This is a genomic window from Exiguobacterium acetylicum DSM 20416 (assembly GCF_000702605.1).
Lineage (GTDB): Bacteria > Bacillota > Bacilli > Exiguobacteriales > Exiguobacteriaceae > Exiguobacterium_A > Exiguobacterium_A acetylicum.
The window spans coordinates 2,287,160-2,402,502 of sequence record NZ_JNIR01000001.1 but is presented as its reverse complement, the minus strand read 5'-3'; the positions used below and the strand labels follow the sequence as shown (position 1 = coordinate 2,402,502).

At 46.2% G+C, this 115,343-nt stretch carries 106 protein-coding genes, 2 pseudogenes and 3 riboswitches (2 of these 111 running past the window's edge); of the genes and pseudogenes, 87 read left to right on the top strand and 21 right to left on the bottom strand.

Annotated elements, in window-relative coordinates; genetic code table 11:
* Positions 1-337, bottom strand: the 5' portion of a protein-coding gene (locus tag P401_RS0112640) for an alpha/beta hydrolase (RefSeq protein WP_029342776.1). 422 nt of this gene lie to the left of the window's left edge; only the first 337 of its 759 coding nucleotides appear in the window; its start codon is at positions 335-337; its stop codon lies off the left edge, out of view.
* Between the two features lie 67 nt (positions 338-404).
* Positions 405-506: riboswitch (SAM riboswitch) on the bottom strand.
* Positions 507-755: 249 nt separating this feature from the next.
* A riboswitch (SAM riboswitch) is annotated at positions 756-859 on the top strand.
* Between the two features lie 86 nt (positions 860-945).
* On the opposite strand from P401_RS0112640, the gene P401_RS0112635 reads away from it, so the two are divergent.
* The 9 genes from P401_RS0112635 (at position 946) to P401_RS0112595 (ending at position 9,500) form a co-directional block, all read left to right on the top strand.
* Positions 946-1,974, top strand: coding sequence for a methionine ABC transporter ATP-binding protein (locus P401_RS0112635; protein ID WP_029342775.1), 1,029 nt, complete (start codon positions 946-948; stop codon positions 1,972-1,974).
* Positions 1,964-2,614 (top strand): methionine ABC transporter permease, encoded by a 651-nt coding sequence (locus tag P401_RS0112630; protein WP_029342774.1) that lies wholly within the window; start codon positions 1,964-1,966, stop codon positions 2,612-2,614. The genes P401_RS0112635 and P401_RS0112630 overlap by 11 nt, the downstream gene beginning before the upstream one ends.
* A gap of 19 nt (positions 2,615-2,633) precedes the next feature.
* Positions 2,634-3,452: a MetQ/NlpA family ABC transporter substrate-binding protein gene (locus P401_RS0112625; protein WP_029342773.1), complete on the top strand. Its 819-nt coding sequence runs from the start codon at positions 2,634-2,636 to the stop codon at positions 3,450-3,452.
* Positions 3,453-3,474: 22 nt separating this feature from the next.
* Positions 3,475-4,680 (top strand): M20 family metallopeptidase, encoded by a 1,206-nt coding sequence (locus P401_RS0112620; RefSeq protein WP_029342772.1) that lies wholly within the window; start codon positions 3,475-3,477, stop codon positions 4,678-4,680.
* Positions 4,681-4,863: 183 nt separating this feature from the next.
* Positions 4,864-5,008: riboswitch (FMN riboswitch) on the top strand.
* Positions 5,009-5,168: 160 nt separating this feature from the next.
* Positions 5,169-6,209 carry a bifunctional diaminohydroxyphosphoribosylaminopyrimidine deaminase/5-amino-6-(5-phosphoribosylamino)uracil reductase RibD gene (ribD, locus tag P401_RS0112615; RefSeq protein WP_029342771.1) on the top strand — a complete coding sequence of 347 codons (1,041 nt, stop codon included), beginning with the start codon at positions 5,169-5,171 and terminating at the stop codon, positions 6,207-6,209.
* Positions 6,194-6,820 carry a riboflavin synthase gene (gene ribE / locus P401_RS0112610; protein WP_029342770.1) on the top strand — a complete coding sequence of 209 codons (627 nt, stop codon included), beginning with the start codon at positions 6,194-6,196 and terminating at the stop codon, positions 6,818-6,820. The genes ribD and ribE overlap by 16 nt, the downstream gene beginning before the upstream one ends.
* Positions 6,820-8,010 carry a bifunctional 3,4-dihydroxy-2-butanone-4-phosphate synthase/GTP cyclohydrolase II gene (locus P401_RS0112605; protein WP_029342769.1) on the top strand — a complete coding sequence of 397 codons (1,191 nt, stop codon included), beginning with the start codon at positions 6,820-6,822 and terminating at the stop codon, positions 8,008-8,010. Before ribE ends, P401_RS0112605 begins: the two co-directional genes overlap by 1 nt.
* On the top strand, positions 8,007-8,465 hold the full coding sequence (gene ribH, locus P401_RS0112600; protein WP_029342768.1) for a 6,7-dimethyl-8-ribityllumazine synthase: 459 nt from the start codon (positions 8,007-8,009) through the stop codon (positions 8,463-8,465). The genes P401_RS0112605 and ribH overlap by 4 nt, the downstream gene beginning before the upstream one ends.
* A 213-nt stretch (positions 8,466-8,678) precedes the next feature.
* Positions 8,679-9,500, top strand: coding sequence for a DUF6612 family protein (locus P401_RS0112595; protein WP_029342767.1), 822 nt, complete (start codon positions 8,679-8,681; stop codon positions 9,498-9,500).
* Positions 9,501-9,553: 53 nt separating this feature from the next.
* On the opposite strand, the gene P401_RS0112590 is transcribed toward P401_RS0112595, so the two are convergent.
* On the bottom strand, positions 9,554-11,257 hold the full coding sequence (locus P401_RS0112590; protein ID WP_029342766.1) for a methyl-accepting chemotaxis protein: 1,704 nt from the start codon (positions 11,255-11,257) through the stop codon (positions 9,554-9,556).
* Positions 11,258-11,445: 188 nt separating this feature from the next.
* Here P401_RS0112590 and P401_RS0112585 point away from each other — a divergent pair, with 188 nt between their 5' ends.
* Positions 11,446-12,804 carry an alanine/glycine:cation symporter family protein gene (locus P401_RS0112585; protein ID WP_029342765.1) on the top strand — a complete coding sequence of 453 codons (1,359 nt, stop codon included), beginning with the start codon at positions 11,446-11,448 and terminating at the stop codon, positions 12,802-12,804.
* Positions 12,805-12,928: 124 nt separating this feature from the next.
* Here the strand turns inward: P401_RS0112585 and treC are convergent, their stop codons facing one another.
* From treC to P401_RS0112545, 8 genes are all read right to left on the bottom strand, one after another.
* Positions 12,929-14,569, bottom strand: coding sequence for an alpha,alpha-phosphotrehalase (gene treC, locus P401_RS0112580; protein WP_029342764.1), 1,641 nt, complete (start codon positions 14,567-14,569; stop codon positions 12,929-12,931).
* A 21-nt stretch (positions 14,570-14,590) separates the two neighbouring features.
* A complete protein-coding gene (gene treP, locus P401_RS0112575; RefSeq protein WP_029342763.1) occupies positions 14,591-16,030 on the bottom strand; it encodes a PTS system trehalose-specific EIIBC component in 1,440 nt (479 codons plus the stop codon).
* Positions 16,031-16,212: 182 nt separating this feature from the next.
* Complete coding sequence (gene treR / locus P401_RS0112570) at positions 16,213-16,920, bottom strand: trehalose operon repressor (RefSeq protein WP_029342762.1); 708 nt, start codon at positions 16,918-16,920, stop codon at positions 16,213-16,215.
* Positions 16,921-17,050: 130 nt separating this feature from the next.
* Entirely contained in the window at positions 17,051-17,698 is a 648-nt protein-coding gene (locus tag P401_RS0112565; protein ID WP_029342761.1) for a DUF4352 domain-containing protein, read from the bottom strand.
* An 11-nt stretch (positions 17,699-17,709) separates the two neighbouring features.
* Positions 17,710-19,068 carry an alkaline phosphatase gene (locus tag P401_RS0112560; protein WP_029342760.1) on the bottom strand — a complete coding sequence of 453 codons (1,359 nt, stop codon included), beginning with the start codon at positions 19,066-19,068 and terminating at the stop codon, positions 17,710-17,712.
* Between the two features lie 170 nt (positions 19,069-19,238).
* Complete coding sequence (locus P401_RS0112555) at positions 19,239-20,213, bottom strand: hypothetical protein (RefSeq protein ID WP_029342759.1); 975 nt, start codon at positions 20,211-20,213, stop codon at positions 19,239-19,241.
* Positions 20,206-21,072 (bottom strand): ATP-binding cassette domain-containing protein, encoded by an 867-nt coding sequence (locus tag P401_RS0112550; protein ID WP_029342758.1) that lies wholly within the window; start codon positions 21,070-21,072, stop codon positions 20,206-20,208. The genes P401_RS0112555 and P401_RS0112550 overlap by 8 nt, the downstream gene beginning before the upstream one ends.
* Positions 21,066-21,434 (bottom strand): GntR family transcriptional regulator, encoded by a 369-nt coding sequence (locus tag P401_RS0112545; protein ID WP_029342757.1) that lies wholly within the window; start codon positions 21,432-21,434, stop codon positions 21,066-21,068. The genes P401_RS0112550 and P401_RS0112545 overlap by 7 nt, the downstream gene beginning before the upstream one ends.
* A 156-nt stretch (positions 21,435-21,590) precedes the next feature.
* Between P401_RS0112545 and prfA the strand changes: the two genes are divergently transcribed.
* The 27 genes from prfA (at position 21,591) to mreB (ending at position 45,540) form a co-directional block, all read left to right on the top strand.
* Positions 21,591-22,649 (top strand): peptide chain release factor 1, encoded by a 1,059-nt coding sequence (prfA, locus tag P401_RS0112540; protein WP_029342756.1) that lies wholly within the window; start codon positions 21,591-21,593, stop codon positions 22,647-22,649.
* Positions 22,649-23,497, top strand: coding sequence for a peptide chain release factor N(5)-glutamine methyltransferase (gene prmC, locus P401_RS0112535; RefSeq protein ID WP_029342755.1), 849 nt, complete (start codon positions 22,649-22,651; stop codon positions 23,495-23,497). The genes prfA and prmC overlap by 1 nt, the downstream gene beginning before the upstream one ends.
* The gene (locus P401_RS0112530; RefSeq protein ID WP_029342754.1) at positions 23,494-24,492 is read left to right on the top strand and encodes an L-threonylcarbamoyladenylate synthase; all 999 of its coding nucleotides are present in this window, start codon (positions 23,494-23,496) and stop codon (positions 24,490-24,492) included. The genes prmC and P401_RS0112530 overlap by 4 nt, the downstream gene beginning before the upstream one ends.
* 17 nt (positions 24,493-24,509) lie before the next feature.
* Positions 24,510-25,025, top strand: a complete 516-nt coding sequence (locus P401_RS0112525; RefSeq protein ID WP_029342753.1) for a low molecular weight protein arginine phosphatase — start codon at positions 24,510-24,512, stop codon at positions 25,023-25,025.
* Between the two features lie 5 nt (positions 25,026-25,030).
* Positions 25,031-25,471, top strand: a complete 441-nt coding sequence (gene rpiB, locus P401_RS0112520; RefSeq protein ID WP_029342752.1) for a ribose 5-phosphate isomerase B — start codon at positions 25,031-25,033, stop codon at positions 25,469-25,471.
* Positions 25,471-26,010: a TIGR01440 family protein gene (locus tag P401_RS0112515; RefSeq protein ID WP_023469511.1), complete on the top strand. Its 540-nt coding sequence runs from the start codon at positions 25,471-25,473 to the stop codon at positions 26,008-26,010. Before rpiB ends, P401_RS0112515 begins: the two co-directional genes overlap by 1 nt.
* Positions 26,011-26,121: 111 nt before the next feature.
* Complete coding sequence (glyA, locus tag P401_RS0112510) at positions 26,122-27,381, top strand: serine hydroxymethyltransferase (RefSeq protein WP_029342751.1); 1,260 nt, start codon at positions 26,122-26,124, stop codon at positions 27,379-27,381.
* Between the two features lie 74 nt (positions 27,382-27,455).
* Positions 27,456-28,124, top strand: coding sequence for a response regulator transcription factor (locus P401_RS0112505; protein ID WP_029342750.1), 669 nt, complete (start codon positions 27,456-27,458; stop codon positions 28,122-28,124).
* Positions 28,121-29,476 carry a HAMP domain-containing sensor histidine kinase gene (locus P401_RS0112500; protein ID WP_029342749.1) on the top strand — a complete coding sequence of 452 codons (1,356 nt, stop codon included), beginning with the start codon at positions 28,121-28,123 and terminating at the stop codon, positions 29,474-29,476. The genes P401_RS0112505 and P401_RS0112500 overlap by 4 nt, the downstream gene beginning before the upstream one ends.
* A 75-nt stretch (positions 29,477-29,551) precedes the next feature.
* On the top strand, positions 29,552-30,580 hold the full coding sequence (locus P401_RS0112495) for an ABC transporter permease (RefSeq protein ID WP_029342748.1): 1,029 nt from the start codon (positions 29,552-29,554) through the stop codon (positions 30,578-30,580).
* Positions 30,577-31,245, top strand: a complete 669-nt coding sequence (locus tag P401_RS0112490) for an ABC transporter ATP-binding protein (protein WP_029342747.1) — start codon at positions 30,577-30,579, stop codon at positions 31,243-31,245. Before P401_RS0112495 ends, P401_RS0112490 begins: the two co-directional genes overlap by 4 nt.
* A 154-nt stretch (positions 31,246-31,399) precedes the next feature.
* Complete coding sequence (locus tag P401_RS0112485; RefSeq protein WP_029342746.1) at positions 31,400-32,359, top strand: plant Invertase/pectin methylesterase inhibitor family protein; 960 nt, start codon at positions 31,400-31,402, stop codon at positions 32,357-32,359.
* Between the two features lie 72 nt (positions 32,360-32,431).
* Positions 32,432-33,061, top strand: a complete 630-nt coding sequence (upp, locus tag P401_RS0112480) for a uracil phosphoribosyltransferase (RefSeq protein ID WP_029342745.1) — start codon at positions 32,432-32,434, stop codon at positions 33,059-33,061.
* A 124-nt stretch (positions 33,062-33,185) separates the two neighbouring features.
* The gene (gene wecB / locus P401_RS0112475) at positions 33,186-34,319 is read left to right on the top strand and encodes a non-hydrolyzing UDP-N-acetylglucosamine 2-epimerase (RefSeq protein WP_029342744.1); all 1,134 of its coding nucleotides are present in this window, start codon (positions 33,186-33,188) and stop codon (positions 34,317-34,319) included.
* 765 nt (positions 34,320-35,084) lie between these two features.
* Positions 35,085-35,303, top strand: coding sequence for an AtpZ/AtpI family protein (locus P401_RS0112465; protein WP_023469502.1), 219 nt, complete (start codon positions 35,085-35,087; stop codon positions 35,301-35,303).
* Entirely contained in the window at positions 35,300-35,686 is a 387-nt protein-coding gene (locus P401_RS0112460) for an ATP synthase subunit I (protein ID WP_023469501.1), read from the top strand. Before P401_RS0112465 ends, P401_RS0112460 begins: the two co-directional genes overlap by 4 nt.
* An 8-nt stretch (positions 35,687-35,694) precedes the next feature.
* The gene (gene atpB, locus P401_RS0112455; RefSeq protein WP_029342742.1) at positions 35,695-36,438 is read left to right on the top strand and encodes a F0F1 ATP synthase subunit A; all 744 of its coding nucleotides are present in this window, start codon (positions 35,695-35,697) and stop codon (positions 36,436-36,438) included.
* 75 nt (positions 36,439-36,513) lie between these two features.
* Positions 36,514-36,726, top strand: coding sequence for a F0F1 ATP synthase subunit C (atpE, locus tag P401_RS0112450; protein WP_023469499.1), 213 nt, complete (start codon positions 36,514-36,516; stop codon positions 36,724-36,726).
* Positions 36,727-36,853: 127 nt separating this feature from the next.
* On the top strand, positions 36,854-37,387 hold the full coding sequence (gene atpF, locus P401_RS0112445) for a F0F1 ATP synthase subunit B (protein WP_029342741.1): 534 nt from the start codon (positions 36,854-36,856) through the stop codon (positions 37,385-37,387).
* Positions 37,387-37,920, top strand: a complete 534-nt coding sequence (locus tag P401_RS0112440; RefSeq protein WP_029342740.1) for a F0F1 ATP synthase subunit delta — start codon at positions 37,387-37,389, stop codon at positions 37,918-37,920. The genes atpF and P401_RS0112440 overlap by 1 nt, the downstream gene beginning before the upstream one ends.
* A gap of 19 nt (positions 37,921-37,939) precedes the next feature.
* Positions 37,940-39,448 carry a F0F1 ATP synthase subunit alpha gene (gene atpA, locus P401_RS0112435; RefSeq protein WP_023469496.1) on the top strand — a complete coding sequence of 503 codons (1,509 nt, stop codon included), beginning with the start codon at positions 37,940-37,942 and terminating at the stop codon, positions 39,446-39,448.
* Between the two features lie 42 nt (positions 39,449-39,490).
* On the top strand, positions 39,491-40,342 hold the full coding sequence (gene atpG, locus P401_RS0112430) for an ATP synthase F1 subunit gamma (RefSeq protein ID WP_029342739.1): 852 nt from the start codon (positions 39,491-39,493) through the stop codon (positions 40,340-40,342).
* A gap of 36 nt (positions 40,343-40,378) precedes the next feature.
* Positions 40,379-41,797: a F0F1 ATP synthase subunit beta gene (gene atpD / locus P401_RS0112425; RefSeq protein ID WP_029342738.1), complete on the top strand. Its 1,419-nt coding sequence runs from the start codon at positions 40,379-40,381 to the stop codon at positions 41,795-41,797.
* Between the two features lie 26 nt (positions 41,798-41,823).
* The gene (locus P401_RS0112420; protein WP_029342737.1) at positions 41,824-42,237 is read left to right on the top strand and encodes a F0F1 ATP synthase subunit epsilon; all 414 of its coding nucleotides are present in this window, start codon (positions 41,824-41,826) and stop codon (positions 42,235-42,237) included.
* Positions 42,238-42,585: 348 nt separating this feature from the next.
* Positions 42,586-42,786, top strand: a complete 201-nt coding sequence (locus P401_RS0112415; RefSeq protein ID WP_230088486.1) for a DUF1146 domain-containing protein — start codon at positions 42,586-42,588, stop codon at positions 42,784-42,786.
* Positions 42,787-43,037: 251 nt separating this feature from the next.
* Entirely contained in the window at positions 43,038-44,342 is a 1,305-nt protein-coding gene (murA, locus tag P401_RS0112410; RefSeq protein WP_029342735.1) for a UDP-N-acetylglucosamine 1-carboxyvinyltransferase, read from the top strand.
* Positions 44,343-44,559: 217 nt separating this feature from the next.
* Positions 44,560-45,540 carry a rod shape-determining protein MreB gene (mreB, locus tag P401_RS0112405; RefSeq protein WP_029342734.1) on the top strand — a complete coding sequence of 327 codons (981 nt, stop codon included), beginning with the start codon at positions 44,560-44,562 and terminating at the stop codon, positions 45,538-45,540.
* 268 nt (positions 45,541-45,808) lie between these two features.
* On the opposite strand, the gene P401_RS0112395 is transcribed toward mreB, so the two are convergent.
* Positions 45,809-46,678 carry a hypothetical protein gene (locus P401_RS0112395; protein WP_029342733.1) on the bottom strand — a complete coding sequence of 290 codons (870 nt, stop codon included), beginning with the start codon at positions 46,676-46,678 and terminating at the stop codon, positions 45,809-45,811.
* A 180-nt stretch (positions 46,679-46,858) separates the two neighbouring features.
* Here P401_RS0112395 and P401_RS0112390 point away from each other — a divergent pair, with 180 nt between their 5' ends.
* The gene (locus P401_RS0112390) at positions 46,859-48,058 is read left to right on the top strand and encodes a multidrug efflux MFS transporter (RefSeq protein WP_029342732.1); all 1,200 of its coding nucleotides are present in this window, start codon (positions 46,859-46,861) and stop codon (positions 48,056-48,058) included.
* A gap of 44 nt (positions 48,059-48,102) precedes the next feature.
* Here P401_RS0112390 and P401_RS18105 read toward each other — a convergent pair whose 3' ends face one another.
* Positions 48,103-50,877 carry a sensor domain-containing protein gene (locus tag P401_RS18105; RefSeq protein WP_160171464.1) on the bottom strand — a complete coding sequence of 925 codons (2,775 nt, stop codon included), beginning with the start codon at positions 50,875-50,877 and terminating at the stop codon, positions 48,103-48,105.
* A gap of 310 nt (positions 50,878-51,187) precedes the next feature.
* On the opposite strand from P401_RS18105, the gene P401_RS0112380 reads away from it, so the two are divergent.
* Positions 51,188-51,976 (top strand): flagellar hook-basal body protein, encoded by a 789-nt coding sequence (locus P401_RS0112380; RefSeq protein WP_029342730.1) that lies wholly within the window; start codon positions 51,188-51,190, stop codon positions 51,974-51,976.
* Positions 51,977-51,988: 12 nt separating this feature from the next.
* Positions 51,989-52,771, top strand: a complete 783-nt coding sequence (locus P401_RS0112375; protein WP_029342729.1) for a flagellar hook-basal body protein — start codon at positions 51,989-51,991, stop codon at positions 52,769-52,771.
* 52 nt (positions 52,772-52,823) lie between these two features.
* Here P401_RS0112375 and P401_RS0112370 read toward each other — a convergent pair whose 3' ends face one another.
* Both P401_RS0112370 and P401_RS0112365 read right to left on the bottom strand, forming a co-directional pair.
* A complete protein-coding gene (locus P401_RS0112370) occupies positions 52,824-53,672 on the bottom strand; it encodes an NAD(P)-dependent oxidoreductase (RefSeq protein ID WP_029342728.1) in 849 nt (282 codons plus the stop codon).
* 99 nt (positions 53,673-53,771) lie between these two features.
* On the bottom strand, positions 53,772-56,312 hold the full coding sequence (locus P401_RS0112365; protein WP_029342727.1) for a HAMP domain-containing sensor histidine kinase: 2,541 nt from the start codon (positions 56,310-56,312) through the stop codon (positions 53,772-53,774).
* A gap of 250 nt (positions 56,313-56,562) precedes the next feature.
* On the opposite strand from P401_RS0112365, the gene P401_RS0112360 reads away from it, so the two are divergent.
* The 7 genes from P401_RS0112360 (at position 56,563) to P401_RS0112330 (ending at position 64,804) form a co-directional block, all read left to right on the top strand.
* Positions 56,563-57,720, top strand: a complete 1,158-nt coding sequence (locus P401_RS0112360; protein ID WP_029342726.1) for an AI-2E family transporter — start codon at positions 56,563-56,565, stop codon at positions 57,718-57,720.
* A gap of 67 nt (positions 57,721-57,787) precedes the next feature.
* Complete coding sequence (locus P401_RS0112355) at positions 57,788-58,111, top strand: winged helix-turn-helix transcriptional regulator (protein ID WP_029342725.1); 324 nt, start codon at positions 57,788-57,790, stop codon at positions 58,109-58,111.
* 317 nt (positions 58,112-58,428) lie between these two features.
* Complete coding sequence (locus P401_RS18725; RefSeq protein ID WP_201770439.1) at positions 58,429-60,816, top strand: adhesive domain-containing protein; 2,388 nt, start codon at positions 58,429-58,431, stop codon at positions 60,814-60,816.
* 79 nt (positions 60,817-60,895) lie between these two features.
* Positions 60,896-62,524: a hypothetical protein gene (locus P401_RS0112345; protein ID WP_051656309.1), complete on the top strand. Its 1,629-nt coding sequence runs from the start codon at positions 60,896-60,898 to the stop codon at positions 62,522-62,524.
* A complete protein-coding gene (locus tag P401_RS18100) occupies positions 62,521-63,138 on the top strand; it encodes a class D sortase (RefSeq protein WP_029342722.1) in 618 nt (205 codons plus the stop codon). Before P401_RS0112345 ends, P401_RS18100 begins: the two co-directional genes overlap by 4 nt.
* Positions 63,135-64,196: a YheC/YheD family protein gene (locus P401_RS0112335; RefSeq protein ID WP_029342721.1), complete on the top strand. Its 1,062-nt coding sequence runs from the start codon at positions 63,135-63,137 to the stop codon at positions 64,194-64,196. Before P401_RS18100 ends, P401_RS0112335 begins: the two co-directional genes overlap by 4 nt.
* 14 nt (positions 64,197-64,210) lie before the next feature.
* A complete protein-coding gene (locus P401_RS0112330) occupies positions 64,211-64,804 on the top strand; it encodes a hypothetical protein (protein WP_029342720.1) in 594 nt (197 codons plus the stop codon).
* 38 nt (positions 64,805-64,842) lie between these two features.
* Here P401_RS0112330 and P401_RS0112325 read toward each other — a convergent pair whose 3' ends face one another.
* Positions 64,843-65,778 carry a class F sortase gene (locus P401_RS0112325; protein ID WP_029342719.1) on the bottom strand — a complete coding sequence of 312 codons (936 nt, stop codon included), beginning with the start codon at positions 65,776-65,778 and terminating at the stop codon, positions 64,843-64,845.
* A gap of 96 nt (positions 65,779-65,874) precedes the next feature.
* Positions 65,875-67,242 carry a copper amine oxidase gene (locus P401_RS0112320; protein WP_029342718.1) on the bottom strand — a complete coding sequence of 456 codons (1,368 nt, stop codon included), beginning with the start codon at positions 67,240-67,242 and terminating at the stop codon, positions 65,875-65,877.
* A gap of 405 nt (positions 67,243-67,647) precedes the next feature.
* Here P401_RS0112320 and P401_RS0112315 point away from each other — a divergent pair, with 405 nt between their 5' ends.
* The 6 genes from P401_RS0112315 (at position 67,648) to P401_RS0112290 (ending at position 71,467) form a co-directional block, all read left to right on the top strand.
* Positions 67,648-67,944 (top strand): DNA-directed RNA polymerase subunit beta, encoded by a 297-nt coding sequence (locus P401_RS0112315; RefSeq protein WP_029342717.1) that lies wholly within the window; start codon positions 67,648-67,650, stop codon positions 67,942-67,944.
* A 27-nt stretch (positions 67,945-67,971) separates the two neighbouring features.
* Positions 67,972-68,394, top strand: coding sequence for a 3-hydroxyacyl-ACP dehydratase FabZ (gene fabZ / locus P401_RS0112310; RefSeq protein WP_029342716.1), 423 nt, complete (start codon positions 67,972-67,974; stop codon positions 68,392-68,394).
* A 7-nt stretch (positions 68,395-68,401) separates the two neighbouring features.
* On the top strand, positions 68,402-68,824 hold the full coding sequence (locus P401_RS0112305) for a hypothetical protein (protein ID WP_029342715.1): 423 nt from the start codon (positions 68,402-68,404) through the stop codon (positions 68,822-68,824).
* A gap of 94 nt (positions 68,825-68,918) precedes the next feature.
* Positions 68,919-69,233: a four-helix bundle copper-binding protein gene (locus tag P401_RS0112300; RefSeq protein ID WP_029342714.1), complete on the top strand. Its 315-nt coding sequence runs from the start codon at positions 68,919-68,921 to the stop codon at positions 69,231-69,233.
* Positions 69,234-69,367: 134 nt separating this feature from the next.
* Positions 69,368-70,930, top strand: a complete 1,563-nt coding sequence (locus tag P401_RS0112295; RefSeq protein ID WP_029342713.1) for an SdrD B-like domain-containing protein — start codon at positions 69,368-69,370, stop codon at positions 70,928-70,930.
* Positions 70,931-71,041: 111 nt separating this feature from the next.
* A complete protein-coding gene (locus P401_RS0112290; RefSeq protein ID WP_029342712.1) occupies positions 71,042-71,467 on the top strand; it encodes a helix-turn-helix domain-containing protein in 426 nt (141 codons plus the stop codon).
* A gap of 69 nt (positions 71,468-71,536) precedes the next feature.
* Here P401_RS0112290 and P401_RS0112285 read toward each other — a convergent pair whose 3' ends face one another.
* Positions 71,537-71,788 (bottom strand): hypothetical protein, encoded by a 252-nt coding sequence (locus P401_RS0112285; RefSeq protein WP_235609842.1) that lies wholly within the window; start codon positions 71,786-71,788, stop codon positions 71,537-71,539.
* 111 nt (positions 71,789-71,899) lie between these two features.
* On the opposite strand from P401_RS0112285, the gene P401_RS0112280 reads away from it, so the two are divergent.
* From P401_RS0112280 to P401_RS0112210, 15 genes and pseudogenes are all read left to right on the top strand, one after another.
* Complete coding sequence (locus P401_RS0112280) at positions 71,900-73,141, top strand: UDP-glucose dehydrogenase family protein (protein WP_029342710.1); 1,242 nt, start codon at positions 71,900-71,902, stop codon at positions 73,139-73,141.
* A gap of 61 nt (positions 73,142-73,202) precedes the next feature.
* Positions 73,203-73,613, top strand: coding sequence for a hypothetical protein (locus P401_RS0112275; protein ID WP_029342709.1), 411 nt, complete (start codon positions 73,203-73,205; stop codon positions 73,611-73,613).
* 499 nt (positions 73,614-74,112) lie between these two features.
* Positions 74,113-77,451: a hypothetical protein gene (locus P401_RS0112270; protein ID WP_029342708.1), complete on the top strand. Its 3,339-nt coding sequence runs from the start codon at positions 74,113-74,115 to the stop codon at positions 77,449-77,451.
* A 207-nt stretch (positions 77,452-77,658) separates the two neighbouring features.
* The gene (locus P401_RS0112265; protein WP_029342707.1) at positions 77,659-80,337 is read left to right on the top strand and encodes a glycoside hydrolase family 70 protein; all 2,679 of its coding nucleotides are present in this window, start codon (positions 77,659-77,661) and stop codon (positions 80,335-80,337) included.
* Positions 80,338-80,460: 123 nt separating this feature from the next.
* Entirely contained in the window at positions 80,461-82,035 is a 1,575-nt protein-coding gene (locus P401_RS0112260; protein WP_029342706.1) for a S8 family peptidase, read from the top strand.
* A 137-nt stretch (positions 82,036-82,172) separates the two neighbouring features.
* Positions 82,173-83,732, top strand: coding sequence for a S8 family peptidase (locus tag P401_RS0112255; protein WP_029342705.1), 1,560 nt, complete (start codon positions 82,173-82,175; stop codon positions 83,730-83,732).
* Positions 83,733-83,749: 17 nt separating this feature from the next.
* Positions 83,750-84,433: a hypothetical protein gene (locus P401_RS0112250; protein ID WP_051656308.1), complete on the top strand. Its 684-nt coding sequence runs from the start codon at positions 83,750-83,752 to the stop codon at positions 84,431-84,433.
* Positions 84,434-84,477: 44 nt separating this feature from the next.
* Positions 84,478-85,176, top strand: coding sequence for a hypothetical protein (locus P401_RS0112245; protein ID WP_051656307.1), 699 nt, complete (start codon positions 84,478-84,480; stop codon positions 85,174-85,176).
* A gap of 30 nt (positions 85,177-85,206) precedes the next feature.
* Positions 85,207-85,917, top strand: coding sequence for a hypothetical protein (locus tag P401_RS0112240; protein ID WP_029342702.1), 711 nt, complete (start codon positions 85,207-85,209; stop codon positions 85,915-85,917).
* Positions 85,917-86,609: a hypothetical protein gene (locus P401_RS0112235; protein ID WP_051656306.1), complete on the top strand. Its 693-nt coding sequence runs from the start codon at positions 85,917-85,919 to the stop codon at positions 86,607-86,609. Before P401_RS0112240 ends, P401_RS0112235 begins: the two co-directional genes overlap by 1 nt.
* 15 nt (positions 86,610-86,624) lie before the next feature.
* Positions 86,625-87,314 carry a hypothetical protein gene (locus tag P401_RS0112230; RefSeq protein ID WP_029342700.1) on the top strand — a complete coding sequence of 230 codons (690 nt, stop codon included), beginning with the start codon at positions 86,625-86,627 and terminating at the stop codon, positions 87,312-87,314.
* 15 nt (positions 87,315-87,329) lie between these two features.
* Positions 87,330-87,680 (top strand): hypothetical protein, encoded by a 351-nt coding sequence (locus P401_RS18910; RefSeq protein WP_051656305.1) that lies wholly within the window; start codon positions 87,330-87,332, stop codon positions 87,678-87,680.
* A 59-nt stretch (positions 87,681-87,739) separates the two neighbouring features.
* Positions 87,740-88,015 (top strand): hypothetical protein, encoded by a 276-nt coding sequence (locus P401_RS18905; protein ID WP_051656304.1) that lies wholly within the window; start codon positions 87,740-87,742, stop codon positions 88,013-88,015.
* 79 nt (positions 88,016-88,094) lie between these two features.
* Positions 88,095-89,443: pseudogene (locus P401_RS18355) on the top strand (IS3 family transposase).
* A gap of 197 nt (positions 89,444-89,640) precedes the next feature.
* Positions 89,641-90,540: an LCP family glycopolymer transferase gene (locus P401_RS0112210; RefSeq protein WP_231681775.1), complete on the top strand. Its 900-nt coding sequence runs from the start codon at positions 89,641-89,643 to the stop codon at positions 90,538-90,540.
* Between the two features lie 38 nt (positions 90,541-90,578).
* Here P401_RS0112210 and P401_RS0112205 read toward each other — a convergent pair whose 3' ends face one another.
* Positions 90,579-91,730, bottom strand: coding sequence for a hypothetical protein (locus P401_RS0112205; protein ID WP_029342697.1), 1,152 nt, complete (start codon positions 91,728-91,730; stop codon positions 90,579-90,581).
* A gap of 199 nt (positions 91,731-91,929) precedes the next feature.
* Between P401_RS0112205 and P401_RS0112200 the strand changes: the two genes are divergently transcribed.
* From P401_RS0112200 to P401_RS0112105, 19 genes are all read left to right on the top strand, one after another.
* Positions 91,930-92,661, top strand: coding sequence for a YveK family protein (locus P401_RS0112200; RefSeq protein WP_029342696.1), 732 nt, complete (start codon positions 91,930-91,932; stop codon positions 92,659-92,661).
* Positions 92,654-93,349, top strand: coding sequence for a CpsD/CapB family tyrosine-protein kinase (locus P401_RS0112195; protein ID WP_029342695.1), 696 nt, complete (start codon positions 92,654-92,656; stop codon positions 93,347-93,349). Before P401_RS0112200 ends, P401_RS0112195 begins: the two co-directional genes overlap by 8 nt.
* An 11-nt stretch (positions 93,350-93,360) precedes the next feature.
* Complete coding sequence (locus P401_RS0112190) at positions 93,361-94,125, top strand: tyrosine-protein phosphatase (protein ID WP_029342694.1); 765 nt, start codon at positions 93,361-93,363, stop codon at positions 94,123-94,125.
* A gap of 191 nt (positions 94,126-94,316) precedes the next feature.
* Positions 94,317-95,204: a UTP--glucose-1-phosphate uridylyltransferase GalU gene (gene galU, locus P401_RS0112185; protein WP_029342693.1), complete on the top strand. Its 888-nt coding sequence runs from the start codon at positions 94,317-94,319 to the stop codon at positions 95,202-95,204.
* A 41-nt stretch (positions 95,205-95,245) separates the two neighbouring features.
* Positions 95,246-97,096 carry a polysaccharide biosynthesis protein gene (locus P401_RS0112180; protein ID WP_034786110.1) on the top strand — a complete coding sequence of 617 codons (1,851 nt, stop codon included), beginning with the start codon at positions 95,246-95,248 and terminating at the stop codon, positions 97,094-97,096.
* A gap of 19 nt (positions 97,097-97,115) precedes the next feature.
* Positions 97,116-97,742 carry a sugar transferase gene (locus P401_RS0112175; protein WP_029342691.1) on the top strand — a complete coding sequence of 209 codons (627 nt, stop codon included), beginning with the start codon at positions 97,116-97,118 and terminating at the stop codon, positions 97,740-97,742.
* 6 nt (positions 97,743-97,748) lie between these two features.
* Positions 97,749-98,627 carry an NAD-dependent epimerase/dehydratase family protein gene (locus P401_RS0112170; protein WP_029342690.1) on the top strand — a complete coding sequence of 293 codons (879 nt, stop codon included), beginning with the start codon at positions 97,749-97,751 and terminating at the stop codon, positions 98,625-98,627.
* The gene (locus tag P401_RS0112165) at positions 98,624-99,769 is read left to right on the top strand and encodes a glycosyltransferase family 4 protein (protein ID WP_029342689.1); all 1,146 of its coding nucleotides are present in this window, start codon (positions 98,624-98,626) and stop codon (positions 99,767-99,769) included. Before P401_RS0112170 ends, P401_RS0112165 begins: the two co-directional genes overlap by 4 nt.
* Complete coding sequence (locus P401_RS0112160) at positions 99,766-100,797, top strand: NAD-dependent epimerase (RefSeq protein WP_029342688.1); 1,032 nt, start codon at positions 99,766-99,768, stop codon at positions 100,795-100,797. Before P401_RS0112165 ends, P401_RS0112160 begins: the two co-directional genes overlap by 4 nt.
* A complete protein-coding gene (locus P401_RS0112155; RefSeq protein WP_081834745.1) occupies positions 100,797-102,143 on the top strand; it encodes a nucleotide sugar dehydrogenase in 1,347 nt (448 codons plus the stop codon). Before P401_RS0112160 ends, P401_RS0112155 begins: the two co-directional genes overlap by 1 nt.
* A gap of 25 nt (positions 102,144-102,168) precedes the next feature.
* Positions 102,169-103,617, top strand: a complete 1,449-nt coding sequence (locus P401_RS0112150) for a lipopolysaccharide biosynthesis protein (RefSeq protein WP_029342686.1) — start codon at positions 102,169-102,171, stop codon at positions 103,615-103,617.
* A gap of 2 nt (positions 103,618-103,619) precedes the next feature.
* Positions 103,620-104,129: an acyltransferase gene (locus tag P401_RS0112145; RefSeq protein WP_029342685.1), complete on the top strand. Its 510-nt coding sequence runs from the start codon at positions 103,620-103,622 to the stop codon at positions 104,127-104,129.
* A complete protein-coding gene (locus P401_RS0112140; RefSeq protein WP_029342684.1) occupies positions 104,126-105,379 on the top strand; it encodes a hypothetical protein in 1,254 nt (417 codons plus the stop codon). The genes P401_RS0112145 and P401_RS0112140 overlap by 4 nt, the downstream gene beginning before the upstream one ends.
* A complete protein-coding gene (locus P401_RS0112135; protein ID WP_029342683.1) occupies positions 105,376-106,008 on the top strand; it encodes a glycosyltransferase family 4 protein in 633 nt (210 codons plus the stop codon). Before P401_RS0112140 ends, P401_RS0112135 begins: the two co-directional genes overlap by 4 nt.
* Entirely contained in the window at positions 106,005-106,574 is a 570-nt protein-coding gene (locus P401_RS0112130; RefSeq protein ID WP_081834744.1) for a glycosyltransferase, read from the top strand. Before P401_RS0112135 ends, P401_RS0112130 begins: the two co-directional genes overlap by 4 nt.
* Entirely contained in the window at positions 106,555-107,811 is a 1,257-nt protein-coding gene (locus P401_RS0112125) for an O-antigen ligase family protein (RefSeq protein WP_029342681.1), read from the top strand. Before P401_RS0112130 ends, P401_RS0112125 begins: the two co-directional genes overlap by 20 nt.
* On the top strand, positions 107,811-108,806 hold the full coding sequence (locus P401_RS0112120; RefSeq protein WP_029342680.1) for a glycosyltransferase family 2 protein: 996 nt from the start codon (positions 107,811-107,813) through the stop codon (positions 108,804-108,806). The genes P401_RS0112125 and P401_RS0112120 overlap by 1 nt, the downstream gene beginning before the upstream one ends.
* 179 nt (positions 108,807-108,985) lie before the next feature.
* Positions 108,986-110,319 (top strand): IS3 family transposase gene (locus tag P401_RS18350; RefSeq protein ID WP_412767682.1). Its coding sequence is split into 2 segments (ribosomal slippage): positions 108,986-109,355 and positions 109,355-110,319, totalling 1,335 coding nucleotides; the frame shifts between segments, so codons are not numbered across the junction.
* Positions 110,320-110,460: 141 nt separating this feature from the next.
* Positions 110,461-111,927 (top strand): IS1182 family transposase, encoded by a 1,467-nt coding sequence (locus P401_RS0112105; protein WP_029341475.1) that lies wholly within the window; start codon positions 110,461-110,463, stop codon positions 111,925-111,927.
* A gap of 535 nt (positions 111,928-112,462) precedes the next feature.
* Here P401_RS0112105 and P401_RS18080 read toward each other — a convergent pair.
* From P401_RS18080 to P401_RS0112095, 3 genes and pseudogenes are all read right to left on the bottom strand, one after another.
* Positions 112,463-113,225 (bottom strand): annotated as a pseudogene (locus P401_RS18080) (putative bifunctional diguanylate cyclase/phosphodiesterase).
* 69 nt (positions 113,226-113,294) lie between these two features.
* On the bottom strand, positions 113,295-114,794 hold the full coding sequence (locus P401_RS18075) for a sensor domain-containing diguanylate cyclase (protein ID WP_051656301.1): 1,500 nt from the start codon (positions 114,792-114,794) through the stop codon (positions 113,295-113,297).
* A 136-nt stretch (positions 114,795-114,930) separates the two neighbouring features.
* Positions 114,931-115,343, bottom strand: partial view of a hypothetical protein gene (locus P401_RS0112095; RefSeq protein ID WP_029342677.1) — the 3' portion only. The gene runs 31 nt beyond the window's last position; only the last 413 of its 444 coding nucleotides appear in the window; its start codon lies beyond the right edge, outside the window; it ends in the stop codon at positions 114,931-114,933.

Below are 115,343 nucleotides of genomic sequence, written 5' to 3'. Positions count from 1 at the left end.
CAAACGGAATCCCGTCAGCGGCGAGCGACAGTGCAAGCGTCGCACCCATCGATTGACCGATGACGAAGACTTGATCGCATGTTTCTTGTAAACGTTCATAGCCGTCTTGCAGGCTTTGCTTCCAACATCGAGCAGTCGATTGTTCAAACTCGCGGACGTTCGTTCCATGTCCACGTAAGCGCGGGGCATAGACGGTAAAACCTTCAGCGGCGAATGCCTCACCGACGTCCCGGACACTTTGCGGAGTGGCGTTAAAACCATGACAGATTAGAATACCAATCGGTCCACCTTGAAAATAAAACGCTTCAGCACCAGTCAATACAGGATAGTTCATCATTACTCTTTTTCCTCCATTCATGAAAAAAACTCGTCGACGTCACTGCTTGGACGCCCACGAGTTTTTCACCGTATCATCCAAAGCCGCGCTTTGCTGGTCGGAGCACCTTACAGATTGCAGGTTGCCGTGAAGTCATAGAGCCAGGTCTCTCGTTCACTCTTGATAAATATCATATTGGAATTGTCGGATTAATCATTGAGACGATGGTAGCACGACCAAAAATGACTTGTCAAATCGTTCTTGACGAATCACGATTCGTTCATTAAGCTAATCCATAACTTGTCAATCAATCGATATGCGTCAAATGGATTATTTTTGCAAAGTTGGTTGACTTTTAAAGGTTCGACCCGTAATGTAAAAATTAGTTTTACGACATAAGCAACAACGCAACACCACACATACGAATTTCATACCGCAATACTTATCCAGAGAGGTGGAGGGACTGGCCCTACGAAACCTCGGCAACAGACTCATTATGAGCACTGTGCCAATTCCATCAGACAGATGTCTGAGAGATGAGTGGAGTGGATTCTGCCACTGTGCGGATCCAGGTCTCTTCTTGTTTCTCAAGAAGGGACCTTTTTTGTTGAATGAAGGGGGAAAACGGAATGATCGCATTTCATCAAGTCAAAAAAACGTACGTCACGAAGGATCAGACGATCGCAGCGCTCGACGGTGTCGACCTGACGATCGAAAAAGGCGAAATCTTTGGTGTCATCGGCTTTAGCGGTGCCGGAAAAAGTTCACTGCTCCGCTGTGTCAATCTGTTAGAACGACCAACATCAGGAACGGTGACGGTCGATGGGGAAGATTTAACGCAACTGTCTCCGAAAAAATTACGCCAAGCAAAACAACGGATTGGAATGATCTTTCAGCACTTCAATCTATTGAATGCGAACACAGTATTTACGAATGTCGCAAAGCCACTCGTTCTCGCAGGCGTCAAGAAAGATGAGATTCGCCGCCGAGTGACGGAGTTGCTCGAATTCGTTGATCTCTCGGACAAGGCGGATCATTATCCAGATCAATTGTCCGGTGGACAGAAACAGCGTGTTGGCATCGCCCGGGCACTGGCGACGCAACCTTCCGTCCTCTTATGTGACGAAGCGACATCAGCACTTGATCCCCAGACGACGCATCATATTCTCCAGTTATTAAAACGCATCAATGCCGAGTACGGGATCACGATTCTCTTGATCACCCACGAGATGGGCGTCATCCGGGAGATTTGCGACCGGGTCGCCGTCATCGAAGCTGGAAAGTTGATTGAGTCAGGAACAGTCTTCGACGTCTTTTCAAGCCCTCAGACCGAGACGGCAAAAAACTTCGTCCGGTCCGTCATGCATGACGAAATTCCAGCATCGATTCGTCAGTTGATCGAGTCGCGAAATGCACATCCAATCTATAAGATTCATTTTCTCGGACATCACACGGGGCAGCCGCTCTTATCGCAAGTCGCGAAACGCTTCGATGTCGATGTCAACATCTTGCACGGGAGCATCACAGAGTTGCAGGATACGCCGTTTGGCACCTTACTCGTCGAGTTGATCGGTGAGCCGGCTGAAGTAAAACGAGCGTTACACTATATCGATCAGGCACAGGTGACAGTCGAGGAGGTGCTTGCCCATGCTAGTTAATTACAGTGATATTTGGACGGCATTTTTGCAGACGATGACGATGGTATCCGTTTCGCTCTTATTCTCGACCTTGATCGGCTTACCACTCGGTATCCTGCTTGTCGTCACGCGAAAAGGCGCATTGCTTGAAAATGTCCCGCTGTTCACGTTCTTCAACAGTATCGTCAATATTTTCCGTTCGATTCCGTTCATCATCTTACTCGTCGCGATCATCCCGTTGACGCGCTTGATCGTTCAGACATCGATCGGAACAGAAGCCGCAATCGTCCCGCTCGTCTTTTACGCTGCACCGTACATGGCGCGTCTGATCGAGAGTTCTTTACTCGAAGTCGATAAAGGCGTTCTTGAAGCAGCAGAAGCGATGGGCGCGACACCGTTTCAAACGATTTTCCGCTTCCTCCTACCGGAAGCACTCGGTTCACTCATCCTGAACTTAACAATCGCGACGATCGGCTTGATCGGGGCGTCAGCGATGGCAGGTGCGATTGGTGGCGGTGGATTGGGCGATTTAGCAATTACTTATGGTTATCAACGATTCGACACGAAAGTCATGATCATCACGGTCGGAATTCTCGTCATCTTAGTCCAAGGCTTACAGACGACAGGCAACATCGTCGCACGAAAAATTAGAAGACATTAATCAAGGGAGCGATTCAGCCATGAAAAAAGCAGTAGCAATTGGAGCAACACTCACGACGATTTTATTTGCCGGGTGCGCAGCATCAGGAGAAGACGAAAAGACGATCAAGCTCGGTGTCAGCGGTTCAGACACACAAGTTTGGGACTATGTCGCGAAAAAAGCAGAAAAGGAGGGCATCAAAATCGAGCTCGTCAAGTTCTCCGATTATGTCCAGCCGAACATGGCACTGGCTGAGGGCGAGATCGACGCCAATGCCTTCCAGACGATTTCCTACTTCAACGCTTTCAAAAAAGAACATAACTTGAAGCTATCGCCGATTGCGACGACTGTCATCGCACCGATGGGGATTTACTCGGATAAATACAAGGACGTCAAAGACATTCCAACTGGCGGAAAAATCGCTGTTCCGAACGAAGCGACGAACATGGGACGCGCCCTCTTGTTACTGCAAGAAGCCGGTTTGATCAAGTTACCGGACGACTTTGATGGCAACGGTTCAGTCGATAAGATCGTCGAGAATCCGAAGAAGCTGAAAATCGTTCCGATCGTCGCCGGGCAAACGCCACGCGTCTTACCGGACGTCGCGGCATCAATCATCAACAATGGCATTGCCGTTGACGCCGGCTTCAACCCGATCAAGGACTCGATCGTCCATGAGAACGAGACCGCCAAACCATACATCAACATCATCGCAACACGGACGGAAGACAAGAATAAAAAAGAACTGAAAAAAATCGCGTCGCTGTACCAACAAAAAGATGTCGCGGCCTTCATCAAAAAAGAATACAAAGGCAGTACGATCCCGACGTTCGTCCCACTAAGCGACATCGGCGAATAATTTCAAAAGGAGAGTGGATAGCATGACGACACCAGTACGCACGACATGGGTAGAGACGATTGAACAAGATATCGAACAAAAACGAGAATCGTACCTTGAGACGAGTCACCGAATTCATGCGACTCCGGAAATCGGGAACGAGGAATTCTTTGCTTCGCGGCTCCATGCGGAACGTCTGACGGCTGAAGGATTTACGGTAGAACTTGGTGTCGCGGGGCACGATACAGCATTTTTCGCGAAGAAGTCGAGCGACCGATCAGGCGCGACGATTGCCTTTCTGGCAGAATACGATGCGTTGCCAGGCATCGGGCACGCATGCGGTCATAATATCATCGGTACGACGAGTGTTGCGGCAGCGATCGCACTTAGTAAAGTGCTCGATGAAGTCGGTGGAAGTGTCGTCGTGCTGGGAACACCGGCCGAAGAAGGTGGACCGAACGGTAGTGCGAAAGGTAGTTTCGTCAAACATCAGTTGCTGGAAGGAATCGATGCAGCCTTAATGGTCCATCCGTCCGGACAAACACGGATCACGGGTTCTTCGCTTGCAGTCGATCCGCTCGACTTTGCCTTTACGGGTCGTCCGGCGCATGCTGCGGCGTCACCGGAAGAAGGCATCAACGCCCTCGACGCTGTCATCCAACTCTTCAACGGCATCAATGCCTTACGTCAGCAGTTACCGGACGATGTCCGGATCCACGGAATCATCACGCATGGTGGCGATGCACCGAACATCATCCCGGAATACGCAAAAGCACGTTTCTTCATCCGGGCGACGACACGGGAACGACTGAATGCCGTCACGGAAAAAGTCAAAGCCGTTGCTGAAGGCGCAGCGCTTGCGACAGGGGCGACGCTCGATGTCATCGCCTTCCAAAATGAGGTCGATAACCTCGTCTTCAACCGGACGTTCGATCGTCTGTTCCAAGAAGAAGCAGAGGCGCTCGGCGAAATCGTTCACTTGGACGAACGCCCGGGGCTTGGCTCGACGGATGCCGGTAACATCAGTCAAGTCATTCCGACAATCCATCCGTATATCAAGATTGGACCAGATGATCTCGTCGCCCATACGGAGGCATTCAAAGAAGCGGCCCGTTCAGCAGCTGGGGATGAAGCATTAATCACGGGGGCAAAAATCCTCGCTCGGACAGCACTTCGTGTCCTTGCGGATGAACGGACGCGCGGGGCGATTGCTCAAGAATTCCACGACCGGAAGAACGGGTATTTGTAAGCGGAAAACAACGACTGGACACACTGTTATCAGGTGATCCAGTCGTTTTTGCGATGTAGTCGATGACGAATTGGTGAGAGATGACAGAACTGGAGCGAAATCAAAAAAGAGACAAGACAGAAGCATTTGCGCTTTGTTTTCTTGAAAAAGATATGCTAGGCTAAAGTTGTATAACTCAATAATCCAGTTCTTCGGGGTAGGGTGAAAATCCCAACCGGCGGTGATGCGATCAATCGATCGACGAGCCCGCGACCCATGATGTACGCATCATGGCTGACTTGGTGAGATTCCAGGGCCGACGGTAAAGTCCGGATGGGAGAAGAACGAAACGACGCGATTCAAGCTGTTTTCTGAAAAAATGTTTTCAGGAGACGGTCTCTTTCTGCATGAAAAAATGCAGGGAGCGAACCGTGTATTTCGTGAACCCTTCTATACAGACGCCCCTTTTTCAAGGGGCGTCTTTTTTTCATTTGAAAGGAGTGAACGCGATGTCACAGATGATGAGTTATGCCATGCAATTAGCACATATGTTACACGGACAAACAAGTCCGAATCCAAGTGTCGGCTGTGTCATCGTCAAACAAGGACGCATCATTGGCTTTGGTGCACATCGGTTTGCCGGTGGTCCGCACGCGGAAGTCGAAGCCTTACGAATGGCAGGAGAAGCCGCCCGTGGTGCTGATCTCTACGTGACGCTTGAGCCGTGCAATCATCACGGTAAGACACCACCATGCACGGAAGCGATTCTACAAGCCGGAATCAAACGGGTCTTCGTCGCAACGGAAGACAAACATGCGATCGTCGCCGGTTCAGGAATCAAACGCCTACAAGACGCGGGACTCGAAGTCGAGGTCGGCTTGTTACGACATGAGGCAGAAGCTCTCTACACGGAATTCTGGAAGACGATCGAACGAAAACGTCCGACCGTGACCGTCAAAATCGCTCAGACGATGAACGGGATCGCAGCGACAGGTGAACAACGCTGGATCACGTCAGAAGAAGCACGCGAGAACGGTCGCGCCCTGCGCGGACGCCACGATGCAATCCTCGTCGGCAGTGAGACGGTCCTTATCGATGATCCGGCACTGACATTACGCGCGGCGTCAGGCATCGAACCGATTCGAGTAATCGTCGATCGCCGTGGTCGGGTCCCGGAGACGGCGCAAGTCTTCCACGATGGTAAAAATCCAACCTACTGGCTGACGAGTGTTCCGCGGGTCAGTCATGATCAAGTGACAGTCCTCGTCGGTGAATATGAGACGCCAGAAGCGATTTTGAAACGCTTATACGAACAAGACATCCGCAGTGTCTTGATTGAAGGTGGACCAACGATTCAAGCCGCTTTCCTTGAGGCGGATCTCGTCGATCGGCTTGAAGTCTATCAAGCCCCATCGATTTTTGAAGGCAATGCCTGGAACAGTCAACACGATATCGAAGATCGGTTTCAAATCGACCAAATCGAAACGGTCGGACCGGATCTCCATCTGACGTACATCCGAAAGGAGGAGACGACATGTTCACCGGATTGATTGAAGAAGTCGGGACCTTAAAACGAAAGATTCCGCGACCGAATGGATTAGCGCTTGAAATTGAAGCGCACCGGGTGCTCGAAGGAACGAAGATTGGTGACAGCATCGCCGTCGACGGGATTTGTTTGACCGTCACGTCGATGAGCCCGACTGGTTTTACGGCCGATGCCGTCCATGACACGATTCGGTCAACAGCCCTCGGCACGTACCGGGTCGGCAGCCCGTTGCAACTTGAACGGGCGATGCCGGCAGACGGTCGCTTCGGCGGTCATTTCGTCAGTGGACATATCGACGGCACAGCACGGCTGATTAGTCGGCGACCGGATGGAGAAGCGATGGTCTATACGTTTGATGTCGGATCGTGGCAAAAGTATTGTATTCCAAAAGGCTCGATCGCAATCAACGGCACGAGCCTGACGTTGCAACGTGTCACGCCGGAAACAATCTCGATTTCATTAATTCCGCACTCACGTCAAGTGACGACGTTTGATCGATTGGCAAGCGGTGCAGTCGTCAATATCGAGTGTGACATGATGGCGAAACATCTCTATCATTTCACGCAGCATGAGAAGCAGACGGACTGGGCAGCATTCTTAGGAGGCGACATGTAATGAATGGATTCGACTTGATTGAAGACGCAATAGAAGATTTGAAGAACGGACGACCGATCATCGTCTGTGATGATGAGGACCGTGAGAATGAGGGCGATCTCGTCATGCTCGCGGAACACGCGACACCAGAAAACATCAACTTCATGATCACGCATGGAAAAGGACTCGTCTGCGTACCAGTCAGTCCGCGGATTGCACAACGACTCGAACTTGCTCCTATGACAGCGAATAATACGGACCCACATGGGACTGCCTTCACACTCAGTATCGATCATGAAGACGCGAAAACCGGTATCAGCGCTGAAGAACGGTCGCTAACGATCCAGCGGATGCTAACCGATGGACCGGAACAGTTTAAACGACCAGGTCATATCTTCCCGTTGATCGCAAAAGAAGGCGGTGTCCGGGAACGACGCGGACATACGGAAGCGGGCGTTGATCTTGCCCGTCTTGCCGGCAGCGATGAGATCGCCGTCATCTGTGAAATTATTAAGGAAGACGGCACGATGGCACGGGTGGATGATCTACTTCTCTATAAGGAAGAACACGGTTTAAAACTGATTACGATCGAAGCACTCGTCGCGTACCTCGAGCGTCCATTGACGCGGGAAGCGGAAGTGTTACTTCCGACGACGTTCGGAGCTTTCCGGATGATCGGCTATACGACGCAAGACGATAAAGAACACGTCGCTGTCTTGTCGGGTGAAGCGCACGACGGCATGCTCGTCCGGCTGCACTCGGAATGCCTGACGGGGGACGTCTTCGGTTCGAAGCGTTGCGATTGTGGACCGCAACTCGATGCGGCACTCGAACGGATCGAACGAGAAGGTGGAGCCGTCTTGTATTTACGTCAGGAAGGACGCGGCATCGGTCTGATGGCGAAGTTAAAAGCGTACGAGTTACAAGAACAAGGACTTGATACAGTCGAAGCGAACCATGCACTCGGTTATCCGACGGACATGCGTGACTATACGGTCGCGGCCAACATGTTGCGCGATCTCGGCGTGACGAAGATCCGCTTGATGACGAATAATCCGGATAAACAACGGGTGCTCGAACAAGAAGGGATCGAAGTCATCGAACGTGTACCCCATCAAGTACCGGCTGAACCAGAAAATCAGCGCTATCTGAAAACAAAACAAACGAAACTCGGGCACTGGCTCGACATCCAAGGAGGACACACATCATGATCTACGAAGGTTTCTTAACAGGAGAAGGACTACGCGTCGCAATCGTCGCAGCACGTTTTAACGAATTGATCACATCAAAACTCGTCGGTGGAGCAAACGACGCTTTCCGCCGCCACGGTGTTGCAGCGGATGCTGTCGATACAGCGTGGGTTCCTGGGGCATTTGAGATTCCACTCGTCGCGGAAAAGTTAGCGAAAAGCGGCAAGTATGACGCAGTCATCACACTTGGCGCCGTCATCCGTGGGGCGACGTCACACTATGATTACGTCTGTAACGAAGTCGCGAAAGGTGTCGCGAGTGCATCACGCGACACAGGCGTACCGATCATCTTCGGTGTCCTGACGACGGATTCGATCGAGCAAGCAGTCGAACGTGCCGGTATGAAAGCTGGGAACAAAGGTTACGAAGCAGCGGTTTCCGCAATCGAGATGGCGAATCTTTTACGGACGATTTAACAAACCAGAAACAGGCTGATGGAAGTTTCCGTCAGCCTGTTTTTTTTGCAAAAATCTCACGAGCACTGAACCAAATTTCAAAAAAAGGATAGTAGATTTGAAATTTGAGGGTTCGTTTTGAAGGAGAACGGTAATGGTCTACTAAAGAAACTTTGAAACATTTTCCAATGTTTTTCGTAAATCAGGGTAACGCGTATAAAGGAGGAAATGAATATGAAGAAAACAAGGTGGTTAGCAGCCGGGATTGTCGCAGCATCGATTGGACTTGCCGGATGCCAAGATGGACAGACGGATTCAGGTAGTGGCAGCGGATCTGGTTCGACGAAGTCGGGGGAACTCTCGAACACAGAGCTGTTAAAGAAAGCGACAGCCGCTCAAGAGGACATCAAATCGTTCCACATGGACGGAACAGTCAGCTCTAAAGCAGGTGAGATGGCGATGGATCAGAAGGTTTCAGCAGATATCATTCAAAAGCCACTCGCGATGAAGCAGACGATGACGATGAAAAATCCTGAAGACGGGAAAGACGTGACGATTGAAAGTTACATCGTTGACGATAAAATGTATCTCTCGCAAAACGGACAATGGATCGTTCAAGATGTGTCGGAGCTAGGCGAGATGGTCGAAGCGATGGAATCATCGGCATCGACGGAACAAAACTTGCAGCTCCTAAAGAAATACAAAGATAATTGGACAGCGAAAAAAGAGGGCGATGTCTATCAAATCGACGTTAAGCTGAGTGGGGATGACCTGAAAGCCTTCATGAAGGATTCACTCGAACAGACAGGACAGATGGCGCAGATGAAAGATGCGATGGATAGCATCGATTATAAAAAGATGAACTACAAGATGACGTATGATGCGAAGACGTTCTATCCGAAGTCACTCGACATGGATATGGTATTTGCGATTGAAAAAGAGACCGAGTTCAATATGAAGAACGAGTCGACATTCTCGAAATTCAATGAGATTGACGAAATCAAACTACCAGCAGAAGCAAAAGATGCACAACCGCTCACAGGTGCTGGACAGTAAAAAATGAAAAAACAAGCCCCTCTCTTCTGATGTGAAGACGAGGGGCTTGTCGTTTAGACTTGGAACTGGCGGAGAACATCCTTTAGTGCTTCCGCCTGTTGTTGACTGACGGAAGTCTGTTCATGGACATCTCGGAACGCTTGGACGGAATGATTGATTTGCTCCGACATCGATTGTGTTCCCTGCGCACCATCATTGACGGTGACGGCAACATCGTGGATGACACCAAGCATGTTCGCTGTCAGTTCCTGAAGTTGACCGGCTTGGGCAGCGAAGTGTTCCGCTGCATCACCGAATAATTGTGCGTCATTTCGATACTGAACGGAGGCGTCTTCGAATAAATCATAGTCCTTAACGACCTTCGTATCGATGAAGGAGAGCATCTCGCCGGACGCGGCGTTCAAGTGTTCAACGGACTCGATGACAGAAATCGAGACATCTTGGATTTGTTCGACAGTATCCCGACTACTTTCGGCAAGTTTACGAATCTCATCGGCGACGACGGCGAAGCCACGACCGACTTCACCAGCGCGTGCTGCTTCAATCGAAGCGTTAAGGGACAATAGGTTTGTTTGTGCGGCGATTGAGAGAATCGCATCCGATAAGACGGAAATTTCTTTGACGGCTTTCGCACGTGCCATCGCGTCCTCGAGTTTACTTTTCGTCTCGGCAAGGATGTGATTCGCGGTCTGTTTCGCTTCTGTTGCAACGACTTGAAGTGATTCAGCACGCCCACCGACTTCTTGCGCCCGTTTTCCGTTCGCTTCTGCACTAGAGACGATATCATGAATCGTCGCTTCCATATCGACAGCAGACGAGTTCATCTCTTCGGCAGAGGCGGCTGTCTCCTGCATACCGGCTGATAAGTTTTCGATCGTATGGGAAGTCGACGCCATATCCTGATCGAGTTCGCTGATTCGACCGGAGACGTGACGTGAGGTCGATACGACGTGGGTTGCTGTATCATCGACTTGAATGATGATCGTCCGTAAGTGGGCGATGAATTGATTCATCGACTGGGCGATTTGTCCGATTTCATCATCACGCACGACGTCGAGTTGAGCCGTCAAGTCGCCGCCTTGTGTTGCCAGTTCATGCGTTTTCGCCTGCAGTTGACGGAGTGGACCGAAGATCGAGCGTAAAATCAAGACGGTGAAGATGACACCGAGTAATCCGACGACACCGATGATCGTGAAGAGAAGGATATGAGCTGTATTGGCAGAACTTGTGATAGCATCACCATTTATTTTCGCTTGTTGATTATTGTATTTCACGATTTTCGTTAATTGATCAGAGACAGCGAAGTATGAATCACGACTCTCACCTTCATAATAGGTGACTGCTTCTTTTTGGGTTTCTGGTGTACTGAGGGCGAGAAGACGATCAGTCGTCTCATTGAAAGTTTGCCATTTTTTCGTGAGATCATTGAACAGTTCGCGATCGCTTTTTAAATAAATCGTTTTCTCGTATTTCGCGAGATTCGCGTCAACGGTCGCTAAACCGTCTTTGACACGCTTATCATAACCGGCTTTGATCTCTGGATCATTTTCTTGAATGTGTAATAATTCGACACGTCGCAAATCAGACAGTGCCGTGTTCGTTTCATGGGATAAGTTCAGACCAGGAATCCAGGAGGACGTGATGGTCTGACTCTGTTTGTCGACGTGGTCGAGCGAGAATCCGCCGTACAGTCCGACGCCAATCAAGCTTAGCAAAAGGATGGAGGACAATAAGATAAGCTTCGTTTTAATCTTCATATGATTCGCTCCTTTTTTGCAAGATGAACTATTTATTTTCTTGATTATAACTTCGCAAGTAAAAAATTTACTTATTATCAAAAAAATTAAAACGTAAAATAGTTTCATGAAAAAATAGTTTGACAATTATCAGTAAATTCTGAAAAAATGGTAAGGAACTACATATCTCATAAAGGGAGGTAAGAAGAATGGGAAATTCATTTAGTGAGTGGATTAGTGCGGTGTCCGATATCGTATGGGGACCACCGTTACTCATTCTGTTGGTCGGTACGGGGATTTACTTGACGATTCGCTTAGGATTCATTCAAATTACCAAACTGCCGTATGCGCTGAAGCTTGCGTTTTCAAAGCATCAGGACGATAAGTCAGAAGGTGACATCAGTCACTTTCAAGCGTTGATGACGGCACTGGCTGCGACCGTCGGTACGGGAAATATCGTCGGTGTCGCAACCGCCGTCGTCCTCGGGGGACCAGGCGCGATCGTCTGGATGTGGCTGTCCGGTCTGTTCGGGATGGCGACGAAATACGCGGAAGCGATTCTTGCCGTCAAATATCGTGTCGTTGATGAAAAAGGACAGATGGCAGGGGGACCGATGTATTACCTCGAGCGTGGACTGAAGCAGAAATGGCTCGGTGTCTTGTTTGCCGCGTTCGCTTCGATCGCTGCGTTCGGGATCGGAAACGGGGTCCAGACGAACTCGGTCGCCCTCGCGATGAAATCAACGTTTGATGTGCCACTTTACGTGACGGGGATTGTATTGATGGTACTGACGGGTGTTGTCATTCTCGGTGGGGTCAAGTCAATTGGGAAAGTCGTCAGTCTGTTCGTTCCGTTCATGATTTTCTTCTATGTCGGAAGTGGCTTGCTGATTCTCATCATGAACTATGATCTGATTCCAGGTGCGATTTCAACGATCTTCAGTAGTACGTTCTCAAATGAGGCAATCACGGGTGGGGCAATCGGGGCGGCAATTCGTTACGGTGTCGCGCGTGGTGTCTTCTCGAACGAAGCAGGACTTGGTTCAGCACCGATCGCAGCCGCTGCTGCGAAGACGGACTTCCCGGGGCGTCAAGCGCTCGTCTCGATGACGCAAGTGTTCCTCGATACATTGGTCGTCTGTTCGATCACGGGCCTGACGCTCGTCATGGGAGGGCAGCTCGATACGAAATTGGAGGGTGTTGAATTGACGACGGCGAGCTTCGAAGTCTTCCTCGGTCCTGCTGGGAAATACATCGTTACGATCGGTCTCGTCATGTTCGCTTACTCGACGGTCCTTGGGTGGTCATATTATGGGGAAAAATCGATCTATTATCTGTTTGGTCAAAAATCAATCCTACCGTACCGCATCCTGTTCGTCTTAGTTGCCGGAGCAGGTGCGATGACGACGAACTTGAACATGGTCTGGGCGATTTCCGATGTCTTCAACGGATTGATGGCGATTCCGAACTTGATTGGTTTAATTGGATTGTCTGGTGTCGTTATTGCCGAGACACGACTGTTCCGCGAACAGTTGAAACGAGAAGAAGCGAATCGGAAGGTTTCGTAGGATACATGCTCTAAAAACGAGTTCGTGTATGATGAAGTATGAGAAAAGGGAGATCACGTTCCGGGTCATGTAATCGGATGGTGATTTCCCTTTTTATTTGATCAAGAGAACAACGAGAGATGCATCACTTTTTACGATAAAGCATCAAGGATTCATAAGGATGTAACGTCAGAGTTTGACCCTCTGTCTGTATCTGCTGATAATTGTGAATCAACACCGTATAGTCCGACCCGTCACGAGGTAACGTGAACGTCGTGTCTGTTCCGTAGAAGTTCGAAACGACAAGCAACTCTTCCTCGTTCGTTACGCGTTCGTACGCCCAGAGTGACGGATCGTCTGGTGTCAACAGACGGTACGAACCATCCGTGAGCACGTCATACTGTTTACGGAGTTGAATCAATCGTTTGTAATGATGATAGACCGAGTCAGGGTTTGCGACAGCCGACTCGACATTGATCTGGTCATACGTCGGCGAGACCGGTATCCACGGATCGCTTGTACTAAAGCCACCGTTGAGTGCGTCTGACCATGGCATCGGCGTCCGCGCATTATCACGTGATTTTTGACGAATCGCAGCGAGAATCGCTTCTTCCGCTACACCGTTGTTCCGAGCTTCCTGATACGCGTTCAATGTCTCGACATCGCGGTAGTCAGATAGGTCCGTGAAGTCCGGATTCGGCATGCCGATCTCTTCTCCTTGATAGATATACGGTGTTCCTTGTAAGCCATGAAGTGTCGTCGCGAGCATCTTCGCACTTTCAACGCGATACGTGACGTCGTCACCAAACCGGCTGACGACGCGTGGCTGGTCATGGTTGCACCAAAAGATCGCGTTCCAAGCTTGTCCGTTCATGCCGGATTGCCAGTCGGAGAAAATCTGTTTCAGTTGCTTGAAATCAAACGGTGCTGCTGTCCATTTTTCACCGTTCGGATAATCGACCTTCAAATGATGGAAGTTGAACGTCATCTTCAGTTCTTGTTCATCAAGCGACGAATAACGAAGGCAGTGATCAAGCGACGTCGACGACATCTCACCGACCGTCATGAGATCGTGTCCGGCAAAAACTGCTGCGTTCATTTCTTGCAAGTAATCATGGACGTTCGGTCCGTCCGTATAATACGCACGTCCGTCTCCTGCTGGATCGTTCGGAAGACCTGGCGTCTTCGAGATCAAATTGATGACATCGAGTCGGAAGCCGCTGACCCCTTTATCGCGCCAAAAGCGCATCATGTTGTAAACATCTTCCCGTAAACGTGGATTTTCCCAGTTCAGATCCGCTTGCGTCTTGTCGAATAGGTGCAAGTAATACTTGCCAGCTACCTCGTCAAATGACCAAGCGGGACCGCCAAACTTGGATACCCAGTCGTTCGGTGTATCGCGCCAAATGAAGTAGTCGTGATAGGGACTATCCGGATGACGTCCTTCTTCGAACCAAGCATGTGACGTCGAACAGTGATTGACGACGATGTCCATCATGACAGACAAACTGCGTTGTTTTGCTTCTGCAAGTAACGTCTCAAAATCGTCCATCGTGCCGTAAGATGGATCAATTGCATAATAATCACTGACATCATAGCCATTGTCGTTTTGCGGTGAGGCATAGACCGGCGTCAACCAGAGGTAATCGACACCAAGATCCGCCAGATAATCGAGTTTGGCGGTTACGCCGCGTAACGTACCGGTCGCTTTGCCCTCCGGACTATAAAAACTCTTCGGATAGATTTGATAAACGGCGGATTTGCGCCAATCGGTTGTCGTGATCATGAGATACACACCTTTCTAGAATTACGCTGCTTTTTTCAGGGCAGCTTTTTTTGCGCGTTTCGTTGAGACATAGTGGAACAGGAACGTACAGGCGACAGGGACGATGATCGCGATCACCATGCCGACGATGAACGATAAAATCGAGCCTGGTACGATCGAAATGAAAGCTGGTAGTCCGCCAACACCAATCGCAGGAGCGAGAACGCCACTGACGGCAATGAAAGCTGACGCGATGGCAGAGCCGACGAGTGCTGCGTAAAACGGATACTTGAACCGGAGATTGACCCCGAACATCGCTGGTTCCGTGATCCCGAAGTAAGCAGAGAGTGCCGACGTCGACGCCATATTCTTATCGTTGACGTTTTTCGCAAGGAAAAGCATCGCAAGTGTTGCTGAACCTTGAGCGATGTTCGAAATCGCGATCATCGGCCAGATGAACGTCGTGCCACTTTGTCCAATCAACTGTAGGTCAACGGCGATGAACATATGGTGCATGCCAGTGATGACGAGCGGCGCATAGAGTGCGCCAAAGAGTAAGGCACCGAGTAACGGAACAGCTTCGAACGTATTGACGACACCGATCGTAATCCAGTCACCGACTTGACGCGTGACCGGTCCGATGACGGCAAGAGCGAGGAAGCCGGTCAACGTGATCGTCGTAATCGGTACGACGAGTAATTGAATCGCATTCGGTACGCGTTGTTTGAGCCAACGTTCAATCGTACTGAGAACATAAGCAGCGGCGAGCACAGGGAGGATTTGTCCCTGATAGCCAACTTTTTCAATTTCAAAGAGACCGAGAATGTTGAATGTCGGGATTTCACCTTTTAGAGCACTTTGTCCGTAGTTCCAAGCGTTTAAGAGATCTGGGTGAACGAGCATCAGACCCATGACGATTCCGAGAATCTCACTTCCACCAAAGCGTTTCGTCGCTGACCAACCGACGAGTGCCGGCAGGAAGACGAAGGCGGTGTTTGCCATCATATTGATGAGATCCCAAAGTCCTTGTAAGTTCGGATAACGATCGATCATCGTCTTGCCACCGAACTCGATACCGAATAGATTATTGATTCCCATTAAGAGACCAGCAACGATGATCGCCGGGATGATAGGCATGAAGACATCAGAAAAGACTTTGATCAACTTTTGGAACGGATTCATCTTGGCAGCGCCAGACGATTTAACATCTGCGATCGTTGTTGCCTGTAAACCGGTTAATTGAATGAATTCTGCATAGACCCGGTCGACGTCTCCGGCACCAATGACGATTTGATAGACACCCGCGTTCAAGAACGCGCCTTTGACGAGCGGAACTTCAAGTAAGGCTTCTTGATCGACAAGCTCTTGATTCTTAAGCGTTAAACGAAGACGGGTGACACAGTGAGCTGCCTGCTCAACGTTCTCCTTACCTCCGATGTTCTCAATGATTTGCTCTGCAATCTGACGATAGTTTGGTTTCATCTCGATGCTCCTTTTTGGAAGTGACATACTCGACCACTTTTAAAATGAAAACGTTTTCTTATCTGCGCACACTTATCTTAACTTATCTATATAAGTTGGTCAAGAACTTATATAGATAAGTTGGGGAGAATAAAAAAGAGAGAATCCGTCATCTACGAATTCCCTCATCTTGCAGCCTATATTCAACGACGGGCAATATCAGTGAACTGAAACTTATCGAGCCGGTGACGCGATTCCGTCCGTTCGAAATGTTGTCCTTCATAGAAATACGTATCGTTCGTGACAACGATGACATGCGTCATATCGTGAAGGTCGAGTCGTTCTTGGTCTTCCATTGTCGCAGGGCGAGCTTCGATTTTTCGTTTTGCGTAGCTGATCTGCCGACCAAGTGTCTCTTCGATGTACTGATAGATCGAACCTTTAGCGATGTCAGTAGTCAGTCCAGGCACGAGTGCGGTCACGAAATGATTGATGTCACGGATGACCCGTTCACCATCAATTTGACGAATGCGCTCGACGCGTGTCACGTTCGTTCCTTGTGCCACATGTAATAACGAAGCGAGCTCAGCAGAGGCGGAGAGGACTTCGCAAGACACTACATCCGTTTCAACGACATGTCGCCCCATCCGGCGATGGGCTTCCGAGAAGCTGACGATCCCATTGAATTGGAACTCAATCGCTTCTTGCGACAGGACGAAGACACCTTTCCCTTGGTGTTTGCGGACGAAGCCTTTCTCTTGCAAGGCATCAATCGCTTTTCGGACCGTTCCGCGACTTGCTTCGAACTCCTGCATCAGCTCTGTTTCTGACGGCAACTTCGTCTCAGCAGGAAGTGTCCCTTCCTGAATACGTTGCGCGAGCTCATGGTAGATGTTTAAATACTTCGGCATATCATCCGTCCTTTGCATTCAAATAGTGCTTTTAGTGTAGCATGGAACGATTGCAGGCATCAAAATAGCTCCACCTGTCGTCCGGGCATGACCCGAAAAAACAGATGGAGCGTAAAAGCAGGAATGAGTGTTAACGAAGAGACGTCGAAAATGTCGTGCCTTTTTTGAGGACATCTTGTTTTTTATCTAGGACGTCACTTGTTAAGAGTTCAATCGAATCAACCGGTTGTTCCAAAATGAAGCCGAAGTTACCGCTTCGTGATTCGGACGGAGCGTATGTCTTCGCGAGCGACTCTAAATAGACGTCGTCTTCAAGCGTCTTTTCAGTTGCGGCACCGAGCTTAAAGTGGGCGACCGGATTGAACGTGACCGGTTCATCACTCGTATTCTTGATCGTGACGCGTGTCTTGATCAAGTCGAAGGATTCATCGTGCGTGAAACCGTGGAAGAAATCAATCATGCCGTAGCTTGGGCGAGCATGAAAGACTTTGATCTCTTCGATCGTCATCTCGATCGGACCAATCTTCCGTGTTTCGTTCACTCGTTTGAATTGTTTAAGCGTCAGGTCGCCCTTATCATCCGTGACGGTCTGATCGATTTTTGTCAAATCGCGATCGTCTGGAATTTGCGGGTTTGGAACGTAGGCGCTTGTTTTTTCAAGCGATACCGGCTGCTCCTGTTTCGCAGACGCTGGTTCTTTTGGTGTGTCTTGTGATGCTGAAGTGCCACAACCAGCGAGCACCGTCCCGAGCATCAAAGTAGCAAGTATCTGTCTCATGAACATTCTCCTTATTTCTTCGATTTCAAGAGATCGAAGATGATTTTCGCGTGATCCGTGTTGTCGACTTGTCCCGCGAAACGTTCTTTAGCAGGACCGAACGCATAGACCGGTACGTCTTCACCTGTATGTCCACCTGTAGTCCAGCCTGTATGCGAGCGTTCGTTGAAGATTTCTTCAATCGCATTATCGATCTCGAGTAATTTCTTCGATTCAGCAGCGCGGGAGACGCTATCGATTTCTTTGTCCGTCAAGGCGAGTTTGTCCTGATCGATATACGTCGTCAACGTCTTGCGGACGTCCGCACCATCGACGATTTTTTGCGCCATGAAGTCAGGTGTTTTCTTTGCCGCTTTGATCGGTTCAGCGAACCAGTTATAGATGCCATCTGCACCGATTGAATATCCACCCGTTGAGTGGTCAGCTGTCGCGACGACGAGTGTATGTTTATCCTTCTTTGCAAATGCGATCGCGGCTTTGAATGCCCGCTCGAAGTCTTCCATCTCACTCATGGCACCGACGATATCATTGTCATGACCGGCCCAGTCGACTTGGCTACCTTCGACCATCAGGAAGAATCCTTTTTTATTCGAGTCGAGTCGCTTAATGGCAGAGTTCGTCATTTGTTCAAGTGATGGGACCGAGTTTTCGCGGTCAATCCGTTTTGGTAATCCACCATCTGCGAACAGACCGAGGACTTGTTTGTTTTTATCACCTTGCAATTGATCCAGATCCGTGACGTAACTGTAACCGTCTTTTTTGAATGCTTTCGTCAAATCAACATCCGGACGGACGAAGTTCGACTTACCGCCACCGAGCATGACGTCAATTTTATGCTTCCCATTGACGCGTTCCTTGAAGTAATCGTCTGCGATCGCGTTCATGTTCTTTCGGCTCTCATCATGAGCACCGAACGAAGCAGGTGTCGCATGCGTGATTTCCGATGTTGCAACGAGTCCTGTTGACTTACCACGTTCTTTCGCTGCTTCAAGGACGGTCTTGACTTCCGATTTATCGTTATCAACGGCAATCGCTGCATTATACGTCTTGATGCCGGATGACATCGCTGTTGCTGCGGAGGCGGAATCGGTGACGTTTTCCTTCGGATCTTCCGGATAAGTCATCTGTTGACCAACGAGGTATTGGTCAAACGCTGTTTTTTCAGCAACCGGTGTCGATGGATCGTTCTTTAAGTAACGATGTGCTGATGTATACGAGACCCCCATCCCGTCGCCGATCAAGAAGATGACGTTCCGGATTTCCGGTGATTTAACAGGTTTCGTCTTTGCTTCTGCTTCAGGCATCGAGAACATCGTACTGAGGGAAAGGGTTGATAAGGCAAAAATCGGAATGATACGTTTTAATTTCATAAGGGTTCCTCCTCGAAAGGTGCTGGGGTTTGATGATCGATACGACCTACAAACTCCACCTTACGGATAGAATGTGAAATCCATGTTTATCGTTTGTAAAGCTTTGTGAAGAATCGATGACAAAAAAATGGACCTTCTGAAAAGTCATTTCAGAAGGTCCATTCGTTGCATTAGCGACTCCACCCAATCATCCGACGATAAGAGCTGAACGTCGGCCAGGCGAGAATCGCGATTGCGAGCCAGTACAGGAATTGATTCTCGGACGAAATCAGACCGATGATTCCCGCGAGTAGGATTGTCGTATAGATCGAGAAGGTGATGATGAGTGCTGGATGTAATTTTGGGAAAATCGTGAAACGCCCGAGACGTTCGTTCGCACCTTTGACATAGAGACGACTACCGAAAATCAGTAAGATGACCGTCAAGGCTAAACTGAACAACACAGCATAGGTGATGTTGAAATCGGTATTGTACTCGAAGAAGAGCGCAAATGGCGTCGTGATCGTCATCAAAAAGCTTGTTGGTTTGTCTAACTCTTCATAGCCCACGCCAAAACCCAGTTGACCGATAGCATAGATACTGAAATACGTGAAGTAATTCAAGAACAAGAAGAACGTTCCGAGTAACAGTTGTCCGATGATGTCACCGGCAACTGTTCCGGCGAATAAGAAGATTGTTAAAATCGTCACATCAAATAGAAGGAATAGACCAAAATCTTGAAGGAGTGACGACCACGTGACGTAATCAAACGGATTGATACCGAATCCTTGCAGTAATGACCAACTGACGAAAAAGCCGATGATCGGGAAGACGATCAACGTCACGACGCCAATCGCCCATTTGATCCAGAACAGCCAGACCTTCGGGAACGGCAACGCATGTAAAATCAGGCTGCGACCACTCCCACGCTCCGAACCGAGCATCAGGATTGCAAAGACCGCAATCAGAATTGCAGCGAATCCAGCGAAAAACGGACTGACGAGTACGGTGTTGAGTAGCTCGGGTTGCTGAGACACATCGTATTTTTCAAATTCATTGATAACGGTATAACTGCCGAACCCATAACTGAAGATCGCCAGTAGAATAAAACAAGCGAGTGGCCAGATGCCTTGCTTGATGTGATAGCGGATCAATTGCTTAACCATGTCGTTTCCCTCCAAATGTCCCTAAGAAGTAATCTTCCATCTGCACCGGCAAAGCATCCTTTAATAGAGGACGCGTCGTTTCAAGATACTGCGCGCCTGCATCGGATAAGACGAGTAACGTCACGACCCGACCCGTTTGGGATAAGACGTGGAGATCGGCATGACTGAGCTCTGGAACGTCTTCGTAGACGACTTGCCATTTCTGCATGCTAGCTTTGGCATCATCGAGTGCCTTCGGTTCGCGGACGAGGTGTTTTTCGATCGTCATGACGCGGTCGGCAAGGGAATCGAGTTCTTCGAGTTGATGGGAAGCAATCAGAACGGCTGTCTGACGCTCCGCAAGTAACGAGACGAGTTGTTTCAGATAATCACGTTTATTGATCCGGTCAAGTCCATCGGTTGGTTCATCGAGCAACAGAACGGGGGCATTCGTTGCAAACGCGAGTTGGAGAAGGAACAATTGGGCTTGTCCCTTCGATAAAGAAGTGACGCGACGTCCGCGATCGAGATTCGACGAGCGGCAGTAGTTTTCGATATATGTCTTCTCGAAGTTCGGATAAAAGACGTGGTAGAAGTTGATCAGTTCACCGAGCGTCATCTGGCGGTAGACGGAAACAGAATCCGGAACGAGGAAAAGGTGCTCCCGCGTCTTCGGAACGTGATGGATCGACTCACCATTCCATTCGACTTTCCCGCGGGTCGGCTCGAGCGCTCCAACGAGTGTTTTCAGTAATGTCGTTTTTCCGGCACCATTACGACCAATCAAGGCAGTAATCGTTCCTGCCGGCAGGGTGAAGGATGCATTTTCATAAATCATGGTACGGTCAATTTGTTTCGTCAGATGAGAAACGGTCAACATGAGGAATCCTCCCTTATGTGTAAAATGTGTTGATAAAGTTCTTCGTTTGAGATGGATAATTCGTCGGCGATGGCACAAAGGCGGATGAGTGGATCTTGGATGGCGGCTTGTTTGACTTCATGAAGTGGGATGTCTGAGATGAAGGAGCCTTTACCGCGCATCGTGACGATGAAGTTGCGGCTCTCGAGTTCCTGATAGGCGCGGGAGACAGTGTTCGGATTGACAAGGAGTGTACCGGCAAGTTCACGGACGGATGGCATCTGTTCGCCGGAGCGGAGTAGACCACGGGCAATCGAGCGGATGATTTGAGCGACCAACTGTTCATATATCGGTAACGGACTTTTCGGATCAACGGTGAACATTTCTTCACCTCCTTAAGTGTACTAATTCAATTAATACACCAATTATAGGAATTTAAAACCCGTCTGTCAACGTTTCTTTTCAAGAAGACGATGACGCCATCGATCGCAATATTTGCTATACTGACGACAGAAGAACCGCCAGGAAGGATGACCGAGATGTTGGATCGATTGAGTGCGTTAGAGGACCGTTATGAAAAACTGAATGATATGTTGGCTGATCCAGCCATCATCAATGATACGAATCAATTGCGAGAGGTCTCAAAGGAGCAGTCACAACTTGCGCCGACCGTTGAGACCTATCGCGTCTACCGCGAGAAGATGGAAGCTTATCAAGAGGCACGCCAGATGTTAACGGATCCTGAGATGCGCGACCTTGCGAAGGAAGAAGTCGCGATGCTTGAGCCGGAGATCAAAGAGCTCGAAGCCAAGCTGAAAGCTTTATTATTACCGAAGGATCCGAATGACGATAAGAACGTCATCGTCGAGATTCGTGGTGCGGCAGGCGGAGACGAGGCAGCCTTATTTGCGGGTGACCTTTTCAAGATGTACTCGAAGTTTGCTGAGAAACAGAGCTGGAAGATTGAGATCATCGATGCAAGCTACACGGAACTCGGTGGCTACAAAGAGATCATCTTCATTATCAAAGGAACGGGTGCTTATTCGAAGTTGAAGTACGAGAACGGGGCACACCGCGTCCAACGCGTTCCGTCAACGGAATCCGGTGGACGGATTCATACATCGACGGCAACCGTCGCTGTGTTGCCTGAAGCAGAGGATGTCGAAGTCGAAATCCACGATAAGGATGTCCGAGTCGATACGTTTACGTCGAGTGGACCGGGTGGCCAGTCCGTCAATACGACACAGTCCGCTGTCCGTGTCACGCACGTGCCGACGGGAATCGTCGCCAGCTGTCAGGATGAGAAGTCGCAAATCAAGAACAAGGAAAAAGCGATGAAGGTCTTGCGCGCGCGTGTCTACGATAAGATTCAACGCGAACATCAAGCTGAATATGATGAAAAACGAAAGTCGGCAGTGGGTACGGGTGACCGTTCGGAACGAATCCGGACGTATAATTTCGCACAAAATCGCGTGACGGACCATCGCATCGGATTGACGATTCAAAAGCTTGACCGAATCTTGCAAGGCGAGATGGATGAAGTCATCGATACGCTCGTCATGGAACATCAGGCACGGGCATCGGAGGCGGCAAACTGATGCGGATCGCAAAACGTCTAAATGAGGCAAAAACGATGATGGAACAAGCAGGACGCGAGGGTTCAAGTGCCGAATGGTTACTCATGCACGTCTTGGATGTCGACCGGACCGGACTCCTTGTCCGTCTATCCGATGAATTGACACCAGAGCAGGATTTACGGTTCAGTGAATACTTGCTTGCTCATGTTCACGGCGTGCCCGTTCAGCATTTAATCGGCTATCAGCCGTTTTATGGGCGGGATTTCCGTGTCACACCGGATGTCTTGATTCCACGACCGGAAACGGAAGAGTTGATCGTCTTCGTCACGGAGCGTCTCAAACGTGAGTCGTTCACCGCGGGACAGATCGTCGACATCGGAACTGGGAGTGGAGCGATCGGAATCACGCTCGCCCTCGAACTCGAGCAACCGGTCACGACTGTCGATATTTCACCGGCCGCTATTACGGTCGCGAAGCAAAATCAAGCAGCGCTTGGTGGAGACGTGACGTTCCTTGAAGGAGATTTACTAGCGCCACTTGCGGATAATTCCGTGCGGGTGCTTGTTTCGAATCCTCCTTATATCGAGGAAGAGGAATTACTCAGTGAAGTCGTATTCGATCATGAACCGCATCTCGCCCTGTTTGGCGGAAAAGACGGTCTCGTCTTTTACCGACGTCTCGTCGAAGAGAGTGGACGGGTCCTACGCGACGATTTCCGACTGATTGCGTTTGAAATTGGACACAATCAAGGACCAGAAGTGCAAATGATGTTAAAAGAACGTTATCCAAATGCGGAAACGGGTATTTTAAAAGATATAAACGGTAAAGACCGTATCGTGTATGCGGAACGAAAGGATTGTACAGCGTGAAGACGGAAATGATTGACTTACAGACGATGGATGAAGCAGTTCGGTTATTGCAGGAAGGAGAGGTCGTGGCGATGCCGACCGAGACTGTCTATGGTCTCGCAGGGGACGCAACGAACGAAGCGGCTGTTCGGCGAATCTTCGCCGCGAAGGGTCGACCTTCTGACAATCCACTGATTGTCCACGTCGCATCCGTAGAACAGGCACATCAGTTCGTCACGCACATTCCAGATGTTGCGGCACGTTTGATGGAGGCGTTCTGGCCAGGAGCCTTGACGATCATCCTCGAATCGAACGGCACCGCATCCACACTCGTCACAGCAGGACTAGATACGATCGGATTACGGATGCCAGACCATCCGCTCGCGCTTCGCTTGATTGAGGCGACAGGGTTGGGTCTCGCAGCACCGAGTGCCAACCGTTCCGGAAAACCTTCACCGACGTCATCTGCGCACGTCGCACATGACCTCTCGGGACGCATCGCTGCGATCGTCGATGGAGGGGAAACGGGCATCGGGGTCGAATCGACTGTCATCGATTGTACGATGACGCCACCGGCGATTTTACGACCGGGCGGCGTGACACGCGAACAAATCGAGTCGGTCATCGGTCCTGTCACACTCGATCCTGCCTTATCGATGAAAGATGTTACACCGAAGGCACCCGGGATGAAATATACTCACTATGCACCGGAAGCAACACTGTCCGTAGTTGAGGGAGATCTTTCATTCTTACAGCAACTCATCGATGATGCACGACAAACCGGACACAAGACGGGCGTTCTCCTGTTTGATGGGGAGGATGTCGACGCAGATGTTCGCTGCTTCCTTGGTAACTCGATGGAGACGGCGGCACAACGTCTTTACGATTGTTTACGGCGATTTGATCAGACGACGGTGGATCAGATTTTTGTACGAGACCTATCAGAAGAAGGGGTGGGGCTTGCGGTCCGCAACCGCCTCCATAAAGCAGCAGGTGGTCGGGTCATTCGCCCTTGAAGAAGGAGGATACGGAGATGAGCACACGTCGCGTTTTATTCATCTGTACAGGAAATACATGCCGTAGCCCGATGGCGATGGCGTTACTACGCTCTAAGGTCGCTGATCAGGAATTCGACGTCCGTTCAGCAGGACTACGTTCGATGCAAGGATTTGATGCGTCCGAGAACGCCTTACAAGTGTTACGTGAGCGCGGTATCGAACTCGAGCACTATACGCAAGTCTTTGATGATGTACTCGGACGTTGGTCTGACATCATCTTGACGATGACGCGTCAGCACAAGCAGGAAGTCGGTGAACGGTATCCGGAACTGAAGGAACGGACGTTCACCTTATATGAATACGTGACAGGGCTTGAACGGGATATCAACGACCCGTACGGCGGATCGATGAATGTCTATCGTCAAGTACGCAATGAACTCGAACCCCTCGTCAACCGTCTTGTGTTAAAATTGACGCAGAACGGAAACGGAAGAAAAGCTCCGGATGCACGGAAACTTCCGAAAAAACAACCTAAACAAACGGGGGAATAGTAAAGATGAAAGTAGCAATCGGCGCGGATCATGGCGGTTTTAAGTTAAAGGCAGAAATCAACGACCTCTTACAAGAGCTCGGCATCGACTATACGGACTTCGGTACGCATTCAGCCGACTCGATCGATTATCCGGATGTCGCGATTCCAGTCGCTGAGGCAGTCGCGAACGGAGAGTTTGATCGTGGTATCTTGATTTGTGGAACAGGCATCGGGATCGGAATCGCAGCGAACAAGGTCAAGGGCATCCGAGCAGCACTCGTCCATGATACGTTCAGTGCGAAAGCGACGCGTCAGCACAACGATTCGAACATCTTGACGATGGGCGAACGCGTCATCGGTCCAGGACTGGCTCGTGAGATCGCACAACTTTGGCTTGAAACGGAATTCGAAGGCGGGCGTCATGAGAACCGCGTTTGCAAAATCTCAGATTATGAGGTGAAGTAATGGACTTGACACGCATCCAGCACGATTTAGAAGAAGCACTGAACGCTCTGGATGAACGATTTTCCTTAAAAGGAAAATTGCTCGTGATCGGCTGTTCGACGAGTGAGGTCATCGGTAAACAAATCGGCAAAGCTGGTTCACCGGAAGTCGCGGACGCCTTGTTCGATGTCTTCGATGCCTTTCGTCGGTCGCATCAAGTCGATCTTGCCTTCCAAGGCTGTGAGCACATCAACCGAGCATTGACACTTGAGCGGCAAACGGCAGAACGACTCGGACTTGATCCAGTAACGGTCGTTCCCGTTCCGGAAGCAGGTGGATCGATGGCGAGTGCTGCGTATCAACGCTTCTCGGCACCGGTCGTCGTCGAAGCGATTCAGGCAGACGCCGGAATCGATATCGGCGATACGTTCATCGGCATGCACTTGAAAGCTGTCGCGATTCCAGTGCGCTTGCCGCACAAGGAAATCGGTGAGGCACATGTGACGGCAGCCGTGACACGACCGAAATTAATCGGTGGAGCACGTGCTAAATACGAATGATTGATGCAAGGGGTTGCGCACCCCTTGCTTTTTTGATGTTCTTTTTAGGGATGCCGGGAACGAAACATTCGTGTTAAGATAGGTCTATCGAAATGAAATGGGGGAATTCAGATGGAACAAACACCGCTTACGTATCTGAAACAACAAGATGAGGCACTCTTTTCGGCAATGCGCCAGGAACTAGGTCGTCAACGGGATAACATCGAATTGATCGCATCCGAGAACTTCGTCTCGCAAGCTGTCATGGAAGCACAAGGCAGCGTCTTGACGAACAAGTACGCAGAAGGTTACCCAGGTCGTCGTTATTATGGTGGCTGTGAGTATGTCGATCTCGCTGAGAATTTAGCACGCGACCGCGCGAAGGAAATCTTCGGTGCGGAGCACGCGAACGTGCAACCACACTCGGGTGCACAAGCGAACATGGCGGTTTACTTCACGATTCTCGAGCAGGGCGATACGGTCCTCGGGATGAACCTCTCGCACGGTGGCCATCTGACGCACGGTAGCCCCGTCAATTTCTCCGGTGTCCAGTACAACTTCGTGGAATACGGTGTCGATCAAGAGACAGAGATGATTGATTACGATGTCGTCGCGAAATTAGCAGAAGAGCATAAACCAAAATTAATCGTCGCGGGCGCATCGGCGTATCCGCGTGTCATCGACTTCAAACGTTTCCGTGAAATCGCAGACAGCGTCGGTGCTTACTTGATGGTCGACATGGCACACATCGCTGGACTTGTCGCAGCAGGTCAGCACCCGAACCCAGTCGAGCATGCACACTTCGTCACGACGACGACGCATAAGACGTTGCGTGGTCCACGTGGTGGGATGATCCTCTGTAAAGAAGAGCATGCGAAAGCAATCGATAAAGCCATTTTCCCAGGCATCCAAGGTGGTCCACTCATGCATGTCATCGCCGCGAAAGCTGTCGCGTTCGGTGAAGCTCTTGCACCAGAGTTCAAGGACTACATCGGTCAAGTCGTCACGAACGCAAAAGTCCTCGGTGAGGAATTGACGAAGCGTGGACTCCGGATCGTCTCAGGCGGAACGGACAATCACTTGCTCCTCGTCGACTTACAACCGCTCGGTATCACAGGGAAACTCGCAGAGCATGCACTTGACGAAGCCGGCATCACGGTCAACAAGAACACGATTCCGTTCGATCCAGCGAGCCCGTTCGTCACGAGTGGTATCCGGATTGGAACGGCAGCGATGACATCACGTGGCTTCAAGGAAGCCGAGATGAAAGAAATCGCCGAGTTGATCGAACTCGTCTTGAACCATCCAGAAGAAGCAGACGTTCTCGCACAAGCACGCGAGCGTGTCGTTGCTTTGACAGGTCGTTTCCCACTCTACCCAGAGCGCGGGTGACCGTCATCCCCTTCGTCCTTTTCGTTATGAGAAGGGGAAGGGGATTTTTGTTTGTCTAAAAAAGGAGGCGTACGATGTATATTCTAGTCGTTGAAGATGATCCACATATTCAAGCACTCGTCTGTTCAACGTTACAAGCCGATGGACATTCCGTCCGAGCGACAGCAGACGGAAACGAAGCGCTCGCTTGGATCGAGACGATGACGTTTGAAGCAGCCGTGCTCGACGTCTTGCTCCCCGGGCAGACCGGTCTCGTCCTGTGTGAGCGATTACGGCAAAACGGGGACATCCCGATCTTGATGCTGACGGCGCTCGGTGAACTAACGGATAAGCGAGATGGTTTTGCAGCAGGTGCTGATGATTACATCACAAAGCCGTTCGATCCGGAAGAATTAGTGTTTCGGCTTCACGCCGTGGCTCGGCGCTATCAAAAAGCGGCGCAACCCGTCCTACATCTCGGGGATGTCACGATTGATAAACGCAGTCAGCTCGTGACGATCCAGTCGACCGAGTGGACACTCCCGCGGCGCGAGTTCGAATTATTACATCAGCTGGCAAGTTTTCCGGGACGGGTCTTCAGCCGCGAAGAATTGATCGAACACGTCTGGGGACTTGATTTCATGGGAGACGATCGGACGATTGATGTTCACATCAAACGACTTCGTGGACGCTTAAAGGAGACGAATCAGGTGAAGATCGAGACCGTTCGCGGACTCGGGTACCGGTTGGAGGTCGAAGCATGAGGAGCCTCTATACAAAGATTGTCGGACTCGTCTGTGTCGTCTTACTCGTGTCCGCCCTGCTTGCTCTTTTAATCAGTAACATCGCCTACTATTCGTTCTGGCAGGACAGCTATAGCCAAAAAGTCGAGGAAGCGGTCGAGACAGCGATCGATTATTACGAGACGCACGGTGACGGAAAGACGGAATCGTTTTACCGGATGTTACAAGCAACTGGCTTTCAACTATATGTACAAACAGATGACGGAATCGAGCGTTACGGAAACACATTTCGCAATGAAACGCTTTCGAGTCAAGTCATCGAGCAAGTGAAGAACGGTCACCCGTATTACGGGATGCGCGAGTATCCGTTCCATCTGTTCCTGCTCGGTCTGTTCGATAACGAGGTCATCAATACGTACGGCACATCAGTCAAAACATCGCAAGGAACGGACGCGATCTTCGTCCGTCCGGACTTAAGTCGGCAGATCCGTGAGTTGCACCTGTTTGTTGGTCTGTTCCTCGGACTGCTTGTCGTGATCAGCTTTCTCTTGCTCGTCTTCTCAATCCGGTATCTCGTGCGTCCGATCCGGCGCCTGACAAAAGCGACGGAACAGATGGCGGACGGTGACTACGGAATCCGCGTCGGAACGAAGGCACGCGATGAGATTGGAGAACTGTCCCGACGCTTTGACGAGATGGCAACGGCAGTCGAAGCGTCTGATACGGAACGACGCCGGTTCGTTGCAAACGTCTCGCATGAATTTCAGTCGCCGCTGACGACGATCTCAGGGTACGCTGGACAATTACATGTCGCAAGCGAGGATGAAGCGAAACGGACGATCATTCAACAAGAGGCAGCGCGAATGTCGGAGCTGACGCGTCAATTATTGATCTTAGCGAAGCTTGATGAAGGACGGCGCTTCAAACGACAATTACTTGATCTACGAACGAGTCTAGAGACGACACTCACAACACTTGCCTTTCAGCTGGATGAGCAAGGCATCGCTGTCGCACTCGGTGTATCGCCAGCACTACAGATTCAAGCAGATGCCAGTGCGCTCGAACATGTCTTCCAAAATGTCATTCGAAACGCCGTCTCAGTCTCAGCCGAAGGAGCGACGATTCATATTCAAGCGGAAGAACAAGTGAATCAGGTCATCGTCCGAATCAAGGACGAAGGACCAGGTATGACCGAACAACAGATGGAACATGCCTTTGAACGCTTTTATCAAGGCGATGCATCCCGAACGTCGCGCGGGACGGGACTCGGGCTTGCGATCGTTAAAGAGACGATGCGCCAACTTGGTGGGGACGCGAACTTGTCGTCTGATTCATCCGGTCTGACTGTGACATTGACTTTTTTACGCATTTGACGCGTGCGTTCATGTTCCGTTCATATTGCAGTCGTATCATCAATCCTGTAGCGAACATACAGGAGGGATCACGCAATGAAACTAGGGTGGAAAGAACTCGTCCGGATGAAAGGACGATTCAGTTGGATGACGATCGTGACGATGTTGATCGTCTTATTGATTTTGATGATCACCGGTCTTGCGGACGGGCTGGCCTACGACAATGGGGCTGCCGTCCGTAATCTACCGGTCGAACAGTTTGCACTGAGTAAAGATGCGGAAGGGCAGCTGACCCGTTCGTTCTTACAGGCGGATGAGACACCAAAGGGCGCGGAAGCACTCGGTGTCCAGAACATGGTGCTTGAGAAGAAGAATGGAACGAAGGATGATGTGACGGTCTTTGCGTTACCACAGACGACGAACTATGGTCCAAAACAGCTGCAATCGTTGCAAAAAGGTGAAGTTCTCGTCGATGCTGCGTATGCAGAGCAACGCGGAACCCGTGTCGGCGATACGATCAAGGATTTTCGGACGAAAGAGACGTTCCGGATTGCCGGTACAGTAACGGACGGACGTTATAGTCACGCACCTGTCCTCTGGATGACGGATGAATCTTGGCAAGCATGGCAATCGAAGATGGGGGCATCATACGTCTCAGCGTATATCGGTCAGTCGTTGCAAACGGATCAAGTCGTCTTCTCAAAACAAGCAGTCGTTGAGAACGTACCAGGCTATGCAGCGGAGCAAAACTCCTTCCAGATGATGCGGGTCGCACTCGTTGTCATCGGGGCATTGATTCTGACTGCCTTCTTCTATATCTTGACGATGCAGAAGATGAAACAGCTCGGTGTCTTGAAGGCAATCGGCATCCGGACCCGGACGATGGGTGCGAGTCTACTCGTACAAGTCATCCTCTTGACGAGCCTCGCCTTTGCTGTCAGCGTCGCCATCACCTATTTAACAAGTCGTTTCTTACCGGCGGATCTTCCATTCCGTTTTGAATGGTCGACCAGTCTGATGTACGGCGGCATTTTACTCGTAACGGCAATCTTCGGTGCGCTCGTTCCGTTACGGATGGTCAAGAAACTCGAAGCGGCAGATGCGATGGGAGGAATGAACGGATGATTCGATTAAATCAGATTGAGCAAAGTTATGGTGAGATGACGGTTCTGCATGACATCAACTTACAGGCAGAAGCGGGTGAGTTGATTGCCCTCGTCGGACCGAGCGGTAGTGGGAAAAGTACATTACTCCAGCTGCTTGGATTGTTACAGACACCAACGAACGGTGCCGTCTACTTTGATGATACGTGCGTCAGTGAAGCAACGGACGAAGAACGTCGTCGTTTGCGTCTCGAAGAAGTCGGGTTCATCTTTCAAGAATCGCATCTCGTACCATTTTTGACAGCAGGAGAGCAACTGGAGCTGGTCGCGCAGGAAGCGGGGCGAACCGTTGACGTGACATCGGCGCTCGCGGTGTTCGGACTCGAGCACCGGAAAGACCATTTGCCGCACGCCTTATCAGGTGGCGAACGACAACGTGTCGCGATTGCCCGGGCATTCGTTAATGAACCACGCCTTGTACTTGCGGATGAACCGACGGCAAGTCTCGATTACCCGAACGGTCGCCGGGTGATGGAACTGTTGCAACAACAAGCGCGTGAGTCGAACAAGACCGTCATCGTCATCACGCATGACGAACGGATGCTTGACGTCTGTGACCGGATTTGGCAGATTGAAGATGGGCGGATCACGGAAGCGACAGCATCCCGATCCTATTCTCATAGCTGAACGACTTTTCCTTTTGCTTTCGTGCGTCAGTGCATGTAAAAGCAAAAGGTTTTTTTGATGATTTGTCCACAAGATAGGGGAAACGGACCATTTGCGGAAGCGTTATCTTTGTTATACTTAACCATAGTAAAAAAAGATAAGGGTGGAAATAAATGTGAATTTGACAGCCTTGATTCAAAGTGAATTACAAGCCATCCAGACCGAACGATTGACGGAATGGTTTACACATAAAAGCTGCGAGCGCCGGGAATATCACCGGATGCTCGAAGATTTCAAAGCAATCGTCATCATGCAACAGGCAGGATTTTATGAACAGGCAGATGCTCGTTTCGAGCAGTGGAAGACCTTACCGATGCCAGCAGAAGTCTATCGTTATCGCCTGGCGATTGCAGGAAAAGCAGGCGGAAAACGCATTGTGCAGAAACGACTGTCATCGTTTCCGATGACGGTTCAGAATCATCCACAATTGAAAGACTGGAAGAGACTCGGAAAAATGAACCAGTGGTGGATTGGTGGAGCCGTTGCTGTCGTCTCTCTCATTCTCGTCTGGACACAGTTGGATAGCGAACCTGCCACAACACCGGTCGCAACGAAACAAACAGAGGTCGAGCAACAACTCGCAGCGTTGCAAACGGAAGTCGAACAGTTAAAAGAAAAAAACGAACAGTTGGCAAGTGAGCAAGAGAAGGCGAAAGCGATCAAGCCAGAGAAGAAGGAAACAAAAACGGAAACGCAGGAGCCAAAAGTGTCTGCGAAAGACGCGCTCGAGCAAGGGGTTGCTGCTGTTCAGGCGAAAGACTACAAACGAGCAGACAGTGTCTTGACCGGATCCGTCTTGACGAACAAAGAGACAGCAGGTATGGCACGCTTCTATAAGTTGATCGCTGCCGGAAAGCTCAAGCAGACGACACAGGCGGATTATATTGCCTATCGGAAAGATTTCCCGAAGTCCGGATACATGAGTGACGTCCTCTGGATGCAAGCGGTCTATGAACAAAAATATAAAAAAGGTGATTATCGTGCGACCTTGCAAGAACTCGCGAAACAACCGGACAATGAATGGTCTTACGCCGCAAAAGCAATTCTATCAGGGAAGAGTACGCTCGGGAACTGACGAAAAAACAGTTCCCAAGCAGTACGTTTTTAGAGTACAATGCGAAAAGAGAATGGAGAGGAGATGCAAACAATGAGTAAAGTACATGTATTTGATCACCCATTGATTCAGCACAAGATGACGATCATGCGTAAAGTCGAAACAGGAACGAAACAATTCCGGGAACTTGTCGACGAGGTGGCTTCATTGATGGCATATGAAATCACACGTGACCTTCCACTCACAGATGTCGCGATCGAGACACCGGTCACGAAGACGACGCAAAAGATGATCGAAGGCAAGAAACTCGGGATCGTCCCGATTCTCCGCGCCGGTCTCGGTATGGTCGACGGCATGCTCCGCATGATGCCGAACGTCAAAGTCGGTCACATCGGTTTGTACCGTGACCCGGAGACACTCGAGCCAACGGAATACTACCTCAAGCTTCCGACAGACGTCGCAGAACGTGATTTCGTCGTCGTTGACCCGATGCTTGCGACAGGTGGTTCGGCGGCAGACGCCATCTCCTCACTGAAGAAACAAGGGGCAAAGAGCATCAAGCTCGCATGTCTCTGTGCAGCACCTGAAGGCGTCAAACGCGTTCAAGAAGAACACCCGGACGTCGACATCTATCTCGCGGCACTCGACGAGAAGTTGGATGACCACGGATATATCGTCCCAGGACTCGGTGATGCAGGAGACCGTCTCTTCGGAACGAAGTAAAAACAGTAAGATACACAACAAGACCGCAGACGATGATCTGCGGTCTTTTCGTTGCTATTTCGTAAACTGCGCAAGACTGCTGAAGTATGCTTTAATGAAAAAAGGAAAAAAGGAGGAAGTCACCATGCCGATTACAATCATGCCGATTTTCGGGACACGACCGGAAGCTATCAAGATGGCACCGCTCGTCAATGCCCTGAAGCAACACCCTGCTTTTGATGTTCATGTTACGATTACTGCCCAGCACCGTGAAATGCTCGATCAAGTGCTTGATTTGTTCGAGATTGAACCGGATCACGACTTGAATATCATGAAGCAACGTCAGACACTCGTCGATATTACGACGCGTGGTCTTGAAGGACTCGATGCGATCATGAAGGAAATCAAGCCGGATCTCGTCCTCGTCCATGGCGACACGACGACGACATTTGTCGGAAGCCTTGCTGCCTATTACAATCAGATCGCGGTCGGTCACGTCGAGGCGGGACTGCGGACATACAATAAATACTCGCCGTTCCCGGAAGAGGTCAATCGTCAGTTGACGTCGACGCTTGCGGACTTACATTTCGCTCCGACAGCGCAAGCTGCAGCGAATCTCGCATCCGAAAATCGTCACACTGGTGTCTACATCACGGGGAATACGGCGATCGATGCTCTGCAGACGACCGTCCAATCCGATTACGTCCATCCGATGCTCGAGACGGTCGGGGACCGGAAGTTGATCTTGATGACGGCACATCGTCGTGAGAACCAAGGGGAGAAGATGCATCAGATGTTCCGAGCGATTCGTCGCCTCGTCGATGCGTTCCCGGATACGCATGTCGTCTATCCGGTCCACCTCAATCCGGTCGTTCAAGAAGCAGCGAAGACGGTCTTTGAGGGGCATGACCGGATTTCGTTGATTGCTCCGCTCGACGTGTTCGACTTCCACAACTTCGCGAGCCGTGCGCATTTAATCTTGACTGATTCAGGTGGCGTACAGGAAGAAGCGCCGTCACTTGGTGTACCTGTTCTCGTTTTACGGGATACGACGGAGCGTCCGGAAGGGATTGCTGCCGGAACGTTGAAGCTTGCCGGTACGGAAGAAGAGACGATCTATCAGATGGCGACCGAACTGTTGACGAACGAAACACTTTATCAAGAAATGGCGCATGCCTCGAACCCGTATGGCGACGGTCATGCGTCCGAACGCATCGTCCAAGCGATCCTGCATCACTTTGGTCAAGGGGAAGCGCCGGCACCGTTACTCACACAATGAAGTAGGACAGCACGTGTCATCACCCGACTCCTACAGGAAAAAGCGCGACTTGTCGCGCTGTCAGAGACGAACAAGACCCGAATTCACGGACCGGGAGGAACGTGAATCCTGGCTTGTGTCTCGCCTGAGGAAAGCGGGTGAAGGAAGCGTGAGGAATTCAAAACAAGATAAAATACTAGTATATGTAGCTTCTTGCATGAAAGAGCTATATTATTTTTGTCATTTCCACTAAAATCAGCCCATTTGTTTAGAAAATGTAAAACCAGATGACCTTGAAACTGGAAAGGAAACGATGACGATTCAAGCTGTGACGTACCGCACGATTGAAAAAATGGAAATCGTTGAAATGTATTGTTACAAACAGATGTCAGAGCTGTTTTTATGTCCCGATTCGGAAGCGTTTTCAATTGTGAACAAAAAATGTTTTTTCACAAAATCGACACAAATCAATTTTAGAGGTCTTGTTTCGGTTGAACGGGCACGATATAACGTTACTATTCAACGGTTTTGTTCACCATATGAACAATCTCTTTAACCGTTGATAGTACTACATATTTTCTTCACATCTTCGTGAAATGACTTGCACGGATGACATCTGTGAAAACCTTATCAATCGTTGATATGTATAGGTTTTTCGGCTCTGTTTTTATTGTGAATTCATTTGACTATGAAAGCTGCTTCATTGTATTCTTGACTAGTATGAAAATCCGCAAATTGTGGGAAAGAAAAAGAACTCACAATTGGGAAAAAAGGGGGTCGTCTCTAGTGCGCCAAAGTGGGCTCGCGAAGAGTATGGTCATGGCCTCGCAAATTTCGACGGCACTGGCTGCACCGATCGTCATTGGCTTTTTGGTTGGGAACTATGGGGAACAACAACAATGGTGGGAAAAAATGGGTGCGACGTTCGCCGTGTTCATCGGGATTTTCATCGGCATTCTTTGCATGATCGCCATGATCAGGCACTTGTTAGGGGAGAAGACATGAACATCATCCTTCAAGATGCGTTGTATCGTGCGTACTTACGATGGTTTGGACTCTTTTACGGAATCCTGGCTGTCCTGCTGCTCATCGGACGCCCGAGTGATCCAGTCATCTATGGACTAGCACTTGGTGGAACTGGCAGCTTTCTGATCTTGACGCTTCAACGACTCAGCGTCGATCGGATGTATCGTGTAATCGAGACGGGGCGTAAGCCAGTGTCTCGAGGGACCGTTTCACGCATGGCGGTCGCGGTACTTTGTGTGATGATCGGTTTGAAATATCAAACTGAATTGTCATTAACTGCGGTGGTAATAGGCCTTCTCGCCGGCCACGTCATACAATTTTGTGAGTTCTTGACTCACGAACTCAAGCGGGAAAAGAGGTGAATAGTCAAATGAACCACGAAATGCCACTTTACGAAATCCCACTCTGGGGTGACTTCGTTCTGTACGGTAGCTGGACGAACTTGATCACAGTATTGATTGCTGCTGCTCTCGTCTTCTTGATTGCCGTGGCCGGTACGCGACGTCTTGTGATGAAGCCAACCGGTGCTCAAAACGTGATGGAGATGTTCCTTGAATTCGTTCGCGGAATCATCAGCAGCACGATGGACTGGAAAACAGGGGGTCGCTTCCTTACGTTCGGAATGACATTATTCCTGTTCATCCTTGTGTCCAACATCATGGGTCTCCCATTCAACGTCGTGACTGGACACTACATTTGGTTCAACTCACCAACTGCAGATCCTTACGTGACACTGGCACTTTCATCTCTCGTAGTAGTCTTAAGTCATTACTACGGTGTGAAGATGCGAGGCTTCGGCGCTTATGCGAAAACATTCATGACGCCGATGTTTATCATTACCATCATCGAGGAGTTTGCAAACACGTTGACGCTCGGTCTTCGTCTTTACGGAAACATCTTCGCTGGTGAAATCATGATCGGAATCATTCTTTCGATCGGTATCGTCTCTGGTACGAACGATTTCCAATTCCTCGGACCAATCGGCGCGATCATCTCGGGTATCCCGATGTTGATCTGGCAAGGATTCTCACTCTTCATCGGTGGTATCCAAGCGTACATCTTCCTTATCTTGACGATGGTTTACATCGGACATAAGGCAGCGCACGACCATTAATTCGAAGGTAAAGCATCCGCTTTTCCGATAACAGCACGACAAATCAATGAACATACTCTAGGGAGGCAATTTATCATGAATCTTATTGCAACAGCGATCATCATCGGACTCGGCGCACTCGGCGCAGGTATCGGTAACGGTCTTATCGTAAACGGTACAGTATTAGGTCAAGCACGTCAGCCAGAACTCAAAAACGAACTTCGTCAAACAATGTTCATCGGTATCGGTCTTGTTGAGGCACTTCCAATCATCGGTGTAGCGGTCGGTTTCCTTCTTCTCAACTCTTAATCCACGATTAACGAGAACGGACTACATAGGGCGCTATTCGTTCAACGTTTGAGTGAACCGTCACGGGAGCTTAGGCTCCCTTATGTAGATATTGAAGTTGAACCAACCACGAGGGGAGTGTAATCGAATGAATCTAACGTATCTTGCGGCAGAGGCTGGCGGCGAAGGCAACCAACTCTTACTAGCCAACATGATCGTCACGATCGTCGTTTTCCTCTTGCTCCTCATCCTCTTGAAGAAATTCGCATGGGGCCCGCTCGTCAACATGATGAAAGCGCGGGAAGGGCATGTGGCTAGCGAGATCAACTCGGCTGAAAAGAGCCGTAAAGACGCTGAAGTCTACGTAGAACAACAACGCGAAGAATTAAACAAGGCGCGTACGGAAGCACGCGATCTTTTAGAAGCATCACGCCGTCAGGCAGAAGCAGAGCAAGCACGTGCGATGGAGCAGGCACGTCTTGAATCCGAAATGAGTAAGGAAGAAGCTCGCCGTGCGATCGAACGTGAACGCGCTGAAGCACAAGCTGCTTTGAAGAACGATGTCGCTCTTCAAGCAATCGCTGCAGCACGCCACGTCATGAAAACACAGCTTGCGACAGACGAAGCCGCTCAAAAAGCACTCGTCGATCAATTCCTTGCTGATACTAAGGGCACGAACTAATGCGTGATCACGTAGCGGGACGCTACGCAAAAGCGCTCTTCGATCTTGCGCTTGAGCACCATGTGCTCGAGCAAGCAGAAGCTGATGTGCGGACGCTCGGCGAAGTGCTCCACGCAACACCAGAGCTCGCTTCGGTTTTAGATAACCCATCGATTTCTGCTGAAGAGCTCAAGCAAGTTCTTCAAACAAGCTTCACTGGCTTCAACACGATCGTCTTGAACACATTGCTTGTCATGGTCGAAAACGACCGGGCGGCAGAGATCGTTACATTACCGGAACACTTCATTGCATTGTTGAATGAACACCGCAATGTCGCGACGGCAATCGTCACGAGTGCATACAAATTGTCGGACGAGGAACTCACGAAAGTGAAAGAGACGTTTGGCCAAAAATCAGGTAAAACGCTTGAAGTCGAGAACGTCGTCGACACGCGCGTCATCGGAGGACTTCGCGTCCAAATCGGTTACACGACATATGACGGAACGATCGAAACTAAACTAACGCGCCTTGAGCGTGAGCTGTTAAAAGCGTAAGAAAATAGGGGTGAAACGCATGAGCATTAGAGCTGAAGAAATCAGCGCCCTGCTTAAAGCGCGTATCGCGCAGTACGGTTCTACGATGGAAGTGAACGAGACAGGTACGGTCATCCAAATCGGTGATGGTATCGCTCGTGCACACGGACTCGACAACGTCATGTCGGGAGAGCTCGTAGAATTCGCTAACGGCACAATGGGCTTGGCGCAAAACTTAGAAGAAGGCAACGTCGGTATCATCATCCTCGGTGACTACCTTGAAATCAAAGAAGGCGACTCTGTTCGCCGTACGGGCCGCATCATGGAAGTACCAACTGGAGACGCACTCCTCGGACGTGTCGTTAACCCACTCGGTATGCCAATCGATGGTCTTGGTCCAATCGAAACAGAACACTACAACCCGATCGAGCGTAAGGCGTCTGGCGTCATGGCGCGTAAATCGGTACACGAACCACTTCAGACGGGAATCAAGGCGATCGATGCCCTCGTTCCAATCGGTCGTGGACAGCGTGAGTTGATCATCGGTGACCGTCAGACGGGTAAAACGTCGATCGCAATCGATACGATCATCAACCAAAAAGAAGAAAACATGATCTGTATCTACGTCGCAATCGGACAAAAAGAATCAACAGTCCGTGGCGTCGTCGAGACGCTCCGTAAAAACGGTGCTCTCGATTACACGATCGTCGTTTCGGCAGCGGCTTCACAGCCAGCTCCACTTCTTTACCTCGCACCATTCGCAGGTGTCGCGATGGGTGAACACTTCATGGACCAAGGCAAACACGTTCTTGTCATCTATGATGATCTTTCAAAACAAGCAGCTGCTTACCGTGAGCTTTCACTTCTCTTGAAACGCCCACCAGGCCGCGAAGCTTACCCAGGGGATGTCTTCTACCTCCACTCACGCCTTCTTGAGCGTGCGGCGAAGTTGAACGACGAGCTTGGCGCAGGTAGCTTGACTGCCCTTCCGTTCATCGAAACACAAGCGTCGGATATCTCAGCTTACATCCCGACGAACGTTATCTCGATCACGGATGGTCAAATCTTCCTTCAATCGGATCTCTTCTTCTCAGGTGTCCGTCCCGCGATCAACCCGGGTCTCTCGGTATCGCGTGTAGGTGGTTCGGCTCAAGTAAAAGCGATGAAGAAGGTAGCGGGTACGCTCCGTCTTGACCTCGCATCTTACCGTGAGCTTGAAGCATTCGCTCAGTTCGGATCTGACCTTGATAAAGCGACTCAATCGAAGCTTAACCGTGGTGAGCGGACAGTTGAAGTCTTGAAACAAGACTTGAACCAACCACTTACTGTCGATAAGCAAGTCATCATCATCTATGCCTTGACTCGTGGTCACCTTGATGATGTTGCTGTAACGGATATTCGTCGTTTTGAAAAGGAACTCAACCTCTGGCTCGATCAAAACCGCAAACAACTTTGCGATGAGATCCGTAAGACAGGTAACCTTCCAGCAGACGAAGAGATCGTAGCAGCAATCTCAGAATTTAAGAAAACGTTCCAAGCGACGGTCTAATCCGGCGGAACGCTCTTGATACTAACAAGGTGGTGAATCGAAATGGCATCGTTGCGCGAGATACAAACGCGGATCAACTCGACGAAAAGTACGAAACAGATCACGAAAGCGATGAACATGGTTTCGGCGTCGAAACTGAACCGCGCTCAAGCACATAGCGCGAAGTTCCAACCTTACATGCTGAAAATGCAAGAGGTACTCGGAACCATTGCGAATGGCACGACAGGTGCGAGCCATCCGATGCTCGAGAAACGTCCCGTCCAAAAGACGGGCTACATCGTCATCACATCGGATCGCGGCTTAGCTGGTGCATATAACGCCAACGTGCTGCGTGAAGTCTACCGGGAAATCAAAGAAAAGCATACTGCGGACAGTTACGTTCTCTTCGTGGTCGGTAAAGTCGGTGTCCAGTTCTTCCGTTCACGCGGAATTACGGTCACGGATGCGATCACAGGCTTGAACGATTCTCCTTCGTATGTCGACGTCGCTGAAATCGTGAAGCGCACAGTGAGTGCGTTCACGCTCGGCGAAATCGACGAGCTCAAGCTGTGCTACAACCACTTCTTATCTGTCATCAGCCAAGAAGTGAAAGTCGAAACGCTTCTCCCACTCGGAGAAATCGAAGCTTCGTCTTCGACGACTTATGAGTACGAGCCAAGCGAGGAACAAATCCTTGCTGAACTCCTCCCGCGTTATGCGGAGAGCTTGATCTTCGGTGCGCTTCTTGACGCGAAAGTAGCAGAACATGCGTCACGTATGACAGCAATGCAAAGTGCGACAGATAACGCAGATGACTTGATCGGTCGATTGACTCTCGTCTACAACCGAGCTCGACAAGCTGCAATCACGCAAGAAATCACAGAGATCGTCAGTGGGGCTGCTGCGCAGCAGTAATCCCGACTGGCGTAACGATAGGTAGGAGGAAACACGATGAACGAACTCGGTTTAAAAGGCCGCGTCGTCGCGGTCATGGGACCTGTCATCGACGTTAAGTTCGAAGGACACTTACCGAACATCTACAACGCGCTCCGTATCCAATATACGCCGCAAACTGTAGAAGAAGTGGCTATCGACTTGACGCTTGAGGTCGCCCTGCACCTTGGTGACGACGTCGTCCGTACCATTGCGATGGACTCAACGGATGGAGTACGCCGTGGAATTGAAGTAATCGATACGAATGCTCCAATCTCGGTACCCGTCGGAGAAGCGACACTTGGTCGCGTCTTCAACGTACTCGGTAACCCAATTGATGAAAAAGAAATCGCTGCTGACGTGGAACGTCTTCCGATCCACAAAAAAGCACCGACTTTCGATAACCTTTCAACGAAAGTTGAAATCCTCGAGACTGGAATTAAAGTCGTCGACTTGCTCGCTCCTTACATCAAGGGTGGTAAGATCGGTCTCTTCGGTGGTGCCGGTGTAGGTAAGACCGTCCTCATCCAGGAATTGATCAACAACATCGCGCAAGAGCACAGCGGTATCTCGGTATTCGCAGGTGTTGGTGAGCGGACGCGTGAAGGAAACGACTTGTTCCACGAGATGACGGATTCAGGCGTTATCAAACAAACAGCGATGGTCTTCGGTCAGATGAACGAACCACCGGGTGCACGTCTTCGTGTTGCCTTGACTGGTTTGACAATGGCAGAATACTTCCGTGATGAGCAAGGACAAGACGTTCTTCTCTTCGTTGATAACATCTTCCGTTATACACAAGCAGGTTCTGAGGTATCGGCCCTTCTCGGTCGTATGCCATCTGCCGTTGGTTACCAGCCAACACTCGCAACAGAGATGGGTATGCTTCAAGAGCGAATCACATCAACAAACAAAGGTTCGGTTACATCGATCCAAGCGGTTTATGTACCAGCCGATGACTATACTGACCCGGCTCCTGCGACGACGTTTGCTCACTTAGATGCAACGACGAACCTTGAGCGCCGTCTCTCTGAGATGGGGATCTATCCTGCCGTGGATCCACTTGCTTCGACATCACGCGCCCTTTCACCGGAAATCGTCGGCGAAGAGCACTACGGTGTTGCACGTCAAGTTCAGGAAACACTTCAGCGTTATAAAGAACTTCAAGATATCATCGCGATCCTCGGTATGGACGAGTTGTCAGAAGACGACAAATTGACTGTACACCGTGCGCGTCGTATCCAGTTCTTCTTGTCGCAGAACTTCCACGTAGCTGAGCAGTTCACAGGACAAAAAGGATCGTACGTCCCAGTTAAGGACACGATCCGCGGCTTCAAAGAAATCCTCGAAGGTAAACACGATGACTTAACGGAAGAAGCATTCCGTCTCGTCGGTCCGATCGAAGATGCGATTGAAAAAGCGAAGGCGCTTGTCTAAGTGACAAAGCATAAGGGGGACTTGAGATGAACACACTTCATGTCAATATCGTCACCCCGGATGGCGAAGTGTATGATGGCGATGTCCGTATGGTCGTTGCGAAGACGATTTCTGGTGAAATCGGGGTTCTCCCGCACCACGTCCCACTCGTAACACCACTCGACATCAGCATCTTGAAGTTGCGCCACGAAGATGGCGGACGCACGTTGATCGCTATCAGCGGTGGCTTTATGGAAGTGCGCCAGGATACTGTAACGGTTCTTGCGGAAACTGCGGAGCAAGCAGACAAGGTCGACTACGACCGGGCTGCAGCTGCGAAGGTTCGTGCAGAACGTCGTCTCCAGGACACGAAATTATCAGAACTCGAATTCAAGCGTGCTGAACTTTCACTGAAACGAGCAGTTAACCGTCTCAGCTTGAAAGACTACGGTCGCGATTGATTTGATGAAACCCCGGTTCCGTTCGCGGAACCGGGGTTTTTTTGTATGAAACGTCAATGATTTTTCGTATGGCAACCGTTTTCGCAACACGATGAAGGATACAGGTTTAAAATACTGAAAAAATGTAAAAGTACAATATATGCCTCGTCTTCACGAATTCTTCAACCTTTTTTCAGTAGAAGACCAAATTTATCTTCAATAAATATATTTTATACGCTAAAATTAATTCAGCGTGTTCTTTTTTGTTTGCGCAATCATTCATTTTATGAAATCATAGTAGAGTTGAAGAAACTATGAAGAAGAGGTGCAACGAAAGTGACATCTATTGGTGTGAGTGCGTTAGTTAGTATGCTGGTCTACATTGTGGCGATTTTACTCGCCTGGTGGTCCTTGTTACCAGTCAAATGGGAGAAAATCCTGCAACATCCTAAAGGACCGCATGCGGTAGCCTTGCGAACGATTCTAGCAATTGCACTTGGATCCATCGTAGCGCGCTTTTTACTGGATTATGCCGGCTTTGCACAACGTCTTCAGTTTTTAATCGGGTGAACTTGTAACTGCATTGTAAACCCTGAAATGGTAATTTGTTTTAACATGGAACAGGACACTGCTCTTTCAATGAAGGAACACAGTCATTTAGCAATCATCTAACATTACAATCGAAACGTCGTATTGGCTTTGGAGTAAGAGATCAACTATAGGGAAGTTTCTTTTCTAACATTCGTTGAATTCCAACTATGATCCTCACCAATCACGAATTGAACATACTAGAACAGAAACGAAGCAGAGGAGTAGGGAGAATGGAAAAAATCGTTGTCCGTGGCGGACGTAAATTAGCTGGAACAGTCAAAGTAGAAGGTGCAAAGAACGCGGTCTTAAAAACACTTGTCGCGACATTGCTTGCATCGGAGGGACAATCGGTTCTTCAAAACGTACCACGTCTAGCAGACGTCTATACAATCAATAACGTCTTACGCAACTTGAACGCAGAAGTCGAGTTCGATGCAGAAGCAAACACGGTGACGGTCAATGCTGAGCCGGACCTCAAAGATGAGGCACCACTTGAGTACGTTCGTAAAATGCGGGCTTCGATTCTCGTCATGGGTCCATTACTCGCACGCCTCGGTCGCGCACGTGTTGCAATGCCAGGTGGTTGTGCGATCGGTTCACGTCCAATCGACCTTCACTTGAAAGGATTCGAAGCAATGGGCGCAAAAACGATCATCGGAAACGGATTTGTTGAGGCACAAGTCGACGGTCGTCTCCAAGGTGCAAAAATCTATCTTGACTTCCCATCAGTCGGTGCGACAGAGAACATTATGATGGCTGCGACACTCGCAGAAGGAACGACAGTCATCGAGAACGTCGCAAAAGAACCAGAAATCGTTGACCTTGCTAACTTCTTGAACGCAATGGGCGCAAAAGTCCGCGGTGCAGGTACAGAAACGATCCGCATCGAAGGCGTCGAGAAATTACACGGTGCAACACACTACGTCATTCCTGACCGGATCGAAGCAGGTACGTTCATGATCGCAGCAGCGATCACTGAAGGTGATGTCGAAGTCATCGGCGCTGAGCGCGAACACCTTCGTCCACTCATCTCGAAGATGGAAGAGATGGGCGTTAAGATCACGGATACGGAAGAAGGTCTCCGTGTCGTCGGTCCAGCAAAACTTGAAGCAGTTGACGTCAAGACGATGCCACACCCTGGTTTCCCGACAGACGTTCAAGCACAAATGATGGCACTCGTCCTCAAAGCAGGCGGCACATCGGTCATCACGGAAACAGTCTTCGAGAACCGTTTCATGCACGTTGAAGAATTCCGTCGTATGAACGCTGACATCAAGATTGAAGGTCGTTCATCGATCATCAACGGTGGCGTACAGTTGCAAGGCGCAGAAGTTCTTTCAACGGACCTTCGTTCAGGGGCAGCACTCGTCACAGCAGGGTTGATCGCTGAAGGCGAAACACGCGTTGGTGCACTTCACCACATCGACCGTGGATACGTCGACTTCCACTTGAAGTTACAAGCACTTGGTGCAGACGTAGAACGTGTGACTGAAGAAGTAGCAGTCGTTGAAGAAACAGCTGCAACAAAACTTTAAGCACTTATATAAGAGCATCATCCCATTTTCGGGAGATGCTCTTTTTTGTCGTCTTTTGAAAAGGACGACAATGAAATCCGAAAAGCCGAAAAAGAAAGTCGTTTCACGAGGGGGCATATGCTAGAATTGAAAGGTATGTATACATAAATGGGTTAGACGTCCAAACGACGTTCTATATTTTGGAAGAATAGCCAGTGGGTAAAGGAGAGCACACGAGATGTTTTCAAGAGATATCGGAATCGACTTAGGGACGGCGAACGTCGTCATTCATGTCAAAGGTAGAGGCATCGTCCTCGATGAGCCATCGGTCGTCGCGATCGATAAGGCAACAGGTAAGATTCATGCGGTAGGTACGGAAGCACACTTGATGGTAGGGCGGACGCCGGGGAACATCGTGGCCATTCGACCACTTCAAGACGGTGTCATTGCTGATTTTGAAATGACGGAAGCAATGCTTCGCCATTTCATCGATAAGATTGAAGTCCGTAAGATGTTCGGTGGAGTCCGGATGTTGATCTGTACACCAGCAAGCATCACGACGGTTGAGGCGAAGGCAATTCGTCAAGCCGGTGAAAAATCAGGCGCAAAGACAGTCTTTCTCGAAGTCGAGCCGAAGGTCGCAGCAGTCGGTGCCGGTATGGACATTTGGATGCCAGCAGGGCACATGGTCATTGATATCGGTGGCGGAACGACGGATGTTGCCGTACTTTCAATGGGGGATATCGTATGCGGGGAGACGATCAAAGTCGCAGGAGATCGTTTCGACCACGACATCATCCGTTCGATCAAGGATACACATAAGCTCATCATCGGAGAACGGACGGCACAAGCCGTCAAGACGACGGTTGCTACTGTTTCAGAAGACGGACGGAGCGAGCAGATGGATATTCGCGGACGCAATCTCGTGACGGGTTTACCACACAACATCACGGTGACATCAGAAGAGATGCACGATGCGCTTGCGGAAGCAGCGATGGAGATCGTCGAAGCAACGAAACGTGTGCTCGAGAAGACACCACCGGAGCTTGCAGCGGACATCATCGATCGTGGTATCATCCTAACGGGTGGGGGCGCGTTGCTGGACGGAATCGATCAACTGCTTGCAAAAGAACTTGGTCTACCGGTTCTGATCGCAGAAGATCCGATGTTATGTGTCGCACGCGGTACAGGAATCATGCTCGATAACCTCGGAAAGTAAGAACATCGAGATGAATTAAAAGATGGTTCTTCTCAGTAATGGGAAGGACCACTTTTCATTTTTGGACGATGTTGAAGAAAAGAAAGACTTGCTCCATTTGACCCGCTTTCCTCAGGCGAGACACAAGCCAGTCTTCACTGTTCGTATAACAGTGAACCCGGGTCTTGTTTGTCTCTGACAGCGCAAAAATTTGCGCTTTTTCCTGGAGGAGTCGGATCAATGATAGCAAGTCTTTTTTCCTGTGCCTTCGTTTCAAATCTTTATGTTCTCACTGCGTACTACGCATGAACGCTTGGTAGGATTCAAAATCATGATAGACGATCGCACTTGGCGGCAGCGAACTGGCCATCGTCTGATTGACGAGCTGATTCAACTGCGTTCGTGTCTTACCGTAAAACGTGATATCCGGCGTCTCTGGGAGTTCGGTGAACTCGATCGCATACGATAAAGTATGATTGTTGCTTGCGGCATGGAGTGCATCGGTCATCGTGATGGCGCCAAGTCCGTTACCACCACCATAGACGGTCCGGTAACTCATCAACGTGACTTCGTCAGCAAGATCCATTGCCCATTCGCTGAGAGGGCGACTGTTCGCATCCTGTACGGTATGGAACCAGAACGGGAGGAACAGTTGCAGTGGTAATCCTTCAGCAGACGCTTTCTCGCGGAAGGCGAGTAAGATGCGTTCATAGGAGGCGATGACACGTGGCTGGTCCGTCTCCCACTCAGGTAAGGCATACGGTTCGAGATCGACGCTGATGCCATCCGGATGACTGATCGTTTCCTGTTGATAGGTCGAGATCCAGGCGAGTGGATCCTCGACGTTCGGTCGAGCTGTCGTTCCTTCGTTTGTGATCCAGCGTGGCTGTCCGAATAAAAAATAGACTTCGATTCCGACAGCATGCGCTTTTTCAACGAATGTTCGGTAGAGAGTACGGTCACCCTCGACAGCGACATGCAGATAGACACGTTTCATCTGTCTGTTTGCCAGCTGATTGATCTTCGTTGAAATGGATTTGGCCTCTGGGATGGACCAGATGACCGTGTGACGAGTGACGGAAACGGCAGCTGAACTCTTGAGTGGTAGTCCGAATTGAAGCAACGATAGACAGACTACGCCAATCAAAAAGCGTTTCATTTCAATTTCACTCCTTCGTGTGGATTACCTTACTATCGGTCGTAGTACACTAGTTTATATGCATCAAAGGTCCCGTTCTACACTTTGACAGTTCAAATCCTAGACATTTCACAATGTGAAGTGTATATTAAAAGTTGTTGCATTGAAACGAATTGTCAATTAAAAGGAAGTGATGCCACAATGCCATTGTGGAAAAGAAATTTAGTCGTCGTCTGGTTCGGTAGTTTTTTGACCGCCGCCGCCCTCAGTCTCGTATTACCGTTTTTGCCTTTATTCATTGAAGAACTCGGTGTCGACAGCCGACAAGATATTACGACCTGGTCCGGTATCGCCTTTGGTGCAACCTTCCTCGTCGCTGCGATCGTCTCACCAATCTGGGGACGTCTCGCCGATCGAAAAGGACGGAAGCTGATGTTGCTCCGAGCAAGTCTTGGTATGTCGATCGTCATGTTCTTGATTAGTTTTGTTCAAGACGTCTATCAACTCGTCTTCTTACGTCTTGTCATGGGAGCCGTATCCGGATTCATCTCAGCCGGGATTACACTCGTTGCTTCCCAAACCCCAAAAGAGAAAAGTGGCTGGGCGCTCGGCACCCTGTCGACCGGTGGGATTGCCGGTGGATTGCTAGGACCTCTCATTGGAGGATTCCTCGCCGACGTTGTTGGGCTTCGACCCGTTTTTCTCTTTACGAGCGTTCCGCTCTTCATTACCTTCCTCGTGACCTACTTCTTAGTCAAAGAAGAATTCGTCCCAATGGAAGTCAAAAAAATGGCGTCCGCGAAGGAAATCATCCAATCGCTTCGTCATCCGGAACTTATCTTAAGTCTGTTCTTGACGACGTTCCTGATTCAGTTCGCGGCACAATCGATTAGTCCGATCCTGTCGCTGTACGTTCGGGAACTCAGTCCTGGTACAGAACGTCTGGCACTATTATCCGGGATTGTCGCTTCGGCACCTGGTATCGCGGCCTTAATCGCAGCGCAACGACTCGGTCGTCTGTCAGATAAGATTGGTGCAGAACGCGTCTTATTCTTTGCGTTACTCGTCTTTGCGGCCTTCTTGATTCCGCAAGCATTCGTTACGGATACAAGTCAATTGATCGTCTTACGGATGGGAATTGGTTTTGCGACAGCAGCACTGATGCCGTCGGTACAGACATTGCTCCGGAAGAATACGCCAGCGAATGCGTCAAGTCGTATCTTCGGATATAACCAGTCTGCACAGTTCATGGGGAACTTCCTCGGACCACTGGCAGGTGGACAAATTGCTGGTCACTTCGGTTTTGAAGCGTTGTTCCTCTTCACCGGCTTGATCGTCATCACGAATGCCGTGCTTGAGCGGACGCAGACTGCTGTCTTGAACAAAAATCCGAATAACTAAGGAAAGCTTCCATTCCCGTTTGATTAAGGGGATGGAAGCTTTTTTCATACAGTCGATTGTTTGAAGAAGTCATCGACGCGGGAATGATGGGAATGATTTAACTGTTCTTGGACGATGAGAGACAAGGCGCGAACTTGGAAGTCAGCGACGTAGTAGAAGAGACCGTTATCGAGTTCTGAAATCGACGTCGGTTCAATAAAGATATCAGGATGTGTCAGGTGATGCAGTTGCAGAGAGAGCTCCAGTTTATGCTTTACCGGTAGACGAATCGAGGAATAGAAAGAGATCGTCCGATTCGTACAACGATTGATTAAGATCGGAGACGATCCGACTTGGATTGGCTGTCCGTTCAGCTTCGAAATCGTCACCTTCGCATGAAGGCTTAAAATCGGCTCCTTCGGTGGAGCGGTGCCCGTATCTTTTGGATAAAGGGTGCCGTTTGCAAGCAACTGCTTGAACGTCTCGATATCGACCGGTTTACTGAAAAGATAGCCTTGAATCATGTCGCATTCTAAATCGCGATACAGATTCAACTGTTGCATGTTCTCGATGCCTTCCGCGACGACGGTCAAACCGAATTCCTTTGCCATATAGATGACACTTTTAATGACAGAGAGGCTCTTTGGATCATGTTCGGCATGAATCGCAAACGATCGATCAATCTTCAAACAATGCACCGGATAACGCTGGACATAGGAAATCGAAGAGTAAGCCGTTCCGAAATCATCGAGTGAGAGTTTGACACCGAGATCAACGAGACGATCGAGTGTCTCAAGGACTTGTCCGCCTTCGAGTAGAACATCTGATTCAAGGAGTTCGATTTCTAAGAGGTGACTGGGCACACCGTGTTTCTTTAAGTGTCGTTCGACGATATTCGCGAAATCGCCGTAAAACAATCGTTTAGGCGATAAGTTGATCGAGAGCGGAACGACATGTTCCGGTTGTTCATCGAGCAGATCACGAATCAATCGACAGGCTTGATCGAGTACCCAGTCCCCGATGTGGATATAGAGGTCACTCTCTTCCGAAAGCGACAGGAAGTCCTTTGGCGCAAGTCGTCCCCATTCCGGGTGATCCCATCGAATCAATGCTTCCGCACCGACAATACGTCCGCTCCAACTATCGACTTTCGGTTGATACTCAAGGAACAGCTGGTTCTGACTGATGACATGTCGCAAATCGCGTTCGAGTTGATAACGGCGATACATCGTGATGTCGAGTTTCGATGAATAGAACTGGAAGTTACTTTTAGAAATCGACTTCGCACGTCGGAGTGCTGTATAGGTCTGTTTAATCAGTTCTTCCGCTGTATGATCATGATGGACGGAGTAGGTGATGCCGATGAAGACCTTCGAAAACAATTCGTAGGATAAGACGTCGAACCGGTGATGCGTCAGCTCGAGCAGTTGGTTGGCAAGACCGATCGCCCGTGTCTCGTCGATCTTTCCTTTTAGAATAATGAGGAATTTATCCCCAAACAGATGACCGATGAATACCTCTTTTTTGATAAGCTTTTTCACGGCGTTGCTCGTCTGTCGAATCCACTCTTCCCCGATTTCGTGACCGAATCGCTCAGCGAGACGGCTGTGTTGATTAAACGTGACCGTTAATAAAGTGAAGGGGGAACGATGCTTCAATAATTCCCGAACCTGTTCTAACGTAAAGGCATGATTGGGTAAATCGGTGATTGGGTCATGCATCGAGAGGTGCCAAATCTCATGCTGTTGTTCCTTTAGACGCGTGATGTCGGTCGAGACACCATAGTGACCGAGAACTTCACCATGTGCATCGATGATCGGGATACACGTCTCTTCGACCCAGAATTGGCGATCGGGATAGTTTAGACGGTAAACGAGTCGAACGACTTCACCTTGGCGAATTTTTGGATACGCGTCTTTCATGATGACGAGGTCTTCTGCTGAGACGAGTTTCGTCCACAGTTGATGATCTTGTTCGATCCGCCGAAGGTAATCAGTGTATGGTTCGAGAAAACCGGCAGCATGGAAGGTCACGGAATCATCACTATAACGGTGTTCGTACGCCGTCGTATGCAGTGACGTGAAAAACTTCTTGAGGGATGCGATCGCCAGATCCCGTTCTTGTTCAAGTTGGATGAGAGGTGTCGCATCCTTGAGGATGAAGAGAATCGAACTGGGAATCGTATCCGTCTGAACGACACCTTCACAGTGGACGATCTTTTGGAAACGACTTCTACGTCCCATTCGTAATTGCATCGCGAAGGTCGGAATTTGGCCTTTATGAAGTGCAAGACTTTGTTCGCGAAAAATCGTTCGATCTTCTGGGTGGATTTCTTCAAGAAAGTCGTAGGCATCCATCTTCACTAAATGTTTTTTGGAGAGTTGTAATAGTGTGGCGAGAGAAGGGGACGTGGCGACTTCTTTTGACGTCGGGAAGTATTCAACGAAACTGACGCCCTCGATCGAGTTCGTCAATCGGTCTTTCATCAAGAGACGCTGATAATCGGTTCGGAGTTCTTGGTGGTGTGACACATCACGGGCAATCCCGTAGAGACCGATGATGACGCGTTGATCGTAAATCGGGATGTTCGTGACGTTCAAGGTCAGCCAATGACCATCTTTATGTCGAACCGTCGTCGTGAAATGGACGGTTTCACCAGCATAGACCCGCTTCTTGAATTGGTTGACCGTCTCGACTTCATTCGCTTTCAAAAATGTCTCGAAATGAAGCTTTTGAAGACTATCCCGATCGTATCCAAGCAGGAGCGGAAATTTATTGTTGAAGGAAATGAAGTGACCCTTCGTATCCATCGTATAGACGGCATCCGGATGATTTTCCAAAAAATAAGTGACGTCGGACAGTGTGTATAAATCCAAAGACCCAGGCACAGTTCGTTCAGTGGCACGTTTTTTAAAGAAGCTCATAGGTTTCACCTCGAGGATCATGTTTTTGTTGTTTATATCATAACAATATTTGTCAATTTTTAATATGTAATCTATTAAAAAAAAGGCGAACGTGATTCTAATAGGTCTTTTGATTCATCTCTTCCGAACATTACCTTTTTGTTCAAAAAAACTCATAATTCACGTCAAGTCGACCGATATACTGAGAGGAAAGAATTGAACATGAAGTCAATGAGGAGATGAACGCATGCTACGAGGAATGTACACGGCGTCGAATGCGATGCAGGCATTACAACGCCAACAGGAAATGCTCAGCAATAACTTGGCGAATGCGCGGACGCCGGGCTTCCGCGCTGATCAGGCGTCACTCCGGACGTTTCCGGAGATGCTGATCCAGCAGACAGCAAACAATGAACTGACAGGTGTGCGGGGAGTCGCGACGGTCGGAAAGCTCGCGACCGGTGTCTTCATACAGGCAGCGACCCCGAACTTCACGCAAGGTTCGATCACGGAGACGGGGAATGCGACAGATCTACAAATCAGTTCGCTTGAAGGGGCACCGCTCTTTACGATCCGTCACCAGGATCCGCTGACAGGAGACGAAGAGACCCTTTATACGACGAACGGACAGTTCGCCGTCGGACAAGACGGGCTACTACGGACGACAGAGAATGATCTCGTCCTCGATACGAACGGACAACCACTCAACGTCGTCAATGAAGACTTCCTCGTTGACGCGAACGGTGCTGTTACAGATGGGAACGGTCAAGCAATCGGAAACTTGGGTCTTGTCGTAACGGATCAACCGGAGACGCTCGAGCGAACAGGAAACGGCTTGTTCCGTTCCGCTGATCCGTTGAATGCAGGAAACGTCCGAGTCGATCAAGGTGTACTCGAACTCGGAAACGTTGAAGTGGAACAGACGATGGCAGAGATGAATGCCGGTCTGCGCCAGTTCGAAGCCAATCAAAAAGTCATTCAAGCGTACGACCGGACAGCGGAGAAGGCTGTTTCCGAAATCGGACGCGTTCGCTAATAGGAGGATACGATGCAATCAATCTATACATCCGCAAGTACGATGGGACAGTTGCAAAAGCAGCTCGATACGACCGGTCAAAACTTAGCTAACGTCGATACGAACGGCTATAAACGTCGGGATGCTCAGTTTAATGAACTGCTCGTCCGTAACATCAACAACCAAGCGACAGGTTTTACACCAGGTCCGTTGACGACACCAGAAGGACTTCGACTCGGTGTCGGAGGCTACGTCGCAAACGAAGCGACACGCTTTGGCGTCGGAACGTTCCGGACGACAGACCGAAAACTCGATGCTGCACTTGGGAATCCACATCATTTCTTCGGTGTCGTCGATACGGATGGCGTGACGAAGTTCACGCGAGACGGGAACTTTCAGTTGTCGCCACAAGCGAACGGACAAGTCCTGCTGACGGATGATGCCGGACGCTCCGTCATCAACCAGGCGAATGATCCAATCGTTTTGCCAGCGAACGCGACGGAGATTGAACTGAACAAGGATGGCAATATCACGGGAATCCTAAACGGAGATCGACGTGTCCTCGCTCGAGTAGGTGTCGCGGACATTCCAAACTACGGTGAGTTGACGGAAGTCGGTGGTGGTTTGTTTACAGCAACCGGACAATACCAGAATGCAGCGGGCAATCCATTGACGGTCGGCCGACTTGAGACATCAAACGTCGATATGGCGCTTGAGATGACGAACTTGACGCAGCTCCAGCGGGCGTATCAGTTCAACTCGAAAGCCTTGATGACGAGTGATCAGATGATGGGAATCGTTACGTCTCTTAAATAATTGCAAATCAAAAGGGTGGTGCTTCTCAAATCGAGAGGCATCACCCTTTTCGTTATTTTTCCTGTAAGGCAAGATAAATTGCTGCCATATCAGCATCACCATAATCAGGTTTCGCTTCAGTGTAGCTAGCGTTCGTCGCTTGGGCAAGGAGGAGCTCAAGCCGTTGGCGTGTGGCTTCTGCCGTGATAAGCCCGAGATCTTTCGCCATCAGCCGGAGTGGGAAGGCGGAAGGGAAGTCATTCTTCCGGTACATGTCGCGTTTGCCGGTGAAGAGCGGCGTATTCATGCCGGAAGCACTGATCATCTTAATCAACTTCTCTTTTTCAAGTCCTGCACCTTCTCCAAGGAGTAATGTCTCCGCAACCCCTTGACCGACGACAGCAAGCAACAAATTAATGGCGAGTTTCGCCGCACTTCCCGTACCGTGCGCTCCAAAATGAATCGTTTCCTTGCCGAGTAAGTCGAGATACGGCTGACAAGTCGCGATGACTTTCACGTCACCACCAGCAAGCAGGACGAGCTGACCATTTTCTGCGACTGGAACAGAACCTGATACAGGAGATTCGAGATACGTACCGTTATGCTCTTCGACGAGACGAGCCATCTCCTTCGTTTCTTCTGGTGAGATTGTGCTCAAATTGACGATTGTCTTACCATCGAGATCCTCTTTCACATTTTCGAGAACGGACGCAACAGCCGGTCCGTCAGCTAACATGATGAAAAGAATGTCGCTCTGACGGACCGCATCTCGTGCCTCTTTGACAGCCGTTGCGCCTTTCTCTACTAAAGGAGCTGTTTTTTCATACGTCCGGTTGTAGACGACCAAGTCATGACCACCGTCGAGTAGACGTTTTGCCATCGGTACACCCATATGTCCTAAACCAATCCATCCAAGTTGCATGTTGATTCCTCCTTAAAATAATGCGCTTTTGACTATACCCCGCGTCTTATCCGATCTAACGACAAAAAAGACCATCCACTGATGTGAACGGTCGAATGATTAATCTTCATACGTAAGGATCGTCGAGATAACAGCGATCGGGAAACGAATCGTAAAGGTCGATCCGACACCAACGACGGATTCGACATCAATCGTCCCGTTATGGTGTTTGACGATTTCCTTACAGATCGACAGACCAAGACCGGTTCCGCCGATTTTTCGTGTCTCGGAGTTATCGACACGATAGAACTTATCGAATAGTTTCGGAAGGGCCTCTTGCGGAATGCCGATGCCTTCATCCTGGATCCGGATCTGGGCGAAACCGAGTTCGTTTGAAATTCGTATCAAGACTGTACCCCCACTTGGCGAGTACTTGACGGCATTACTGAGCAGATTGTTCAGCAATTGCTTCATCTTTTCCGCATCACCGTCAATCATGATCGGTCCCCGTGCCTCAAAGTCAATCTTATGCGTTTCATGCGAGACATCATAAAACTCGATCAAGTCCTGGGCCAGTTCGACGACATCGAATGTCGACATCTCATAGCGGTGCTCACTCGACTCCATCCGCTGGACGTCGAGGAAATCATTGACGAGCGTCGTCAGGCGACCAGTCTCCGAGTGAATCGTCTGGAGATACTTCCGTTGCCGTTCTTCCTCGAACCGTTTGTTGAGCATCAGTTCCGTGAAGCCATAGATGGAAGAGAGCGGTGTCCGCAATTCATGGGAGACGGTTGAGACGAACTCTTCCTTCATCCGCTCGGCTTCCGTTTCCTTCGTCACGTCGCGCAGGACGAGCATCGTACCGACCCACATGCCGTCGACTTCAATCTTCTCGGCGTAAATCTGAATATACGTGCTGTGCTTTCGGATCGAGACGATTAAGCTGTCTTTCGGTAAATTCAGTTCAACGATTTGTTCGATATAGCGCTCGAACGCTGCCGGTTCATCAATGATATCCGCTAATGCTTGCATCGCTTGCTCAAAAGCAGAGCGTTCTTCGTCTTCGAACTGAGTCGGTACTTCCGGGAATAACGTCATGAGGGGTTCGTTGACGAGCAACTCATCCGTCTCATGTTCGATATAGACGACAGCTTCGCGAATCGAGTTCAACAGTTGCGTCGTCTTGTTCTTCTCGCGGATCATTTCCTCATAAATGCCCATCCGTAAGAGCGAGAGGGACAATTGATGCGAGAACGACAGGATGTCATTCATTTGTTCCGTCGTGAAAGCATCACGGTAGCGGACGAGATAGATACAGGCAATCATGTGCTCTTTCGTCGGATCAAGCACCGGCACTGCGACTTCATACATATAGTATGGATACGGGAGCGGACTCTCGTGCGCGACCTGTTTCGATGAATGGACGGGACGCTTCAAAAGACGTGCCCGGTGCAAGAGCGATTGATCGTCAGAGACAAGACGGCCGACCATCTCTTCTGTCATTCCGTAATCGATCGTCGAGCGAACTTCTTGTTGATCAAGGAACAATAGGGCACCGATTTCAGAATGCGTGATCGAGACAAGCTTTTCAATGATTTCTGGATATGCCGTCAATGTCTCGCGGGAGGCGAGTGTCTCTGTCAATTCATTGCGATACTTCAGATGTTGTTCGCTACGAAGCGTGATATCGAGTGCTTCTTCGAGTTCTTCCTGCTGTGCTTGCAGTTCTTCTTGCTGGGCGACGAGTTCTTCCTGTTGCGCTTGGAGCTCCTCGTTCTTCGCCAGCATATGGACCTTGTTATCTGCAATCGACGCTGCCATCTGATTGAACGATGCCGTCAACGTATGCAGCTCATCCTTGCGTTTAGGCAACGGAATTGCTTGAATATCTTCCCCCGTCGCAAGGAGTGCACTATCGCGAGACAGTGTATTGACCTGTTTCGTGACGCGGCTGATGAACGGACGAACGAGCGAGAAGAGGACGAGAATCAAGACGACGAGATTCGACAGCCAGATGAACTGGGCAACACGCATTTCGCCAAGAAGATTATTCTTTGCATCGACTTCCTTGCCTTGAATCAACGTTAGATAATCCGAAAGTAACGTATCAATCCGTGTCATGTCGACATCAGCATCTGATAAGCTGACCGATCCACGTAACGTACCATTTTCGGTGAACAGGTCTTTCCCGTTGGAGAGAGCAGCGAGCGTATTCGGATCAACGAAGTCTTCATTGATTTTCCCGTCTTTTTTTCCTTCAACGTATTCATTCAGGAGTGGAAGCGATGTTCCGAAGTAATCGTCATAGATTTGACGCGTCGCTGTCGCATATTCTTTTCCTTGCTCATATACCGCATACTTTTCAAACCATGTCGTCAAGCGGTTGATTTCCTGTTGATTTGTCTTGATGGCATCAAGTGTTTCTTGTGAGCCAGTCAATAAGTAGGATTTGACGTTACTTTGCGCGACAGTCCACTCGTTCGCGAGTGCATTGGCGTTCGTTCGCCGTTCCCGCAAATCATCGAACGTCGCATTCGCTTGATCGATTTTCTGCTCCGTATAGAAGTAAACAATTCCGGACGTGATGCTGAGGGCGACGAACACCATATAAAAAGCGAACATCAATTGGCGACCGATTGTGTGATTGATCCATTTCACTAGGATTTCCTCCGTATTCTATTTTACATGTATAAAAAAGGTTGCTTAAATATCGAATATACTCATCTTACGCAGAAACGGACACACCATCAAATTTGAATCTGCAAAAATCACTGAAACAAATATATCATATATTTCTTATCTACATAACGAACTATACATTTTTTAAGAATAAGGATTAAGAAGTATCATTTTAAGGAAAACTAAAGAGGATATTGAACTTTATTCTTTTACGTAGGGAAGTGGTTAGATGCAAAAAATGTTTGAAAACAAGTGGTACCGATTCGCCTGGTGGGTTATGACATTACTGATCATCGTCTGGATTGGTGATCATGTGACGTTCCTGTTCCGACCAGTCGCGATTCTGCTTCAGATGGTCGTACCACCCCTCGCGATCGCTGGGATTCTCTATTATGTCCTGCTACCAATCGTCGAGTTGCTTGAGAAAAAGATGAAGCGGCGCCCGGCTGTTTTGATCGTCCTCGTTGGTTTGATCGGTATTTTAACGACACTCGGATTCATCTTTGGTCCGATGTTATCGGAGCAGATCACACAGTTCGTCAATTCGATTCCGACGCTTGCGACACAGTTCCAGCGGCAATTGGTCGATGTTCGGGAACAACTGGAGAACAGTGCCTTCTTTTCACGATTCATGACGGGTCAAGACAACTTATTCAATAAGTTCTCTGGGAACATCTCGGAGTATGCGTCGACGTTCCTAAAGAACATCGGTACAGGTGTCGGTGGGTTCGTCAGTGTTCTGACGACGACGGTCGTGACGATCGTCATCATTCCGATCATGTTGATCTACATGTTGCTTGATGGTGATAAGCTTAAAGGTAATCTCGTTAAACTGATGCCGTATGAGTATCATAAGGAAACGAAAAAAATCCTTGGTGATGTCCACTTGACGATCATGAGCTATATCCGAGGACAAGTCATCGTCAGTATCGGTGTCGGAATTATCGCCTATATCGGATATCTGATCATCGGGATCGATTATGCGTTGTTGCTCGCCTTGTTTGCGACATTGACGAACATCATTCCGTTCCTTGGTCCGGTTCTCGGTGTCATTCCGGCGTTGATCGTCGGGTTCATCCAGGATCCGATTCTTGCGATCTATGCGATCATCGTCATGACGGTCGCGCAACAGATCGATTCGCACATCATGTCACCACTTGTGCAAGGGAAAACACTTGATGTCCATCCATTGACAATTATCATCGTCTTGCTCGTCGCAGGGAACATCGCTGGATTTTTCGGCGTCTTGCTGGGTGTTCCGTTCTACGCTGTCATGAAGGTAGTCATCTTGAACATCCGTCGCCTGTATCATCTCCGGTCGCAAAAGAAGATGGTCATCACGGAGGAAGAGAAGACGTTCGATACGATCATCACCGATCGCGATTGAGTTTTGAAATTCACGTAAAAGTGCGTCATACTGAAGAGGTAGTTAAGAAAAAGGGGGCAGGAATCAGATGGATTCACGTCATACCGAAGAACAAGCCGATTTACTGGCGTTGCAAAAATTTCAACACAACTTCGAGAACAGTCTGAAGTCGAGCATCATTTATCTCTTGCGTGATGGTGCGTTGACGATCGGGGAACTCGAGCAACGGATCGATCAATCGCACGGTCAAATCCTCGAACAATTACAGGAGCTGATCGAAGATGGACTCGTCATCCAGCAGATGTCTGAGAAAGTGCACGGACTTGCCTATTATTTGACGGCACCGGCTGAAGATCTCGTCCGACAGTTCAAGGAATCGATCCGTTGGAGTAAGCAACACATTCGATACTAAAAAGCAGGTTTCTAGACCTACGAGCAGACGCTCGTAGGTCTTTTTGCGTTTTTTAAAACTATGGTCATATAAAATTGAAATAAGCCGTTTTTACACAAAATGGATAGAACTAGCATGAAATAAAATTACAATATATATTAACGCGTAATTATTCATAATATATATTATTTATATTTTTATAGTAAATTAATATCTAAAATACTGGTTAATAATAACTATTTAAACATTGTTTTTGTAAAAAATTGTATATTTTCATGGGAATTGCATGCATAATAATAGGTGTACGATTATTTTTTCCGTAGAAAAGGAGTGTTGAAATGAAGAAAAAAGCACCTGATTTTCGAAAGAAGATGAATCGACACCATAGAAACCACACACGAAGACTAGTGAAACTGCTGGCAGCGTCCTCTCTCGCCCTCTCTCCGATCTCATTCACTTATACAAAAACCGAAGCAGCTGAGAATTCTGAAAAGAAGTTTCAGACGCAACAAAGCCAATTCGCGAATTCGGTGCGAAACTCACTCGTCCAAGGACCGAATCGAGTCAGTTTAGCTGAAGTTCAACTACTGACGGATGTCGCGGTCAATGCAAATCTGACGGAACAACCGGATAACTATGATTTAGCCCTTAATTTAACCGGTGTCGGATTAGCCGATGCGGAAGTATTGAACCCAGACCGGGTGGCTGTCTTCAACATTCCAGATTTAGCGGGAAAAATGCAGGCGAACGGTAATGCGTCGGTCAGTGTTGAATTATTACCCATCACACTTGAAGATTTACCGACGCTTAAAGGACAGCTAGATCCGTTGACGGGAACAGTAGCAGATACTGTGACTGACCTATTAGCGGGTATCGATCGATTACAACGTACTCCAGTCGTAGGTAGTTTGTTGAGAGTGGAGGGGCTCACAGAATTAACGGATGCTCTGGATAATCTACAGAATTTAGATACCGCCCTTTCGGATCTTTTGGATTACGAAGGTTCTGCTCCAGTCACGATTAATCCGGATGGTTCAATCGTCATCGATTTTAGTGATGGTTTAGGACAGCATCTTGATACGGTAACGAAACAAGTTGTCCAAGACGCCTTAACCGATTTAGTCAATGCCATCACGAATTTAAAACTATCCGGAATAGCAGGAAACTTAATTGATCCTGTTTTAAACCCAGTCAAAAATTTACTGCCAGGTGTGAACAGTCTTTTAACGGCAGTAACGAACGATACAGTGAACTTGTCGAATGAACTCGCAGGTGTACAAGTACTTGGACCAACTTCTGTTAATGCCGATGTCATCGTTGATAAACCGGCTGGAGTTGCTCAAGACGAAGTTGTTGTTACAGGGTCTGTCGTCAATACGTCTGCAATTGATGCACAACTGCTGGCCGATTTAGATGGTCAAGATACGATCGTCTTTGATGAAGAGGCAGATGGAGACGCTGATGCTGACGCTGATGCCGACGCCGACGCCGATGCCGACGCTGACGCCGATGCGGATGCCGACGCTGACGCAGATGCTGACGCCGACGCAGATGCCGACGCCGACGCAGATGCTGATGCTGACGCAGATGCTGATGCCGACGCTGATGCCGACGCAGATGCGGATGCCGACGCTGATGCCGACGCAGACGCAGACGCTGATGCCGACGCAGATGCTGATGCGGATGCCGACGCTGACGCAGATGCCGATGCTGACGCAGATGCTGATGCCGACGCTGACGCCGATGCTGACGCTGATGCGGATGCTGACGCCGATGCCGACGCTGACGCCGATGCGGATGCCGACGCTGACGCAGATGCTGACGCCGACGCTGATGCGGATGCCGATGCGGATGCTGATGCTGACGCCGATGCTGACGCTGATGCCGATGCTGACGCTGATGCGGATGCTGATGCGGATGCCGATGCTGACGCTGACGCTGACGCAGATGCAGATGCTGACGCCGATGCAGATGCTGACGCTGACGCCGATGCGGACGCCGATGCGGATGCTGATGCTGACGCTGATGCCGATGCTGACGCTGATGCCGATGCTGACGCTGATGCTGATGCTGATGCTGACGCTGATGCCGATGCTGATGCTGATGCTGACGCTGACGCTGACGCTGATGCGGATGCCGATGCTGACGCTGACGCTGACGCTGATGCTGATGCTGACGCCGATGCTGATGCTGACGCTGACGCCGATGCTGACGCAGATGCCGATGCAGATGCAGATGCTGACGCCGATGCGGATCAAGATAATGATGGTGACAATGATAATAACAATGGTGGAGACAAGGATAACGACAATGATGGGAAAGAGGATCCAGACAACGTCTCGAATCCGAACGATGATAACGACAATGACAATGTCATCATCCCGATTCCTGTCGTCACGCCACCAACGACTCCACCAGGAAATGGTCCGGTTGTCACACCAACTCCTGGAACGAGCCCTGTCTCAGGTCCGAACGTCAAGCCAGCTCCTTCGACTGGCGCTGTAAATGGACCAAGCGTCAAGCCGACATTGCCAGTAAACACAGTCAGTGCACCAATCAATAAATCACCACTCGTTTCAAAACCGATCACTCAACCAGTCAAACGAATCGTCGGTGGTACGTTACCGAATACTTCGGAAAATCTGTTCTTGATCACCCTCATGGGAATGCTTGCGACAGCTGCCGGATTGTTCACGAAACTGTTCCGTCGCCGTCCACAAGAGTAAGTCATGCTGTAGTTAATCGTAGTGGGGCCATCTGTGCCTCACTGCGATTCATCCTTTTAGAATAGGAGTGAAGCTGAACATGGACCTGCTCAACCGATTCACCACTGCCATGGATGTACTGGAACAACACATGAAGACTGATGATATCTACTACTGGAATCGTCAGATGATGTTATTCGTCTCACTCGGACAAGCATCGGAGCGAGCCCGTGTCGTTCGATTCCAAGGTAAAGGGCTACAATCCGTAAAAGATCAAGCACGCAATTGGCTCCGCCAACAACCAGAAGTAGCGTGGTTGAAGCTCGACATCGCCCGAAACTTTGAGGCACTCTCGTTTGAGACCTTAAACGAGCGAGTGAAAGACACACGGAAAAATTACTTCCGGTACGGAATCGCGTTTGATCGGAAGATGCAATGTGCCTATCTAGAAGAAGAATTGAATGGTAATGCCGTTTTGACACAAGATCCGACGCATCCAGAACTACACATCAATCTAACGAACTTGAGCAATTATGCGCACCAACAAGGGCGGACGGAGCGGATGAACTTTCATCCGACAAGTCCATGCCTCCTCTTTGATACGCTAGGTGTTTTCGCAGACGAAACACCGCATGTACTTGAAGTCATACGTGATGTTGAAAAAATCCGTGAGACGACAAGTCAACTTCCTTCTGAAATCAAGACAATCGTCGCCCAGTCGAGTGAGTATCTTGCTCGCCAAGTCCGGGCGAATGGTCGCTTCCAATATGGTTACTTCCCATGCTTTGATAAACCGATTAAGTTCTATAACAGCTTACGTCATGCAAGTACACTCTATTCAATGATTGAAGCCTATCGACTGACACCAAGCGAACGATTACGCCAAGCAATCGATCGAGCAAAACGCTATTTGATCGAGGAATTGATCGTACATGAAGGGGAGCGTTCCTTCGTGCTTGATCGCGAATCAAACGAAATCAAACTCGGCGCGAATGCTGCAGCGATCTTAGCATTGACGGAATACATGCAGACATTTCAGACGATGGATGATCTACGACTCAGTCAACGACTCGCAACAGGCATTCTTTCACTGCAACAACCGTCGGGACAATATCTGCATGTGCTCGAGTATCCGTCGTTTGCGTTAAAGGAAGCCTTCCGGATCATCTATTACGAAGGGGAAGCGACATACGCCTTGATGCGGTTGTACGCACTCGATCCCGATTCCCGTTGGCTCGATAGTGTCGTCCAATCATTTGATCATTTCATCGCTAAATCGTACTGGAAATTCCACGATCATTGGTTGAGCTATAGTGCGAACGAGTTAACGAAATGGTTGCCGGAAGAGCGTTATTTCCAGTTCGGTCTCAAGAACGTCTCCCCGAAACTCGACTTCATTCATCACCGGGAAACGACGTACCCGACGTTCCTTGAACTGATGCTTGCGGCACGCGAGATGATCGACCGGATCGAAGCGCTTGGACGAGTCGACTTATTAGCAGACTTTCCACTCGACTGGCTCGACCAGACGATTGAACGACGGATGATCTATCAGCGAAACGGTTTCTTTTATCCGGAAGTCGCGATGTATATGAAGAAACCCGGTCGGATTCTCGGAAGTTTTTACATCCGGCACCACTCGATGCGGGTTCGGATCGATGACGTCGAGCATAATTTATCTGGTTATTGCCGGGCATGGACACGAATGTTGAAGGAGGTGCCGTCATGATGCGACGCCTATCGACAGGATTACTGGTGATCGGACTTTTGTTGCTCGGTTACGTCGGCTATCAGAAACTGACGGTTCAGCAGACCTTGACGACGGAACTAGCGAAAGCAAAAGATGTCGTCCAGGCAGAAGGAACGTCATCGACCACAGCAAAATCAGAAACAACGAGTAAACGGTCGAAGGAGAAGACAGAGGATGTCCTCTTTCAAACGGGCGAGACGGTCGGATATTTAAGAGTGCCGTCACTTGAGATGGAGTTACCGGTGCTTGAAGGCGTTGATGATGCGACACTTGCTAAAGGAGTCGGCCATCATCCGGAGACAGCATTTCCTGGTCAAGGCGACCGGATTTTCCTCGCGGGACATAACGATACGACGTTCTCGAAGATCAGTAAGCTGAAGAAGGGCGACGAGGTCGTCCTCTATCTCGCGAACGGTTCCTATCGCTACGTCATGCAATCGAGCGAAATCGTCGATTACAAAGATACGCGGGTTCTTGAGTCAACGAAGCAGGAGTCACTCGTCGTTTCGACCTGTTATCCGTTTTATAACGTCACGGACAGTACGGAACGTTATTTGATCTATTTTGAACCCGTCGAGGAGGATGCGTCATGACACGAATCGGAATTTTACGCTTAAATGAGACGCCCCAGTTTCGCGATAAGATTGCCTGCGTCATCGGAGCCTCGATGGGTGTCGACATCTTCTTTTTCCGACCGCGCGATGTTGATTTCGAAAATCGGACGATCCGCGGACTCTTCTTCGACGAAGATGCGTGGCATCAAAGTATGTATGAGTTTCCGGATGTCATCTATAATCATTTGCCACTGAGTGATGCGGACAAAGAATTGTTCAAGCGACTCGCAACCGAGATTCCGTTTACGACGCACCGGATCGGTAATAAAAACGTCGTCCTACGTCAATTGGCACAAGAAGGCACGTTTCAGGATGTCTTGATTCCAATGCACCGGGTAAAGAAAGGAAAGACGATTTTGCCGCTGATTGAGAAATACGGAAAAGTCGTTTTCAAGCCGGCGAATGGTAAACAAGGGCAACGGATTTATACGATTGAACCAAAAGGCGACGAGTATCGATTCAGCCATCTATTGGAGTCAACCGTCTGTTCGACAGGGGAATTGATCACCCGCATCGAAGAAGAGACCAAACGGAATCCGATGATCGTCCAGCCGTTCATCGCCTCGCAAACGATTCATGGACACTCGTATTGTATGCGGATCCATGTCGCGAAGGGAGCGAACGGTCAATGGAAACTCGTCAAATATTTTCCGTTCGTCAGCAACAATCACCAAGAATCGGTCAGCCATCTCAGTCATGGAGCGTTTTCGACGACGCGGATGGACATATTTATGAAGCAGAACTATCCGGATCAACATGAAGCGATCTCGCGACGGATCGTTGACTTTGCGCGACGATTCCCCGTCTATTTCGAATCGTTTTATGATTACCCACTCGATGCGCTCGGGATCGATGTCGGGATTGGTGCGGATGGAAAAATCTATCTCTATGAGGTCAACAGTCTACCGGGAACGCGGTATGTCGAGTTTCAGGCAGAATATCTCGCAGTCCAGTATTGCCAGTACCTTGCGACACATGGACGTCCCGGTGTACATGGACTCGATCGGGGATGGATGAAGGAACGGATCGAGGCTTAGAAAAGAGGCGACGTGTGAAGACAGTATTGTTTTATGTGATGTCGGGCTTGCTCGTCCTTATCATCGTAACGAAATTCATGGTCCCGCTCTTCGGTTGGTTTCAGGCGGAAGAGCCTGCGAAAGAGACGAAACCGCGAACATCGATCCGTCTTGATGAAGCGCAGCTGAAGCAGTTTGATCGCGAAGATCGACTTGGTGTCGTCTATGAGATGGCGGGATTGAAGCTGAAGACGCTTGACGTCGATACGACGGAAAAAACGCGGCAGACGCCACTCGTTCAAATGAAAGTCGAAAAGCAAAAGCTTCTCCAAGTGATGGGGGAGACGGGACGGTTGCTTGCAATCACGGTTAAAGTGACGAATCAATCAGCGGATGAAATCGAGATCTTACCAAGAATCGGGGAGTATGAGACAGCGGACGAGATCGTAACGATCGCGGATCAGTTTAATGCCTTGAACGGTACGTATCAGCCGGATGAAAGCCGGATTGGGATCGTCTTCATTCCGTCGGAACAGCTCCGCGTGACGGAAGGGCGACTTAGTCTATTTTATGAGACGATGTCTGGTAAGAAACAACTCCGAATTGCATTACCAGCAGCGAATAAATGAACAACGGGATGCCTCCGACTTGGAGACATCCCGTTTCGTTATTTCTGAACAGCGCTGAACGCGTCTTCTGATTCGATTCCGGCTTTACTGACAGCCGTGATGACAAAACGACCGGTTGCATCTTCAGGAAGCGGGAACGCTTTACGCTCGATCGATTCTGTCGTACCGAGTTTTTTGCGTTTTCCGTCCTTTTCTTGGTAGACATTGTATTTGACGACGTCTTCATCAGTTGACGCATACCAGTTGATGAAACCGCCACTGACACGGATGTTCGTAGCAGGTTTCGGTGGTGTCTTGACGGGATCGGATGCTTTCTCGTCCAGTTCCGTGAAGACGACGAGACGATCATCATACGTCCCTTGATTCTCATCATACGTTCCGATACACGTAATCAAGTTTAAGTTCCGTGTATCGGCTGGACCGAATATTTTCTTCAGTGGTGCCTTCAAGTGATCGTACTGGACGATTTCTTTGACGCGGAAGACGAGCTTTCGTCCAGACGCATCTGTGATTTCGACTGGATCACCTTTCTTCAGCTCGTGCAATTTATAGAAGATTGCTGGACCAGTCTTCGTATCGGTGTGACCGTCGATGACGGCATTGCCGACGTCACCGGGACGCGGACCGAACTTATACCAGCCAGCTTGTTGTTCGTTTTTAGGTGTCGCCATCGCACCATCCTTATCGAGCCCGACCTGTTCGACCTTCGTCTTGATGTCGTGCTTCGGGATGACGAGTTGTTTTGGAAGCTCGACCTCCGTTGCCGAGAGGTCCTTGAACTCCTTCTTAAAGATTTCAGACGGCTTGAGCGGATCTTCTTCCTTCGTCTCGGAAGAGGCCGCGGATTCTGTTTTGGGGTCACCTTGCGTGATGTTTGATGTATCCGGTTTTGTTTGACCGAACAAGAGGAACAGCAGTGTTCCGACCGAAACGACCATCAAGAGGATGCTCGCCGGTAATAACCAACGTTTCATAAACGCGTATCTCCTTTCCGAGAGAAGAGATTCCCTCTATGTACAAAAATAACAGGATAGCATGTCGCTATCCTGTTATTGAGTATACCCAATTTCTTAGGCGTTTTGACGTTTACGTGCGAGGACAAGACCGACTGCTCCGAGTGCAAGACCGAATACTGCGATTGCACCAGTTGTTGCAGCTGAGTTGTTGTCGCTCATTCCACCGTTACCTGTGTTAGGCATTGATCCTGGAGTACCATCCATGAACTTCTCTGGTGATTGTTTAACAATTGCATCACCGAGGTTAGCTCCTACGCCATACATGTAAGCGTAAGACTCACGGAATGTGTCGACAGAACCTTTGTAGTCGCCTTCAACATACTGCATGAACGTATCTTGGACGTAAGTCTCGTGACCTGATACGGCTTCTTGTGCTGCTTTTGTTGGAAGGTTTTCTTCTGTAGCTGCACCAAGGAATGCACCGAAGTCGTTCGAGAACATTTTGAGCATATCTTGTGCGTCACCCATCAATTTTTTGTCGTCATTGATTGCTGCTGTGACGAGGTTAGCTTGTGCTTCGATGTGGTTTTTCGTCCAAACTTGTTCGAATTGATCTGCACCGGCTTGACCGTAGACTGATTTCGTTGCTGCTTTGAAGTCAGCTGTGTGCATATCTTCAGCCCAATTTGCTGCATCGTAGTCTTTCGCTTGATCGACGCCAGCTGTCATACTGAGGTTTGCAAGAGCGACGTGTTCAGCTGCAAGGCTGTTGAGTGTTGAACGAAGATCTGCTGCTTTTGAGTCAGCTTTCGTGTTGTCGAATTTCTCAGGCATCTGTGTTGTGATCGCAACAGAGAGTGCTTTTGAGATATCGTACATGCGGCTGTAACCTTCACGGAACGTGTTGTACGATCCTTCGTAGTCACCAGCTGCATATTGCTGGAATGTTTTGTAGACGTCTGCTTCGTGAGCACGGAGAACTTCTTCAGCTGCTGCTTTCGGGAGTTTACCTTCCGTAGCTGTATCGAGGAAGCTCGAGAGATCTTGTACGAACTCTTCTGTTTCTTTCTTCGAAGCGTTGATGCCGTCTTGGTCGTCTGCTTTTACAGCTTTGACGAGGTCTGTCGTATATTTGTTGTGATCAACGAAGATTTTCTCGAACTGTTTCGCGCCTTCTTCGCCGTAGACTGAAGCGATTGCTGGAGTCATGTCGAGTGCGTTTTGTTTGAGTGCTGCTTCGTAATATTGCGCGTCTTTTGAACCGTCATATTGTTTCTTCATGTCCATGACTGCAAGGACGAAGTGCTCAGAGAGTAATTGATCGAGTGTTGCACGAAGGTCAGCGGCTTTTGTTTTGACCGTGACGTTTTTCGGTGCATCTTGTTTCATGTCTTCTCCGCCACCGGAAGCGAATGCTGCCGTTCCTGGTAGTACGAGTGCTGCTGCCATTGCTGATGCTGCGAATTTTTTCGTGTGTTTCATCTTAAATCATTCCTCTCAGTTTTTGGTTTATTTGGTAAGTGTTTCTTTCCTGTTCTGAATAGCTTACGCAACCTAGATTGATTTGGATTGCATCAAGTTTTAATTTTTTAAATTAAATGTTGAAGCGATGTTTCATATTCATCCAAGGACCGTTGCTGCGTCGTTCTGGAGAGCTTACGCCGAGACGTTCAGTTTGGATTTAAAAAAGTGTAAAAAAACCGCAGAACGTGGGAAACTGTTTTTCTCCTTCCTTATATACACAAACTAAAATTTTTTAGAGGAATTGCCTGTCTGGTCGTGTTACACTAGTTGCGGAACACGTTTTGTAGCGAATTTGGAACTATTTAATACCAGGTACTAATATGCTATACTGTTCTCAGACTGAATCAATGAAAGGTGATCAAGATGGTACAAAACCAAACAGGCACGGATCAGCCAACGCGTGAACGCCTGAAAAAGAAGCAACAAGCTTCAAACCAGGAAACCGGCAATCCGGAGCACAAATCAGAGCGACGTCTTCGTGCGTATTCGACACGCCGAGTTCCGATCATCGTACGTGTACTGATCGTTCTCGTTCTCATCGTCGTAGCACTGATCGTCGGCGCAATGGTGGGTTATGCGACGTTTGGTGGTGGCGAGGCAATGGATGTGTTAAAGCTCGACACATGGACCCGCATCACCGATTTTTGGATGAAATCTTAATTTAATCAGTGATGGGAGCTGTCGAATATGTATACGATCGAACAAATCAAGGAAGTCATTCCGCACCGGTACCCGTTTTTACTCGTTGACCGCATTTTGGAAGTCGAAGAGGGAAAACGTGCCGTTGGAATCAAGAATGTCACGGCGAACGAAGAATTCTTCAATGGCCATTTCCCAGAATACAATGTCATGCCCGGCGTCTTGATCGTCGAAGCACTCGCACAAGTTGGTGCCTTCGCCGTATTGAAGATGGAAGAGAACCAAGGAAAGCTCGCCTTCTTCGCAGGAATTGAAGGATGCCGCTTCAAACGTCAAGTCGTGCCCGGGGATCAGCTCCGCCTCGAAGTCGAATTGACGAAGGTCCGTGGACCAATCGGTAAAGGTCGTGCTACAGCCACAGTCGATGGGGAAGTCGCTTGTGTCGCTGAACTGACGTTTGCTATGAAGTGAAGCGAACATGAAACGCTGGCTTCTCCCCCTCGCGATTTCCTTACTCGTCGTTCCTGGTTGTCAGCGCGCAGAACAAGCGAAGACCGCTTCCCCGACGGTCATCGTAGATCCCGTTAAGCGTGCAGGACAGACCGAGAACATTTCCGCTCAGGTCACTCTGACGGAAAATGACCGGATGCGTCTTGTTATCCGGACAGCGAATGACATTCGACTCGATGACCAACAGGTCGATATTCGGCTCGAAGTCGCCAATCAATCGATTCCGTTTCCGTTCGTCTCCTTCGAAGCGAAGAAGATGGGGGAAATCCGGACCTACACGTCCAATACGACGATCGAAAAAGAAGTCTTCGATGACCAACGTCTTCCGGTCCTCATCATTGATGCAGGAGCAGGGCGTGGGATCGAGATTCCGCTTGAGATCGTCAAATAAGACAGCATCGCGAGCTTCTAGCTCCATGTGCTGTCTTATTTTTGTTTTGTTTCGAGTCATAAGGGTACAAAACATATACAAAGGAGGAATCAATATGGATCACGCAGTACAGCAACGACTGACCGATTGTATTCTCGCTTGTAATCATTGTTTTGATGCCTGTCTGAACGAGGGACACGTCGGACATATGGCAGATTGTATTCGACTCGACCGCGATTGTGCCGATATCTGTAGCTTATTGCTACAAGCCATCGCTCGAAACAGCTCGAATGTCGCAGTCCTCGCAAAGGCATGCCAAGAAATCTGTGAGGCATGCGCTGCAGAGTGTAGCAAACACGATCATGACCACTGCCAAGCCTGTGCGAAAGCTTGTACGGAATGTGCAGAAGCGTGTCGTCAGCTTATCTAAAACCTTGTCCTTGGACGAGGTTTTTTGATTATAAAAAATAGCAGGAATTCAAGATTTCTTCTGGTTATTTTTGGCGGATTTGTTTACTATTTAGGGAGGTAATATTAAATCACGATAGGAGCATACATACACTCATGAAAAAACTTGGTTTACTTATGATGGCACTCGTCGTTGCGTTCGGTCTGAAGTTACCGGTCTACGCAGAAACCGTCGAGTGGGACGTCACAGGAACGGGCACGGGTCCGTATACGTTAACGTTTGAAGGCACAGGCATCGTCGATATCACGTCGGAGACGGCACTCGTCTTTGAAGACGGCGTGACAGGTGAAGATGTCAACATCGAAGAGACACCGGTCGTGACGTTCACGGCAGAGACGGCACCTGTCGTCAAGGTCGTCTCAGCAGATGGACAACGGACGATTCTCGTCGAATTCGGTAAAGTCGTTACACCAGAAGAACCGACGACAGAAGAACCAAATCCAGAGACACCCGTAACAGAAGAACCGGTCAAAGAAGATCCAGCAACGGATGAACCAGTGACGGAGGAACCAACACCAGAAGAGCCTGTGACGGAAGAACCGGTCAAGGAAGAGCCAACGACAGACGAGCCAGAGACAGGTGATGACGCGACACCGACACCAGTCGAAGCGCCGACGACGGCAACGATTGAAGGAACAATCTGGTTCGATGAGAACGAAGACGGCATTCGCCAAGAGAAGGAAACACGTCTCGATGATGTCGTCGTCTATTTGATGGACCGGAATGAAGATGTCATCGATGAAGCATATACGAAGAATGGTCTATATAGCTTCAAGGATTTAAAACCAGGAACATATGAAGTCGAAGTCGACGGATATGACATGGGATATTACTTCTATTCCGAGCAAAACGTCGGTGATGACCGGACGATCGACTCGGATGTCGATGAAGACTTTGGGATGAAGAAAGTTCGTCTCGTCGCCGGTCAGAAGGAAGTGATTGACGCTGGGATTTACGGCGACGAAGAGCTCGACGGTATGTTCGAGCATTGGTTAGCTGTCGTCAATTTCTTTGATGCAAACGGAAACCAACAGCCAGATTTTGATGAAGGAACAGTTCCTGCGACGTATACGGTAACGGATGCGATCACAGGAAAGGATGTCTATCAGGAAAAGATCGCAAAAGATGACTTGATGATGCTCCAACTTGATCCGGGAACGTACACGATCAAGACGGAAGTCGCAGCGGGCTACACGGTCAAAGCGATGCATCACCTTGACATGGATGACTTGATGATGGATATGGATGAAGAGATGTATGAAGACTATGAGTCATTCGCTCAGCAAGCGAAAGCGATGAAACTGATGGCGAGCGATGAAGAAGCAATATCGCCGGAAGAACAAGAGATGATTGATGAGTTGTTGAAGTACTTCGAGCGAAAATCACCGGAAGCGGGTGTGACGATTGAAGAAGGTAGCCTCGGTACGATCTTGCTCGCGGAAATCGCGAAAGCAAAACCGGTCGCGAAACCGACGCCAACACCAACGTCAACAGAAACATCTGTCCAAACAGTCGAATCGGCTGAAAAACAGTCGAAACCTACGACAGCAACGGGCACATTACCACAAGCAGGTGAAGACAAGCCGTTCCCATATGCAGCAACGGGAGCAGGACTTGCTATCGTCGGCCTTTGGTTACTCGTTCGTCGGGGAGCATAACGATTAGAGACCTTCTATACGAGGGTCTCTTTTTTGATGTGTGTATCCTTTGACACACACGCACACATGTGTGTATAGTAAAGGTACTACTAGAGGGAAAGAGGGATGACGATGTTAACGACAAAACAGATCAGTGAATTGTTACGTGTCTCAGAAGAAACGGTCCGTCGCTGGATTCGGACGGGCGAATTGCATGCCGAACAGGACGGAAAAGGGTATCTCGTCGATGAATTGGCGCTCAAACGTCTCGTCGATGAAAAGTCACAGATTCCAGGAACCGCGATGAACAAGATTCTCCCACTCATCCAAGATATGTTCGGACCGGAAGCGGCTCAGTTCGCGAAATCAAACTTGTTTGATCCACTCCGTCAATCGATGGAGCAAGCACCTCCGAAGCCGGAAGCGTCGAACGAGTCGCTCGCGGAAGAACTCGATCGTCTCAAACGCAAAAAACGTCGTCTCGAACTCGAACACGAACTGAAGTTGCTTGAGATCGAAGAGAAAATCGCAGCAATCGAACGCAAAGTCCAGTCCTGAATATGAAAAGCGATGTCCCCCATTTGAGGAGACATCGCTTTTTTCGTTCATCTACAAGAAAAACCCACTTCACGAGTCGGAAGGGGTTTTGTCGGTTGCTTGTTTCTTTTTACGGTACCAGTACCAGTAAGCAAGTCCCAGTCCAATCGGGATTGCAGCTAGATACGGGTTAGCTTCGATGAAGCTGATCATCTCAAAGAGCGCGAACCATCCACTGAGTAAACCGAGGATGAGTAAAATCGTCCGTAGTGCTTCGGGAAGCTTGCGGATCCGATACGCAATGAGACAGACGAGGCAAAAGATAATGATAGCCACGAGCATTCCTCCCATTCCCGTAATCCAGTATAGCGTATTCGGAAAGCTTTTTCGATGCACAAATCTTCTGCTCTCCCGTATAGTGGAGACAGAGAAACTATCGAAGGACGTGATGAAATGCAACTGACAGTGATTGGAACAGGATATGTTGGTCTCGTGACCGCAATCGGACTGGCGGAAAATGGACACGACGTAACGTGCGTTGACTTGAATGCAGAACGGATGGCGCAACTGACACGAGGGATCCCGCCGATTAAAGAAGAGGGGATCGAAGAAGCGCTAGTCGCGAATCAACAACGAATGACATTCACGACGGAATACCCAGTCGCAAAGACATATCTTGTCGCTGTCGGAACACCGGAGAAAGCGGACGGGAGCTGTGACTTATCAGCAGTAGAAGCCGTCGTCGCCCATATTGAGCGAATCGCACCAACTGCAGCTGTCATCATTAAATCGACAGTTCCACCTGGTACGACGATGCAACTAGCGATGCAGTATCCGACGCTACGCTTTGCGATGGTCCCTGAGTTTTTACGGGAGGGTACGGCGCTTGCTGATATGCGCAATCCTCATCGGGTCGTCATTGGAACGAATGATGATGAGTTGTCAAAAGAACTTGCAACATTATTTGCAACGACAGCACCTCTTGTTGCAGTCGACCCGACGACGGCTGAGTTAACGAAATATGCAGCAAATAGTTTTTTGGCAGTGAAAATCAGTTTTATCAATGAAATCGCGCGACTAGCGGATGCTGTTGGGGCTGACGTATCGGACGTCGCAAAAGGAATCGGTCTCGATCCACGAATCGGTTCCTCGTTTTTACGAGCGGGAGCCGGATACGGGGGATCATGTTTCCCGAAAGACATCGCAGCGCTCACGACGCTTGCGCGCGAGCATGAGCAACGACTTCACGTCATTGAAGCAGCAGATAAAACGAATGAAGCCCAGCTAGATTATGTCTTACAAAAAATCCAACCGCGGACGGGAATGCGCGTGGCGCTACTCGGTCTCGCCTTTAAGCCGGGAACGGATGATTTACGAGACGCGCCGGCACTACGCCTCGCAACACGACTGGAGCAATTTGGCGTCAGTGTAACCGGATATGATCCAGTTGCCCGGACGTTACTTGATCAGAAGCAAACGGTCGAAGAAGCATTGAAGGATGCAGATGTTGCAGTTATTATGACGGAATGGGAAGAGCTCCGTAACATTACACCAGAGCAATTCGTTCGTCAGATGCGTCAACCACGTGTCGTCGATGGACGCAACTGTTGGTCGTTTACGGATCAACCGGGAGATGTGCAATACGAAAGTATCGGACGACCGGCTAAATCATTTTCGAACAATCGAACCGTTTGACCTGTCATGATAGGTGAGCCCCTCGCGGACTCACCTATTTTTGATGAAAAGGAGCAGACCCATGGTCATTGATTATTTCGCAGTCTTACCGAGTGGGAAAAAAGGCGTACTAGAACCGCACTGTCTAACACAGGGAACGTGGTATCAGCGCGTCAACGAGGAATTGTTTCGAGCCATTCATTATGGAGCCGGCATCATCCAGATACGCGACAAGGGAGCGGAATTGCGGATTCCGATTGAATTCGGATTCGGTTACGTCTTGCAGTATCTGCGCCAGTTCACGGAGGCGGAACGACAAGATGGACGAAAACGTCATATCTTGCAACGGCAGCTCGATTGGATTGGTCGCGGATTACCGATTGAACTCAAACGACGCGGAGCGAAGATTGAGATGTGGGCCGATGATGTCCATCGTTTGCACCGAGAATCATTTCTTCGAGCAATCGAAAAAGCAGATCACTTCATCTCGTAAAAACAAAACTTTATTTTAGTAAAATGAAAATAAGACAAAAATTTAATAAAATGTAAACGTTTTCTTTAAAGGGGTGAATCCAAAATTTAATTTCCATGCACAGCCTATATAAATATATTTTGATTTACTACTATTCACCTATTTTTTACAAAAAATCTATTGTAGCGTTCTTCCTAGTTTTGTATATTTGACCTGTAGCGTTTCTACCGATTCTCAAAAACGAAGCGGTGAAGCGCACGAATCTACAATCAGAAATGGCTTTTTGAAGCGATTTCGGCGGTTTCTTTAGTTCATCCCAATCGGATACATAATGGCTCACGAATGATCGTCTTGATGATAGACGAAAAGTCGCACGTGAAACAGAAGGTACTCCTCCTAAGACGACTAAAGAATTTTTTAACTGCTTTAAAGTAAAATATTTCTATATTTTACTTATATTGTAGATTTAAAATTGGGATTTGCGCTTTTGATTTGTTAGAAAAGAGGAGGAATAGTAAACATGGGTTATTCGAAGAAAACGAACAAATTGTACGCTGCTGCAGCTGCGCTTGCAGTCACGGCGTCTGTCGTAGCACCGGTTGCTGCTGATGCAGCAACGAAGGTCTCGGTTAAATACATCTCTCCAATCTTGATGAAACATGCTGGTGGTTCGAAATATGCAGTCAAGAAATTGACGCTTCCGACGAAAGTGAAAGTCAAACTTTCAAACGGCAAGTACGAAATGCGCTCAGTCAAATGGAGCGGTTCTGTCAAATTCGAAAAGAAATACATCAACAAATACCAAGTCCTTTACGGTAAGGTAGCGGGTACGACAAAGAAAGCTGTTCTTAAAGTCGAACTTCAAAACTACCCAGTTGATGTCCTCGAACCAGTCCTCGAGCCGGTTGCTGTTGGCGGAAAAGTTCAATTGCCAAGCACGATCAGCATCCAGTACAAATCAGGTATCATCGTTAAGCGTCCAATCAGCAAGTTCAACCTCAAAACACCATCGACTTCAAAAGCAGGTAAATATAAACTGGCTTACTCGTACAAAGGTGCTAACTCTGTCGTAACAGGTTACATCAACTACGAAGTCAAGGCAGCAAACATCTCGAACGTCATGGGAAGCGTCGATGATCAGATGCTTTCAGTCAAAGCAGATGTCATGTACCCAGCAGTGGGCGCAATGGCAGAACTCTTGATCTACCCAGGCAAAGACATGTCAGCAACGCCAATCGTTGCAAAAGGAACGCTCTCGAAAGGGAAGTTCATGGCATCGCAAGGTGGCATTCCGGAAGGAACACACAGCTACGTCGTCAAAGTCGGCGATGTCAAATCAGCTCCGATGGACTTCACGATCGCAAACACGGTCCTCGCTTCAGCGAAAGCAATCGGCAAAGAGAAAGTCGAAGTCTCATTCTCGCGTGCAGTTGATTCTGTCATGGCAGACAACTTCAAAATCGCAGGTGCGACAGTCAAGTCAGCGACACTCAGCGCAGACAAGAAGTCAGCAGTTCTTGAAGTCGAAGGGCTCGAGTACGGCAAAGACTATTCAGTTGACGCGAAAGGCATCTTGATCGGTGGCGTTGCGAAAGACCTCGGTTCACTCAGCTTCATGACACAAAGCATTGAAAACATCTGGATGCTTGAAGTGACACCAAAAGCGTCTTCGATCCTTGCAAACGGATCAGACAACACGGAAGTCACATTCCAGTTGAAAAACAAAGCGACAGGTGAAGTTGATACGAAAGCAGACGATATCGTCCTGAAATTATCGACATCATTCGGTTCACTTGCGAAAGAACGTGTCACGATCCAAGACGGTAAAGCAACTGTTCTTTTGACATCTGAATTCAGCAACACAGACATCGAAGCAACAATCGACGCACAAATCATCGAGACAGCAGACAACGAATATAAAGAGTTAATCGGTAAAATCGATGGTCAAGCGAAAGTCAAGTTCAGCACGGTCATGGTGACACCAGCACCAGTTGAATTGATCAACGTGCTTGCAGCGGAATCGAACCAAGCGGATCGTGTGACGATCTTCCTCGATAAAGCCGTCTCACGTGATCTTCTCTTGAAATCGTTCGGTCTCGATAAGAAATTACCGACTGTTGACGAGAGCGAGTATCTTGCGAACGACAATATTCAAATCGAGCAGTTCGATGGTATGAAACGTGTCATCGGTATCAAATCGATTCCTTCGAATCCAAAAGCATTCGAATTGATCCTTGATAAAGAAACACCACTCCAAGACAACGCCACTGTTAAAGTGCTTGCGAAAATCACAAGCAACACGGATACAGAAGTGAAGTCAAAAGCAAGCTTCAAGTTGACGGATGCACGTCAACCGGAAGTCACTTCGGTCAAACCAGTCGGTCTGAACCAACTTGAAGTGAAATTCTCAGAAGCAATCGCAGGCGCGAAGTTCAAAATCGATGGTCAATACGGCGAGAAGTACTTCAAATTCGAATACCTCGGGTTTGATAACAAAACAGGCGTCGATCGCCGTGATACAGTCATCATCACGTTGAACGACGCGAAAATGATGGGTGTTGCTCCAGAAGAAGCGTATCCAGGAGCAAAAGAAGGCTACTTCGCACCTGGTAAACACTCACTCCAGATTTGGAACGCGATGGACTTCGCAGCCCTTTCGGATGAGTCGAACATCGGAACGACACAAAACCTCGACTTCACAGTTGCTGCTGATACAGTCAAACCAACTGCAGGCGTCGTTGTTGAGTCGCCAGAACAATTCCGTATCATGTTCAGCAAACAGCTCAAAGGTCTCGACCTCGATGCAGTCAAAGCATTGCTTGCTTCGAAGAAGTTGAAACTTGAGCGTTACAACTCAAGCACGAAGTTGTACGAAGACTTCAGCCAGTATGCTGATGTCACGTACTACGATGAAGAGACAGGCGAAGTTCTCCTCGAGCTCAATAAGGACTGGACGGAAATCTACGATACAGTCAACACGAAAGAGAACTACTACAACGATAAGTTCAAACTTTCGCTCGCAAAAGATTCTGTCAAAGCAGAAGCGAACGGCGAGAAAAACGATGCGTTATCGCTTGACCTCAACTATGCTGGTTCACCGCTTAACTCTCCAGATCTGAAGAGTGCGGAAATCACGACGATTGACCGTTATCTCTTGACGAATGACTTCACAGTCATGATGAGTGAACCGGTTAAACTTCGTGGTCTTGATCAGTCGGATACGCCACTCATCAACGCAGAAGGTACAGTACTTCCGCCGAAAACAACAGTTGAGTTCATCGGTAAAGATAAGAACGGTAAAACCGTTACGATCGATGGATCAGTCGTTGGTTACACGGATAGCTCAGATATGAACTTCCGCGTCGCTGCGAACGAGAACCTCCAGTACCTCGTCGACAAAGACGGTTACGGAGAAGATTGGAAAGTCGTCGTCAAGTCACTCTCTGACGATGTCGGTAACACGGTCGCTACAGCGACACACGACTTCAAAGTTTCGAAAACGCCAGTCACACCAGTGGCTTCGCCATTCGAAATCGCTAAAGTCACAGCTAACGCAAAAGATGAAAAAGACGTGATTCGTATCAAGTTCACGGAAGGTGTACAATACACTGGTATGTACGATGCAACGAACACTGCACAGTACACGTTGAACGGAAAAAATCTCCCAGTCGGCACAAGCATCTCGCTGGCTGATTCGGATGATGATATCACGAACGGTCTCGACATCGTTAAGATCAAAGTTCCAGAAGGAACACTCAAAACATTGTCGAACGTCATCACGGTCAACAAAGAGCTTCAGTCGTATGACAACTCTGTCTTGACTGGTGGTTACGAGAAGGCAGTTCTTCTCGGACTATAAGAAACGCTAAACCTCTTCCTACTTCGGTGGGAAGAGGTTTTTTGTGACAAATTAGCGCAATCGATTGCATTTTGGTAAATCTATTTACCTGTTTTATAAATTTATAACTGTCTTTACTTTGAAGAAGATGTTAAATTATGTGATGTTATTTGGAATTTTAGGTAGAAATAATCAGAAATATAGATTAGTTAAAGGGAGATTAGACTCATGAACAAGGCGAAAAAAGTCTCAACAGGTTTGCTTGCGGCATTGGTAGCGACAAGCGGACTGACGTATGCACCAGAAAGCGCAAAGGCTTTCGCACCAAGTGAAAAACTCGATAACCGCGTTATTTTCCAAAGCTTCAGCCTGTATCAACCATACGAAAGCAACATGTACCGGACGCTTGCTAAAAAAGGTGAGTTGCTCAATTCGTGGGGTGTGACAGATGTGTGGTTACCACCTGCATATCGTTCATTCGATATGGCACGTTACATGGAAGGATATGCAATCGCTGACCGTTATGACCTTGGTGAATTCCCACAAGGACCAGGTGGATCGGTTGCGACGAAATACGGAAAAGCCACACAACTCGAGATGATGGTCGACATGTTGCATGACGACAACATCAAAGTCCAGATGGACCTCGTTCCAAACCAAATGCTCGGTCTCAACAAACGTGAAGCTGTCTTCGTTCGTCGTGCGACAAGTTCAGGTGAGCCGTTCATGAACCCATTCACAGGTGGAGAAAAAACGAAGACCCTCGCAACGCCTTACCTCGCTTACACAAAAGGTGGCGGTATGGGACAAGAGAAGTACGGTTACCTCAAAGAGTGGAACAAATCATTCATCAATGGAACATCACTGCAAGGGCAGGGTATGGGGCGCGTCATGACGGACAAAGACGGTAAACCGTACCGTTACTTCGGTAAAGACGATGCGAACAACTACTTACCAGAATGGTTGCTTGACGCAGCGAAGACACAGAACTTGAATGTCGTCGATACGTACCTCGCAGCAGACGGTTGGTATGAAGTCTCACCAGAGAACTGGAAGCCGATGCTTTCGCAATATGCGAAGGATGAAGGATACCTCGAGTACATGAAACAAAACGGCTTCGAAACAAAAGAAGCTTTGCTTACTTCAACGGAAAACACCAAGATCGCTTCGTTGACGGAAGAATACATGAAGACACAAGCTGCGTACGGTTATGGGTCAGAAGAACGTTCATACCAAAACGATAACTCAGGAATCGATATCGAAGATCAGTTCCTCTTCGTTGATGAGACTGGTTTCCCAACACAGGCATACAACAAAACGATGACGAACAACGATGAGTTCTTGATCGGTGTCGACCTTGCGAACTCGAACCCAGAAGTCATCAAGGAACAAAAGAACTGGATGAAGTGGATGCTTGAAACGTACAAGTTCGACGGTTTCCGGATTGATGCTGCGTCGCACTACGATACGGCGATCCTCAAAGCAGAAGCGGAAATTTCAAAAGCACACTTCGGGAAACAAGATTACCTCAGCTATATCGAGAGCTATAAAACAGAACAGAATGCTTACATGAAAGCAAACAATAACGAGCAACTCGTCATGGACGGAGAGCTTTACTTCACGCTCCGTTCAGCACTCACACCATCGAACAAACGTGCACTCCGTGACTTAGCGAAAGTCTCAGTCGTTAACCGTGAAGGTGACGGCGCGACAAACGTTCAAGCGAACTGGTCATTCGTCAACAACCATGACCAAGAGAAAAACCGCGTCAACCAAATCATGCTTGATGCGTACGGCATCAAAACGAATACGCAGTACGGAAAAGACGGCGAGCCGAAATCGTTCGAGAAGCTCTACAATAAAGAAGATGAAGCGAAGGCACTTGCGATCTACAACAAAGAACTCGCAAGTCCAACGAAGAAATACTCGACGGAAAACGTCGTCGCGCAATACGCGTTCCTTCTTTCGAACAAAAACACGGTGCCAACGGTCTACTACGGTGATCTCTACCAGACGGATGCATCGTACATGTCGAAAACGACACCGTACTATGATGAAATCACGAATCTCCTAAAAGTCCGTAAACAGTATGCGTATGGTAAACAACACGTTGCGTACCACACATCGAACACGTCAAAAGAAGCGGGTAAAGACTTGATCTCAAGCGTCCGTTTCGGAAAAGACCGCAACACAGGTGTCGCGACAGTCATCGGGAAAAACGCAGCGCTTGATACGACGGTTCAAGTCAACATGGGTAAAACACACGCGAACCAAGTCTTCGTTGATGCTAGTGGCGTTACGAACACGAAACTCGTCACAGATAAGAACGGTATCTTGACGGTTCCAGTCAAAGGTATCAAAACAGCAGAAGTCAACGGTTACGTCGGCGTCTTCGTTCCACAAGCAACAAAAGCGCCAGTTGCAGCAATCAAAGCAGGTGCTGTCTACCAAGGAAAAGCACTCGACTTGAAAACGACAGTTACGAACACGACATCAGCAGTTGCGTCAACACGCTACCGTGTCCTTGATACGAAAAAAGCGACAGTTGATTCAAAAGGTCGTCTGACAGGTAAAGCAACAGGTAAGACGACGGTTGAAGCAACAGTTACGTTAAAAGACGGTTTTGTCTTGAAAACAGTTTTACCGATCGAAACAAAAGCGAACAGCGTCACGCTGAAAGCAACAAAAGCAACACTCAAGAAGAACCAGACGACACGTATCGCGTATACGTCAGCAACGGATAAGATCAAATCTGTTCAGTATGCGTCAGCGAACAAAAAAGTCGCGCAAGTCTCGTCACGTGGTAACGTGAAAGGGATCAAAGCAGGCAAAACGACGATCCGTGTCACATACACGACAGTAGGAAACTACAAAGTCGTCAAAACGTTCACAGTCACAGTCAAGTAATATTAGACATCACTCTCCCTGCGAGAGTGATATTTTTTTGATTCACGTCAATGTTTTACTATATTCCACATAATCCCATCTAATCCGGGTATTAGTAAGAAAGACCTAGAGGGAGGAACAATGATGCGAACATGGATAGCAGGGAGCTTAGCGCTTGGTTTGATCTGTAGTACAGTACCAGTCAATGCGTTTGAAAAGCAGGAAACGATTCGTCCGGCAAAACTAATGAAGGCAAAGGAAGTCCCGGCGTTCTCAAAGCAAGCCGGTAGTGCTTTAACAGGTCGCTTTGATTCGGATGGATTTGCGGTCTGGTATTTTGATGCGAAGGATTTCGTCGCAAAAGGAACGCATTTTGAGTTCGAGCTCGACTACAATACGTACGGAACGATGTTCGCCAGTAAAGCCGACGCGGAAGCAGGTCGCGTCTACAATCGGTATTACCAAGTCACGGATGATACGCTCTACTTCCCACTCAGTTGGAGCGGACGACAATACTTAGTCCTCGAAGGCTATCCGGGCGACCGTTATTCTGTTCCTGCCTACATCTCACGTTACGAACCAATCGAGGAATCGATGACAGCTGCTGTCAAAGCAGTCAAACCGGCGTTACTTGTGCAGACACGCCCTGGTGCAATGCGGGCACAATCGTTCGGTGCCTCAAAAATCGAATCGTTAGCGTCTGAGCTCCGCATCGAACGACTCGTCTATAATTCCTATGTTGAAGCTGAAGCAGCGAAGAAAAAGTTCGAGCAATCGAACAGCGTTGCGTTCGCAGAGTTTGACGCACCGATCCAAGCATTCGGTGTCGACGCCTATCAAAAACATCAATGGTCGCTACAGAACACGGGACAAAAAAAGGGACTGAAGGGAGCAGACATCGGCTTTGTCGCCATGCAAAAACGCATCAAAGGCAAGAAGCTGTCTGCAACGAAAGTCGCAGTCCTTGACTCCGGCATTAATCCGACGTATGCCGACTTCGCCGGTAAAGTCCGGATGGATCTTGGCTATGATTTCATCAATGGCGATAAGACGGCGTGGGATGATAACGGACACGGTTCACACGTCGCCGGGATCATTGCAGCAGGTGGAAATAATACGTACGGGATGACCGGTATCAATCCGATGACGACGTTGATTCCAATCAAGGTGCTCGATGAGTCAGGGGCTGGTTCGGTGTCGGGACTCGTCAAAGGCATCCAGCATGCAACGAAACAAGGTGCCCGAGTCATCAACATGAGTCTCGGCGGTAGTTCTTCTTCGAAATCGATCGAGTCGGCATTAGCAGCGGCAGTCAAGAAGAACATCCTGATCGTCGCCGCTTCCGGAAATGAAGGACGCGGAACGGTCGCGTATCCGGCCCGTTCGAAATATGTCTTGTCGGTCGGTGCAACCGGACGAAAAGATACGAAAGCGTCGTTCTCGAATTATGGAACAGGTCTAGACCTCGTTGCTCCAGGCGTCTCGATCCCAAGTTATCTCGCAGATGGGGAGCTGTTATATGGAAGTGGTACTTCGATGGCGACGCCACACGTCGCGGGTGTCGCGAGTCTTATGATCAGTCTGAAGCCTTCCTTGAAGGCAAGTAGTGTGGAAAGCATCCTCAAGAAATCAGCGAAGGATCTCGGGAAAAAAGGCTATGATACGAGCTATGGTGCCGGTCGTTTGAACGCTGATAACGCCGTCAAACTAATCCCTTAATGCAGTCAAGAAGTCCTGTGCGAACAGGGCTTCTTTTTTTCAGACAATTCATTGATTGATAGAGGTAAAAAGAACTAGGAAAATCAATTTTTTCCATTATAATGAAAAAGGATACAACGATAAGGAGTGAAACCCAAATGAAAAAGGTCATCGTCAGTGCTCTCTTCGTGAGTGCATTTGGTACATATACATGGGATACGACAGAAGCTGCGACAACGGCGAAAAAAGTCCCAGCCATCGAAGCCAAAACGAAAAAAGGCTACATCAAAGGAACGTTCGATGCGAGCGGGAAAGCCTTATTCTATTTTGATACGAAGACGTATCTGTCAGGTGGAACACACTTGAAGTTCGCCTTTGATGCTTCAAAGAAAGCGACCGTTTACACGTCGCAGACGGAATACAAACAAAAAGATCCATATGCGCGGTATGCGAATAGTAAAAAAACACTCTTTTTCCCACTGACGTGGAGTGGGCGACAATACATCGAAGTGACGGGGGCGAAGAACAAAGCATTTACGATTCCCTATAAACTCGAACGCCTTGAACCAATTCGGGAATACGCGACAAAATCAACGACAACCGGACAAGCGACGAGTCTCGTCGTCCGTCTGAACGGGGCGACGAAAGCGAGTACGTTGTCACAGACGTCACGCGCCACTGATCACGAAACGATTGACAGTACGTTACGTATTGAAAAGTTCTCCTACAACAGCTTCATCCAAGCGATGGCAGCCAAACGCCAACTCGAAAAAACGAAGGGCGTGCGTTACGTCGAACTCGATCAACCGATGAAGTTACTCAGCACTGATCCGTTCCAATCGGTTCAGTGGGCATTAAAAAACACGGGACAACGCGGAGGCGTTAAAGGAGCGGACATCGGTTATCACGCGATGGTCAAACGAATTGCCAACAAATCACGTTCGACCGTTCGCGTGGCGGTCGTCGATACGGGGATCAATCCGACCTATGCGGATTTCGCTGGACGCGTCCGAATGGATCTCGGCTACGATTTTGTCCATAAACGTCAACTCGCTTACGACGATCACGGACATGGGACACATGTCGCCGGTGTCATCGCCGCAACATCAAACAATGGGTATGGGATGACGGGGATCAACGACCGAGCAAGCATCATTCCGATTAAAGTCATCTCGCGCAATAACTATGCGTCGAACTCGAACATTGCCAAGGGCATTCTGTTCGCTGTGAAACAAAAGGCAAAAGTCATCAACTTGAGCCTTGGTGGTGGCGGTGTCTCACTGGCGATTGAAGATGCCTTAGCGGAAGCGCGCAAGAAAGGGATCTTCGTTGCAGCAGCAACCGGCAATGAAGGTGCATCGAAACTGTCCTATCCGGCACGTTCGAAATATGCGTTCTCGGTCGGGGCGACGAACCGATTCGATAAACGAGCGTCGTTCTCGAACTACGGCGAAGGACTGGATCTCGTTGCACCGGGACAAGACATCGCGAGTTACCTGCAAGATGGCGAATCGATCTTTTGGAGTGGTACATCGATGGCGACACCGCATGTCGCTGGCGTCGCGAGTGTCCTCTATAGCTTAAAGCCAAGTATCAAAGTGACGGACGTCGAATCGATCCTCCGCAAGTCAGCAAAGGACCTCGGCAAAAAAGGTCGTGACACGACGTACGGATACGGTCGCTTGAATGCTGATCGTGCCGTTCAGCTCGTGAAATAAGGAAAGTAGGTAGAACGATGAAACGTATCCTATGTGTCTTCCTCATTGGTGTTCTCTGTATAAGCGGGACACTCGAAGGACAAGCAGCATCAAAGGAAGCGTTGCAGATCAAAAAAGAGTACAAAGCACTCAAGTTCGGTATGACGCTAACGGAAGTCGCGAAGACAATATACGGAAAAGAGTACCGGAAATACATCAAGAAGCAAAATGGAAGCGTCATCTTTACGAAAAAACCGGGAACGACCGATAACGAACAAGGGTATCGGTCCCTCGGATATGTACTTGATCGCTCCTCCAAAAACCTTCCAACGACAACGCTTCTTGAATTTAGTACGAAACAGCACCAGAAGACATATTATCTGACACAAAAAGCGCTGTACTACCAAGCCGATACGGAAAATGGGTTGTATGAAAATAGCCGGACACTCATGAAGCCGGCGTCATTACGCCACGGGATGACGGAGAAACAACTCGATCAACTCGTGACAGGCAAAAAACTCGGACAGGTGTCAATGTATTTTAGTTGGAACGTTTCGTCTGTCATCAAAGAAAGTCCGATGAAAACGGGGCGCTACAAAATCTATCAATTCCATCGACCACATACGAAAAAGATGCAGGTCGTCGCCTTGTCCTATAACACGCAGAAAAAGCGATATGAGGTGGATACAGAAATCGGGATTTCATTGAAATACGAAAAATGAATAAGGATGATTCATGGAGTCATCGAGGAGAGTAGGAAACAGGTATGAAACGTATCATGATAGGGTCACTCTGTTTAGTACTGTTGCTTGGTCTGTTTGTTCCAGGAACAGTATCCGCAGCAACAAAAGCAGAAACGCTTGCGACGACACAGTACAAGGGCTTGAAAAATGGAATGACGATGCAACAAGTCGCGCAAGTCCTGTACGGCAAGTCGTATCAGAAACACCTGAAGAAAAGAAACGGATCGACTGTCTTGAAACTTCCAATCAACTTCGAAGGGGATGAGGAAGAACATAAGCAATTAATCCACGTCCTATCCGATTCGGCAACAACCCATCCCCCGACTGAACTGGTCTTACAATTCATGACGAAAGAGAAGAGTGCGAAGTATCGCTTGGTGACGAAAGCCTTGTTCATCGAACGGAAGACGAAGACAGGATATCGTGAAAGCACACGGACGCTCGTCAAAGGTGCCGTACTCCAGAACGGGATGACGGAAAAAGAGCTGGATGCGAAATTGACGGGGAAAGGTCTTGGTAACTGGACGATGCTCGGTCATATGGATACAGCGTCTGCTTATACGCTGGACGAACAAAAACTAGGATTTGCTGAAGTGTCTCGGATCAAAGAATATGTCTTTAAATCGACGACGAACAAGTGGAAACATGTCGAACTGACGTATAGCGAACAAAAAAGAACTTATCAGATCAGTGATGTTCGGACGATTCAGGAAAAAAACTAAAGCACGTGCAATAGAAAGTGAGTGAACGGGATGCAGAAGTGGATCAAGTCGAGTTTCGTCTGTCTGATGGTCATCGTATTACTTAGCAGTGGAACGGTCTCGGCGGCAACGAAAAACGAACAACAATTTACCGATTCTTTGAAAAACTATTCGTTCGGGATGACGGTGACAGAGTTTGCTAAGCAGATGTACGGCAAGTCGTATCAAAAATACTTAACGAAGAAAAATGGATCGACTGTTCTCAAACACGATGTAAAGAAAGTCATTTCAGAAGAATCTGTCGATAGCCTCCAGTATTTCTTCTATGATCAAACGAAACAAGAGCCGATGCATGTCATGCAAATCATGTTCATGAAAAAACCGAAGGATAAGCTCTATCGCCTTGTATTTAAAGGCGTGGACATGAAACGAGATCACCCGATGACCGTAAGGCAAAGTACGAAACAGCTCATGACAGGGAAACAGATTCGATTCGACATGACCACGAAACAAGTAGATGCTGTCCTGACAGGGAAAGGGCTCGGCGACTGGATGACGTGGGCTGTGATGGACTATCGCTCGGTCTTCTCAAAACGAGAGTTGAAGACCATTGGATTCGGAAATGCAAAAGTGAAAATCTATATCTTCCAGACGGATAACAAGGAGAAGCAGAAGCGCGTCAGGATGCATGATACGGGTAAAGGCTATGTCGTTGCGGATGTCATGACGGTTTCCGGCGCAAACGAAGACGGTGGATTCTGATGCATAAGTGGAACGTAAAACGATGGCTTCTCATGGTACTTGTCGCAATAGTTTCTTTACATCCAGTAACGGCGGATACGGCAACGAAGGCTGAGACAATCGCCACAAAACAATATCGTGCTTTAAAGCCCGGGATGACGGTGGAACAAGTCGCCAAAGTCCTCTATGGCAAGACGTATAAAAAACAACTGAAGATGAAAAACGGTTCACAAGTCTTACGATTGAACACAGAAATTGAGATGGAGGAATGGGATCGGAACGTCCTTCTCTATGATCTTGTGAATCGAAAAGTGGAATTCCCGTCAGCGATCGGTGTCCTGATGTTCATGACGGAGACGGGCGGAACGAAGTATCGGCTGACGATGAAACAAATGGAGTTCAAGCGTGACACCGCAGCCGGATTCCGGACGAGTGATCGCAAACTGATCAAGGGTGCGAAAATCAAGAACGGGATGACGGAACAACAAGTCGATCGATTACTAACGGGGAAAGGGCTCGGTGCATTCGGAACACTCGGTCACGTCGATACGACATCCGTCCTTCGAAAAAAAGAAGTCAAAGCAGGGAAAGCGACGATCATTCATACAAAATCGTACGTTTTTCCGACTGCAACAAACAAATGGCAATACATCTTTTTCATCTATGATACGAAAAAGAAAACGTATCGTGTCGAAGATCATAGTCAGTATTAAAAAGGAGATTAGAGTATGAACACGACATTCATGAGAATCACAGTGGCGACAATCATCGCAGGATCAACATTCCTTAGTGGCACGGCATCGGCAGCGACGAAAGTCGAGACGACAGCGACGAATCAATACACAGCACTCAAAGCGGGTATGACGGTGGAGCAAGTCGCAAAAGTCTTATACGGCAAAGACTACAAAAAACAATTAACGACAAAAAGCGGTTCACAAGTATTGAAGACGAAAGAAGAGTTTAAGGACGTTGAAGATAAGCGTAAAGAAATTTATTACGAAATCTATGATCGGAATGCAAAGATTCCTCCGACTTTGATGTCGCTCGGTTTCATGACGAAAAAGAACGATTCCGTGTATCGTCTTATTTCGAAACAAGTCGAAATGGGACGGAATACATATTCCGAATACCGAGAGAGTACACGGAAGTTAAACGCGGGCGCTAAAATCAAGACGGGAATGACGGAGAAACAACTCGATGGTGTGCTCTCGGGGTCTGGTCTTGGGGAATGGGCTGGATTGCTTGAGGAAGATGCACGAAGCGTCTTCAGTGCGAAAGAAATCAAAGACTATGAGATTGAAGCGTTTAAAGGAAAATTGTATGTCTTCCAAAAATCGACGAAATCACGTGTTTACGTTGAGATGAGTTATGACACGAAAAAGAAAGCCTACGTTATTGAAAATCACGAGACATTCTAAAAAGGAGATAGGAACATGAAAATGACATTTACGAAAGTTACAGTAGCAACAGTACTCGCAGGAACGACTTTATTCGGAGGAGCGGCATCTGCTGCGACGAAAGACGAAACGAAAGTAACCGATCGTTACACCGCATTAAAAGCGGGGATGACAATCGAGCAAGCAGCAAAAGTCATCTATGGGAAAGATTATAAGAAACAACTGACGAAAAAAAGTGGTTCGACGGTACTAAAGAAAAAGGCGGAATTCACGACCGTATCACAAGGTCAAAAAACAACGGCATACACGTTCTCTGATGAAAAGAACTTTACGAACATATCTGTGTTTCAGTTCATGACGAAAAAAATAGTTCAGTCTATCGTTTGACAGGAAAATCACTAGATCTGTTTCGTGTTGATAGTTACTCAGGTGCTCGTGAAAGTAAGATGAAACTGCTCAAAGGAAAGAAAATCAAGACGGGTATGACGGAGAAACAATTGGATGCAGTATTATCTGGTTCAGGTCTTGGCGAGTGGACAGGAGTAGACTCGATTGACTGGACATCGATTCAAACGAAACAAGAACTAGACTATGGACTCGGAATCAAGGCACTCTCGAAAACATACGTGTTCCCAACTTCGACAACACAACGTAAACTCGTCATTATGAACTATGACTATGAGAAGAAAACATATACGGTAGAAAGTCAAACATCACTCTAATGAACGAAAGAGCTTATCTGAACGTGAACTGCCCCATAAAAGTTGGACATAAAAATCCAACTTTTATGGGGTATTTTTTATGGTCAAATATACGAAGGCATTTAAGATCAAGGTTGTTGAACGTTATCTGACGGGACGAGACGGATACCAGATTATGGCGGAGGAATTCGGGATACGACCTGAACGAGTCCGTGAGTGGTCGCGTCTTTATGAACGTTGGGGAGAGACGATCTTCGATCCTTCCTATACAACACACTCGCCGGCATTTAAACTGGAGGTATTAAACGACATGGCGACCAACGGACTGTCCTACATAGAGGCAGCCGTAAAATATCGAATTTCCTCCCCGGGGATGATCTCGAACTGGCGATCGACGTATGAACGGGAGGGGACCGCAGGTCTGGTCACTAGACCGAAAGGACGTGCCCCGATGGCGAGACACAAGAAGAAAGATTTTGAAAAGATGACAGAAGTCGAGAAGCTCAAGGAGCGGGTCGAGTATCTCGAGATGGAGAACGCTGCGCTAAAAAAATTGAGAGCCTTGGTTCAAGAAGAGAATGCGCGACGAACCGGATCAAGGCGCAAGTAATCGATGAGTTGCGGGCGGTCTATCCCGTCCCGGGACTCCTCCGCGTGCTCGAGATGGCTCGGAGTGTCTACTACTATTGGCGGACGCGCCTGACGGGCGAAGACAAGTACGCGGAGGTGAAGTCGGCCATCCATACCCTCTTCCACGAACACGAGGGACGATGTGGCTATCGTCGCATCCACGCACTTCTCGAACGCCAAGGCTTCCGGCACGATCCGAAGACCGTGCGCCGTCTCATGAACGAGCTCGGTCTCAAGTGTCTCGTCCGCATGAAGCGATACCGTTCCTATAAAGGACGGGTCGGAGAAGTCGCACCGAATCTTCTCCAACGTGACTTCAAGGCCACCGGTCTGAACCAGAAATAGGTGACTGACGTCACTGAATTTCATCTGTTCGGGGAGAAGCTCTACCTCTCGCCGATGATGGACTTGGGAAACCGTGAAATCATTGCCTATACCCTATCGGACCGACCTACCTATCGATTCGTTGGCGAAATGTTGGACCAGGCAATCGGGAAGCTCGACGGAGAGGCGCGCCCAATCCTTCATTCCGATCAGGGGTGGCATTATCAATACAGAGCGTTCACTGGTACGCTCCACGAGCACGGCATTACGCAAAGTATGTCCCGTAAGGGCAACTGTCTCGACAACGCAGCCATCGAAAGCTTCTTCGCCGTGCTCAAGTCAGAGCTCCTGTATCTCAAGGAGTTTGATGACATGGATCACTTCAAATATGAGCTTGAGCGTTACATCGAGTACTATAACCATCGTCGTATCAAGAGACGACTAAAAAACCTGAGCCCGGTGGAATACCGGACTCAGGTCCTCAAGGTCGCCTGACAAATTATTTATTGTCTAACTTTTTTGGTTCAGTTCAACGATAGGCTCTTTTTTTCATCTTTTCCCGTTTTTTACAAATCGATCTCAAATTTCGTTATACTCGGACTGTAAGTTTTTTCATGGATGACCGATACTAACGAGAAGCAAAACACAGAAGGGAATGGACGCAGTTGGAACGAGTCAAAAAAAGACGTAAGGTGAAAAAACGCTGGACACCACTGAAAATCATGCTATTGATCGCACTTGTCCTCGTCGTCGGTGTCGGCGGATTCATCGGCTATACATATTATCAAGTCGACCAAACGGTCAAAAAAATTCAATCACCCGTCAAGAATACGGGAGACAAAGTCGTCGAAGAGCAAAAGCCGGTTTCGGTTCTGTTACTTGGTGTCGACCAACGTCCAGGAGAGCGCGGACGCAGTGACTCAATCATGGTCATGACATTGAACCCGACACGAAATGAAAGTCGATTGATCAGTATTCCCCGGGACACGAAGGTTGATATCGTCGGAAAAGGAACAAATGATAAGATCAACCATGCGTATTCATTCGGTGGACCGGAGATGGCAATCAAGACAGTCGAAAAGTTTCTTAATATCCCAATCAACTACTATGCAGAAATCAATATGGAAGGGTTCACGTCCTTGGTTGATGCAGTCGGTGGGGTGACGGTCAATAACGACATCGACTTTACGGTCAGTGGGACACATTTCCCAGTCGGTAAAGTCAACTTAGATGGAAAATCAGCATTGAAGTTCACACGGATGCGTTATGAAGATCCACGTGGTGACTTCGGTCGACAGATGCGCCAACGGGAAGTCATCGCCCAAGTCGCAAACAAATTGTCATCTGATGTTTCAGTCAGTAACTTCAACGCCATCATGGATGTCGTCGGCAAAAACGCTCAGACGAACGTTTCGTTTAAACCGATGCGTACTTTAGCATTTGATTACATGGATGCCTTCCGTAACCAGAAGAACTTGAAACTCGAAGGAACGGGTGGAAAAGAAGGCGACGGAATTTATTACTGGCACCCGACAGAAGATTCATTAAAAGAGACACAAACGGCATTACGCTATTCACTCGATATGGAATGAACAAAAGCACCGAATCTCACGGATTCGGTGCTTTTCGTTTAGAACGATTGTTCCGCTAAACGAATCCGACTGATCGTTCCGTCTTTTGCAAAACGTTGGAGACGATACGAGTTACTCGTGACGAGTCCTGTCGATTCCGTTTCTAGTTGAAGTGGGGCGAGTGAGGCTAATTGCTCATTCGTAATAGTCGTCTCCGTCCAGTCAATGGCGATGACCTTGTTGTCCTTCAAGACAAAAAAGTGATTTCCGTAAAACAGGTAGTCATGCAATTCATCATTGAAAGTCCGATCGGCTGGTCCATAAAGACTATTCAGTTCTTCACTACTTTTGCCGATAAGGTCAATGAGGGTCCCGGTAACAAAACTTGTATCGAGCTGATCGTTGACCCACGTCAAAAGCGTTTCATCAGCAAGTGGTTCACCTTCAAGCCGTTTTGTCGTATCGGACGTTTTAATATAACCCGTTAAATCATCCGACAATTCGATTTCAGTCACACCGTCATTTTTCTTGACGATGCGATATCCGTCACCGAAATCGGCTTCGTACAGCAATGTCGTCATCGACTCTTCCCGGTAGATGTTGCTCGAACGTGTTTTGATGTATAGGACATCATCAACAGCGGCAGTCTCTTCTGGTACTGTCGGTTTCTTTTCCTTCGTTTTTTCAACTGTGACGGGTTTTTCGACAGTAGCCTTTGGTGTCGTATCTGCAGATCCTACGAAGTATGTCGAGTAGACGTAAGTTCCACCGGCTCCAAGTAAGAAACAAAGAATCAACAGCGCGATCCAGCCCCAAGGTAACGGTCGTTTTGCTCCAGCATGCTTGATTTCTTTCTCTTTTTTACGTCGTTTTGGTTCCGGTTCGCGTTGACTCCGTGAAAGAGTTGGAAGTGGTTCTTCTGCCTCGTCCGGGAGTGGACCATCTTCGTCCAAGATTGGACGAGCGACTAATGTACCGTAAAAGTCAGCTAATGTCGCATGATGTTTTCCGACGAGGAATGCATTCCATTCTTCGACCGTGACGGTATCTTCGTCATAAGGAATCAGTGGCGGTTGACCGGTAATTCGGATCATCGTATCCGTCAAGGATTCCGTCGAAGCAAGACTCGAACGAATCCGTTCATGAAGTCGTGCGATATCCTCCTTCGAGTGAGATGTATAGAATTGTAGCGCTTGTAACGAGCGATGCATAAAGAAATTCCTCCTATGTCGAGATACGGAAATGAATGTAAAAAGTAACAATTCATCTTTTATTATACGCAATGTTTTTCAATAAACGTATGTCATTTCCTAAAAAAACATCAACCATTTCCCAAATATTTGTTATACTGAGTCCTAGTTGATGTAGGAAAGTCACTGAATTAGACAAATAAAGGAGAATAATTAGACCATGAATGAAACGATTAGCTTGCAGGAATTATTTTCGATTTTACGTAAATCGTTCTGGCGCATCTTGGCGTTGACGATCGTCGCCGCCCTCATCTCATTTGCCGTCAGTAGCTTTTTGATTAAACCGACGTATCAAGCAGGGACGCAAATTCTCGTCACACCGAAGAAACAAGACAATGAAGTCATTGATGCACAGTCTGTCCAGTCGTCTGTCACATTGGTTAATACATATCGGGTCATCATCAAGAGCCCGGCGATTTTAGAACAGGTTCAAAAGGAAGTTCCGAACGCACCAACGAATATGAATGCTTTGAACAACATGGTCACGGTCGAAAGTGAACAAAACTCTCAGGTCATTAACGTCTCTGTCCAAAGTACCGATGCAGCATTAGCATCCAACTTGGCGAACTCGATTGCTGAAGTCTTTAGTTCAGACGTTCAAGAATTAATGAGTGTTGATAACGTTACGGTCTTGTCGACATCAGGTATCCCAACGTCACCTGTCAGTCCCAATATTATTTTGAACACAGCAATCGCAGCAGTCGTTGGACTCTTACTCGGTGTCGGTCTTGCCTTCTTACGTGAAGTACTAGACCGTCGCATTCGGACAGAAGATCAAGTCCAACAGATTCTTGATCTCCCAGTTCTCGGTAGTATCCCGGATATCGATAGTAAAGTATTCAAGTCATCGTCAAAAGCAGCAAAACGAGAGGCGGTCAAACAATATGGCTAAGAAGAGCAAAATGAACAAAGACGCACGGAAGCTGATTACGGTCACGCAACCGAAGTCACCTGTCGCGGAGCAATACCGGACGATCCGGACGAACATCGAGTTCATGGCCGTCGATCGTGAGATTCAAGCAATTCTTGTCACCTCTGCAACACAAGGTGAAGGAAAATCAACGACGTCATCAAACTTGGCCGTTGCTTACGCGCAACAAGGGAAAAAAGTCTTAATCATCGATACCGATATGCGTCGTCCGACAGTGCATTACACGTTCAAAGTGGCGAACGGATTAGGACTCTCGAGCCTTTTGACACGCCAAGCGGAAAAAGACAAAGCGATCTTACCGACGAAAGTTGATAACCTGTCAATTTTGACAGCAGGTCCGATTCCACCGAACCCGGCTGAACTCTTATCGTCACGTGCGATGGAACATCTCGTTTCACAACTTCGTGAGGAATTCGACGTCATCATTTTTGATGCACCACCATTGTTGCAAGTCGCTGACAGCCGGATTACTTCGAAACTAACGGATGGTGTCGTTCTTGTCGTCGGTTGTACGACATCTGATCGTCAACGAGTGTTAAAAGCGAAAGAACAGCTTGAACTGGCCGAAGCGAAAATTCTCGGTGTCGTCTTGAACCGTCGTGAACTGACGGATGATTCAGCATACCAATACTACTATTCCTATGAGTGAGGGACATCTATATGGTTGATATCCATTGTCATATTTTGCCGCTCGTCGATGACGGTCCGGCTAGTGTCGAACACGCGTTACAGTTAGCTGAACAAGCTGTCGCAGAGGGAGTGTCGCGGATCATCGCGACTCCACACCTCTATCATCCGCAATTCGAAACAGAAGATGTCGATGTTCAGTTGACGGTTGATGAGTTCAATGTCTTGTTGAAACAACGTGATATTCCATTAACCGTCTATCCAGGTCATGAGATCCGGTTGATCGGTGAATTGATGGAAGCGTTAGAAGCAGGACAAGCGCTGACACTCAACGATTCACGCTATATTTTAATCGAGTTTCCGTCAAGCGGAATTCCGTCGTATGCTCGTCAAGTCTTTGCAGAATTGATTTCCGATGGTTATATCCCGGTCGTTGCCCATCCGGAAAAAAATAAAGCATTCATTCAAAATCCATCGTTACTCTTTGAATTGATTTCAAACGGTGCTATCAGTCAGGTGACGTGCGCTAGTTTGATCGGCAAGTACGGGAAGGATGTCCAGCGGTTTGCGATTGCTTTGCTTGAGAATGGGTTAGCCCATCTTGTGGCAAGTGATGCGCACCACCTCGAGAAACGTCCATTCTACTGGAAGCAATGCGAACGGATGCTTGAGAAAACGTTCGAAGATTGGTTGATCGATGAGATTTATGAAAACAATGAAGCCGTTCTCTTGAACCAACTCGTGACAATTAATCCCCCGAGTCCTGTCGAGAAGAATTGGAAAGGACAGTGGGTATAACATTTTTTGTCAAGGTAAGGGAAAGAGAGTGAATTAGTACTCTCTTTTTTTTATGTTAACGCTTACATTATGAAATTATGGAAAACTTTATGGAAAGAAACACGAGTCCTGTGTTATTGTATTTTACATAAAGAATGGAATGTTAGATATAATTTGGGAAACCGAATTTATATATGGGAGATGATTATGTGATTAAAGTAAAAAAGGCAGTCATTCCAGCAGCTGGTCTAGGCACACGATTTTTACCAGCGACAAAAGCGATGCCAAAGGAAATGTTACCGATCGTTGATAAACCGACGATTCAATACATCATTGAAGAGGCGATCGAATCAGGAATTGAAGATATCTTGATTATTACTGGTAAAGGGAAACGCGCGATCGAAGATCATTTTGATTCCGTACCAGAGTTAGAAGCGAACCTGATTTCGAAGAATAAATCAGAATTACTTTACTTAGTCGAAGAGACAACGAAGATTAACATTCATTTCATTCGTCAATCAAAACCAAAAGGTCTTGGGAATGCGATTCTTCAAGCGAAAGCATTCGTTGGTAATGAACCATTCGTCGTCATGCTTGGCGATGATATCGTTCAGGCTGACGTGCCGTGTACGCGACAGCTAATCGAACAGTATGAAATCACGAATAGTTCAATCATTGGTGTACAACCAGTTCCAGAAAAAGATACACATCGTTACGGCATCGTTGATCCAAGCTCGAGCATCTCAGAGCAATTACATAAGGTGAAATCTTTCGTCGAAAAGCCAGCACCAGGAACAGCCCCATCGAACTTAGCGATTTTAGGACGTTATCTACTCACGCCAGAAATCTTTAAATATCTTGAAACACAACAAGTTGGTTCAGGTGGCGAAATTCAATTGACGGACGCGATTACACGACTCAATGAAATGCAACGGGTCTTTGCCTACGAATTTGATGGTAAACGGTATGATGTTGGTGAAAAATTAGGATTCATTCGAACGACACTCGAATTTGCCTTGAACCGTGAAGATTTAGGAGAAGACGTAGCAGCGATGATGGAAGAGTTGTTACAGGTACACAAATCACAATCGCTTGTCTGAAAATCAGTATGTCAAATATTAGTTGAAAGGAGTGAATGTTCGTGAAGAAGTATTATTATTACCGGACGATTTTACTGGCATGTATGGATGCCTGTGCATTGATGGTGGCGATGAGCTTTACATATTTTTTCTTGTATCCAAAGGAATTATTTTTATTGATCGACAGTCGTGATGTAATTCAGTCAGCGACGGTATTTGCCCTACTCTTCATCACTGTCGCGTTTCTCATGAAACTGTACCGTGTTAACTGGAAATATGCGAGTGTACAGGAAGCAATGACATTATCATTGTCCCTGGGACTCAGCTCAATCGGCTTAATAGTGTATCAAGTTCTATTCTTCGGACAAGTCTTAGAACGCATCACGCTATTAAGTTTTTGTATTTCTTTACTGCTACTTGGAGCAATCCGAGTAGGCTTACGTCTGCTTGGGATCGGTCAACATTGGCGGAAGTATGCCTTACCTCGTCGCATGATCAAGTCGCGAAAGCGGACGTTGGTCATCGGGGCAGGACGTGCAGGACGGGCATTGGTTCGTCAACTCTATGCATCACCATTCCATGAATTAAAGCCGGTTGCTTTTGTCGATGATGATCCAAAAAACATGCATTTCGTGATTCAAGGAATCGAAGTTGCAGGAACGACGGAGGACTTAAAGGCAGTCATCGAGCGACATAAAATTGAAGCCATCGTCTTAGCGATTCCATCGTTGTCACAGCAACGCCGAATCGAACTGATCACCGAGGCAAAGACACTGTGTAAGAACGTTCAAACCTTACCGATGATTGAAGAACTTGTGACGGGGAAAGTCTCGGTCAACGCGATTCGCGATGTATCGATTGAAGACTTACTCGGACGCGAACCGGTTGAACTGAACATCTCGGGGATTCGAAGTGAGATTGAAGGACGGACGGTCCTTGTTACAGGAGCCGGTGGATCGATTGGATCAGAAATTTGTCGCCAAATCATTCAATTCAATCCGACGACGTTAGTATTACTCGGTCATGGTGAGAACAGCATCTATTTGATTGAACGGGAACTGCGGAGTTTACAGACAGCAATCAATCTAGTGCCAATCATTGCCGATGTGCAAGACCAGATGCGTTTAGATGAAGTGTTTGCACAACATCGACCGGATGTCGCCTTCCATGCAGCGGCTCATAAACACGTGCCTTTAATGGAAGCAAATCCGTATGAGTCTGTTAAAAATAATGTCTATGGAACGAAGAACGTCGCAGAAGTAGCCGACCGTCATCAGGTCGAACGATTCGTCATGATCTCAACAGATAAAGCGGTCAATCCAACAAACGTCATGGGTTCGACGAAGCGGATTGCCGAGATGATCATTCAGGATTTAGGAAAACGGAGTCAGACGAAGTTTGCCGTCGTTCGTTTCGGTAACGTCCTTGGTAGTCGAGGGTCTGTCATTCCACTCTTTAAATCACAAATTGAGGCCGGTGGACCTGTAACGGTGACCCATCCAGAAATGACACGATTCTTCATGACGATTCCAGAAGCAAGTCGATTAGTCATTCAAGCAGGTATACTAGCTGACGGCGGAGAGGTTTTCGTCCTTGATATGGGCGAGCCGGTCAAAATCGTTGATCTTGCGAAAAACATGATTGAGTTGAGTGGTTTCACGGAAGACGAGATGCCAATCGTATTTTCTGGAATTCGACCGGGAGAAAAGATGTATGAAGAATTACTAAAAGATGGAGAAGTCGATCCAGAAGCGATTTATCCGAAGATTTTCGTCGGTCGAACGAAACAAGCTGAACCAATTGAAGAAATATTACGGATGGTCGAAAATCATCAACTAAATCCACTTCAATTACGCAATACGCTACTTGATATCGCCAATGACGTCGCGATGAAACAACAAAAATTAGTATGAACATAAGGAGCTAAAGCAAATGAGTTATATGACAGTGAAACGGTTGTTAGGATTCATCCTAGCACTTGTGGCATGTATCGTATTGATACCAGTATTTTTATGCATTATGGGAGCGATAAAGATTGAATCAAGAGGACCAGTCTTCTTCAAACAAAAACGAGTTGGTCTAAAGAAGAGTCATTTCAACATTTTAAAGTTCCGGACCATGTATATTGAAACACCACAAGATACACCGACTCATTTGCTTGCTGATCCGGATGTTTATATTACGCGTGTCGGGAAGTTCTTACGGAAAACAAGTTTAGATGAACTACCACAACTGTTTAACATCTTAAAGGGTGAGATGAGCTTTGTCGGACCGCGTCCTGCGTTATGGAATCAATATGATTTGATTGATGAGCGCGATAAATACAAAGCGAACGATACATTACCTGGATTAACAGGATGGGCTCAAATCAATGGTCGTGATGAATTACCGATTGAAGTAAAAGCAAAACTTGATGGAGAATATGTTCAACGTATGGGGATTTTAATGGACTCACGTTGTTTCATTGCTACAGTCTTTAGTGTATTGAAAAGTGATGGAGTAGTTGAAGGTGGTACTGGAACGATTACGGCAAAAGAATCAGCAAGTACAAAGGAGTAAACACTAATGAAAAAGGTACTTGTCACAGGTGAGAACGGTTATATAGGTAAACAATTTAAAAAGTGGATTGATGATAACGAAAGTAAAATAATCTTAGAGTTCGTTTCAATTAGAGAAGAAAGTTGGAAAGTTAAGAATTTCAGTGATTATGACGCGGTACTGCATCTTGCGGGTATAGCACATGTGTCTAGAAATCCTAAACTAGAAGATCTGTACTACAAAATCAATAGAGATCTCACACTTGAGGTAGCGAAAAAGGCTAAAAAAGATGGTGTTAAGCAATTTATTTTTATGAGCAGTATTATAGTTTACGGTAAGAAAAGTGTAGGTCTAGAAAATGGGATTATTAATAAAAATACTCTACCTATTCCTAATGATTTTTACGGAGACAGTAAATTACAAGCAGAAAAGTTACTTGAGAAATTACAAAATAATGATTTTAATGTTGCTATTATTCGTCCACCTATGATTTATGGACCTGAATCAAAAGGAAACTTTGAATTACTAAAAAAAGCTGTACCTTTAACTTTTTTATTTCCTTATATTGAGAATAAAAGAAGTATGTTGTTTATCGATAACTTATCTAACTTTTTGAAGTTAATAATTTTGAACGAAGATAAAGGAATGTTCTTTCCACAAAACAAAGAATACGTCTCTACATCAAATTTAGTGAAAGAAATCGCAAATACTTATAAAAGAAAAATGATATTAACTACTGCTTTTAATTTTTTAATATTGAGATTAAGTCAAAGAGTAAATGTAATTGAAAAATTATTCGGAAATTTAGCTTATGATCATTCATTATCAACTTATAGAGATAATTACCAATTAGTAGAATTTAAAAAAACAATAAAAGATTCTATATTAAGGAGATCTAGATTTTGAAAGTCATACAAATCACATCTGTAGATACTATGATGCACAATATGCTTGGAGCTTTAAATAAAGAATGTATACAGCAAAACATTGAAGTAGTCGCAATATGTGAAGTTAACAATCATGGACAAGTTATTGAAAATACAGGAGTAAGATTAATTAATAAAAAAATCGGAAGAAATATCGGGCTTTCTAACATTATTTCTATTTTTGAAATTATGAAGATACTAAAAAAAGAAAAACCTGATATTGTTCATACTCACGCACCAGTAGCGTCTGTTATTACAAGAATCGCTTGTAAATTAGTAGGAATTGAAAATGTGATTTATACAGCTCATGGATTTTATTTCCATGATGAAATGAGCAAGTTAAAGTATAATTTTTTCTTTAGTATAGAAAAAATTATGGCTAAATTTTTTACAAAGCATTTATTTGTTCAATCAAAAGAAGATACCGAGCTAGCTATTCTCAAGAATTTTCTTCCTAAGCAGAAAATTGACTACATAGGTAATGGCATTGACCTTGAAAACAAATTTAATATACAGAAATATTCAACAAAAAAAATTAAATCGATTAAACATCAGTTTCAAATATCCGAAAATGAGATTGTAATTTCTTTTATTGGGCGCTTAGTAGAAGAAAAAGGCATTATTGATTTATTAGAGGCGTTTGAAATGATTAATAATATCAAAATTAAATTATTGATAATAGGGGACTTGGCTCCAGGTGAACGCGATTTAGAGACAGTGAAGAAAATTGAGAAATATAAAAAAAATAAAAACATCATTTTTACTGGTAGACGAGAAGATATAAATGATTTGTTAATTATAAGTGACATTTATTGTTTGCCTTCATATAGAGAAGGCATGCCTCGATCAATTATAGAGGCTATGGCGATGGGGAATGCAATTATTGCTACTGATATTAGGGGCTGTAGAGAACAAGTTATTAACAATTCTAATGGATTTATTGTTCCATTAAAATCTCCATCTGAAATTTCTAAAAAAATTATTTATTTAGCGGAAAATTTACAAGTCTTACAAAGGTTTCAGCAAAATTCGATTCAACTTGCTATAGAAAAATATAATGAAGAAAAAATTGTTGATTTTCAAATTAATAGATTTAAAGAGCTAATGGGGGAAGAAGTATGAAAATTTTAGTGACAGGAAGCGCAGGATTTATTGGGTTTCACGTTTCAAAGCGCTTATTAAAAGAAGGAAACAAAGTAGTTGGTCTGGATAACGTCAATGACTACTATTCCGTACAATTAAAAGAAGATCGATTGAAGGAACTTATTGATCATCCTAACTTTACATTTTATAAAAATGATTTAGAAGACTTATCTTCTATGCAAGACATTTTTATACAAGAAGAATTCGACGTGGTAATCAACTTAGCTGCGCAGGCTGGTGTAAGATATAGCTTGAAAAATCCCCATGCGTATATTAACAGTAATATTGTTGGATTCATGAATATTTTAGAATGTTCGCGTCATCACAATATTCAACATTTAATTTATGCTTCAAGCAGCTCGGTATATGGCGCAAATGAGTCGTTGCCGTTCTCTATTCACGATAACATTGATCACCCAATGAGTTTATACGCAGCAACCAAAAAGTCCAACGAATTAATGGCACACACATATAGCCAATTATTTAATTTACCGACAACCGGATTACGATTCTTTACGGTATATGGACCATGGGGACGACCAGATATGGCATTATTCCTATTCACTAAAGCTATTTTAGAAGGTAAAGAAATTGATGTTTTTAATAACGGAAATATGCTACGTGATTTCACATTTGTAGATGACATTGTAGAGTCGATTTTTCGATTGACACAACAACCTGCAAAGCATAATCCAAAGTGGAGTGGGCTAAACCCGGATCCTGGAACAAGCTACGCACCATATCGTGTCTATAACATTGGAAACAATAGTCCGGTAAAACTATTAGATTTCATTGAGGCTATTGAAAAAAAATTAGGAATAACTGCAAAGAAGAAGTTCTTGCCCCTTCAAGCTGGTGATGTTCCACAAACTTTTGCTAATGTAGAAGATTTAATCAATGATATTCAATTTAAGCCAGAAACAAAAATTCAAGATGGAATTGATCAATTTATTGAATGGTACGTTAGCTATTACGAAAAAACTATCGAATCAGGAGTGACACAATAATGAATACTTTAAATAGCACAAGAAATAGCACAAGTACAATTGTACCTTTGTTGCCAGCAAAAGATCGTTCAATCGGAATTGTTGGATTAGGATACGTAGGATTACCTGTTGCAGTAGAGTTCGGAATGAGTAAGCAAGTTGTAGGTTTTGATATTAATGAATCAAGATTAGATGAATTAAAGAATGGGTTAGATCAAACAAATGAAGTAGAAAGCGATTATTTAAAAAAATCTGATGTCATATACACAAATGAAATTAGTAAATTAAGTGAATGCGACTTTATTATCGTAGCAGTTCCGACACCAGTAGATGACAGTAAAACGCCTGATTTAACACCATTATTAAAAGCATCAGAAACAGTAGGAAAAGCACTTAAAAAAGGAACAATTGTAGTATACGAATCTACAGTATATCCTGGTGCAACAGAAGACGATTGTGTACCTGTTTTAGAGAAAATGTCTGGTTTAAAGTGTGGTGAAGATTTCTTTGTTGGATATTCGCCAGAACGTATTAATCCAGGTGATAAAATACATACATTTAAATCTATAATAAAAGTTGTTTCGGGACAGACGCCTGAAGTACTTGATATTGTAGCAGAAGTTTATGAGAGTGTAGTCGAAGCTGGTGTACACCGTGCGCCCTCTATTAAAGTAGCAGAAGCAGCAAAAGTTATTGAAAATTCACAGAGAGATATTAATATTGCATTCATGAATGAACTGTCAATTATATTCAATAAGATGAACATTAATACAAAACATGTATTAGAAGCTGCGGCTACTAAGTGGAATTTTTTAAACTTTTCACCTGGTCTAGTAGGTGGTCATTGCATAGGGGTGGATCCATACTATCTAACTTCTAAATCTGAACAAATAGGATATAGCCCTGAAATTATTTTAGCAGGAAGAAAACTGAACGATAACATGGGAAAATATGTTGCAGAACAAATTGTGAAAAATATGATAAAAAGTAAAATGGATATTTCAAATTCAATAGTTACTATTTTAGGAGTTACGTTTAAAGAGAATGTACCAGATGTTCGAAATACAAAAGTAATTGACGTAATAAATAGTTTGACAGAATTTAATATTGATATACAGTTAGCAGATTTAAATGCTGATTCCGAAGAATTTTATAAAGAATATAATCTAGAATTATTAGATTTGAAGCAATTAAAAAAATCAAATGTTATTATTTTAGCAGTTCCCCATACAGAGTATGTGAATGAAATTTTAATGCTACTAAATAATTTAACAGAAGAAAATGACAAATTTATTTTCTTCGATATCAAAAGTGCTGTAGATGTAAATCTACTTGATATGAATAAAGTACAATATTTAAGTTTATAAAATAGAAAAGGTAAGGTAAAAAAATATGGTTATTGAAAAGAAAGTAGACCACAAAGCAAATAATAAAAGAATAATTAATATTAATTTCTTAATAACCATATTTATTTTACCTGTTACCCTAATTGAGATCTTAGTTTTAAATAATATCAATAAAAATTTAGTAGCATTATTAGCTCAAATAGAATTAGCAAGTACATTTATATTTTCAGTGATACTATTTGGCGGAGCAAATAGCATTATTATTTTTATGCAAGGTAAAAAAATTCAGGATAAACTAAAAATAGTTGCAATTAATTTACTTCCCTCATTCATCTTTTTGATTATATTTATATCCTTTGATGTATTTAAACCTCTCAAAGAATCGATGTTTAACCTAATAACTGGAAATGATTTTATACTATTTATGTATTTATCTCTATGGATGTTATTTTATATTTCCATTGCTATTTTTAAATCTGAAAAATCTTTACTGACTCCAGTTGTGTTCGAAAAAATTTTTAATCCTTTAAGAATAGTAATCTTTTTGGGGATTATATTTATATTAGGGACACATGATTTAATAAACGGTATGAAAATTTCCTTATTTATATCTATAAGTATTTTAATAGTAAGCTTATGGATAATTTATCTGAAAGAACCCCGAAAAATAGATTATAATAAAGACAACTACATATTTAATGTTGGTGAAGTAATAAAGTTCAATTTTTATGCTTTTACCCTAGGTTTGTTATCATTCACCTATGAAAAAATTGATCAAATTATTATAAGTAAATATTTTTCTTTAACTACTTTAGCGATATACTTCACACTATTAAAAATTAGTTTTTTAATGGATTTTATACCAAAAATTTTTAATAGTGTTGCTTTACCTACATTTGTTAAATTAAAAAATGAATTAAATAATAATTTGGAAGAAATAAAAAATCATTACAAGGAAATGCTTAACAATAATTATTCGTTCTCAATTATGACAGGCTTGTTACTAATGCTTATAATGGAATTAATTTTAAGATTAGGCTATATGCAAGAATTCGATAAATATTTAATTATTTATTTTATATTACTATTAATAAAATTAATATCAGTTCCTAGTTCCATAAGTAATGCATTGATTAATTCATTTAAAAAAAATAAAGGATTATTGTTACTTTCAATTGCTACTACTGTAATACAAGTAACTATTGTATTAAGTACAGTAGAATTTTGGGGTATATATAGTGTTGTTATTGCTAAATTAGTAGCAGCAATCATAGGACAAGTTATATACCGTTTAATATTGAAACAATTAAATTTAGAAATACCCATTGATCGTAAATATGTAAGTGGCGTTATTTTATTTAGCCTTTCAGGAATTTTGCTAATTCAAGGTATGGGCTATCTGATTATAGGTTGTGTAATTCTAGCATTTTTACTGTTTAAAAAATATTATTTAGATTTTATTTTGGGATTTATAAAAATAAAAAGTAGGGGATAACAATGAAAAAGATAATCCAACTAATATATTCATTTGGCATGAGCGCCTTGAACTTTTTACCAGATAATACATTCGGTAATAGAATAAGAGGGAATTTTTTAAATATTTTCTTGAAAAAAAAGGCGAGAAATCTACAAGTTAGTAAGAACACAAATCTTATTAACCCTTGGAATATCTCAATTGGTAACGATGTTTTTATTGGCTTTGGTGTTTGGATCAATCCTATAAAACCAATATTCATAGATGATGAAGTAATTATAGGACCATATTGCTGTATATCAGCTGGAAATCATACTATTAAAAAAGGTAGTTATAGATATGGAGAACATGACTCAAAAGAAATTTATATTGGTTATGGTAGTTGGTTAGCTGCGCATTCAGTAATCACTAAAGGTTCTACAATTCCTAAGGGTACTTGTGTAGCATCAGGGGCAATAGGAAATAATTTCGATAGAATTGAAAATGAAATATATGTTGGAATTCCTTTGAAAAGAAAGAGTGAGAATAAATGAAAAATAAAATTATTAAGTTTATAAATTCACCTGAAGCGAATATTTTAAGTTCACAAACTATGTATGAATCTTTAATGGCAAATATTAATATGTTTATTATCTCTAATGAATTAAAATTTAAAAAAGAATCAATGAAAATAGGATATAAATTATTAAATCATCAAAATGCGGATGGCGGTTTTGATATAGGGTATAATTTTATCTTTGGCCATAACATAGTAAAGAAATTAAAAAAAGAATCTACTACTCCTGAATTAGTTAGCCTATTTGCATTAGTTGAGTTAAGTAAAATTTTAGATATAAATCAAAAAGAAGATAATGATCTTAATGAGAAAATTATGAAGTCTTGTAGAAAATCAGTTGAATGGATAGAAAAGCATCTTGTAAATTTCGATTATGGAAGTGCTATACCGTATGCTCCGTTGACTACTACAAATATCCATATTACCAACGGTGTATCTTTCACAATTGGAGCATTAGCAAATTATATAGATCGTTTTGATAAAGACAATAAAGAATTAAAAGAAACTTTAATAAAGATGAATAAGTTTATGTATACAAACCTTGAAGAAAATGGTCATGGATTATACTGGCCATATTTTTGGCAAAATTCACCTTATATAAATGATAATCCGAGAAAAACTAAAATTGATAATTTTCATATTGGTCAACAATTAAGATATCATGCTTTTTCTTTAAAAAAATTCAAAGATCAATTTAATGAAAAAATTGTTGAGGGCGTTACAAAATATCTTACAACTGAAATTGAAGATGATGGAACGTTATCATATGTAATTGTTAACGGAAAACATAGTGGAACTATTAATTCTTGGGGATATTCTTCTGTTATTAAAGGTTTAATAGAAGCTAGTAGTTTTGAATTTGTCAATAAAAATGAAATTAATGATAAGATATCTATCATGGTAAACACACTAACTGATCATTTTTGGAATGGTGAGTACTTCTATCCAATTGTAGAAAAAAAATCATATAACGTAATAGATTCGAACTTTTATCCAAGATCAGATGCATGGGTAGCTCATTCCTTATCTTATGTTTTAAAATATAATCAATCTGAAAAATTTTTAGATGAGAACAAAGAAAAGGAGATTTCTAATATAGTATCAAACGTATTATTAAAAATAGCAACTCAAGATTATACAGGTTATGAAAATCATACAGTTACAAAGAAAAAGTTATATTTTTCTGCAGTAATAAATAGTTTTAAAAAAATTAAGGGGAAAATATGAAAAAAATTTATATAGCTTCAAATGCATATAAACCATCTTACGGTGGATTAGTTTCCTACATGGATAATATATCAAAAGAAGTAGAGCTCAATAATGAATATAAAAGTGAATTGATATACTTAAATAATGATAGTTTTATAAATACTAAATCAATTTCATATAATTCTATAGAATTTAAAGTTAGTGGCTTAAAAAAACTTTTTACTCCTTATTATACAATTAAATATCTAAAGTTATTAATTGATCAAAATAAAATTTTTACTGAAATTGAAAAAGAGAATTATATTATTATCCGTCATTTTTATTTTGCTGCTGCCATTGCAATGAGTAGAAATAAAAAGTTAATTGATAATAGTATATTTCTAATACCTTTGTTAGCGCCTGTACATCAAAGAGTCATTATAAAAGATAGTAAATTTATAAAGAAAATTTACTACATGATAATTCAAAGTCAAATAAAATTTTTTGAAAAAAAAGCGATTATTTCAAATATAAAACTTGCTACTTTGAGTAACTCCAAAAAAGAAGAAGTTCAAAAGTACTATAATTTGAAACAAAAAGATATAAAAGTTATAAATCCAGGAGTAAACACTGAAAAATATAAAATAACAGAAAAAACAATGAAATAATTAAATCTATAAAAAGTGAATTTAAAGATAAATTTATTTTACTTACAGTCTGTAGATTATCAGCTGAAAAAAATATTGTTTTATTGCTTAAGTGGATTAAAAATACAAAATTGACTAATGTTCATTTATTTATAGTTGGAGCCGGAGAAGATGAAGAGCGCTTAAAAAAATTAGTCATAGAGTATAAAATAAATAAAAAAGTTACTTTTTTTGGATATAAAAAAGAGACGGAGTTATATTATTTATCCGCTGATTTATTTATATTAGCAAGTACTTATGAAGGATTTGGACATGTTTTTTTAGAAGCGCTTGCATCTGGTTTACCAGTAATTGGTTTGAAAAGTAATGGTTCAGATGTAATCACTGCGAGTGAAGAAATTATTGAAAATGGTTATAATGGATTCGTCATAGAAAATAATATTCAGGATCTAGAAAGTAAAGTATCAGTGTTAAAAAATAATAGAGAATTACATAATAAAATGAAAAATAATGCATTACAATCTTCAGAAAAATATCGTTGGAGTAATCACTTACAGGAGATAATTAATGGAATTGACGGTGAATGAAAATAAATTAAATATAGTGCATTTTTTATTTTTTATAATTCTTTTTAGATTTACACCAACAAACATATTGGGAGAATCTATAGGAATGAGGTTAGGTGATTTAATTTGTTATATAGTAATAGTTATAACTTTATTTATAATTTTAAATAAAATAAGGAATATAACTATTACAGCACCGCTTATATTACTAATACTAATGAGTGTATCCGATCAAATAAGTTTAGTCATATCTCTTTATAAAGGGGTAGTAGTTTTAAATGATGCATTCGAATTAACCAGAATGATTATCTATATTTTTACGTATTTGATAACTTTTAGTTACTTTAATATTAAAGACTATAAATTAAACCACTTAGATTTTAAGTTTATACAAGTAATAATGATAATATTTTATGCAATAAATTTTATTGAAATATACTATGAAAATATTTTATTAAATTTCTTAGATTTTGTGTATAGTTTTGAAAAATCTAGAGGTATTTCTGCATATTCTATAAGAACAGTTACGATGTTTGCGAATCCAAATTATTATGGGATTTTCTTGAGTGTAATATTTAATATTTTTTATTATATACTTCTAATGTCAAAGTCAAAAAAAAATAATTTTATATTGATATTAAATTTACTTATTATAGTACTATGCGTATTTAGTACAGGATCTAGGACGGCATTTGTAGTTTTACTTTTAGGTTTTGTTTACAACAATTTGTATGGTTTCATTTTTTGTAAAATTATTAGAAAAAAAATATTATTTATTACGGTCCCGTTATTAATTACTTTTATGCACTTAATTTCTAGCAATAATTACGCTCAAAACTCAGGTACTCCATCTATATTTTCGAGAGTATTAGATTTTCAAAATACAAGTGAATCCTTAAATGAAAGATTTGAAATTTGGGATCGAAACAATAAAGATTTGAAAGAAAGTATTATTTTCGGTAATGGTCCTAACAAAGCAGAAGTAAGAGTTTTTGACAATAATTATTTGTTTATCCTCTATAGAAACGGTCTTATGGGGTTGATTCTTTTTCTAAGTTTAATTTTGATAGAATTTTTTAAAGCACAAATTAATATATTTAGAAATAAAAACCTTAGTGAATCTATAGTGTACTCTAATATTATTTTTATGATTTCCATTTCGTTATATTCAACGTCTTTATTTTTCAATTTGCAAACAGGCTTATTATTCATGCTAGCTGTAGGATGGTATAGTGCATTGAGTAGAAGGAGAATTTAATGAAAATTAGTGTGATTGTAATTGCAAAAAACGAAGAAATAGGCATAAAAAGATGCTATAGCAGTATTAAGGAAGCGTGTAAATCGTTTAGTCACGAAATAATATTTGTAGATTCTAATTCTTCAGATAACACATTAGAAGAAATGAGAAAAATATTAATTTCTAATGAAAATGATACTAAAGTTATTCAGCTTAAAAGTAATTTTTATACAGCAGCACTTGCTAGGAATATCGGTGCTAAAAATTCTCAAGGTGAATGGTTAATTTTTTTGGATGGTGATATGGAGCTTGACAAAAAATTTATTAACAGTGTACTAAATGGTGAAAAAACAGATGACAAAATTATTGGCTATGTAGGAGAAAGGGACGATTTATTTTACGATGAAACCGGTAAAGTTTATAAAAGGGTAAAAAATGTATATTCCAAAAACAACAAAGTAGGTCCAGCAAAAAAATTTGGTGGTGCTCTTATGATTTATAAAAAATCATTTGATGAATTAAGCGGTTATAATTCAAAATTAAAAACAAACGAAGAGATGGAGTTTTATTCCAGAATTTTATCTATGGATAAAATAATTTATTATACTGATCAAAAAATGATTGAACATAATATAAAATATGGTAAAAAAACTCTTTTAGGAAAATTTTTTAACCTTAGATATATTTATACTGGTCAAGCGTTAAGATCCGGGTCATTAAACAGAAACTTTCTTGCTCTAAACTACTCTCTTTATGTGTCCTTAAGTTTTTGGATATTTGTTATAGTGTTTATTTCTACATTGGGTCTTTTTAAAGTAAATAGCTTTACTTTATTTTTAGGCTTTATAGCGCTTTACTTATTAATTAGATTATTTTTTATAACTAAATTTAAACCGATTGATTTTTTAAAAAATTTATTCAATTCATCATATGCTTTTTTTGGATTTTTACTCCCATTAAAAAATTTGAGATACACTTATGAAGTTATAAAAGAAAATCTACCTTCTGATAAATAATTAAGAATGTTAAGAGTCTGTAAATTAAAAAATATCAATTGAATTTAAAAGCAGTACTAGTCATAAATTGAACTGAACCCCGAATGATAGACACTTGAAAAAAAGTGCATCATTCGGGGTTTTTCGTGTGGATACGAATCGCTATAATGAACCTATTCAATCAGACGGGAGAAACAATCATGAGTAAAATCATCTTCACTATGACCCAAATCAATCAGCTCGAAGAAAATCTGAACGTCGCTTCCGTATCAGAACGCTCGATCCAGTACACGACCGAGTTCAAGGTCAGGGCCGTACGTGAGAATATGGAAGGAAAGGGACCTCAACAAATCTTCACGGAGGCCGGATTCGACCTGACGGTGATCGGGAAACGAAAAGCGCATTCTGCGTTGATTCGCTGGCGCCAAACGTTCCGAAAAGACGGAGAGGAGGGTCTCCGGAACGACAAACGTGGAAAGGCTCTGGGAGGCGGACGCCCGAAGACAGACGAGTCGATGGAGAGACGGTTGGCGAAGGCAGAGGCACGGATTAAATACCTGACGGCAGAGAACGAGCTCTTAAAAAAGCTAGAGCAGTTAGAGGGGCAGGCGAAACGTCCGAACTGACACCAGCAGAGAAATATCAGGTCATCAACACCGTCATCCGCATCGCACAGATTAAGAATCTCGTCCGCCCACTATGTGAGATTGCCGGAGTGAGCCGCAGTGGCTATTACGCTTGGTTGAACCGTTCCGAGGCGGATTCCCTACGAGAAGAGTGTGATCATCTAGATGCGACACTCCTCAAGAGCATCCATGATAGCCATAAAGGCAAAGTCGGCTATCGGGGGCTGTACATGGAGGTGTTCGCCACCCTCGGTTTCCCGATCAACCATAAACGGATTCTCCGACTGATGCGCAAATTTAACATCGTGACTAAAATCCGGAGGATGAACCCTTATCGCAAGCTCTCTCGGGCGACGCACGAGCACCGCGTCGTGCCGAACCGATTGAACCGCGAGTTCCGGCAGAGCGAGCCCGGGAAGGTATTCGTGACCGATATCACCTATCTCCCCATCGCCTCCGGCGAGAACGTCTATCTGTCTTGTGTGAAGGACGTCGCCACACGCGAGATCGTGGCATACAAACTATCCACGGATCTTCGTATGGACCTCGTCTTTCAGACGATGAAAAAGCTCGAAGAGCATCTCCAAGGGAATCGACATCCTGAGGCGATGATTCATTCGGACCAAGGCTTCCACTACACCCATCCGGGCTACCAGCGACTCATTGGCGACCTCGGACTGGTTCAGTCCATGTCCCGTCGGGGCAACTGTCTCGACAACGCACCGATCGAATCGTTCTTCGGTCATTTGAAGGACTATGTCGCCAACCGTTCGTGCGAGTCAATCGAGGAGGTCCGAGAGATGGTCGGGGACTACATCAGCTATTACAACTACGAACGCGGTCAATGGAACCTAAAAAAGATGACCCCGAAACAATATGAAGGCACTGAAAAACCTCATATAATTTAAACAGAGGAGCGTCGTCCCGAAGGGACCGATGCTCCTCTGTTCTTATTTTTCGATCGACCAGCCTTTTGCTACGAGGTTACTGTACATGAATGCCATTCCAGACTATACTGGCTGAAATCAATACATTTGGAGGCGATTTCGATGATGCCCGACCTGCCGAATATGCCGCCGAGCCCTTATCGGGCTCTCTATGATTTGTTAATCCCCGCGGATGATGAGTTACGTCTCATTCACGACCTCGTCTCTTTTGATTTCATTACAGAATTGCTCGCGGACACGTATTGCCATGATAACGGACGGATGGCGGTCCATCCCGTTCGGATGTTTAAATATCTATTTCTGAAAGCCTACTCAAACCTGTCCGATGTCGACCTCGTCAGACGGGCGAAAACTGATCTTGCCTATAAATATTTTTTGGATTTGGCACCGGAGGAGGATGTCATTAATCCTTCATCGCTCACAAAATTCCGGCGTCAGCGTATGGATAATGACGAGCTACTCGATCAGTTGATTGCGTACACAGTACGGATCGCAAAAGAGATGGGCGTTCTAAATAGTCGGACGTTGATTGTTGATTCGACCCATTCTCGTGCTCGATACGGACAAAAACCGATTAAGCAGGTTGTCATCGAAGAGGCGAAACGGCTTCGGCAGGCATGTTATCAAGAAAATGACAACACGAAAGGACGTTTCCCAGAGAAAGTGGATGAAGCAGATATCGACCAACTCTTGGCGTATGCGCTCGCTGTAGCTGAAACTGTTGAATCCGAAATGCCTGAATTGATATCACGGGAGCACATTCGGGCTCGGGTGAACCGTGTCCGTGAACTGACGGAGGATGCACACTTCGAGTTGCGGGTATCAAGGGACAAGAATGCCCGGACCGGGCATAAAAGCGCTGACTCCTCGTTCTTTGGTTACAAACATCATCTCGCAATGACCGAGGATGGCGTGATCACAGCTGTTATCGTGACGTCCGACGAAGCGGCAGATGGCATTCAACTGACCAGCCTGGTTGAGAAGAGCCATATAGCTGGCGCCGAGTTCGACTACATTGTGGGTGACTCTGCCTATTCTAGTCGTGAGAACCTAGTTTCTGTCGCTTCGCAAGGATGTAAGCTCGTCGCTCCATTGAATCCACGGGTCTTTTCTGTCTCCACGAATCGAGCTGAGGGGTTCACCTATAATAAAGATGCAAACCGCTACGTCTGCCCTGCCGGGCACATGGCCGTCCGAAAGTCTCGAACAGGCAAAAAGAATGTAGGTGCAAGTCAACAAGAGACACACTTTTTCGATATCGTACTATGTAAATGTTGTCCGTTGCGCGAAGGATGTTATAAAGATGGGGCAAAATCTAAAACGTATAGCGTATCGTTGAAGTCAAGGGAGCACAGCGATCAGCTTGAGTACGAACAGACTGACGAATTCAAAACGTATCGTCGTAAACGATACGCGATTGAATCCAAGAACAATCAACTGAAGAATACGTATGGTTTGGCGCGAAACAAAACGTCAGACCTAAAAGGCATGACATTGCAGAGCGTGATGGCGATCATCGCGGTCAACTTGAAGCGAATTATCAGCCTCCAAAAAGAAAAAACAGACTAATGGCAAAGAAAAAAGACGATTGAATCGACTCAGTCGAACCAATCGCCTTTCCTCGTGATTACTCTCGAAGAGAGCGCAGGTTTTTCAGTGCCCTCAAACAATATCGGGATCATCTAATCGCAGCATAGAAGACGTGGTCTTTTTATTAAACTGTCCATATTACGGGGCTCAGTTCAAATAAAGACTCGTACTGCTTTTTGCTTTTTACGAAAGTAAGTGAAAGTGTGTTCTCTGAAAAAATCAAACTGAAAATTTGTCATTTAAGCGCAATACACTATAAATTAAGTGTTTTAATATAACAAAAAATCTATCTGTCGATTTTAATTAAACATGGATGATGCGACAGCGTGGACATCACTTAACCACTTACATGGATGTTTATTGTGATGAAAATAGTGTCGTTGGTGCTTATTCTTGGACGATGACGAAATACTCGTTCATGACCGGAGAACAAAAATATTTTTCAGAAACGTATTATATTAAACACAAATCGGTTAGGTAGTCTAATACCTATTTATTAGTAGCTTTTTTTTATTTATTTCAAATGTCTAATTGAATGAAAAGTCCATAAATACTTAAAAAAATCCTCTTCCTTTAACGGTCGACTAAAATAATAGCCCTGGAAATAATCGCAACCTTCTCGAGCAAGCCAATCTGCTTGTTCGACTGTTTCGACACCTTCAATCAAGACTTCCATCTCTAGGTTATGTCCGAGTTGAATCATCGATTGAACAATCGCTTGTTGATTCTTACCGTCAAATAACGAACTGATAAATGAACGGTCAATCTTCAATAACTGAATCGGTAATGAACGAAGTTGTTTAAAGGACGAATACCCAGTACCAAAGTCGTCGAGGGAAACACGAATACCGAGTTCCTGTAGTCGTGCTAATTTTTCATAGGTCGCCGTCTCATACGATAAGGCGGCGGACTCCGTGATTTCGAGCTCGAGGTATGCTGGATTCATTCCTGTCTCCTCGAGAATTGTTTCGACGCGACGTAAGAACTTTTGACTCGCGAACTGAAGTGGGGAGACGTTGACAGCAATCGAGAATGGTTCCGGTGTCAAGTCTTGCCACGCGACCCAGCGTAGGCAGGCTGTTCGTAGTACCCAGTCACCAAGAGCATGGATTGCTCCTGTATTTTCAGCGACGGGAATGAACTCGGCTGGTGACGAACCCAAGCTCATCGTTCGTCCAGCGCGCTAAGACTTCAACACCCGTCATGCGTTCCGTAGCTACTGCAATCTTTGGTTGATAGACGAGCTCGAAGGCTTCTGCTTCGAGTGCCTCGGTCATGAATTTTTCGATCTGGACGGTCCGTAAGATATCGTTTCGATTCTCGACCTTAAATTCCTTGATCGTGTTTTACGCTTCAGTAAACGAAGCGTGTAGTGCTAGTTTTGCATACTCGATCAGTTCTTCGGCTGTTGTTGCGTCTTCTGGGTAATGACTAATCCCAGCGCGCATCGTCAGCGTAATGACGGTTCCATCGATATCAAATGGTTGCGATAAGGCAGTGTAGCACTTCTCAGCTTTTTGAGTCGCCAGATGACTGCGTTCGTCAACGAGGAGAACAAGGAATTCCGATGAATCAAGACGTGCTAGGACATCACGCGCGTGAATCGTTGCTTGGAGACGTTCTGCAATCTGCAGCAATAGACTCTCAACACCTTTATGTCCGAGCATATCACTCAGAGAACGCCAACGGTCCATACTGAGCGAAAGGCAGGATACCGGAATTCCTTGTCTGATTTGATCTTCGATGAAGAGCGTGATTTTGTCTCGATTCGGTAAATCCGTCAAGCGGTCATGAAAGGCAAGGTGTTCAAGTTGCTGCTGGGACGAGACTTGGTCCGTGACGTTGCGGAAGAACCACAGTGTCTGATTCAAGTTCTCACCTTTTAGCGGATGATTGACGACTTCAAGGATATGTTCTTCGACGCGTAGCATCTGTTTCGTATGATCGGGAACATCAAGACGTAACGTAGCGTCATGTTCCGATAAGTATGGGTGACGTTTCAGGAAAAAATCATGGAACAGCGAGTTCGCATATTGGATCAGACCATCAGGATTCGTCGTCACGACACCATCTTCAGTTGATTCAAGAATCGTCGCTTGGATGAAGTCACGTTTACGTAATCGGAGGTCAAACAAGACGGAAGCGAAGAAAACGATGAACAAAAAGAGCGTGACGATCGAGACAAGCGTCAATAGCATTGCTGGTTCAATGACTTGATCACTCGTAAACGATGGAATCATCTGAAACTCTAAACCGAGCATGCCAACGTGATGCATCCCGGAGATCGCAATACCCATGATGAGAGCAAAGAAGACTTTCGTCTGAACCAGCATCTGTTGCTTCGCGTAACGCGAAAAGAAACCGATATAAAGTGCGGTCCAAGAAGCAGCAATCGCAATCAAGATCGAGAGTAAGACGTAACCCGTGTGATACTGCAGGGTCATTCCCTGTAAAGCGGCAATCCCGACATAATGCATGCCGGCAATCGCACTTCCCATTAAGAAACCACCGAGGACGAATGATTCACGAGACATGCGGCGGGCAACGAGATAAAAGCCAAGGATATATCCTGTCATCGCGATGATGACCGACAGAAAGACGAGCGGGAACGAGTAGGTCGCATCCTTCAAGGTACCGTGACCAAGCATCGCGACGAAATGCATCGACCAGATGCCGAGACCTAAAATCGATCCACCGGCAATCAACCAGAGATGTTTCGAACGATTGGTCGCTGTCTTGACGAGTCCCGCGAGTTCAATCGCGATGTAGGCAGATGTTGCGGCAATCAGATAAGATAACGTGACGAGTAAAAAGTCAGTATGAGCATGCATCGTATGGTTTGGCATGATGGAAGAAGTCACCTCGGCAGAATGAAATGTTTAATCAAAGATAAAGGTGTAATCTAAATACCCTTTTTCATCTAATCATATACATTTTTTTCAAATAACATCTGACGGGTGAGGAAAAATCAAAGCGTATCGACTATAGATGGAGACCGACGAGGATTTTATGATCCATTAATTTCGTATACTGGAGCGTATGGAAAAACGGATTTCCGAAGTCGCATGGTTGAAGATGGACATGAATCATGTGATAGCTGTAAGACAAGTTCGGGTTTGCCTTTAGCAGATTCAAAATCGTCTGTTCTTGAGACGCTGGGCTGATGTCATAGATATGAAACGAGATGATGTTATGACGGATGCGAAACGGGGCAATCGTGAGGGTGAACGGTTTATGATGGGCAAATCGATGTTCTGTTGAGACGGTCGATCCGGTAATCACGAGCTCGTGTGGGGTGATGCGTAGTTTCGGGTGCCAGAAGTCTCTGAATTCGATTGCGATAATGTCGCGTAAGTCCTCTTCCGTCACATACGTCGTGACGAGAATATCTGATG

What these genes read in the sequence shown, in the direction of transcription:
- P401_RS0112505 (WP_029342750.1), top strand. Translation starts at nt 27,456, where the DNA reads ATGTATATTCTAGTCGTTGAAGATGATCCACATATTCAAGCACTCGTC.
- P401_RS0112555 (WP_029342759.1), bottom strand. Translation starts at nt 20,213, where the DNA reads ATGGTTAAGCAATTGATCCGCTATCACATCAAGCAAGGCATCTGGCCA.
- atpF (WP_029342741.1), top strand. Translation starts at nt 36,854, where the DNA reads ATGAATCTAACGTATCTTGCGGCAGAGGCTGGCGGCGAAGGCAACCAA.
- P401_RS0112265 (WP_029342707.1), top strand. Translation starts at nt 77,659, where the DNA reads ATGAACAAGGCGAAAAAAGTCTCAACAGGTTTGCTTGCGGCATTGGTA.
- P401_RS0112460 (WP_023469501.1), top strand. Translation starts at nt 35,300, where the DNA reads ATGAACATCATCCTTCAAGATGCGTTGTATCGTGCGTACTTACGATGG.
- mreB (WP_029342734.1), top strand. Translation starts at nt 44,560, where the DNA reads ATGTTTTCAAGAGATATCGGAATCGACTTAGGGACGGCGAACGTCGTC.
- atpG (WP_029342739.1), top strand. Translation starts at nt 39,491, where the DNA reads ATGGCATCGTTGCGCGAGATACAAACGCGGATCAACTCGACGAAAAGT.
- prmC (WP_029342755.1), top strand. Translation starts at nt 22,649, where the DNA reads ATGCGGATCGCAAAACGTCTAAATGAGGCAAAAACGATGATGGAACAA.
- P401_RS0112390 (WP_029342732.1), top strand. Translation starts at nt 46,859, where the DNA reads ATGCCATTGTGGAAAAGAAATTTAGTCGTCGTCTGGTTCGGTAGTTTT.
- P401_RS0112260 (WP_029342706.1), top strand. Translation starts at nt 80,461, where the DNA reads ATGCGAACATGGATAGCAGGGAGCTTAGCGCTTGGTTTGATCTGTAGT.
- P401_RS0112345 (WP_051656309.1), top strand. Translation starts at nt 60,896, where the DNA reads ATGGACCTGCTCAACCGATTCACCACTGCCATGGATGTACTGGAACAA.
- P401_RS0112275 (WP_029342709.1), top strand. Translation starts at nt 73,203, where the DNA reads ATGGTCATTGATTATTTCGCAGTCTTACCGAGTGGGAAAAAAGGCGTA.
- treR (WP_029342762.1), bottom strand. Translation starts at nt 16,920, where the DNA reads ATGCCGAAGTATTTAAACATCTACCATGAGCTCGCGCAACGTATTCAG.
- P401_RS0112120 (WP_029342680.1), top strand. Translation starts at nt 107,811, where the DNA reads ATGAAAATTAGTGTGATTGTAATTGCAAAAAACGAAGAAATAGGCATA.
- ribE (WP_029342770.1), top strand. Translation starts at nt 6,194, where the DNA reads ATGTTCACCGGATTGATTGAAGAAGTCGGGACCTTAAAACGAAAGATT.
- wecB (WP_029342744.1), top strand. Translation starts at nt 33,186, where the DNA reads ATGCCGATTACAATCATGCCGATTTTCGGGACACGACCGGAAGCTATC.
- P401_RS0112200 (WP_029342696.1), top strand. Translation starts at nt 91,930, where the DNA reads ATGAATGAAACGATTAGCTTGCAGGAATTATTTTCGATTTTACGTAAA.
- atpB (WP_029342742.1), top strand. Translation starts at nt 35,695, where the DNA reads ATGAACCACGAAATGCCACTTTACGAAATCCCACTCTGGGGTGACTTC.
- glyA (WP_029342751.1), top strand. Translation starts at nt 26,122, where the DNA reads ATGGAACAAACACCGCTTACGTATCTGAAACAACAAGATGAGGCACTC.
- atpA (WP_023469496.1), top strand. Translation starts at nt 37,940, where the DNA reads ATGAGCATTAGAGCTGAAGAAATCAGCGCCCTGCTTAAAGCGCGTATC.
- P401_RS0112415 (WP_230088486.1), top strand. Translation starts at nt 42,586, where the DNA reads ATGCTGGTCTACATTGTGGCGATTTTACTCGCCTGGTGGTCCTTGTTA.
- P401_RS0112235 (WP_051656306.1), top strand. Translation starts at nt 85,917, where the DNA reads ATGCATAAGTGGAACGTAAAACGATGGCTTCTCATGGTACTTGTCGCA.
- P401_RS0112605 (WP_029342769.1), top strand. Translation starts at nt 6,820, where the DNA reads ATGAATGGATTCGACTTGATTGAAGACGCAATAGAAGATTTGAAGAAC.
- P401_RS0112230 (WP_029342700.1), top strand. Translation starts at nt 86,625, where the DNA reads ATGAACACGACATTCATGAGAATCACAGTGGCGACAATCATCGCAGGA.
- ribD (WP_029342771.1), top strand. Translation starts at nt 5,169, where the DNA reads ATGTCACAGATGATGAGTTATGCCATGCAATTAGCACATATGTTACAC.
- P401_RS0112140 (WP_029342684.1), top strand. Translation starts at nt 104,126, where the DNA reads ATGAAAAATAAAATTATTAAGTTTATAAATTCACCTGAAGCGAATATT.
- upp (WP_029342745.1), top strand. Translation starts at nt 32,432, where the DNA reads ATGAGTAAAGTACATGTATTTGATCACCCATTGATTCAGCACAAGATG.
- P401_RS0112565 (WP_029342761.1), bottom strand. Translation starts at nt 17,698, where the DNA reads ATGAGACAGATACTTGCTACTTTGATGCTCGGGACGGTGCTCGCTGGT.
- P401_RS0112105 (WP_029341475.1), top strand. Translation starts at nt 110,461, where the DNA reads ATGATGCCCGACCTGCCGAATATGCCGCCGAGCCCTTATCGGGCTCTC.
- P401_RS18725 (WP_201770439.1), top strand. Translation starts at nt 58,429, where the DNA reads ATGAAGAAAAAAGCACCTGATTTTCGAAAGAAGATGAATCGACACCAT.
- P401_RS0112625 (WP_029342773.1), top strand. Translation starts at nt 2,634, where the DNA reads ATGAAAAAAGCAGTAGCAATTGGAGCAACACTCACGACGATTTTATTT.
- fabZ (WP_029342716.1), top strand. Translation starts at nt 67,972, where the DNA reads ATGTATACGATCGAACAAATCAAGGAAGTCATTCCGCACCGGTACCCG.
- P401_RS0112325 (WP_029342719.1), bottom strand. Translation starts at nt 65,778, where the DNA reads ATGAAACGTTGGTTATTACCGGCGAGCATCCTCTTGATGGTCGTTTCG.
- P401_RS0112155 (WP_081834745.1), top strand. Translation starts at nt 100,797, where the DNA reads ATGAATACTTTAAATAGCACAAGAAATAGCACAAGTACAATTGTACCT.
- P401_RS0112355 (WP_029342725.1), top strand. Translation starts at nt 57,788, where the DNA reads ATGGATTCACGTCATACCGAAGAACAAGCCGATTTACTGGCGTTGCAA.
- treP (WP_029342763.1), bottom strand. Translation starts at nt 16,030, where the DNA reads ATGAAACCAAACTATCGTCAGATTGCAGAGCAAATCATTGAGAACATC.
- P401_RS0112515 (WP_023469511.1), top strand. Translation starts at nt 25,471, where the DNA reads ATGGACTTGACACGCATCCAGCACGATTTAGAAGAAGCACTGAACGCT.
- P401_RS0112635 (WP_029342775.1), top strand. Translation starts at nt 946, where the DNA reads ATGATCGCATTTCATCAAGTCAAAAAAACGTACGTCACGAAGGATCAG.
- P401_RS0112490 (WP_029342747.1), top strand. Translation starts at nt 30,577, where the DNA reads ATGATTCGATTAAATCAGATTGAGCAAAGTTATGGTGAGATGACGGTT.
- P401_RS0112190 (WP_029342694.1), top strand. Translation starts at nt 93,361, where the DNA reads ATGGTTGATATCCATTGTCATATTTTGCCGCTCGTCGATGACGGTCCG.
- P401_RS0112395 (WP_029342733.1), bottom strand. Translation starts at nt 46,678, where the DNA reads ATGAAACGCTTTTTGATTGGCGTAGTCTGTCTATCGTTGCTTCAATTC.
- P401_RS0112240 (WP_029342702.1), top strand. Translation starts at nt 85,207, where the DNA reads ATGCAGAAGTGGATCAAGTCGAGTTTCGTCTGTCTGATGGTCATCGTA.
- P401_RS0112315 (WP_029342717.1), top strand. Translation starts at nt 67,648, where the DNA reads ATGGTACAAAACCAAACAGGCACGGATCAGCCAACGCGTGAACGCCTG.
- P401_RS0112255 (WP_029342705.1), top strand. Translation starts at nt 82,173, where the DNA reads ATGAAAAAGGTCATCGTCAGTGCTCTCTTCGTGAGTGCATTTGGTACA.
- P401_RS0112550 (WP_029342758.1), bottom strand. Translation starts at nt 21,072, where the DNA reads ATGTTGACCGTTTCTCATCTGACGAAACAAATTGACCGTACCATGATT.
- P401_RS0112500 (WP_029342749.1), top strand. Translation starts at nt 28,121, where the DNA reads ATGAGGAGCCTCTATACAAAGATTGTCGGACTCGTCTGTGTCGTCTTA.
- P401_RS0112630 (WP_029342774.1), top strand. Translation starts at nt 1,964, where the DNA reads ATGCTAGTTAATTACAGTGATATTTGGACGGCATTTTTGCAGACGATG.
- P401_RS0112305 (WP_029342715.1), top strand. Translation starts at nt 68,402, where the DNA reads ATGAAACGCTGGCTTCTCCCCCTCGCGATTTCCTTACTCGTCGTTCCT.
- murA (WP_029342735.1), top strand. Translation starts at nt 43,038, where the DNA reads ATGGAAAAAATCGTTGTCCGTGGCGGACGTAAATTAGCTGGAACAGTC.
- P401_RS0112145 (WP_029342685.1), top strand. Translation starts at nt 103,620, where the DNA reads ATGAAAAAGATAATCCAACTAATATATTCATTTGGCATGAGCGCCTTG.
- P401_RS0112205 (WP_029342697.1), bottom strand. Translation starts at nt 91,730, where the DNA reads ATGCATCGCTCGTTACAAGCGCTACAATTCTATACATCTCACTCGAAG.
- P401_RS0112245 (WP_051656307.1), top strand. Translation starts at nt 84,478, where the DNA reads ATGAAACGTATCATGATAGGGTCACTCTGTTTAGTACTGTTGCTTGGT.
- P401_RS0112160 (WP_029342688.1), top strand. Translation starts at nt 99,766, where the DNA reads ATGAAAATTTTAGTGACAGGAAGCGCAGGATTTATTGGGTTTCACGTT.
- P401_RS18910 (WP_051656305.1), top strand. Translation starts at nt 87,330, where the DNA reads ATGAAAATGACATTTACGAAAGTTACAGTAGCAACAGTACTCGCAGGA.
- P401_RS0112320 (WP_029342718.1), bottom strand. Translation starts at nt 67,242, where the DNA reads ATGAAACACACGAAAAAATTCGCAGCATCAGCAATGGCAGCAGCACTC.
- P401_RS0112135 (WP_029342683.1), top strand. Translation starts at nt 105,376, where the DNA reads ATGAAAAAAATTTATATAGCTTCAAATGCATATAAACCATCTTACGGT.
- P401_RS0112175 (WP_029342691.1), top strand. Translation starts at nt 97,116, where the DNA reads ATGAGTTATATGACAGTGAAACGGTTGTTAGGATTCATCCTAGCACTT.
- atpD (WP_029342738.1), top strand. Translation starts at nt 40,379, where the DNA reads ATGAACGAACTCGGTTTAAAAGGCCGCGTCGTCGCGGTCATGGGACCT.
- P401_RS0112525 (WP_029342753.1), top strand. Translation starts at nt 24,510, where the DNA reads ATGAGCACACGTCGCGTTTTATTCATCTGTACAGGAAATACATGCCGT.
- P401_RS0112300 (WP_029342714.1), top strand. Translation starts at nt 68,919, where the DNA reads ATGGATCACGCAGTACAGCAACGACTGACCGATTGTATTCTCGCTTGT.
- P401_RS0112590 (WP_029342766.1), bottom strand. Translation starts at nt 11,257, where the DNA reads ATGAAGATTAAAACGAAGCTTATCTTATTGTCCTCCATCCTTTTGCTA.
- P401_RS0112560 (WP_029342760.1), bottom strand. Translation starts at nt 19,068, where the DNA reads ATGAAATTAAAACGTATCATTCCGATTTTTGCCTTATCAACCCTTTCC.
- P401_RS18100 (WP_029342722.1), top strand. Translation starts at nt 62,521, where the DNA reads ATGATGCGACGCCTATCGACAGGATTACTGGTGATCGGACTTTTGTTG.
- atpE (WP_023469499.1), top strand. Translation starts at nt 36,514, where the DNA reads ATGAATCTTATTGCAACAGCGATCATCATCGGACTCGGCGCACTCGGC.
- prfA (WP_029342756.1), top strand. Translation starts at nt 21,591, where the DNA reads ATGTTGGATCGATTGAGTGCGTTAGAGGACCGTTATGAAAAACTGAAT.
- ribH (WP_029342768.1), top strand. Translation starts at nt 8,007, where the DNA reads ATGATCTACGAAGGTTTCTTAACAGGAGAAGGACTACGCGTCGCAATC.
- rpiB (WP_029342752.1), top strand. Translation starts at nt 25,031, where the DNA reads ATGAAAGTAGCAATCGGCGCGGATCATGGCGGTTTTAAGTTAAAGGCA.
- P401_RS0112290 (WP_029342712.1), top strand. Translation starts at nt 71,042, where the DNA reads ATGTTAACGACAAAACAGATCAGTGAATTGTTACGTGTCTCAGAAGAA.
- P401_RS0112595 (WP_029342767.1), top strand. Translation starts at nt 8,679, where the DNA reads ATGAAGAAAACAAGGTGGTTAGCAGCCGGGATTGTCGCAGCATCGATT.
- P401_RS0112360 (WP_029342726.1), top strand. Translation starts at nt 56,563, where the DNA reads ATGCAAAAAATGTTTGAAAACAAGTGGTACCGATTCGCCTGGTGGGTT.
- P401_RS0112285 (WP_235609842.1), bottom strand. Translation starts at nt 71,788, where the DNA reads ATGCTCGTGGCTATCATTATCTTTTGCCTCGTCTGTCTCATTGCGTAT.
- P401_RS0112375 (WP_029342729.1), top strand. Translation starts at nt 51,989, where the DNA reads ATGCAATCAATCTATACATCCGCAAGTACGATGGGACAGTTGCAAAAG.
- P401_RS0112620 (WP_029342772.1), top strand. Translation starts at nt 3,475, where the DNA reads ATGACGACACCAGTACGCACGACATGGGTAGAGACGATTGAACAAGAT.
- P401_RS0112250 (WP_051656308.1), top strand. Translation starts at nt 83,750, where the DNA reads ATGAAACGTATCCTATGTGTCTTCCTCATTGGTGTTCTCTGTATAAGC.
- P401_RS0112495 (WP_029342748.1), top strand. Translation starts at nt 29,552, where the DNA reads ATGAAACTAGGGTGGAAAGAACTCGTCCGGATGAAAGGACGATTCAGT.
- P401_RS0112150 (WP_029342686.1), top strand. Translation starts at nt 102,169, where the DNA reads ATGGTTATTGAAAAGAAAGTAGACCACAAAGCAAATAATAAAAGAATA.
- P401_RS0112195 (WP_029342695.1), top strand. Translation starts at nt 92,654, where the DNA reads ATGGCTAAGAAGAGCAAAATGAACAAAGACGCACGGAAGCTGATTACG.
- P401_RS18905 (WP_051656304.1), top strand. Translation starts at nt 87,740, where the DNA reads ATGAAACTGCTCAAAGGAAAGAAAATCAAGACGGGTATGACGGAGAAA.
- P401_RS0112420 (WP_029342737.1), top strand. Translation starts at nt 41,824, where the DNA reads ATGAACACACTTCATGTCAATATCGTCACCCCGGATGGCGAAGTGTAT.
- P401_RS0112125 (WP_029342681.1), top strand. Translation starts at nt 106,555, where the DNA reads ATGGAATTGACGGTGAATGAAAATAAATTAAATATAGTGCATTTTTTA.
- P401_RS0112440 (WP_029342740.1), top strand. Translation starts at nt 37,387, where the DNA reads ATGCGTGATCACGTAGCGGGACGCTACGCAAAAGCGCTCTTCGATCTT.
- P401_RS0112270 (WP_029342708.1), top strand. Translation starts at nt 74,113, where the DNA reads ATGGGTTATTCGAAGAAAACGAACAAATTGTACGCTGCTGCAGCTGCG.
- P401_RS0112295 (WP_029342713.1), top strand. Translation starts at nt 69,368, where the DNA reads ATGAAAAAACTTGGTTTACTTATGATGGCACTCGTCGTTGCGTTCGGT.
- treC (WP_029342764.1), bottom strand. Translation starts at nt 14,569, where the DNA reads ATGATCACGACAACCGATTGGCGCAAATCCGCCGTTTATCAAATCTAT.
- P401_RS0112380 (WP_029342730.1), top strand. Translation starts at nt 51,188, where the DNA reads ATGCTACGAGGAATGTACACGGCGTCGAATGCGATGCAGGCATTACAA.
- P401_RS0112335 (WP_029342721.1), top strand. Translation starts at nt 63,135, where the DNA reads ATGACACGAATCGGAATTTTACGCTTAAATGAGACGCCCCAGTTTCGC.
- P401_RS0112370 (WP_029342728.1), bottom strand. Translation starts at nt 53,672, where the DNA reads ATGCAACTTGGATGGATTGGTTTAGGACATATGGGTGTACCGATGGCA.
- P401_RS0112170 (WP_029342690.1), top strand. Translation starts at nt 97,749, where the DNA reads ATGAAAAAGGTACTTGTCACAGGTGAGAACGGTTATATAGGTAAACAA.
- P401_RS18075 (WP_051656301.1), bottom strand. Translation starts at nt 114,794, where the DNA reads ATGCCAAACCATACGATGCATGCTCATACTGACTTTTTACTCGTCACG.
- P401_RS0112545 (WP_029342757.1), bottom strand. Translation starts at nt 21,434, where the DNA reads ATGTTCACCGTTGATCCGAAAAGTCCGTTACCGATATATGAACAGTTG.
- P401_RS0112585 (WP_029342765.1), top strand. Translation starts at nt 11,446, where the DNA reads ATGGGAAATTCATTTAGTGAGTGGATTAGTGCGGTGTCCGATATCGTA.
- P401_RS0112280 (WP_029342710.1), top strand. Translation starts at nt 71,900, where the DNA reads ATGCAACTGACAGTGATTGGAACAGGATATGTTGGTCTCGTGACCGCA.